The organism is Larkinella knui, from assembly GCF_003858645.1.
GTDB lineage: Bacteria > Bacteroidota > Bacteroidia > Cytophagales > Spirosomataceae > Larkinella > Larkinella knui.
On sequence record NZ_RQJP01000003.1, the window covers coordinates 749,730 to 865,072 of the forward strand.

A 115,343-nucleotide genomic window follows, 5' to 3' on the forward strand; every position below is an offset into this window, starting at 1 on the left:
ATGCGAATCCACTCGTGATCTTGCGTATACTTTAATTCTGCGGGAAAATCCATACGTACCATTTCGTTTAGCGCTGCAATTTACACAGGTAAAACGGTTTTACAAACCTTCCTCACGGCCTTGTTCGCAGTCATTTGAGCGCGAAGGCTACGCAGCGGTCCCGAGCGGGTTTTCCGTTTTCCGCCCCGCAGGCAATCCCTACGTACTGTTTTCCACACCGGATAGGTCACGGGTGTCGCGTAGCCGGAAGCTGCATTTCGCAAAGTAACTGTAACTTCCCGTCCGGCAATCGACTACCCGGAGTTTCGCGTCGGGTGTGGCGGCAATGAAAACAGTCCCCCGGTATTCGGATCGGCATGAACTACCGGTTTATAATAAACAAAAAAACCGCCCATCGACAAGTCGATGGGCGGGCGGTCAGCTTACTTCTTTATCAGCGGCTTACGCTTTCTTAAATTCAATCGTCATGGTGTACGTGTCGATCTTGCCGTCGCCATCCAGATCGTCTTTCTGCGTCGCACTCCACTTCATCGTATTACCCGACGTTTCCAGATCGTAAACCTGGGCACCATCGCTATCGGTAATGGTCAGTTTATTACCGTTGACCGACCACTTGGATTTGTCTTCAGCCGGATTAAAATCATCCAGGTCATCCGATTTGCAACTCGGTGAAGGCGTTCCGGTGATGGTTCCGTTGCTGTTAAAGGTAACTTTGGTGTCCGTTAAACAGGCAACGGCGTCTTCGGCTCCATTTTCATTGAAGAAAGCGAGTAAATCGGTAACTTTTTTCCCATCACCAAAATCAATTCCCGGATTCACTTTCATTCCCGAAATTTTCCAGCTTCCACTCACGGCGGATGGTTTTACATCCGGTTCGCCATTGCTATCCTTGTCTTTGCTACAGCTGGCAAACCAGAGGGGTAGCGCCAATAACATCATGAGAGTCCAGCCATAACGGAAATTCACACGGTTCAGAAGTACTGTTGTCTTTTTCATTTGTTGTTTGATTTGATTGTTAAAAATTGATTTGTGATTCAAAATTGGGTAAAATCGGGGCGGTCAGCCAGTGCATTACTCGTGAAATGCGTATATTTAGGCTTGAACAGTTACATCCGTCCCATGAACTGGTTTGGCGGTTTTGTTGAGCATCGTCGGAGCTTGGTTTGGCGGTAAAAACCCGTTTTTTCTCTAATCACGGATGCGATTGAATACCGCCTGTAAGGGAAAACAAATAGCCCATACTTAAAAAATAATCTTCTGTGTAACTCTGTCATCTGGTGACTTCCCGATATATAATTTTGACCCCGTCGGATCACCACTAAACCAGGAACCGCCAGTCGGTTACACTCAGATCAAGTCTATGCTGATAACAACTACTCCGAATATCGAAGGCAAACGGATCGTGCAATACCTTGGCCTGGCCAACGGTGAAGCCATCATTGGTTCGAACCTGATTAAAGACATCTTTGCGACTGTGCGCGATGTAGTCGGCGGGCGTTCAGCCGCTTACGAGCAGGCCTTACGGGAAGCCAAGAGTATCGCGATGAAAGAAATGATTGAACAGGCCCAGCGGCTGGGAGCCAATGCCATTATTGGCGTCGATCTGGATTATCAAACCATTGGCAACAACGGCGGTTTGCTCATGGTCAGTGCCAACGGCACGGCAGTAGTGATCGAATGAGCAGGTGGCCGGAATGAAGCGTCGAGCCGTAACACCGAAGCAACGCTTCATTCCTGTTATTCGTCAGCCCCTTACCGTTTTCCCAGCGGAAATGTATACCCAACCGAGAACGTAGACACCTGCTGGCTTACGTATTCCGCCGGTTGCGGATCGGCGTTGGTTCCCAGGCTGTAGGTATACCGTCCTTCGATCAGCAACCGACCCGGTCCGACCGGAATGGATACCCCAAGGCCGCCGGTAGCGCCGTATTCCAGCCGGTCGTCGTCTTTGGTCAATTTCTGTTTTTCGTCCAGCAGGGTTTCACCAGCCACGACAATTTTGGCTGCGCTACTCAGACCGTAGGCGACATAGGGCCCGGCATTCACGAAAAACCGGGTTTTTCGGCCAAAGGAAAGCTTCAGTAAAAGCGGTATTTCTATGGCACTGGCCGATGCCTGGATTGAAAAATTGCCCTCACTGGATTCACCGGCAAATTTCACCGACCGGCGTGTATACAGTATCTCCGGCTGAATCGAGAAGACGTTCCCAAGTCCGTAGTTAATCACCAGACCGCCCGTAAAGCCTGGCGCCGTTTGTGACTCCCCACCTTCGGTTCCTTCCAAACCGGGGTTGAACTCATTCAACAAGGCATTGACACCGCCCCGAATACCAATTGAAAGTCCCTTGCCCGAATAGGCCGATTCCGTTTTGATGCGGGCCGGTTTCTCCGGTTTGGCCACTTTTTCGGCCTTTGGAGCCTTCTCCGGTTTTTCAGCCTTTCCTTTTTTCGAGCGTTTGGCCGTTTCTTTCGTTGCCATTTCCGGCTGCGGTTTCGTCTCGGCACCGGTTTGTTGCGCCAGCAGCGGTTCGGTTTCGGCGGTTGTCGTTACGGAGGCAACCGCCGTCGTTGTGGCCTGCGGAGCTGTAGCAATGGCTGGCTTCGGTGCGGGTTTCTTCGCTGCGGTGGTTCTCGGCTTGGTGGTAGTGGTTTTCTTCTGGGCCGTAGTTACCGGTTTTTTCTGTACGGTCGCTATGGGCTTAGCGGCTGTTGTCGTCGTTTTGGGTTTGGCGGTTTGAGCCTCAGCCAACAGGCCGACTGCCAGCAGGCACATGGTAAAAAATGATGCTTTCATTCGATGTTCACTAAGTGATGTGTATCTGTTGTTACTGATGCTGCAAAATTATAGCGCTGAACATCGCATTGAAAGAGAAGAACTACGTGATTTTTGAGCGTAGTTTCACTGTAGCATTTCACGACACAAAAAAGGCAGCCCGCACAACGGGCTGCCTTTTTTGTGAATGATGAGTTATGAATGATGAACGATGAATGGCTAACGCGCGGATTCAAATGCGTTAGCCATTCATCGTTCATCATTCATAACTCATCCTTATTTTAAAACCGGTCTTCGTCGTCATCATCGTCGTCACCGAAGTTGGTGCCGGGGCTGAACATGCTGCCTAACAGGTCTTTAAACTGCTGACCGGTATCCATCGCCTTCTTGCCCACGAGCGAATATTCCGCCAGACCGTGCAACGCGAATTCCATCATAAACAGTTTCTCCTGCCGACTCAGCCGGGAGTGCAGCGAATCGACCACATCGTCCAGACCGTCGATGGCTTTCAGGCGGTTTTCGTAATCGCGCGTGGGCAGGTCGTTCAGGAAATCCATGATATTTCCATCGCCGAACCAGTCGGTTATCTTTTTGTAGGGATTACCGCCTTTCTGTTTTTTCGCCTTTTCGGGATTCGGGAAATAATTCAGAAACTGCGTTCGAATGGCTTTTCCGATCAGGTTTTGGGCCACGATCACCGGGCCTTCCACTTCACCTTCGTACACCAGCTCAACTTTTCCGCAAATCGCCGGAATAACGCCATACAGATCCGTAATCCGAACATACGTTTCCTTCTCGCCATTGAGCAACGCCCGGCGTTCGGCTGCCGACAGCAGGTTTTCAAAAGCCGCGATGGTCAACCGCGCCGAAACCCCACTTTTTGAGTCAACGTATTCACTGTCACGGGCTTCGAGAGCAATCTGTTCAATCAGATCGGCAACCAGGTCGTTGGTTTTTACCATGCCTTTTTGCTCGGTCTTGACAATGGCTTCCTGCTGCGTAATTTTCTTTCCAATTTCCAGCGACTTCGGATAGTGCGTCACAATCTGACTATCGATCCGGTCTTTCAAGGGCGTTACAATACTGCCCCGGTTGGTATAATCCTCCGGATTGGCCGTAAAAACAAACTGAATGTCAAGCGGTAAGCGTAATTTAAAACCGCGGATCTGAATATCACCTTCCTGCAAAATATTGAACAGCGACACCTGAATCCGGGCCTGCAAATCCGGTAATTCATTGATGACAAAAATGCCCCGGTGCGAACGGGGAATCAGCCCAAAGTGAATCGTCCGTTCATCCGAATACGGTAACTTCAAGGTAGCGGCTTTGATCGGATCGACATCGCCGATCAGGTCGGCAACGGACACATCGGGTGTGGCCAGTTTTTCGGTATAGCGATCATCGCGATGCAACCAGGCAACGGGAGTCGCATCGCCTTTTTCGGCAATAACGTCGTGCGCAAACCGGGAAAGTGGCATCAGCGGATCGTCATTCAGTTCGGAGCCTTCCACAACCGGAATGTATTCATCCAGCAAATTGACCATCAGCCGGGCAATCCGGGTTTTGGCCTGCCCGCGCAACCCCAGCAAATTGATGTGGTGCATCGACAGAATAGCCCGTTCAACATCCGGAATGACGGTGTCTTCGTAGCCCCAGATACCAGGAAAAACGGCCTCTTTCGCCTTAATTTTCTCAATTAAGTTGTCGCGAAGTTCTTGTTTAATGGATTTGGACTTGTAACCGGCAGCTTTCAGTTCGCCGAGGGTTTTTATTTTTACTAACTCTTTACTCTTCAGGGATGAATAGCTCATGAAATCGTTGTGTAGCGTCGGAAATGGTGGTTTTATTGAAGTAACGGGGATCGGCCGGAATTAGTTTTGCCGATCCCCGTTCCCGGTTATTTCATATTCTTCCGGCGGTTTCGCTGGAAATCTTCAAACATCATGTTTCCCAGTCCCTGCAAACCGCTGTAGTAAGCGCGGCCGTTGTTCACCTTCGTAAATTCATGAACAAACTGCTTCAGGTAGGGATCAGAGGCAATCATAAAGGTGGTAATCGGGATATCGAGCCGACGGCATTGGGCCGCCAGTGTCAGCGTTTTCGACACGATCTTGCGATCCAGACCAAAACTGTTTTTGTAATATTTGATACCTTCTTTCAAACAGGTCGGTTTTCCGTCGGTAATCATGAAAATCTGCTTGTTCTTGTTTTTCCGCCGACGCAGTAAATCCATCGCCAGTTCGAGCCCGGCCACGGTATTGGTGTGGTAGGGCCCCACTTCCAGATACGGCAAATCCTTCACCTGAATCTGCCAGGCGTCGTTGCCAAAAACAATGATGTCGAGGGTATCTTTGGGGTATTTCTGCTTGACCAGTTCGACCAGCGCCATACCGACTTTTTTGGCGGGCGTAATGCGGTCTTCGCCGTAAAGAATCATCGAGTGGCTGACGTCGATCATCAAAACCGTCGAAGTCTGGGTTTTCTGTTCTTTCTGAACCACCTCCAGATCACGCTCCATCAGCGTAAATTCATTGACGCCACTGTTAATCTGGGCGTTTCGGATGGATTCGGTCATGGAAATCTGTTCGAGTGAATCCCCAAACTGAAAGTCGCGCAGGTCACTGCTCAGTTCGTCGCCCACGCCCGTAAACGGCGTGTGGTGGTTGCCCCCGCTTTTCGAGCGTTTCAGTTTTCCAAAAATCTCCTCCAAAGCCGACTTGCGGATGGATTGTTCACTTTTGGCGGTCATGGCGAGCGTACCCTCTTCGTTCTGCTCGGTCAGGTAGCCTTTTTCTTTCATTTCATCGACGAAATTGCCAATGCCGTATTTGTCGTCGGTGAGCCCATAGCGCCGATCGAGGTCGTTCAGGTAGGCCAGCGCCTGTTCGACATTCCCCGAGGTCATCAGCAAGAGTTGCTGAAAAATATTGAGCAACTGGTCGAATTTGCTGCCTTCTTTTTTTTCGGGCGGAATATAATTAGAGAATTGGAAGCCTTTCATGGAATACGGTCGTTAGGTCAGCGGTTATCGTTGAAGAAAGAACAGCGCGTTCAGCGGATTTGTTCGCTTAGTGAAAATACGAATTTTCCGGTAATTCTCATACCCTCATTCATCCCCCGTTCCGGCGTACGTATCCAGTCGGATTGGCAGTTCTCTGTTTTTCGTTTCGATTTCTTTGCTGTACACAACCTGCTTTTTCCCTATATTTGCGCTCCTTTTCCCTTCATCATCAATACAGAATCCGAATTGTGGCGTTTCAGCCAGCGATTCACTTATTCAATAATTTCCCACTGTATGAACGTATTGAAATTTGGCGGAACGTCGGTAAAATCCGTTGAGAATATCAAAAAAGTCATTGCCATCATTCTGAACCACCGCCAGAACGGGGATACCCTCGGGGCCGTCGTGCTGTCGGCCATGAGCGGGGTGACCAACCAGTTGATTGAAATTGGCCGGATGGCAGCGGTCAACAATCCGGATTATCTGGAACTGATTCGGGGCATTGAAGACCGCCATTTCAACGTCATTAAGGGGTTAATTCCAATTAAGGAACAAAGCAAGGTGTTCGGCAAAGTCCGTGGTACGGTCAACGAACTCGAAGATTTACTGCGGGGTGTATCGCTGATTCGCGAGTTATCGGATCGGACGCTGGATCTGGTGATGAGCTTCGGTGAACGGCTTTCGTGCCTCGTCATCAGCGAGTGTCTGAAAAGCAAAGGCGTTCCGGCCCGGTTTTGCGACGCCCGTGAACTCATCAAAACCGACGCCCAGTTTAGTATGGCAACGGTCGACGAATCGATGACGAACCAGTTGATCCGGGATTATTTTGCCACCATTGGAACGGATTTGCCCATTGTGACGGGATTCATTGGTTCGACGGCCAACAACGAAACGACGACGCTGGGCCGGGGTGGTTCCGACTACACGGCGTCGATTCTGGGGGCGGCTTTGAACACCGACTTCATCGATATCTGGACCGACGTCGACGGGATGATGACCGCCGACCCGCGCAAAGTGCCCAACGCCTTCAATATTCCGACGATCACCTACGCGGAAGCGATGGAGTTGAGCCATTTTGGGGCCAAGGTCATTTATCCGCCCACACTGCAACCGGCTTTTGCCAAAAATATTCCGATTCGCATTCTGAATACGTTCAATGCGAGTCACGAAGGCACCGTAATTAGCCGGACCGCCGACCGGCGCGATTTTACCATTACCGGTATTTCGTCGATCGACGATATTGTGCTGGTCAACATTCAGGGCAGCGGGATGATTGGTGTGGCCGGGGTTTCGGCCAAGCTGTTCAGCACGCTGGCGCATTACAAAATCAGCGTCATTCTGATTTCCCAGGCTTCGTCGGAACATTCGATCTGTTTTGCCATCGAACCCCGCAACGCCGAACGCGTCCGCGACATTCTGGAAGCGGAATTTGCGACCGAAATTGCCCACGGACATGTCGACAACATCAGCATCGAAAAAGACCTTTCGATCATTGCCACCGTGGGCGAAGGCATGAAAAAGAGTTCGGGCATCGCCGGGAAGCTCTTTTCGGTGCTGGGTAAAAACGGGGTCAACATTATCGCCATCGCGCAGGGTTCGTCGGAGATCAACATTTCGGTGGTAATCAACAAAAACAACCTTTCGAAAGCGCTCAATGCGATGCACAACGTATTTTTCCAGTCCGAAGCCCGGATTCTCAACCTGTATCTGGTTGGGGCGGGCCTGATTGGCCGAACGCTACTGCAACAAATCGAATCGCAATACGAGTTTCTGCGCACCGAAAAGCTCCTGCGCATTTGCCTGGTCGGAGTGTCGAACACCAAGAAAATGCTGCTCGACCCCAAAGGAATCGATCTCACCAACTGGAAAGAACGGCTGACGACTGAAGGCGTAACGACGTCATTACCCGCTTTCGTTGAAAAATTAAAAGATTACAACCTGCCCAACAGTGTGTTTATCGACTGTACGGCCGACAAAGACATCCCGTTGTTTTATGAACCGCTACTCAACGCCAACGTGTCGATTGTCACCCCGAACAAGGTGGCAAATTCCGGCTCGTATGCCGAATACAAACGGTTACAGCGGGCGACGGTCCGGCGAGGGGTCAAGTTTTTGTACGAAACCAACGTCGGCGCGGGTCTGCCCATCATCAACACCTTGCAGGGTCTGATGACGTCCGGGGACCGGTTTCTGAAAATTGAAGCCATTTTATCGGGCACATTATCCTATATTTTCAACAACTTCAAACCCGGCGTTTCCTTTGCCACTATTGTGAAGGAAGCCAAGGAAAAAGGGTTCACCGAGCCCGACCCGCGCGAAGACCTGAGTGGCATGGATGTCGCCCGAAAAATCCTGATTCTGGCCCGTGAAGCCGGTTTCGAGCTGGAGCCGTCCGACGTCACCATCCACAATCTCCTGCCCGAAAGCTGCATCAAAGCCCCCGGTATTCCGGCCTTTTTCGAGGAATTGGACCGTAACCATGCGTATTTTGAAAACCTGCTTCAGGGGGCCGAAGAGCGCAACGAAAAATTACGGTATATCGCCACGTTTGAAAACGGGAAAGTGACCATTGAACTGCGGTCGGTCGGTTTCGACCATCCTTTTTATTCGCTTTCGGGTGCCGACAACATCATTTCGTTTACAACGGAGCGGTATAAAGAGCGGCCGCTGGTGATTAAAGGTCCCGGCGCGGGTGCCGAAGTGACGGCAACGGGCGTATTTGCCGATGTGGTCAGTATTGGGAGTTATCTGGCGTGAACTAAATAACCCACCCATTTTGTATAGTTAGACAAAAGAATGGTATTGCCACTGCAATAACTTACATCCTGTGGATTCAATAAAAGTATTTGCCCCTGCCACCGTCGCGAATGTTGCCTGCGGTTTTGACATATTCGGTTTTGCCGTCGATAGTCCCGGCGACGAGATCATTGTCCGTAAAAGTGACCTGCCGGGCGTCCGGATCAAAGCCATCGTTGGTGATGAAGGCCGGCTGCCCAAACAGGCCGAACGCAATACCGCCGGTATTGCCATTCAGACGTACCTGAAACACATCGAATCCGACCAGGGACTTGAGTTGATTCTGCACAAAAAAATGCCGCTCGGCAGCGGTTTGGGTTCCAGCGCGGCCAGTGCCGTTGCGGGCGTATTTGCCATCAACGAACTGCTGGGCCGCCCGCTCAAACAGATCGACCTGCTTCCTTTTGCGATGGAAGGCGAACGGCTCGCCTGTGGCTCGGCCCACGCCGACAATGTGGCACCTTCGCTGATGGGCGGTTTTGTGGTCATCCGGAGCTATAACCCGCTGGATATCATCACCATCAGTACACCCGCCCAGCTTTTTGCGACCATCGTTCACCCGGAAATCGAAGTCAACACGAAAGACGCCCGGCACATTCTGAAAAATGAAGTGTCGATGAAAAACACCATCATCCAGATGGGCAACGTTGCCGGACTGATTGCGGGATTGATGAAACCCGATTATGACCTCATCGGACGTTCCATGGTCGATGTGATTATTGAACCGATCCGCGCCATTCTCATCCCCGAATTCAGCGAGGTGAAACAGGCCGCCCTCGAAGCGGGAGCCCTCGGCTGCAGCATTTCCGGCTCCGGCCCTTCTATGTTTGCCCTGAGTCGTGATCAACCGACCGCTCTCCGGGTTGGCAACAGCATGCAGGCGGCTTTCCAGGCCGTCGGCATTGGCAGTGAACTTTACGTCTCCGGTATCAATCAGGAAGGTCCGCGGGTACTTGGCTAACTCAAAATGTGGAATAATTTTTGCATATACAACTAAACAAGCATGATAAGCTGTGCAAGCAAGTATTGCAGGCTAAATTGAAGCGAATCGTGCCTCGTTACGGTGCTCAACTCATATGAAACGTCGAAATCTTTTTTCAATGCGATATGATAAGAGCACTACTCCTGTGCGTTTTCTTTCCAATTTGGGTATTCAGTCAGCCCGTTATTGAAACCAGGCCCAGTCGATTCTTTGCCGAAATTGGCGGTTTTTATGCCCCGTCGAAGCAAACTCCATTCTGGCTGCGCACCAATCAATACGGCATCGTGCCCAACACCCTGCCCACCGCGACTCTGCGGGCGGGTGTTCGCCAGGATTACCGCTTTTATCCGCTCACGGACTTCACATCGCCCCGACGACGGGATCGGTTTGGCTTTGGGTACGGTTTTGAAGGCGTTTCGAACTGGGGTGCCAAGGCAAAACAAACCATACTAATCCCGGAAGCTTACGTTAAAATTCGCACCGGCGTGTTTGAAATCATGGCGGGACGACGACGCGAAATCGTCGGTTTAGTCGATTCGACGCTTAGTTCCGGCTCCTACAGCTGGTCGGGAAATGCGTTGCCCTTACCCAAAATACAGATTAGTCTGCCTGACTATACGCCCATCGGCTTTACGAAGGGCCTGCTTTCTTTTCGGGGTTCTTTAGCCCACGGCTGGTTTGGAAGCCAACGACGCGTCCAGCATTATTTTCTACACCAGAAATCGTTGTATGCACGCCTGGGAAAACCCCGCTGGCCCGTAAAGTTCTACGCCGGTTTTAATCATCAGGCACAATGGGGCGGTGTAACCGATCAACTGTCGGAATCCATTATCAAAAACGGCCACTTCCCCGCCAGTTTTCAGGACTACCTTTTCGTCACGCTGGGGAATAGCCTGGGCCGCCTGACCGGTCTCGACACCACCCGATATAGTCAGTTTGACCGGGAAAACCGGGTCGGTAATCACCTGGGAACCATAGACATAGGCATGGAATTTAGCTCCCGGCAATTCTCCGTTTTACTATACCACCAAAGCATCTACGAAGATGGGTCACTGTATTACCTCACCAACATCGAAGATGGGCTAACGGGGCTACGGTTTCGGAATTTGCAACCCGCCACGTCCGGTTTCCGGATCACCGGCGCGGTGGTGGAGCTTTTATACACGAAAAGTCAGGGGGGCGGTGTATTTTCGGATGGTAATAAATTTCGCGGCAAGGATAATTACTTCAACCATACCCAGTATCAGGACGGCTGGTCCTACTTTGGTCGAACCATCGGAACGCCTTTCATCACGCCCGTTACCGACACCCGCCCCGGTCTGTCCCAATACGGTTTTTTCAGTAACAACCGGGTTCGGGTGTATCATGCCGGTATTCAGGGTAATTTTGCCAGAAATTGTCTGTTCCAGTTTAAATTCTCCTACAGCGAAAATTATGGCACTTACGATGCTCCGTTCCCGGAAAAAATCCGGCAAATTTCAGCGGGGATGACCCTCGAATTACCCCTGAACCAGCACGGGCTGCTGTTCAATTTCTCGGCGGCTGCCGACCAGGGCGATTTATTCCAAAACAGCAGTGGCGTATACGCCGGTATTCGAAAAACCTGGGATTATTACAAATACCGGATTCGGAAGTAGGCTACGGTTTTCGATATACGGTTTACAGGTGTTGAGGTGCTACCTGAACGCGCAAAGGGCCTCAGTTACAACCCGAAACCGGGCCTAGTCTTCGGGAAAAGGAATGAATATAAATCCCGCAAAGTCACCTTCGATTACGAACAGGCAACAATATTCATCGGGGTTCTTGTAACTTTCCCTGAACAAGTCAACCGACTCTTCCGCAACGAGCTTGCGCTGAACGAATTCGTCCAGCAGGGAGGCCCGGTAGGTCCACGCATTCCCGGCCAGTTCGTTGGGGCCGAGCAGCAATTGGCCAATATCGACCGCCCGTCGGGAAGCCACAAATATCGGATTTTCGGTAAAACCGCGCTTCCGGATCACGTACGATGCTTCACGCAGGGTGTCCGACACTTTCACAAAATCAGTCGAAACCGCACTCATCAGTTTGCGGTTTACATCTGGCGAATTGGCGTCGTCAAGCAGAATATTTTCGTTACTGTTGTTGATCATTTTTTTTTCGGTATACGGTTTTCAGTATACGGTATTCGGTTGGCTGACGCATGCATGAAAGAATGCGTCAGCCAACCGAATACCGTATACTGAAAACCGAAAACGTTAAATTTAAATTCTGGCGGCTAACAAAAGGCTCAGGTCTTTAAACCGCATATTGAATTTTTTGGCAATGTAGGCGTTGGTTAACAGGCCGTTATGACTGTAAACACCTTTCATAAACCACCGGTTCGCAAACATCATTTCTTCGATTCCGCCGATGGTTCCTGTCTGTAACAAGAAGGGCAGAAAAATGTTGCTCAACGCCAGACTCGCCGTGTGGGCGACCCGCGAAGCAATGTTTGGAACGCAGTAATGGATCACATTCTGAAATTTATACGTCGGTGCCTTGTGGGTCGTCATCCGGGACGTTTCAAAATTACCGCCCTGATCGATAGACACGTCAATAATAACCGCATCCAGTTTCATGTGCGAAACCATTTCCTGCGTAACCACAATCGGGCTTAAACCGTCTTCGGCGCGCATGGCTCCAATCACCACGTCAGCCCGCTGAATGGCTTCCGACAGGGTGTCGGTTTCAATAATCGACGTATAGATATGTTGCCCAATGGCGTATTTCAGCCGTTGCAGCTTGTAAATGTGTTTATCAAAAATCTTGATTTCGGCACCCAGTCCCAAAGCCGTCCGGGCGGCATATTCTGCCACCGTTCCGGCCCCCAGAATCACCACTTTGGTGGGGGGAACGCCCGTAATACCGCCCAGAATGACACCCCGGCCGCTGTTGGCACTGCTGAGGTATTCACCGGCAATCAGCATCACCGTGCTGCCCGCGATTTCGCTCATCGCCCGGATCACCGGCATTCCGCCGACTTTGTCCTCGATGTATTCATAGCCGAGTGCGGTGATTTTTTTACTATTCAGCCGTTCAAAGTATTTTTTTTCGTGATTGGGCAGATTGACGGCCGAAATGAGGGTGCTTCCGGTTTTGATGTAGTCGAACTCCTGGTCAACAAGCGGCTCCACTTTCAGAATCAGGTTCGCATCGTACACTTCTTTGGGCGAAGGCGCAATGCGGGCTCCGGCTTCGCTGTAGTCGTTATCCGAAAACTTGGCGCCCTCACCGGCACCTTTTTCCACCAGTACTTCGTGGCCGTGCCGCACCAGAATGTTGACCGCTTCGGGCGTCAGGGCAATCCGGTTTTCCTGCAATGAAACCTCTTTGGGCATCCCAATCATGAGACTGCCATTGTGCTTTTTAACAGCGGCAGGAGCTTCCTGCGGATAAAGTGCCGTTTGCTTTGCTAGTTCTTCAAACCCAGTCACTATAAACGGGATTTATGAATTACGAATGGCGAATTTTAAAACCTTCGCCGGGTCGGTTTTCTGCCCAGCCCCCGCGACGATTGTGTACTCCATCATTCTTAATCCGTCATTTTATCAATTGGTTTCCAGTATTCGTTCGCCGTCTTCAACCCGCAGGTGAATAGTCCAGGCATCGGGCGGCAATAATCCGGCAATTCGTTCGGGCCATTCAATCAAACAGCGTTCTCCCGAATCAATGTACTCCTCCAAACCGCTATCCAGCGCTTCTTCTTCGTTGCGAAGCCGGTAACAATCAAAATGGTAGACCGGTTCACCCGAATTTGTAACATACTCATTTACAATGGAAAATGTCGGGCTTTGAACCGTATTTACAACGCCCAGCCGCTGGCAGACGGCTTTGATGAGGGTGGTTTTCCCCGCTCCCATCTCCCCGTCGAACAACCAGACGGAATACCTGCTTCCGGCATCAATCAAATGTCCGGCAACGGTATCCAATTCAGCAAGGCTTCGAAAGCGTAAGGTCATTCTGTCCATTCATTCCAATTCCAAAGATAACACTTTTCTTTGTCTCCGACAGGCTGTTACCGACAGTTGACCTTCTGGCTAAAATTAGTCATCTTCGGCCCTCAACTCTTGATTCTAACTTTCTATGTCTCGTACCCTTCAGGTTGGATTAATCGGTTTCGGACTTTCGGGCCGGTATTTCCACGCACCTTTCCTAACCGTTAATCCGCATTTTAAAATAGCGAAAGTGGTTGAACGTCACCGCAATGAAGCCGAAGCGTTCGACCCAACCATTAAAACCGTTCGCAGTCACGAGGATTTGCTGACCGACCCGGCCATTGACCTCATCATTGTCGGCTCGCCCAACGATACCCATTTTCCGTACGCCAAAGCCGCTCTCGAAGCCGGGAAACACGTCCTGATCGAAAAGCCGTTTGCTACTACTCTCGAGCAGGCCCGTGACTTGCTGGAACTGGCGCAACAGAAAGGGCTAGTGGCCATACCGTATCAGAACCGGCGCTATGACGCTGATTTCCTGACCATTCAGCAGCTTTTGCAGGAAGGCCCGCTGGGCGATGTCGTTGAATACGAATGCCGGTACGACCGCTACCGGCCCGCGATTCTGGATAGCTGGAAAGAAAAAGATCCCGCCGGCGGAGGCAACCTCTTTAACCTGGGTCCGCACCTGATCGACCAGGCCATTGCGCTTTTTGGCCTCCCGGAAGCCGTTTCGGCGGATGTTCGCATCGTTCGGGAAGGCGGAATTCTGGATGATTATTTCGACGTGAAGTTATTTTATGCCGATAAACGCGTCATTCTGAAATCGTCGATGCTCGCCGTCGACAACAGCTTGCGGTATATCATTCACGGCACCAAAGGTTCGTTTATCAAACACGGACTGGACATTCAGGAAGAAACCCAGCGCAAAAATATTCTGCCCAATACGCCGGATTGGGGTGCCGAACCCGAAACGCAATATGGAACGCTGACCACCACCGAAGGACGCGCTACCTTCCCGAGCCTGCCGGGGAATTACCACCGTTTTTACGATAATTTATACCGGGCCATTGTCGGTGAAATCCCGCAGGAGGTAACACCCGAACAGACTCTGGCCGTTATTAAGATTATCGAACTGGCCGGAGAAAGCAGCAAAACGAAAAAAGTACTGGAGTTTTAATAGAGAGTAAAGAGAAGCGACAAGAGAATAGAGACTGAGCTACCCCTTCAAGGAACTCGTCTTTATTCTCTTGTCGCTTCTCTTTACTCTAAAAAATCAATACCCCGGATTCTGCTTCAGCGTTGGCTGACCGTTTTTCTGGCTATTGAGAATTTCCTGCAACGGAATCGGGAAGTATTCGTGCTTGCCTTTGATGAACGTCACCCCATTCAGGTACGACCGTTTTTTGGCTTCCGCCGGGTAATAGGCATTCAACACCTGATCGGCGATGCCCCAGCGAACCAGATCGAACCGGCGGTGGCCTTCCATGCCAAACTCCAGACGCTCCTCAAACTGGACGGCTTTGCGGGCGACGGCTTTATCGGTCCAGGCCGAGGTGTATTCCTTGATCACGTAATTGGCCGCCGGTTTTCCGTCGGCACCCTTCACAAACCCATCCGGATTGGCCGCCCGACGGCGGATCTGGTTGACGTAATCCCGGGCTTTTTCCAGACTACCCACCTCAACTTCCGCTTCTGCCAGCCACAACAGAACGTGTGAATACCGAATCATGCGGTAGTTATTGGCGTTCAGACGGGGGTTGCTCGCGAAGGTGTTCGTTCCCACATCGGAACGGTACATCACGTGCTTTTTAGGCGAGTAGGGACCGCCATACGCCTGATCGCGAACGTATAATTTGCCGGGATGGACGCCCCAATCCAGAAATGGAATGCCCCGGCGACCCACCGTATGATCCAGGCGCGGATCAACGGTACCTTCATAAGGCGTAAATGGCGCCGTCGATTCGATGCCCTGGTCGCTTTTGATGTCTTCCTTATTGAAGTCATCCGGCAGCGGCAAACCGTTGGCGTCCGTTTTGAAAGCATTCACTAAATTCTGGGAAGGCTGAAAGAAACCGCAACAGGTCGTCACCCCACCGCCACCGTACGGATAATTCAACGTCGCTCCGATGTTGCCATTTTCACCGCCCGATGCCCCATCGTTCACCGAGTGTTCGATTTCGAAAATAGATTCGGCATTGTTGTTGGTCACGGCGCGGAAGTTGTCGTGGTACAACGGCATCAATTTGTACTGACCGCTGGCGACAATCGCATCGAGCAAGGTTTTGGCTTCGGCGTATTTTTTCTGGAACAGGTACGCTTTCGCTAATGTAGCGGCAGCGGCCCATTTGGTAACCCGGCCTTTTTGCGTCTGCGTGGGGGGCAGTACGTCGTAAGCGGCTTGTAAATCCGCATTGATTTTGGGCCAGATGTCCTCGCTATTCGGCACTTTGGTACTTTCCAGATCGCTCGGGCTATACGTTTTATCGTCGATGTAGGGCACCATATTGAACATCTTCTTGAGTTCGAAATGGTAATGACCCCGCAAAAACCGCGATTCGGCAATGATTTGCTTGCTTTCGGCCTCCGTCAGGTCTTTGGCCATCGGCAAATTCTGCAATACATCGTTGGCCCGGGCAATTCCGTCGTACATGCCCCGCCACTTGCCGCGGAAATAAATGTTATCCGACTGAATATTGCCCTGTTCGATCAACGAAATGGGGGGCTGGTCACCGGCAATCGTTCCTTTGTAGGCGTCGTCGGAAGCAACACTGCCATACACCCAGTTGTCGCCCGAGGATTGGTACGAGCGGTAGGCTCCTTCGGCCGTTGCCCAGCCGTCGAGGAGTGAATACGCACCAATCAGCAAGGCATTGATACCGGCTTTATTTTGCAGAACCGTATTGGAAAGGGCGGCTTTGGGCTGCACTTCCAGAAATTTGTCGGAGCAGGATGTTGCCATCATGCAGCAGACGATGAACAGAAATATGGTTATTTTTTTCATGATTTTTTGTCTCTTTCTTGCTTAAAAGCTCAGGTTCAAGCCCAACAACAGGGTTTTGGCAACGGGATAGGACCCTCCATCGACACCAATCTGGCGGTCGTTACCAGCCGTATAGTTCCGAAGATTGATTTCCGGATCCATGCCCGAATACTTCGTGATCGTTGCCAGGTTCTGACCCTGTACATACACCGACGCCTGACCCAGCCCTAATTTCGACAGCAGTTTGGTGGGCAGTGTATACGTCAGCTGGATGTTTTTGAAGCGGAAATACGACCCTGATTCCAGGTAATAAGTCGACGGCAGGATACTGACCTGGTCGCTCGACCGCAACTGGGGCAGAATGGCGTCGGTTTTGCCCGGCCGCCAGGATTCATACAACATCCGGGTGCTGCGGTTTCCGGCAAACGTTGGGAAGTCGGTCCAGTATTTGACGTAATTGAAGATGTCGTTCCCCTGAACGCCCTGGCCGAAAACCGTCAGACCGAAATTTTTGTAATTCAGGTTCAGGTTCACCCCATAGTTGAATTTCGGGTGCGGATTACCAATGATGCTCAGATCGCCGGAATCCACCTTGCCATCGCCGTTGACATCCTTGAAACTAAACCGCCCCGCCCGGTTTTCAGTGGCCGCATTGCCAAACTGGACGGGATGCTTGGCAGCCTCTTCGTCGCTTTGGAAAATACCTTCGATCGTGTAGCCGAAGAAGGAAGAAATCGGGTAGCCCTGCTGGGTAACGACAAAGTTCTGAATCCGCTCATCGTTGATCCCAAAATACTGCGTTTTGGGATCGCCGGTGGTTTTGATCACTTCGTTGCGATACGTTCCGACGTTTAAGCCCACATTATACGTCAGGCCCGTGGCAATTTTGCCGTTATAGTTCAGCATCAGGTCAACACCCCGGTTCCGCATTTCACCGATGTTCTGAAATGGTGCCGTCGCCACGCCCTGCGTCAGCGGAATCTGAACCGGGAAAAGCATGTCAGAAGTTGTGCGCGTATACCAGTCAAAACCGACACTCAACCGGTTTTTCAGCAGCGTGGCATCCAGACCGATGTTGGTGCTGGTGGTGGTTTCCCACTTCGCATTGGCGTTCCCGAACTGGGTCAGTTCATACCCCGGAACGGCGGACGTACGCGTGCCGTTGATGTCGTAAAACGACGTGATCGGGTTGGTGCTGAACTGGGTGTAGGGGTTGTAGTTCCCAATTTCCTGGTTCCCGGTTTGTCCCCAGCCAATCCGCAGTTTCAAGTCGTCAATCCAGGTCATCGATTTCATGAACGACTCCTGCGAGATCCGCCAGCCCGCGCTCACCGCCGGGAAGTAGGCCACCCGGAAATCTTTGGCAAACCGGGAAGACCGGTCGCGACGGAGGGTAACATCGAGCAGGTATTTATCGCCCAGCGCATAGTTGGCTTTCGCAAATTCGGAAGCCAGCCGCCAGTTCGACGCCCCGCCGTTGTTGGTTTGAACCCCCGTACCGGCACTGAGGTAGCGGTTTTCGATGTCATCGACCGCAAAATTGGTCCGGCTGGCGTCAAAAAATTCGTAGTAATTCTTGATCGACTCCGTCCCTACAATGAAGTTCAGCCGGTGTTTGTCACCAAGCATAACATTGTATGTCAGCGTATTATACCACGTCCAGGTCCATTCGTAGCTGTTGTTGGTTTGCAGGCTGTTCGATCCACGGGATTCGGGCGATTCAATGTCGCGCAGCGTATAGTTTTTGAAGTTATACAGGTTGTAGTCGATCCCGAAACTGGTGCGCGCCGTCAGATTTTTCAGCAGATCGACTTCGGCGTAGGCGTTTCCAAACAACCGGACTTCTTTCTGAATATTATCCTTGTTGCGCCACAAATCGGCCACCGGATTCCGGGCATTGTCGAGGTCGCCCCCGCGCGCTCCGGCATAATAACCGGCCACGTCGAATACCGGAATGATCGGCTGAATCCGGAAGGCAAACGAGATCGGGTTGCTTTCGTTGCTGTTTCCGTTGGGCTGCCCCAGCCGTTCGCCATACGCCACCTGAAAGTTCTGTCCAACCCGGACCTTTTTCGTTACGTTAAACTCCGTATTGGCCCGCAGCGAATACCGCTTGTAACCGGTATACTTCATAATCCCTTCCTGGTTGAAGTAATTCAGCGACATGGCATACCGGCCCGATTCCGTTCCGCCCGAAACCCCCAGCTGGTGGTTTTGAATCGGTGCCGGATTAAAAATCTCGTCGAGCCAGTTGGTTCCGGTCTTATTTGCCTTGGTAATCAACCACTTGGTTTTGTTAAAGTCCGGGCTGTCGATGTTGTTGGAGTAGTTGATGTAGTTTCCGTTGGCGTCCTGAGCCACCCGCGGGTCACTGGCAGAAGCCGCGCTCGGGAAAACATAGTCCGGAATCACGGGCGTCGGGCCGTTGCCAAACTGCGAGTGCGTCGGGTTGCCATTGGCTCCTACCGCACCGGAGTTTTTCCGGGACTCCCAAACCAGTTGAGCGTATTGATCCGTATTGAGCAAATCCAGAAACTTACCGGGACGTTGCGTACCATAGTATACGTCGTACGTAAATTTCGGTTTTCCGATCTTTCCTTTCTTGGTCGTGATGATCACCACCCCGTTCCCGGCGCGTGACCCATAAATGGAAGCCGCCGACGCATCTTTCAAGACCTGGATGGTTTCGATGTCGTTCAGGTTCAGCGTATTCAGGTTGCCTTTGGTGGGCGTTCCGTCGATGACGTAAAGCGGGGAGTTGTCGTTGATGGTACCAAAACCCCGAATCCGAACCATAACGCCACCACCCGGCGAGTTTTCATTGCCGACCTGCACCCCGGCCACGCGGCCCTGCAGTGCCTGTCCAACGTTAGTGGCCGGTACGGAAAGCAGTTGCTTGGCATCCACCGTCGCCACCGCCCCCGTGATATCCTTCTTCGACTGGGTACCGTACCCCGTCACAATCACTTCCGAGAGGGTTTTGATGTCGGCCTGAAGGGTAACGGTAATGTCGGACCGGTTCCCGATCGAAACCTCCTGCCCGGCGAAGCCGATGGCCGAAACGGTCAATACATCACGTCCTGTGGGTACATTGAGCGTAAACCGCCCGTTGGCGTCGGTAGCTGCTCCGATGGTTGTTCCTTTAATAACGACGTTGGCACCCGGAAGGGGATTGCTGTCGTTGCCATCCGTGATGAGGCCGGTTATTTTGCGATCCTGCGCCCAGGCAGCAATCGTCAGCAACCACGCCAAAGCCACCGTTGCGCATGAGCGCAACGGCCTTAGGTAATTGTATCTCATAGAAATGGTAGTTGGTTTGTAAAAAAGGATGATTGAATTGTACGTATTCCCGCGCGAGGTTACGAAAATAAGCTTTTTTCTTTCTAAAAGTCAACCACTTGACAGCCACCCCAGGCGTTTTTTGATAAACTCTTCAGGAGTAAATATAAAAAAACCGAGACAATGTCTCGGTTTTATACCTTAAACGGCTGTTATATAGCACTTTAACGAGTTATTTCAAATTCAAATCGGTCATTACCGTCTGCACTTTTTGTTTCAACTGCTCATAAACAGCATCAAAATCTTCCTTCCGGGCCAGTGGTTCGTTCACGCCAACGTAAAATTTAATCTTCGGTTCGGTACCTGACGGACGGGCCGAAACCTTCGTTCCATCGGCCGTAAAGAACTGCAACACGTTCGACGACTCGATGCCCATTTTCCCGGCTTCAATAGCGGTTTTTTCACCGGTAGTCAAATCGGTACGCTCCAGACTGGCGTAATCGTCGACGCGCAAAACCGGTGATCCGGCGATTTGTTTGGGCGGGTTAGCCCGGAAATCGGCCATCATCTGCTGGATTTCCTCAGCCCCGGATTTGCCTTTTTTGGTCAGTGAAATCAGTCCTTCATAATAGAAGCCGAACTTCTGGTACATTTCCATCAGCAGGTCGAACAGACTCAGCCCTTTGTCTTTGGCGTAGGCCGTCAACTCGGCGATCATGGCGCAGGACGCAATGGCATCCTTGTCGCGAACAAAATCGCCGATCAGATAGCCGTAACTTTCTTCACCCCCACCGATAAACTGCTGCTGGCCTTCGAGTTCGCGGATAATCTGGGCGATGTACTTAAAACCGGTCAGCGTATTGTAACAGAAAACGCCGTATTCCGCGCACATCTTGTCGATGAGGTCGGTCGTTACGATGGTTTTGGCCACAAACTCTTTGCCGGTCAGTTTGCCGTTGTCTTTCCAGGCCTGCAATAGATAATAAATGATCAGGCTGGCCATCTGGTTGCCGTTCAGCAACTCGAACTCGCCGTGGTGATTGCGGGCCCCCGAACCAACGCGGTCGGCATCGGGGTCGGTGGCCATAATCAAATCCGCATTGATGGCTTCGGCCTTTTCCAGCGCCAGCCGCATGGCATCGCGCTCTTCCGGGTTCGGCGATTTCACCGTCGGAAAATCGCCATCCGGTTTGGCCTGCTCCTCCACAATGTTCACATTGGTGAAGCCCAGGGCCTCCAAAACGCGCGGAACAAGCGTAATACCGGTGCCGTGGATGGGCGTGTAAACAATATTGAGGTCCTTTTGCCGCGCGATGACCTCCGGATTGATGGAATTCGACTTGATCCGTTCGACGTACACGCTGTCGATTTCTTCGTCGATCAGGTGAATTCGTTCGGGCACACCCTCGAATTTCACGTCGTCGATCGACGTAATTTTATTGACTTCGGTAATGATGTTTTTATCGTGGGGGGCCACCACCTGCCCGCCGTCGTTCCAGTACGCTTTATAGCCGTTGTATTCCGGCGGGTTGTGCGAAGCCGTCACGACAATACCGCTCTGACAGCCCAGTTGACGAATGGCGAACGACAATTCGGGCGTCGGGCGCAGGGAGCTGAACAGGTAGACTTCCATGCCGTTGGCCGAGAAAATATCGGCGACAATCCGGGCGAACTCCGGGCTCATCCGGCGACTATCGTGCGCAATGGCGACCTTGATGGCCTGGTCCGGAAAAGCCGCATTCAGGTAATTGGCCAGGCCCTGCGTGGCCGCGCCAACGGTATAGCGGTTCATCCGGTTGGAGCCGACGCCAATTACACCCCGCAAACCGCCGGTACCAAATTCCAGGTTTTTATAAAATGAGTCGATGAGTTCGGTCGATTCGCCGTTGTCCAGCAAGGTGCGGATGGCGGCTTTCGTATCAGAGTCATAATTGCCGTTGAGCCAATGGTCGATGGTTGCCTGGGTGGCAGAATCAATTGCAGTTGTCATAAGGGATGAGTGTTAGAATCGGCCGCCAATTTACAGTTCTAAATGAAGGCGTCAAATCGTTTTGGTAAAAGGTTTTTAAACGATAAAAAAGTGGATAATACGATCACAAAATCAATACCGGCAGCCAAAACACGCCGTCGCCGATCCACCGGTAGCGTTCGTTGATTAAAAACCGGTTCGGGTACCGCTGAATGATATACAGAACCGCGCTCATCATGCCTTCGATGATGGCCGCCCGCTGGGCAAACCGGTCGTCGGCCATGAAGAAAATCACCAGCGCCAACACCGTAATGACCACCGTCAATGTCCGCAGGATGACGTCGCTCCGGTCGAATCCCCAGATGGTCGCCAGCGAATACGAGTTGTCTGGAAATTCGTAGGTTTCCATGACTGAAAACAGCAGCAGATTCTGAAAAACGATCAGCAGAAACAAAACCGCCAGCCCGATTTCGGACCAGCCCAGGGTCGGCTTCTGCACCCACGAACTCCCCCAGACGCCCACGGTATACAGCAACGTCACCACAGGTTCTTTCCACGCCAGTTTGGCATTTGAAGCGGGCAGACGCGAAACGCCCCAAACGTAAGCCGCCGAAATCAGCGCCAGACCCGCGCCAAACCACAAAACGCTCCGGGGTAACCAGAATAAAAGAATAACTGCCATGACGACCAGGCCGGCCAAAACACGCATCAGCAGGTGCTGGTTTTCGGCGTGAAAACGGTGACGGAGCGTCAATACCGCATTGGAATTCAGATTTTTGCGAACATCGTATAAGCGGTCAGCCGCATAAATAACAAACACGCAAATCGCTAGCAAAACCGTTGTTGCCCAGCCAACCGGCCGGTGGCCATCCGGCAAACGGGCCACCATGATGTGGGAAATAACCGCTCCGGCGACCACATCGAGACTGAGGTAGTGCGCTTTTTGCAGCAGGTTTTTAATCGAGTAATAAAACTTCATAGGAAGGCTTCTGTTCCATCCGTAAACGAACAGAAAAATGAATGGTTAAGAAAATGGGAGTCGGGCGGGGCGTCGTTCGAGGATGGTTACCGGTTCGCCAACCCGCAGTAGTCCCGGCGTTTCGGCCAGAACGTTCTGGCCAAACAGGATCTTGTTGTCCAGCCTGCGGTAGGTTGCCAGGGCTTTAAGCGGCTCTTTTCCTTTCCGGCTCGTTTCCGGGTCGATGGTCGTCAGAACGCAGCGGGCACACGGTTTTACGCCATAAAACGATAGGTCACCAATTTTGAAACGATACCAGGTGTCTTCATCGTGCGGCAAAACGCCTTCTACCACCAGATTCGGGCGAAAACGGCTCATTTCCAGCGGTTTTTCCGCCCGCCGGTTCAGTTCGTCCAGCGAATCCGTACTGATCACCAGATACGGGTAGCCATCGGCAAAGCTGACCACATCGCCGGGCTGGGCATACGCAGGATCGACCGGGCGAAGTGAGGTTTCGGGCATATACACCAACCGGCACGGAAAGCCCAGCAGCCGGCTAAACCAGTCGTCGGCTTGCTGACTAACGACCCGTGAATCAACCGCCTGATTTTCCCACACATACGCCGTCAGTTGTTCTTCCGTCGTTTCTTCAAGCGGTATTTCCAGTACATCATCCGGACGATGGCGGTGATAAACCCGCAACTGCCGGTCGGTCAGTGCCACCTCGACCAGCGCCATGACGGTATTCTCCCGCTGGGTTAGAAACGTTCCGTCGGGTTTCACGAGCATCCACCGCCGGTCGTAGCGAAAGCCTTTCCGCTCAACCACCGCTTCGGAAAGGGAAATACCGCCCAGCGATTTGATGGGATAAATCCGGATTTCTTTTAAAACAGGTGTGTTCATGCGTCAAAGGTAAGGCGGTGTTCGATGGGTACCAAAACCGTTTTACCAGCGCGGCAGCGGGCTCACCTCCTGCGAGGTAAATTCGCCTTTCAAATACTTGAAATGGGCCGCCATCGCAATCATAGCCGCATTGTCGGTGCAGTATTCGAACTTCGGAATATACACCTTCCAGCCCTCCTGGCGTCCCATTTCAGCCAGGGCCGACCGCAACCCGGAATTGGCCGAAACCCCGCCCGCCAGCGCAATTTCCCGAATCCCGGTTTGCCGGGCGGCTTTCCGGAGTTTGGTCAGCAGAATCCTGATGAGCGTATGCTGGATGCTGGCGCAGATGTCCGGCAGATTTTGCGCGATAAAATCCGGATTGGCTTTGGTGCGGTCGCGGAGAAAATACAGAAAAGCGGTTTTGATGCCACTGAACGAAAAATCCAGCCCCGGCATTTCGACCTCCGGAAACGGGAACGCCAGCGGATTGCCCTGCTGCGCATACCGGTCGATGAGTGGCCCGCCCGGATACGGCAAATTGAGCAGTTTGGCGGTTTTGTCAAAGGCTTCGCCCACCGCGTCGTCCTGCGTTTGCCCGATGATCTCCATCTCCAGATGATCCCGGATCAACACAATCTGCGTATGGCCGCCACTGACGGTCAGGCACAGAAACGGAAACCGGGGCGTGGCTTGTTCATCGATGAAATGCGCCAGAACATGCGCCTGCATGTGGTGTACCTCGATGAGCGGAATGGCCAGCGCCAGCGCCAGCGCTTTGGCAAACGAGGTTCCGACCAGAAGTGAACCCAATAAACCCGGTCCGCGCGTAAAAGCGACGGCATTTAGCGCGTTTTTTTGTATGTTTGCTTCATGCAGCGCGCGTTCGACCACGGGTACGATCCGTTGCTGATGCACGCGCGAGGCCAGTTCGGGGACGACACCGCCGTATTGTTCGTGGATTAACTGCGTTGCTACAACATTGGATTGTATTTTTCCGTTAACAGATACAGCAGCCGACGTCTCGTCGCAGGAAGATTCAATTGCCAGAATTGTCATTTTTCAAAAGTAATGAATAATGAACAATGAACCGCATCGGCGGACCGAAATGAAAAGCCCTTCACAGCCTCCTTGATTTATCAAATCAAGACGCATGAATTGCCTCTGATTGTTCATTTTTTACTGTTCATTGTTTATTCAAGCTAAATGCGTTCATTTTTCACCATACTTCTCAAAACCCTGCTTTACACCGTCCTGGTTGTATTGCTGGTGGCCGGAATCGTGGTTGTCAGTCTGCAAATACCGGCAGTACAGACAAAAGTGGTACGTTATGCCGCCCAACGGGTTTCTGAAAAACTCCTCTTTCCGGTCGACATCAAGCGGATCGACATCAATTTTTCCTTTCCTACGGTCTGGGTCAATTCCGTCACGCTCGAAGAAGTGACGATTCGGAACCGCGACCTGAAACCGATGATCAACGTGGGCCGGCTGGAAGTTACACTGGCCCTCGAAACGCTGATCAACAATTCGGCGACTGATATTCACCTCGATGAAGTGTTGCTGTATCAGCCCCAGGTCGATCTGGTGAAAGACGCCAAAACCGGTAATCTGAACATCGACGATTTTCTGGAACGCATCAACGAGATGACCCGCGATACGACCAAACCGTCCATCGCCAACCAGAATATTCCGTTTACCATCGGCAAAGCTACGCTGATCGACGGTCGGTTTACCTACAACGACAATCGAAAACCGACCATGGGCGGACGGCTTTTCGATTACAATCACTTTCTGGTCAGCGGGTTAAGTGCAAACTTGAACAACTTTCTGCTGCTGGGCGACACCATTGCGGTGAACATCGGACGCATGAAGGGCTTTGAGAAACAGGCCAATCTGAAGATTCACCGGCTCGACACGAAATTTCTCTACTGCGCCAAGGAAATGCGGCTCGACAGTCTGTTCGCCCGCATCAACGGCTCGACGGTGCGGAACCGGCTGGTTTTTTCGTACGATAGTTTTTCGGCTTTCAACGAGTTCAATGACGAGGTGATCATGCGGGCCAACCTGCGGAATGCCGTCGTCCGGGCGCAGGACCTGGCCCCGTTTACGTCGTATTTTAACGATAACTTCGACGTGGCCCGCGCTTCGGGCGACTACGTCGGGCGGATTCGAAATTTCAAAGTCACCAACGCCGACATCCGCTTTGGGCACCAGCAACGGAGTCGGCTGGTGGGCGATCTGGCCTTCAAGGGATTACCGGACAGTGACGAGAATACGCTGGTCGATTTCCGGTTCAAGCCGTCGCAGGTCATCATGGCCGATATCCGGCCGTATTATTCCGATCCGGATTTCGACCGGATTGTCAACAAAATTGGCAGGCTCGATTTTGCCGCTACCTACGCCGGGCGGTTTATTGATTTCAAAACCGTCGGGACCTTCAAAACGGCGATTGGCACGGTGTCGGGCGATCTGGCGCTGCACCTCAATGGCGATCAGGGAACCACCTACAGCGGTAATCTGAAGCTGGCGGATGTCAATGTCGGTTCGCTCATCGACCAGCCCGACTTAGTTCAACGGGTTGACGGACAAGGCAAGTTTGTGGGCCGCGGATTGACCATCAAAGACGGCTCGCTCGATTTGAATGCGCAGTTTACCCGCGTCGGTTTTCAAAAATACAATTACCGCAATCTGGTCGTACAGGGCAATTTGAAACAGTCTTTTTTTCGGGGCCAGGTCAGCGTCAAAGACACCAATCTGACGTTCAGCCTGAACGGCGCGTTTGATCTGCGCGGCCCGAAAAATCTGTTCGATGTTCGCGGAACGGTCCAACAGGCGAACTTCCTGGCCACCAACTTACTGAATGACAGCTTGATTGTTCGCAGTGACCTGGACGTGCAACTGGTGGGAAACACGCTAAACGAGCTGGTCGGCAATGCCCGGCTCCTGAATACTTTTGTGACCTACGGAAAGCGAAATCTGGTTTTAGATACCCTGTTCATGGCGTCTTCGATTACCGGAAACGAACGGTCAATTTCGGTAAATTCCGATTACCTCGACGCTAACCTGAAAGGGAATTTCCAGTTGACCCAGGTGGCCGATGATCTAAACCGGATTGCGAAGGAATACCGCCTGAATTTTGCCGGAAATGCCGCCGGACTTACCGCCTATTACCAGGAAAAACTGCGCAAACCCGTTCCCGTTTTTCCTTACAACATCGACTATTCCTTTCTGCTGAAAAATTCGCAGCCGTTGCTGACGTTGGTGTATCCGTCGCTGTATGTTTCGCCCAATACGAAGCTGGAAGGCCGCTTTGGCGTCGATCAGTCTTCCCTGCTGACGCTGACCGGTGCGATCGATACGCTGAAAGTGGATGAATACAATTTTTACAAAAGCACGATCGACCTCAACACCTCCAAATTTGTCAATTCACCGGACGTTCTGGCTTCGCTGATTATCAACTCGACGCAGCAGCAATTCGGTTCGCTGGCGGCCACCGAAAACCTCCAGGCCGAAGCGTCGTGGGATGTCAACCACATCGATTTTACGACTAGTCTGCTTCAGCAGAAAAGCACCAACCGGGCAGACCTGAACGGTTCGCTGACGTTCAAAGGCGATGCCATCGATATTGAACTCGAACAATCCCGGTTTCGGCTGCTGGACAGCGTCTGGACCATTTCGCCCGAAAATCTGATCCGGATTGTCGGTCCGGAAATTACCGTACGGAATTTGTCGGTTTCCAACCGCAATCAATATATCTCCGTCAGTGGAAAAGCCTCACAGGATTCACTGCAAACGCTCGATGTGGAGGCTAAAAACTTTTTACTGGAGACGCTGAATCCGGTTTTTAAAACCAAAGTCTCCGGCGTTGCCAACGGAAAAGTAGCCGTGCGGGGTCTGTATGGTTTGCCTTTGCTCGATGGAGCCATCACCATCGACTCCCTGAAATACAATGATTTCCTGATCGGAAACGTCGTAAACCGCAGTACGCTCGACCAGTCGAACCGGATCAATTTAGACACGCGAATCCGGCGATTCGACCGGCAAGTGCTGGCCATAACCGGTATTTACACCCCGGGTGAATCGGCCGCCAATCCGCTCGACTTGAAGGCGGTTCTGGAAGGCACCGACCTGCGGCTGGCAGAGCCGTTTGTGAAAGGCCTTGCTTCCAATATTGGCGGAACGGCCACCGGCGTTGTTACGATAAAAGGAAAAGCCGGCAACCCGGTTCTGGGTGGCACGGTCGATATTAATAATGGCCGGTTGACCATTGACTATCTGAAAGCCGATGTCGGTTTTTCGGATAAAATCTATTTTGGCCCCAGTGAGATTGTCGCCAAAAATATGGTTCTCACGGACCTGAACGGCGGTCGTGCCACGTTGCGGGGTGGCGTTTTCCACGACGGATTCAAGTATTTTACGGTAGATCTGAACGTCGTGGATATGAAGAATTTCAAGATTCTGAACACTACGCTCAAAGACAACGACCAGTTTTATGGAACCGCCGTGGTGAGCGGGCGGGCGGGCATCGAAGGGCCGTTCGAGAACCTGGCGATCCGCGCCAATGTGACCAGCAACCGCGGAACCAAGATTTACATTCCGCTCGATCAGGCCGCTACGGTTACGAAAGAAGAAGTGATCCGGTTTGTCAATGTGAACCCGGCCCACCGCGACAGCGTCAATAAACCGACTGAACCCGAGGTTGATTTGTCCGGAATCCGCATGGATTTCAACTTGTCGATTACGCCCGATGCTTATTGTGAAATCCAGTTGGACCGCCAAACCGGCGATATCATCAAGGCGTACGGCAGTGGTCAGCTGGCGATGCGGATCGATACGAAAGGGGACTTTACGATGACGGGTGCCTACGAAATCCAGCAAGGCGAATATACGTTCACGTTTGAGAATGTGATCAACAAACGGTTTCAGATGTTGCCCAACAGCCGCATCACCTGGACCGGCGACCCCTACGAAGCGATGGTAGACGTCAAAACCGCCTACACACAATATGCTTCGCTGGCCCCGATTCTCCAGTATTATTCGTCCAGTTCGTCCAACAATCCCGACCGCACGCGCCGGTATCCGGTCGATCTGCTGATTAATCTGAACGGGCGGTTGTTAGCGCCGGATATTTCCTACGATCTGAAAGTAAAAGAATATCCGCAACAACCGGATTTCCGGCAGGCCGTGGCCGCTTTCGAGTCGCGCCTGAAGAGTAACGATCAGGAATTAGGCCGTCAGGTTAGCAGCATTCTGTTATTCAGCCAGTTGGCACCCGGCGAAGGGCTGGGCCTGATCGATCCGGCGTCATCGACGAGCAGCAACGTGGTTGGTTCGGGCTTGACCAACAGCCTGAGTGAGTTACTTTCCAACCAGATCAGCCGCCTGGCTTCTACCCTGGACAAGAATCTGGATGTGGGCGTTTCGCTCAATGGCCTGGATCAAAATCTGGTCAACAACCTGCAGGTCCGGCTTTCGTACCGCTTTAATGATCGTTTCCGGATCAGCCGGGACGGCGGTTTTACGTATGGCCAGAACCAGACCAGCGTGGCGAGTCTGCTGGGCGAATGGACGCTGGAATACTGGCTCTCGCCCGACGGTCAGCTCCGTTTGAAAATGTATAACCGCAATCAGAATCAGCTTGGCTCTTTAAACGCCACCACGTACGGAACGCTGACGACCGGGGGCGGCATGAGTATTCAGTATACCCGTTCGTTCAACCGCCTGTTTGGCCCCGCTCCCGAACCTCCACAACCCGGTATTCGGACGCGCCCAACCCCAATCGAACGGCCCGCACCCGCTACCACCGTCCCCGCAACGGAAACCTCGGCACTTCGCGACCTGGACGATAGCCAGTTGTAATGTACCCACGGACCGCCGGGCGGCTCGTTTAGTCCGTATGATAATTCTGGCTCCCACACTGGGAAGTAAACCACGGCTCTAGTCCGTGGATACGATAGATTATTTGGCAATACGAAGAATTTACATAAACCTATAGAGTTACCGAAACCTTTTCAAAGTCAATAACTGTTGTCACAACAATCGGTTTCACGCCATCTCTCCTTCGATCCGTCCAATTTCTATTCAAAGTAGCCATGCTACTTTTCCCGATCACCTGCCATGTGGATTGTCCGTTTAGCGCTTGAGAAGAAGTACACCATCGCTGTGATGGGCCTGCTGATTCTGATCATGGGCGTCGTTTCCATCGTTCAAATGCCCACCGACATTTTCCCGCGGATCAACATTCCGGTGGTATCGGTCATTTGGGGCTATACGGGTCTGTCGACCAATGAAATGGAGAAAATGATCACCAATTTCAGCGAAACGTCGATCATCAATAACGTAAGCGACGTGCAGCGGCTGGAGTCACAAACGTATAACGGAACGGCGGTTTTAAAGGTCTATTTCCAACCCACAGTCAAAATCGAGGAAGCCATGTCGCAGGTGACGGCCATTGCCCAGACGATTCGGCTGCGGATGCCGCCCGGCACCCAGCCTCCGCTCATTGTCCGGTATAATGCAACCGACGTTCCGGTTTTGCAATTGGGGCTGTCGAGCGACAGTCTGACCGAATCCCAGATCACCGATTACGGCACCACACGGATTCGGCCCCAGATTTCTACCGTGCAGGGGAGCCGGTTATCGCAGCCCTTTGGGGGAAAAACACGCCAGATCATGGTCGATCTTGACCCGAGTCTGATGATCTCCCGGGGTGTCACGCCCGAAGAGGTGGTCAACGCGGTGTCGGCCCAAAACCTGACCTTGCCCAGCGGCCAGTTGCGTCTGGCCGAACGGGAATATGTGGTTCGGTTGAATACAAAACCCGACGTCATCGAGTCGCTGAACGACATTCCGGTAAAAGCGGTTAATGGCGTTACGATTCACATGCGCGACGTCGCCAATGTCCACGATGGCTCGTCTGTCCAAACCAATGTGGTGAAGCAGAACGGCGGGCGGGGCGTTTTGATGAGCATTGTCAAAATCGGGAATGCCTCGACGACGGCGATTGTCGACAAAATTCAGAATGAAATTATTCCCACCCTGCGGGCTGCGGCACCGAGCAACCTCAAGATTGTCGGCCTGTTCGATCAGTCGGTTTTCGTTCGGGCATCCATTCATGGTGTTGTCGTTGAAGGATTAATTGCGGCTTTGCTGACGGCGGCCATGATCCTGCTGTTTCTGGGTAGCTGGCGCAGTACGCTGATCGTGGCGGTTTCGATTCCACTTTCGATCCTGACCTCCCTGACGGTTTTGTATTTGATGGGTGAAACACTGAATATCATGACGCTCGGCGGTCTGGCCCTGGCCATCGGTATTCTGGTTGATGACGCCACGGTAACCATCGAGAACATTCACCGCAACGAAGAACTGGGATTACCGCTTCGCCGGGCCATTCTGGAAGGGGCGCAGCAGATTGCCACGCCGACGCTGGTGGCAACCCTGACGATCTGTATCGTATTTGTGTCGGTTCTGTTTCTGGAAGGACCGGCACGTTTCCTCTTCGGACCGCTGGCGCTGGCCGTGGTGTTTGCCATGCTGGCGTCGTATATCCTGTCCCGAACGCTGGTGCCGATGATGGCCGATTTGATGCTGCGCGGAGAATCGCACACACCGACTGCCGGGGCTGCCGACCGGGGTCTGCACGCCCGTTTCAACCGCGGTTTTGACCGGTTGCAAAACCGCTACCTCCACGCACTGGAGTGGGCGCTGGGCCACCGAAGGGCCGTTCTGGCGGTATTCGTCCTGGTTGTTCTGCTTACTTCGGCGATGGTTCCGTTTATTGGCCGGGACTTTTTCCCCGGTGTCGACGCCGGGCAGTTCCGGTTGCACCTTCGCGCTCCCGCCGGGAGTCGTCTGGAAGAAACCGAGCGGATCGCCAGTCGAACCGAGGCCCTCGTGCGCGAGGTCATTCCGGGCAAGGAGGTGGGTTCGATCATCAGCAACATTGGATTGACCAGCGAACGCTATAATTTCATTTTCTCGGATAACTCGTCCATTAGTGCCGCCGATGCGGAACTGCTGGTTTCGCTGACTGATGAAAAAAGCCGCCCAACGCAGGAGTATATTCGAAAACTCCGTCAGCTATTTCGGGAAGAATTACCGGATGTGACCTTCTTTTTTCAACCGGCCGACATCGTCAGCCAGATTCTGAACTTTGGCTTAACCGCCCCGATCGACGTGCAGGTAATGGGTTTTGACCGGGGAAACAACCTGAAAATTGCCCGGGAACTTCAGCAGAAAATCGCGCAGGTTCCCGGTGCGGTGGATGTCCACCTGCACCAGGTGCTGGACGCGCCCGAACTGTATGTCAATGTAGATCGGGAACGGGCGGGGCAACTCGGATTGAATGAACAGAAAATTGCGACCAACCTGATGATTTCGATGAGCGGAACGGCGCAGGTTACCCCCAATTTCTGGCCCGATCCGCAAACCGGTTTCCCCTACCTGATTGCCGTTCAAACCCCACCCTACCGCCTGAACACGCTCGATAAGCTGATGCAAACGCCGATGGCGGGCAGTCAGGGCCGCTCGATGCCCCAATTGCTCAGCAACGTCACGACGGTGGAGCGGAAACTGACGCCGGTGATCATCAACCGCGTCAATACCCAGCCCACGTACGACGTTTACGCATCGGTAGAACGGTCTGATCTGGGATCGGTTTCGGATCACATCGAAAAGATTCTGGCCGAATACCGGACGCAGCTCAAACCGGGCAATCAGATTCTGATCAGGGGTCAGGTGGAAAGCATGAACAGCGCCTTTTCCCGCCTGGGCATCGGTATTGTCTTTGCTGCCGTGCTGGTTTATCTGCTGATGGTGGTCAATTTCCAGTCGTTCCGGTATCCGTTCATCATCATTACCGCCCTGCCGGGTGCCCTCTGCGGTATGGTCTGGCTGCTGTTCCTGACGCACACCACGTTCAGCATTCCATCGTTGATGGGTGCCATCATGAGCGTCGGGGTGGCCACGGCGAATAGTATTTTATTGGTTAGTTTTGCAAAAGACCACCTGCCCGACGTGAGTTTCAACGCCATGGAAGCCGCCATGGAAGCGGGCCGAACCCGGTTGCGCCCCATTCTGATGACCGCCATTGCGATGGTGATCGGGATGTTGCCCATGTCGCTGGGCCTCGGCGAAGGTGGGGAACAAAACGCTCCGCTGGGCCGGGCCGTGATCGGCGGACTTCTGCTGGCTACCTTCACAACCCTGCTGTTTGTGCCGGTGGTTTTCAGTTATTTAGCCGGAAAGAAACAAACTGGTTTATAGTTTAGGGTTTATAGTTTATTGATCCTGAACCACCTATAAACGATAAACCCTAAACGATAAACCAATAAAGCATACACTTAAAACTCTTTACAATTCCCAACCATGCGACGCATCTGGATCTGGTTAGTACCTTTAAGTTTGATTCTGCTGTTTGTGTTTGTCGGTATTTTACCCCGGATCAAAAACACGCAGGAGCTCCGGGCGGAAGCCGACGATCAGAAAAACCGGCAGGAACTGGTGACGGTCACCTCCGTGACGCACTCGGCCGACACGACCGGGTTGCTGTTGCCGGGACAGATTATGCCGTTCCGCGAAACACCGGTTTACGCCCGCACGCAGGGTTTTCTGAAACGCCGGTTTGTCGACATCGGTTCGAACGTTCGCAACGGTCAGATGCTGGCGACGGTGGAAGCGCCCGAACTCGATCAGGAATTGATCCGCGCGCGCGCCGACGTCCGGCTGGCCCAATCGAACCTGGATCGCCTGAAAAGTGTGAACCTTCCCGGTGCGATTTCCCAGCAGGATCTGGACAACCGGCAGGCGACGTACGAAATGAACCAGGCCACGCTCCGGCGGTTGGAAGCCCTCAAAGCCCTGCAGGAAATCCGGGCACCGTTCAATGGAATTATCACCGCCCGGAACGCCGAAGTGGGCAATCTGGTGTCAACCGGCAATGGCGGAGCGATACCGATGTTTACGGTATCGCAACTGGATACCCTTCGGGTATACGTCGATGTGCCCCAGACGTATTACCAGTTGATTAAAGTCGGGATGTCGGCCGTGGTCAATGTACCGGAACTGAACAAATCGTTTACCGGAAAGGTCGTTCGTACATCCGGTACCCTGCGCACGGAGTCGCGCACGTTGCTGGCCGAAGTGGCCATTCCAAACCGGAATCAGGAGCTGGTATCCGGTTTATACGGGCAGGTGAAATTCAGGCTCAATGCCCTGCATCCGCCCGTCATTATTCCGGCCAACACCCTGCTGGTGACGTCGGAAGGACCGCGTATCGTGGTGGTCCAACCCAACCGGGTTTTGCGTTTTCAACCCATTACGCTGGGCCGGGATTTTGGCACGACCCTCGAAGTGCTGGATGGTTTGCAGGGTCAGGAACAGGTCGTAACCAATCCCAACGACCGGCTCAAGGATGGGCAGCAGGTTCGGATTAAATTGCAGGGACAAAGCCCGGCGACAAAACAAAAAGTATGAGAAAAACGGCACTTTTCAGTTTCACTTTTTTATGGCTTGCTGGTACGGTTTCACGGGCCCAACCGGCGGCTTCTTCAGGCAGTACATCGGGTGGTTCGTTTTCGCCCGGATCATCACAATCGGATCCGGCACGCAGCGGCTGGGCGGTTTTCCGCGACGCAACGCTGGATTCCCTGATCGATTTGGGATTAACCAGTAATCCCGACATCCGGGTGGCCGTCAGCCGGGTTGAAGAAGCCCGGATTCGGGTTCGGGTGGCCGAGTCGTTTCTGGCTCCCTCCATCCGGAGTAGTATGAATTTCAATACCCAGAGCTTGTCGGAATACCGCCCCGTGGCTGTTCCGGTCACCAGCGAACGATTGCCGCGTCTGCAACTCAACACGCTTCAGATCCTGCCGATCGACGCCAGTTACGAAGTGGATTTATTCAGGCGCATTCGGAATACCGTTCGGGTTACCGATTTACAACGGCAGGTTACCGAATCGGATGTTCACATTACACAACTGATTGTGGCTTCGGAAGTGGCGCGACTCTATTACCTCATCCGCGCCAACGACAGCGAACAGGCGGTTATTCGCCGAAACATTGGCCTCCGCGACTCCACCATTTCAATCATCCGCGCCCGCTTTCAGGCAGGTTTAACGAACGAAATCGACGCCAAACGCGCCGAAACCGACATTGCCAATGTCCGCGTTCAGTTGCTGGGACTGGAACGGAGCCGCGCGGAACTGGTCAACGGGTTGGCGGGGCTTTGCGGACAGAATCCGGCCACCTTTACGGTATCGACCGGTCGGTTGGGAACCGGTTTTCCGGAATTGCCTTTCACGGCTATTTCGGCCGATCAACTCCGCCGTCGGCCCGATCTGCTCCAGGCCGAACAGCAATCTCAGGCGGCCAATGTCCAGATTCAGGTGAATCGGGCGGCTTTGTATCCCCGCATCAACCTCGTGGGCGCGGGCGGAACGCTGACCGGCCGGATCGGCGGCCTGTTTTTCCCCGCCAGTATGACCTACCTGCTGGGGATCAACGCCAGTGTGCCGCTTTTTGAAGGGAAACGCAATCAACAGAACATCGTTCTGGCGCAGCAGCAATTCAAAACCGCCGATTATGCCTATCAGCAGCGGATGCTGGTGGCCCAGCGCGAAGCCGAAACCGCCCTGGATAATCTGCAGAGCATGCGCCAGCAGATCGACGCCCAAAATCTGGCCCTCGAATCGGCACGGTATACCGAACGACTCAATCGCGAACTGTACGTCAAAGGGCTGACCACATTTCTGGAAGTACTGGATTCACAACGCACGGTTCTCGATTCCGAACGCCAGCTGGTGTTGCTGCAAAGTCAGCGGGCATCGTATACCGTCGCTTTGCTGAAAGCTTTGGGCGGAAGTTTTTAACAGGAAACACAACAAAAACCACACGCCGGAAAAACAGGCAAAAACCCCGTTTTTCCGGCGTGTGGTTTTGTACTTTTACCCCCAGCCAGGCGCAAGCAATGATGTCGCCTAAAAGTTCACCACACTCTGAAATGCCTTCTTGGGCTGGCCGTTCTGGTCGAACAACAACGGATAATCCTTGCGGCCCGGAACCGGGAAATTATCCAGCCAGGAATACTTGTCGGTCAGATTCCAGAACGTAACGCCGGTAATCTTGTCGCGGTGCTTGCGAAATACCCCGAACAGCATTTTGTAGTGGGCCGCCTGTTTGTCATTCATCTCCGGCGTAAACTCGCTTTTGTCGGTATCCTTCCTGGCCCGGCGCTCGTGTTCTTTCGGGTACACCGACACGTCAACTTCCGTAAATTGAATCTTCAGGCCCAGGCTGGCAAATTTGGTAATGGACTCCTCCAGTTCCTGCGCGGTTGGCTCGTAAATGGACCAGTGGGCCTGCAAACCCACTCCATCGATGGGGACGCCTTTGTCCTTTAACTTCTTCAAAAGCTGATAAATCCGGTCCCGTTTCGATGCGTTTTCGGTATTATAATCATTGTAAAACAATTGTGCCGCGGGGTCGGCTTCGTGGGCGTACTGAAACGCCTTTTCGATGTAGTCTTCGCCGATAATTTCGTAAAACTTCGATTTGCGGTAGAGGGTTTTGCCCGTATCAGGAACAGCTTCGTTCACCACATCCCAGGCATAGATTTTCCCTTTATACCGGCCCACTACGTCAGTAATATGGCGTTTCAGACGAGCCAGCAACACTTCCCGGCTCACGGTTTTGCCCGTTGAATCGGTAAAAAACCAGCGGGGCGTCTGATTATGCCAGCAGAGCGTATGCCCCCGTAGTTTGATGCTATTTTGCTGGGCAAAGTCGGCAATGGCGTCGGCATCCTTCCAGTTGTAGCGATTTTCTTCGGGATGAATAGGGCCCATTTTCATCGCATTTTCGGGCGTCATGCTGTTGAACTGGGCTTTAATCAATTCGGCGTCCGGCCCGGGCTGCACCATCCGCGGGTTGACGGCCACGCCAATCGGGAAATAGTTTTTGTAATAATCCTTCAGCCCTTTCTCGGGCGCCACGAAGCCGACTGACAGGGCAATCAACACATAGGAGCTTAGTTTACGCATGAGTAACTAGTTTTTAGAGTCGATTACTTGTAAGCGTCGATGGTTTTAATGGTTCCGTCCGGATTGTAGGTCAGCTCGGTTACTTTCACATTTCGGAGGTGAGTCTTGCCGGAGAGCTGGACATCGTGATAAAAAAGGTACCATTTGTTTCCCACTTGCACGATGGAATGGTGGTTGGTCCAGCCCAGTACGGGTTTCAGCACCAGGCCTTTGTAGGTGAACGGTCCGTACGGATTGTCGCCGATGGCGTAGCAGAGATTGTGCGAATCGCCGGTCGAATACGAGAAATAGTATTTGCCGTTGTATTTGTGGAGCCAGGCAGCTTCGAAAAACCGCTTGTCGTTGTCTTTCTCCAGAAACGGTTTTCCGTTCTCATCCAGAATCTGCACTTCCCGAACCGGCTCGGCGAAGCTTTTCATATCGGCACTCAGCCGGGCAACGCGGGGGAGGTAAGCCACTTCATTTTTCTGTTTCAACGCCCCTTTCGGGTTATACTGGTTGTTATCCCAGCGTTGCAACTGCCCGCCCCAGATGCCCCCAAAATACAGGTACGCTTTGCCATCGGTATCCTGAAAAACCGTAGGATCGATGCTGTAGCTTCCTTTTATTGGCTCCGGTTCGGCCTTGAACGGCCCCGTTGGGCTTTTGCTGGTGGCGACGCCGATGCGAAAAACATCCTGCTTGTCTTTGACCGGAAAATAAAGGTAGTACGTGCCATTTTTATACGTTGCGTCGGGTGCCCACAACTGACGGCCCGCCCAGGGAATGTCTTTGATGTCGAGCGCTACGCCATTGTCTTTGACGGGGCCACCAATCTTATCCATCGACAGGACGTGGTAGTCGCGCATGGCGAAATGACCCCCTTCGTCGTCTTCCTTGACGTCTTTGGCATCGATGTCGTGCGAGGGATAGATGTAAATTTTGCCGTTGAACACATGGGCTGACGGATCAGCCGTGTAGATGTGCGATACCAACGGTTGCGAAATGGGATTTTTGCCACCGTTCGTCTGCGCGAGGGTGGTTAGCGAGCAACCGGCCAGGGAAGCTACCAGTAGAGTTGTGTAGGCTCGTTTCATCATATTCGTATAAGATTAAAAAATAAACTGCGGCATCCGGTTCTGAAACGCCCTTTTATTTGAACAGCACCTGCGAAAAACCAAACAGATCGTGCCGCCAGACCGGCCAGGTGTGTCCGCCGGCGTATTCGCTGTACTGGTATTTGATGCCCAAATCATCAAACTTTTTCATCATAACCTGACAGTTCTGGTGCGCAATATCTTCTTTCCCGCCCATCGAAATCCAGAGGGTTTTCAGGTTGCCGTTGATCGTTGCGGCATTGGTTTTCATAAACTCATACTGAGGCTCCGACAACTTGGGATTGTTGGCAAACCAGCCCGAACTGAACACGCCCAGAGACGAAAATAGATCGGTGTTCTTGATGCCCGCATACAACGTCTGCAAACCGCCCATCGAGAGTCCGGCCAGCGCCCGGTTTTTCGCGTCGGTAGCGACCCGGAAGTTGCTTTCGACAAACGGAATGGCTCCCTGTTTCAGCTCGTTTTCAAAAGCGCGCAGGACGTTTTCGTTGAAACCGGCCAGACCACCCGCGTTGGGCATGTTGCCATCCAGCATTACAATTACCATCGGTTTGGCCTTCTTTTCGGCAATCAGATTGTCCAGAATCATGCCCGTTTTCCCTTGCGTGGCCCAGCCGCGCTGGTCTTCACCCCCGCCGTGCAGCAGATACAAAACCGGGTATTTCTCCGCCGACTGATCGTAGCCCGGCGGGGTGTAAACGTACATTTCACGCCAGGCATTCGACGCTTTCGACAGGTAGCGTTTAATCCGGATCTCGCCGTGCGGCACGTCTTTCAGGGCGTAATACCCGCCGTCCTGATCCGGAATTTCGATCCCACTCGCCATGCGGCCCATGCCGTAGAAGGTTTCGCTGGCCGGGTCGACCACCGCAACGCCATCGATCAGCAACGAATAATAATGAAAACCCCGGCTGATGGAATCGGTCGTGACGGTCCAGAAACCGCTCGTGTCTTTCACCATTGCGTACTTTTTACCCAGGTCGATCTGCACCTTCTGGGCCTCCGGTGCTTTTACCCGAAAGACGACCCGGTTATCCGGCAAAATCTGCGGGTATTTGGCGGAACGAATGTTGGTCGAAGCCGGTGTACCCAGAATCGAATATTTTGGCAAGGAAGCCACATCGACAGGTTTAAAGAGAAACTGGGAGAACATGAAAAGCCCGTTTTTCCAGACTTTGAAGTCGTGGACGCCCGGCTCGATGTAATACACGTGCGGAACCTTGTTTTCGTAGAGGTAATCGTGGGTGCGTTTGCTGAACGTGATCAGGCCATCGTTATCCCCGCACGAAATCCAGAGCAGTTTCAACTGCTTTTTGGCTTCCTCCGGGTTGGGCACCAGCTCTTCCGGTTTTTTCGTGTTGGGGGCCGATGAGAAACCGCCCACCCAGGCAAATTTGTCCAGATTGCCCAGACCAAAGTTCAACGATTGCCCGCCCCCCATCGACAGCCCGGCAATGGCGCGGTGTTCGCGGTCTTTCAAAACGGAATACGTCTTCTCCACATACGGAATCAGGTCGGTCAGCAGGTCTTTCTCGAACGTCGCGAACGCTTCCACTTTGTCTTTGTCGAACACGTTTCCTACCGCCCGATCGTCTTTCATGGCGCGGCCGTTGGGCATCACCACGATCATTGGCTCCAGCTTCTTATCCGCGTACAGGTTATCCAGAATCACCTGCGGTTTGCCTCCCCGGAGCCATTCTTTTTCATCACCCCCGATGCCGTGCAACAGATACAAAACCGGATATTTTTTCTTTTTGGAATACCCCGGTGGCGTATAAATCAACGCTTTACGGTTCGTACCCACGGTTTTTGACGCATACTGAACCGAATCCAGTTTGCCGGTGGCGATGCCCGGGCGCACCTGATCGAAGCCCGCGGGCATTTCTTTTTCAATGGATTGCGAAAAAGCCGTTGCGCTTACGAATAGCGCAATGGTAACGGCGAGATAGGCTCTGATTAGGAATGAAAATTTTTTCATGGTATTGATACGTTTTACTGGCTTTTCATTATTTAAACAGCAACGGAGCCAGTTCATGCAGACTGCGACGCCAGGTCAGAAACTCGTGGGCGGTTTTCTCGGAAACGAACGAAACCGCATTGTAACCGGCCGCTTTCAAATCGGCGGCCGCTTTCTTCACGCGATCCGGGTTTTCTTTGCTGCCGCAGCTCAGGAAAATGAGTTTGGCTTTTGATTTATCCTTGAGTTCCTCCGGGTTGTAGACCCCACCACTTAGCAGGGCGTAAGCACCAAAAACGTCCGGTTTATTGAGCGTAATCGTGTGGGTTTCCATACCGCCCATCGACAGACCCGCCATCGCCCGGTTGTCCTTGTTGGCCACGGTGCGGAAGTTGGCATCCACGTACGGAATCAGTTCGTCGACCAGAACCGTCTGAAATGGCACGATGCTAAAATCCTTCATCCGGCCCCATTTCACTTCGTTGGTCATCCCGTAAGTCATCACGATGATAAACGGCTTGATTTTGCCGTCCGCCAGCAGGTTGTCCATGATCAGATTGGCGTGTCCCTGGTTGCTCCAGGCGGTTTCGTCTTCGCCCCAGCCGTGTTGTAAATACAGCACCGGATATTTTTTCGATTTTTCTTTCTCGTAACCCGGTGGCGTATACACAAACGCCCGGCGCGAGGTACTGGTGCTTTTGGACGGAAAAAGAATTTGCTGCACGTTGCCGTGGGGAACGTCCTTCAGGGCGTAAAAGTCCTGATCGTGCGCCGGAATTTCAATACCGCTCTCCCAGCGAACCGATCCGTAATAATTCAAAGCGCCAGGATCGTTGAAGGTGCCTCCGTCGACGGTTAGGTGGTAGTAGTGGAAGCCTTCGTCCAACGGTCCTTCCGTGGTGCCGGTCCAGAAACCGTCGTCTCCTTTTGTCAGTCGGGTTCCTCCGCGTCCGCCCAGCCCCAGGCTCACCCGAACACTATCGGCCTTGGGTGCCTTGATCCGAAAGCGGGCGTAGCCCTGGGAGTTCACCTGCGGGTATTCCTGCCCCGGCTGGTTCAGAGTGGAGGGTTTAAAATCCTCGGCCACCGCCGGTTGGGTAGCCTGCGAAAAACAGTTGGTGCCCGCTAAAGTGGCTGCGAGCAATAGCGTTAGAATCCTGATCATCATATAGTTACTGGTTTAAAGGAATAAAAATTAGTTAAAAAGCTGCGGCAAGGTCGTAGCCAGATAGAGCTTGCAATTCATCCAGGTATGGCCGCCCGGCACGATCAGCGGTTCTACGTTCAGACCCTTTTCCTTGAACATAGCAATGTTTTGTTTCACTGGTTCATACAGAAAATCCTCGGTTCCGACGCTGATCGTAAACAGCTTTACCTGTTTGTTCAGCTGCCCGGCGTTGGGCGACCAGTCGGTGAAGTTCTTTTTAAATTCTTCCGTCGCGGTGTACGGCGCATAGGAACACACGTAGGCAAACTTGTCGGGATTGGTCAGGCCGATGTTCAGCGTCTGCCCTCCGCCCACCGAAAAACCGGCTACCGCCCGGCTTTTGCTGTCTTTGCTGACGGGATAGTTCGCTTCGATAAACGGCACGATGTCATTGACCAGATCTTTGGTAAAATCCGGCATTGGTGCCGGGCGGACGTTTCCGTACGGCATGACGATCAGCATCGGTTTGGCTTTTCCCTGCGCAATCAGGTTATCGGCAATCAGGTTGGCGCGGCCCACTTTGGTCCAGGTTTCTTCCGTATCCGAACCGCCGTGAATCAGGTACAAAACCGGGTATCGGGTTTTGCCGTTCGGATTGAAACCGGGCGGGGTATAGACCAGTACCTGCCGGGTAACGCCCAACGTGCCGGATTTGTAGTAGCGGTAACTAACTTTCCCGTGCGGTACGTTCTGCAACGAATGAACCAGCGGCTGATCGCCCGGCACATCGACGATGCTCCGCTTGAATCGTTCATTGGCGAAGATGTAGGTGTTATTCGGGTCGGCGGTCTGAACGCTATCCACCGAAAAACTATACGGATAGATGTCCGGTTTCACGGGCGGTACCGTTACGCTCCAGATCCCCGACGTATCTTTCGTCAGGGCGACCGGTGCTTTCAGAAATTCGCCGTTCAGCGTCACTTTCTGGGCTTTCCGGGAAAAATACCGGAACGTAATGCTGTGGTCGGGGTGCACATCGGGCGAGCTGATGGACGGCGGCCGCTGCTGGGCCATTACCGCACTAGCCGACAAAAGGAAAGACAGGAAAAGATAGATATGACGTTTCATGAGGTCGGGCTGGTCTTATTGAAAAAGCAAAGGCGTGGTTTCGGCAACGTACTTCTTGACGTTCATCCAGGTATGACCGCCGTCGGTAATCAGGCTTTTGAAAACCACGTTTTTCGCCTTCAGGTAGTCCATAAATTCGACGGTTCCTTTGTATAGAAAATCGTCGCTACCCACGCTCACCCAGAACAGTTTCAATTGCTTGTTGGTATTTTGCGGATTGCCGCCGATTTGCGGGAAGTTCTGGTCCATTTCGGCGGGCGACAGGTACGAACTGTAGCTGCACACCCACGCAAATTTGTCCAGGTTGCCAAAAGCCGTACGGAGCGTTTGCCCACCTCCGCGCGAAAAACCGCCAATGGCCCGGCTTTCCCGATTGGCCACTGCCCGGTAGTTTTTCTCGATGTACGGAATGACCTTACTCACTAGATCCGTCGCAAAATCGTTGGCCCGTTTGATCGCATCGGCTCCATCCCGAACCGTCGGATCGGCGGGTTTGGCGCCCCCTTTCTGCTCGGCGATCCGGGCCGCGATGTTGCCGTACGGCATGACGACAATCATCGGTTTGGCCTTTCCTTCCGCGATCAGATTATCCAGAATCAGGTTGGTTTTTCCGACTTTAAAGAAAGTCTCTTCCGTATCGGTGGTGCCGCTGATGAGGTAAAAAACCGGGTATTTTTTTGCGGGATTCTGGTCGTAACCCGGTGGCGTATACACCACCAGCGAGCCGGTTGTCCCGTCCAGCGACGGATAGTATTCGTAGTTGATCGAGCCGTGCGGCACATCCCGCATGGCATGAATCAACGGCGTATCGCCGGGCACATCGACCAGACTGGCTTTAAACCGCTCATTCGGAAAAAACGCGACGTTGGCCGGGTCCATCACCGTAACGCCATCCACCTGAAAACTATACGGGTAAATATCCGGTTTGACGGGCTCCGTGGTTACGCTCCAAATGCCCTGCGCATCTTTGCTCATTTCGATGGGCGCTTTTAAAAACTGCGCGCTTAACTTGACCGCTTTGGCCGTTGGAGCCAAATAGCGAAACGTAACGGTTTTGTCGGTGTTCACCTGGGGCGATACCACCAGCGGTCCCCGTGGCGGCTGGGCGATTGCGGTGTTGCACAGGCAGAGTATCGCCCACAGAAGCCAAAAGCGGCCGGTTGTTTGTTGATTCATAACTCGTTAAGGTTTAGAGGGAATCTCATTGATTTTATGGGGTGATAATGTCAATTTCGGCGTAACCCGATGCCGAACCTTCCTGCGTATTTTTCAAAGCCCGCAATTTGATGTAGCGGGCCTTAGTGGGCCCAAACGATTTGGTTTGCCAGACCGGACTGTTTTTAATGTTCGGAAACTCCCCTTCGCTGACGGTTTTCCAGTTGGTCTTATCGGCTGACACCTCAAACTGATAGTGCGTAATGATGCTGGACTCTTCCCACCAGTTCTGGGCGGGAAGATACCGGAAACCGGTCAGCGTTTCTTCCTTGCCCAGATCAATAACCAGGTCCGCCGGCATGGGCTGACTTTTGTTCTGACGCCAGGAGGTGTTGGGATTGCCATCCAAAACCTGATACGCCGGTTTGGCATCCGCACTCAGGATTTTCCAGGCGGTGCGGGCGACGTCGAATTTTTCTTCGCTGACGATGCTGCTTTGTTTCGTAGACGGATTGTACGCAATCGCCTTGAGATCTACTTTGCCGGTGCCGGTTTTCACGGGAGCCGTGTAGCGATTCGTCTTTGCGGTGGGTGTGCTTCCATCAAGGGTGTAATACAGTTCGGATTCGGTATCGCCCGGTTGGATGTGAATTTCACCCGCCTGGTCACGCATGACGACGGGGGGCGTTAAAATCAGCGGGGCTTTGTAAACCGCCAGGTTGGAAATCAACGGGGGCCCTTTAGTATCCAGAATCGTCAGCCGCAGTTGCGTGGCTTCCACCGTCGGAAACCGGAGAATCCGTTTATACCCGATGGTCGTTTGTCTGGCAATTTCTTTCCAGTTCCCGTCGACAAACGCTTCGACGGTAAACGACTTGACCCGCTGCCCCAACCGGATGGGTTCCTGCACCAGAAACCGGTTGAACGCCGTGGGTTTCACAAACCGGAGCGTCAGCGATGCGTTCCGAACGGCATCGTCCGTGGCCCAATAGCTTTCCGGATCGGCATCGATGGCTTTACGGGCATCGTAAGCCGCATTTTTGCCTCGTTCGTGAGAAGCCGTGGCCCGCGCATTTTTAGCCAGATTGACGGCAAAAGCTTCTTTGGTGGCTTTGGCAAATTCCTGGACGGCTTTTTCGTCTTTCTCATGAATCAGGCCATTGGGCATAATCGGAAAATTGAGCAGCAGCGTCCCGTTTCGACCGATGGAGTTGTAATAAAGATCCATCAGTTGGGGCAACGTCTTTACCTTGCGGTCTTCCCGCTCGTGGTAAAACCATTCGGGCCGGATGGACGTGTTTACTTCGCCCGGCACCCACGTATCCCCATTCTCGACGCCGTGGCGCAGCATTTGTTCCGGTACGTCGCCGGTGGCATTCAGTAAACTCCAGTTGGTTTCGCCCACATACCCGGCTTCGGTGCCCACCCAGCGCAGGTCGGCCCGGTCGCCCCCGTCGTTCCAGATGACGATGTTGGGCTGGAGTTTGCGCACCAGTTTGTAGGTATTCGGCCAGTCGTAATACGTTTTGGAATCGATTTTACGGGTTTCATTCGCGCCACCGTAATAACCGGAACCGCCGTTGGCGCCATCGAACCAGACTTCAAAAATGTCCCCGTAGTTAGTCAGCAGTTCCTGCAACTGGTTGCGGAAGTAGGTGATGTATTCGGGCTTGCCATAGTCGGCATGGTTGCGGTCCCAGGGCGACAGATACACCCCGAATTTCAACCCGTATTCCTTGCAGGCATCGGACAGTTCCCGCACAATATCGGCTTTCCCGTTCCGCCAGGGCACATTTTTCACGGAATAGTCGGTGTATTTGGAAGGCCAGAGGCAAAAACCGCTGTGGTGTTTGGCCGTAAAAATGATGCCTTTCATACCGGCTTCTTTACAGATCCTGGCCCACTGCCGGCAATCCAGTTTGGTCGGGTTAAACAACTTGGGGTCTTCGTTGCCCAGGCCCCAGGCCATATCGGTATACGTGTTGATCGAAAAATGGATGAACGCATAGTATTCCATTTTTTGCCAACGCAACTGGTTTTCGCTGGGAACCGGGCCAACGGGTTGGGGCGGGTTCGTTTGTGACCATCCCGCAGACTGAATCATCAGGTTCAGGATCAATCCTAAGACAAAATACGTTGGCATCATTTGTTTAAAATGGGTAATGGCCGTTTTGACCAGTAGTAGCGCAACAACGAAGCAAAATAGCTCCGGTTATTACTCCACGGCGGGTGTTCTGACGCCCAATATCGACAGCATCTGAGCGGCATACCGTTTTCCTAACTCCCGGTAACCGGCCGCATCAAAGTGCAGATTATCAGCCGAATCGCTACATCCGGCCGATGAAATGACGTGGGCATTCTTGATGGTTTGGGGCAACGTCGCAATGATTTTGTTCATACTCGCGCAAATACCGCCCTGATCCGCATTCACGGTTTCGCCAGCCAGCAACGGCACTTTTTTGGGTTTCAGATTCAGGTCGTGCATCAGGTTATCGTAGACCACCTTCACCTTTTTTGTCCACAGCGTATCGTTGGTGTTCGATTCGCCCTGATGCAGCAGAATGCCCTTGATGACGCCGTCTTTCTGCGCCAGTTTCGCCATCTCGACCAGCCGGGCGTAGGGATTTCCGTCATATTCTTTGATGAAATTTTTCATCCAGCCCGGCACTGTCGTGACGTATGACTCGTACTGGTCTTTGTCGAACAGCTCGATTTTGCACCCACCGACGGCCACATTGATGACGCCCACCCGGACTTTTTCGGGAAGATTGGCGATGAGTTCCCGACCGAAATAATCGGCGGGTGTCAAACCGGTCCGGCACCGGCACAAGGGCGGAACGGCGGTATACCAGTTTCCTTTGGTTCGGTTGCGCGCGGGACAGTCGACGGCTTCCATGACCTGAAAACGGCGGTTCACATTGACCGTATCCTGCGGTTCGATTTTGGCGTTCCCCTCCATATTGGATTGCCCCAAACAGAGAAAAATGTAAAAATTTTTGTCCTGCGCCGAAGCGTTCAGGCCCCACAGCAGGAAGCCAAGCAGAAGCGTGACGGCAGAAAAGCGTTTTTTCTTGCGGAAGCAAACGTTTGTCGAAACCATGGATCTGGTGTTAAGGTTGGGCTGATTCTGCACGACTGGCGGTGATCCGGAAATAATCGAAATCCGCAAAACCGCCCGGCTGCTGCGTTGCGTAATTGAACAGTCCGAACCGGTATCCCATGAAATGCGGGATGGTATACGGCATTTTCAGGGGTTCGCCAATGGGCTTCCAGGATTTCCCGTCCAGACAGTAAAAGAAACGAGCGGTGTCGGCCCGGTCTTTAAAATTGCACTCGGCTTTTAAATAAACGGTTTTTTGCGCCAGCGGAATACGCTGAATTTCAAGCGGTTTTCCCGATGCCGCACTCACCATAACGATAAAATTCTGCCCGTTTTCCCGTTTTACACCCACCAGACCGTAGTTTTTCTGCAAGAGGCTCAGGCCCGCCAAATCGCCTTCCTTCAAATTGGCAACATCGAGGGCCGTAGACCCCGACGATTCCGGGCCGATGGTTCGCTGGGTCAGCGTATTGCGGGCCATAACGAATGAGGTGTCGATCCGTCCGGTTTTCAGCCGCAGATACCCTTTGCGCTCCTGAACGGACCAGAGCTGGTTGTCCGGATTGTGGTTCCACTGCCAGACCAGCGGCAGCGCCGACTCTCCTTTCTTGCGTGTGAATTCGTCCGAAGCCACAATGCCGGGGATCAGACCTTTACTGGCTGGCAAATCGAGGGTTTCAGGTGCTTTTCCGTTAACGCCCAGAACCGGCCAGCCGTCTTCCCACGTCACCGGAATCAGGTACGGAATGCGCCCGACTCCGCCAAAATCCCGGAACAGATAGGCGTACCAGTTCCCATCCGGCGTATCGATCAGGCCACCCTGCGCCACGCCCAGATCCTGAAAACCGATCCGGCCTTCCCACGGACCCGTAATCTTGTCGGCGCGGTGAATCACGACCGTCCGCATACCGCCCTTCGGCCAGGTAATGTTAAACAGGTAGTATTTATCCTTCACCTTGAACAGTTGCGATCCTTCGGCGGGCAAACCACCGCCCGTGCCGGAGGGCGTACTGGCGTTTTCGATAAGGACCTGTTCGGTCGTTCCGGGTTTTATGCCGGAGGCATCGGCGGTCAGTTCGACCAACCGGAGTTTGCCCGCGCCGTAGATCATATATACCCGCCCGTCATCGTCGAAAAACAGGCTGTGGTCGTGGTAGGAAGGTTTAAACGAGGCTTCTTTCCAGGGGCCTTTTTCAATGTCTTTGGTGGTAAAAACATACGTTTTGCCCGTGGTCTGGGCAAAGGTGGTCACGTAGTAGGTGCCGTTGTGATACCGCAGACTACTGGCCCACGAACCCCGACCGTAGGTGCTTTTGCCGTTGGTAAGATTTAGGGCATCCACATTCGCCAGCGTGTCATACGCGTAACCCACCAACGCCCAGTTGACCAGATCGTTCGATTTCATAATCGGTAAACCCGGACTCAGGTGCATGGTGGTGCTGCTCATGTAATAGGTTTTGCCCACGCGAATCATGGCCATATCCGGCACATCGGCAAAGAGGATCGGGTTCCGGGCGGTTTGCGCGTTCAGCGCCAAAACCGGAACCAGCAGAACCGCCATCACCAACCCCGACCGAACAAGAAGCTTTTTCATGCAAAAAGTTTTAATGCCATATCCGACCGTCGGACAAGAAAGAAAAGGAATAAGATCGCATTCTCTTGTCTCCTGTCTTTCTTCAAGTGTCTGCGTATATTATTCCAATGGCCCAATCAGTTCCACAAAAGTCCCGTCGGGGTCCTGCACGAATACAAAGTGTGATTTTGCATTCAAGGGCGTCGGCGTACTGCCCAGGAAAGGAACTTTCATTTGCGTCAGCCGGTCGATGATGGGCTTCAGGGCTTTTACCTGAAGGGTGATGTACTGCATACCGGTGTCGTCCTGGATGTTCTTCTGTTGTGGATGTGTCGCTTTTTTGCCGAAGCTCATCAACTTCCAATCGGTGGCGTCGGGGCTGTTTTCGAGCTTCAAAATAGTGACGGAAACCGGTACGCCATTGGTCAGGCCGGACCGTTTACCGAAGTCTTCATTGATGGTAAAACTTCCGGTTTTGACCATACCGACTCCGTTGACGTAAAAGTCCAGCGAGCGTTCGAGGTCGGCAACCACGACCCCTACGCCAATGACCTTGCTGCTGAAATTGGACTGCGCCATAGAACTCAGTACGCCCCCAAACACCAATAGCGTTAGTTTAACACATTTACAGATCGTCATTATTCTTTTATCCATATCGAAAAAAAAGGTTATTAGCGTACTACGAGTCTGACTTCATTAAAGCGCGGTGTACTTTTCCCATTTTGCGCAACGATTTTTAAGGTGATCACCTCGGTACCGTCCGCTTTCAACCGGAGTAACTTCCCATCGGCAGAAAGAATTTCGGCGGGTTTATCATTAATCAGAAAGCTTACCTGTTCCGGCTTGATAGTGTCTAAAGCGCGGACATCGATGTACTTACCCGCCCGGTTTTGGTTTTGAAACTGGTAAGCGATAAAGGAACGGGTACGTCGCCAGAACCGCTCATCATCATAGCCGGAATCGCTCTTTTCGCCTTTGTATCCATGATCGACTTCGGGTTGCTGTTCTCCACAATTTACCTTGTCGACCGTGCTGGCGTCGAGGGCCAGAGCCTCGGCTTCCTGCTGCTTCAACCGGGCTTTCTGCTCGTCGAAAGCCGCTTTGGAAAAGGTCTGAAAGTACATCTGATAGCGGGCATCGTGCACTTCGTAAAACGGTTGCAGCGTCAACGAGTCCAGGCTAAACCGCAGGTTTTCAGCCGGTTTAAGCCGGGTCAGATACGTTGCCGGGTCACCCACCAGCGCGTAGGCGCTGGTGATTGGGTACAGTCGGCCTTTCGTTTCGTGCCCCATCCGGCTATCGTCGGCAAAAAGCCCTTTCAGGTCTTCGGTCGAGGTTTTAGCGGCCAGCACAATCGGGCCATTGACAAAAGCCGCCCAGTTCGAGCCGTCGGGTAAATACTCCAGGCGCGTGGCGGTTTTGAAACGAACGGTTACGATATCGCCCGATTTCCACGTCCGACGAATGGCGACATAGCCCGACGGTTTTCCATCGACCGGCTGAACCTTCCCATTCACCCGAACGTCGAGGTTTTCGGCCCATTTCGGATAGCGGATCTGTAACGAAAAATCCTGCGGTTTTGCGGTTTCCACAACCAGTTCCGACCCATTTTGGTACGGAAACTCCGTGCGCTGGGTAAGCCTGATCTTTTTAGCGGTCCAGTCGACCGTCGACGGAATGAACAGGTTGACAAACAGGTCGCTGGCCGAATGGCTGTAAATCAGCTCGCCGTATTTGGTGTGATTTTCCAGGCCCGACCCCACGCAGCACCACATGCTGGTTTCGGGCTGCGAATACACCCGGTAGTGGTTGGGCCGAATGGGCGTAAAATAAACGAAACCGCCTTTTTCCGGATGCTGGCTCGACAGGATATGGTTGTAGAGCGTTCGTTCGTAAAAGTCCAGGTAGCTCACGTCGTTCTTATCCAGAAACAGGGCTTTGCTCAGGCGCAGCATGTTGAACGAATTACAGGTTTCCGGTCCCTGATTGGATTGCAGCACCTGACTAAAATCGGTGGTCGGATTGAAATGCTCGCGCACGCTGTTGCCGCCAAAAGCCACACTCCGCGTCTGCGATACGTTCTGCCAGAAATACAGGGCGGCTTCCGACCAGTCGGTTTTTCCCGTTAACGTAGCAATTTTCTCGAACCCGATCACTTTCGGAATCTGCGTGTTGGCGTGTAATCCCGTCAGTTTATCCTGTTTCGCCAGTAACGGATTCAGGAGTGCCCGGTGCGAAATCCGCTGGGCCGTTTCGAGATACTTTTTGTCACGGGTCAGGATGTACAGATCGGCGAAGATTTCGTTGATGCCGCCGTGCTCGGTGCGCAGAACCTGCTGAATCTGCTCGTCGGACAAGGGTTTGATCAAGTCGATAAACCAGTCTCCCAAACCGATCAAGACCCGATTGGCCTGCTGATTGCCGGCATACTCGTAGGCATCGCGCAAGCCGGCAAACAGCTTGTGAATGTTGTAGAGCGGCACCCAAGTGTTGTTCAGTCCAAAATTGCTGCCGTCGATATCGCCTTTGTGAATCCGCTCCCAGAACACCTTGCCCTGCGGAATACCGCCCACGTACCCATTGCCGTTTTTGGCCTGACAACGAGCCAGTTGGTCGACCATGTAGGTGAGCCGGTTTTTGAGTTCGGCATTCCCGGTCGAGGCATACATCATCGCCAGCGCCGACAGGTAATGCCCGCCGATGTGTCCATCCAGGCCCGCGCTTTCCCAGTTGCCGTAGCGGGGGGCTTTTACCGGCAAACCGGCATCGATCCAGTACGGAGCCAGGAGTTTATCCGGGTTCAGCGCCAGGATGTACCTGAGGTCAACCTCCTGCGCATTCTTGAACGGCCCACCGGTTAGCTTCACCTCCTGCAAGGAAAAGGTCTGCATCTGCGCCCGGGCCGGGAAGCTGAGCAGAACGAAGCAAATGATCTGAAATACGTTCGTTTTCAAGGCTAACGCTGTATTTTTTGAGCCACGGATAACCAACGTTGTCCGTTTATTTTTTGAACACCGGGTCATCTCCCGCGTATTTCAGGTACCGGAACGAAGCCGAATTGGTGCTGGCTTCCCCCGACGACGTCGCGTACAGACCGTACAGGCAGCCGATAAAACTGCCCGCGGCTTTGGTACTCAGGAATTTGCCGTCTACCTGGTCTTTCAGCAGCTTCCAGTTTTTCGAATCGGTGGAATACTGAAACGCATAACTATCGCCATTCGAAGCAATCCGCAGGCTGACTTTGCCGGTTCTGGCATCCAGCGGTACTTCAGTCAGCAGTTCCATCTCTTTGGAGCGCGGTTTGCTTTTATAAAGTTGCAGCACGTCTTTGTCCTGCGACTTCGATTTACACAGGAAATAGAAATGGCCTTCATCCTGTAGAATCACCAAACCGGCTTTTTCTTTCTCTGATGCTGGCGTAAAGGTCAACTCCGTTTCGGCGGTGCTGAACAGGTGCTGCTGGCGTTTGCCGATGAACGCCGGGTTGCCCAGATCCATGACGGTTTCGGGCTTGAGTTTCAGCGTCAACCCGTCTTTTTTCGACAGCGCGTACGAATTTTTATCGTGGGTACGCATGAACAGCAGCGCGGGGTCCAGTTCCTTGTCAAACGTCAGCGTGTAGGCGAAGTTTCCCGACTGCGGCAACGCGCCTTTCTGTTTCACTTCCTTAAAATTAACCGGATAGGTGTACGAGATAGCCTTCTCGCCGTGCTCGATCATGGGCCAGTCGTTGGTCCAGGTCACGGGCGCAATGAATACTTCACGACCGGTATTGTAATAATCGCCTTCATAGGGTCTGACCGCCAGAAAAATGCAATACATCTTGCCATCGGGTCCATCCACAAACTGCCCATGACCCGCCGACGTAATGGCGTCTTTGCGGTCGGCCGGCAATTCGCGCTGCGTCAGGATCGGGTTGCCCTCGAAAGGCACATACGGTCCCCAGACATCCTTACTCCGCAGGATCACTTCGGAGTGATTGACCGATGTGCCGCCCTCGGCTGCATAGAGGTAATACCAGCCGTTCCGTTTCATGATGTGGGGAGCTTCAATCCAGACCGGTTTTTTGGAAAGATCCACCCCCCCATTGACCAGTTGTTTTTCTTCACCGACCACCTTTAGACCAACCGGGTCAAACTCATACATCCGGATGGTTCGGTGTCCCGAATACAAGGGTTTATGGTCGGGCGCGTCACTATTGTAAAGAATATACGCTTTACCAGCCTCTTCGTCAAAGTAGATCGATGGATCGATACCCCTCACCGATGGAATTTTAACCGGATCGCTCCAGGGTCCGGCGGGATTTTTGGCCGTCACCACGAAGTTCCCGTCGTGGTCGATGTCGGTGCAGGTGAGATAGTACGTTCCTTTAGAATAACTGATGGCAGGCGCAAACAAACCCCGCGTCAGCCGTTCACCCATAAAATCCATTTGGGAAGGGCGGTCGATGACATTCCCGATCTGCTTCCAGTTTTTCAAATCCTGGCTGTGAAAAACCGGTATTCCGGGAAAATACGAAAACGTCGACGTAACCAGATAGTAGTCCGTGCCAACCTGTACGATACTCGGATCGGGGTAGAAACCGGTCAGAATGGGATTGACCAGTGTGGTCGTCTGGGCGAAGGCGGTATGACTCAGCAGGAAAACAATCGGGGTCAGAATAGCTGCGCAAAAACTTTTTACGTTTTTCATAACAAGCTTAAAATCAATCCGTAATAAACTGTAAAATTGGAATTGGGCAGCTCTTTGTAAAGTCAAGAGACGTAAGAAGCCGGATGCCTCTTACGTCTGCACATTTCACCTAACAATCCTAATCACTGCCATTAATAGCCGGGATTCTGAGGAAACTTGGGACCCTCAACCACCCGGTCAATTTGGGTCTGGGGAATGGGCCGCAGCATGTGAAAATCCTGGATGTTGGGAGCCGCTTCCGGATTCCAGGCCTTCACGCGTCGTACCAGTGAACGGGTCCGGACCAGATCATGCCAGCGTTGCCATTCGCCAAAGAGTTCGCGGGTTCGTTCGTCCAGAATAAAGTCAACCGTTACCTCAGCCGGTGTAATGGTCATGGCGGTTGCGGCAGCCGCGTTTTGAGCCGCCGTGTTGGTTTTCCGGTAAGCCGCCCGTTGCCGAACCGTATTCAGCAGGGCAGCCGCCTTCGTGGCATCACCGGCTTTCAGGTAGGCTTCGGCCCCCGTCAGGTATACATCCGCAAAGCGGTAGAGCACACAGGGGCGGGTCGACGGATCGTTGAAGTTGGCTCCCCGGCTGGGGTCCATGAATTTCTTCAAAGCCGGAAAAATTCCGTTATCCCACAAGCTCGGCGGCACAACAAGCCCTTTAAAAGGCCGCGTTCCCACAAACTGCGGGGCACCTTCTACCTCAAAGTCGGGCAGCCAGACGGCGGTATCGGCCCCCACGACGGTGGTATAACTGATGCCCCGCTTGTTGTTGGCGGCCGTAGCCGTGTTGGTAACGGCGGTATTGGAAATATAAACCGTGTAAAATGAATTGCTAAAGCGCGAATCGACATTCCGGTTTGTAAACGCCTGATCCAGAAAGTAATTCTTCCCGGCATTGGGGCCTGATGGCCATTTATAACTATTCGGGCGCATCCGGGTATACGGACGTCCGTATTGCGAATCCCGGATCATCAACGACGTTCCGCTGTTCACGTAGGCTCCCGCAGCACTTTTGTAAGAGTTGATGCCGCTGTTGTTGGGGTAATTCCAGTTGGTAAACCAGGGCGTCAGATTTTGTGCGGCACCCCCACCGGCGGCCGCTCCAACCTGGTAATAGCCATATTTCGGGTCGAGCATGTGATCGCTGACAAACATGGTTTCTTTGCCGTAGTCGTTGGCGGGCACAAATGCATCGCCATAATCCTGCCAGAGATCGAGCCCATACGCGGCTTTGTTGGCAATGATGTCTGCACAAATGGTAGCGGACTGCGTAAAATCAGCGGCCGTGTTGTTGAGCCAGCCCCGGGTCAGATAGGCCTTGGCCAATAGCAACTGCGCCACCGGTTTTGTAGCGGCTTTCCCCAAAAACGGAGAGGTAGGCTGGTTGGGCAAATCGGCGGCTGCTTCGGTTAAGTCCTTGATAATTAACTCATACACCTGCGCAACCGGTTGGCGGGAAGCGGCCTGCGAAGGCACCGTAATAAATTCGGTACTGAGGGGCACATCGCCCCAGGTCTGCACCAGATAAAAGTACCAGAAGGCCCGCAGGAACTTGGCCTGTGCCAGATACTGTTTGCGGGTAGCCTCCGGCAGATCGGTCGTCTGGCCGTATTTCAGTACCCCATTCAACGTGTTGATGTCCTGAAAGGCCACGCCCCAGGCCGAGCCGAAGTTGCTGCCGTTCAAGCCATTATACGTGTAGGGCGGCACGCCACCGCTGCTGGCTCCCTGTAAGAACTCATCGGTTCCGGCCTGCATTTCTACCGTAAATCCTTCGGTGCCCCACTGGCCCCGGATGTCGTTGTAGACCCCGGCAATACCGCCTAATACGCCAGCCGGACTGTTGAAATAGGCAGGAACAATTTGTGATTGAGGTTTCTCCTCCAGTATTTTTTCGCAGCCCGTGTTGAGCAAGGCGGTTAGTCCAATGATGGACCAGACTTTTATAGTTTTCATGGTTCGATCCAGGATTAGAATTTAAAATTTACCCCAAGCGTAAATTGCCGTACGGGCGGGTTGTTGAGGTTGACAGAAATCTGACGCTCCGGCGTACCGCGCTCGCTGGCTCCCTGCGGGTTCAGGGTCGACTGGCCGCTGGCATAGCTGTTTCCTTCCGGATCGACGGCCAGGTTCTCTTTAACCAGTGGCGAATACAGGATCAGCGGATTGGTGGCATTGAAATATACCCGGGCCGAAGTCATTCCGACTTTCCGGATCAACTGACTGGAAAAGGTATAGCCCAGGTTGATACTTCTGACTTTAATGAACGAACCGTCGTAATAGCCTAAGGTAGAGCCAAAATAGGCGACCGCACTACCGGCATCCGGTGCGGGGAACGCGTTGGTTGGGTTCGATTCGGTCCAGTAGTCGGTTTTTACCTGATTAACCCGGCCCTGGTTGTAGAACGCAAAACCGCCCGAACCTGTGGAATTACCGGTCAGATACGGCACGATCACTTTCATTCCCATGCGGGCAAAGGTGACGATCGACAGGTCAAAGTCTTTGAAGCTGAAGCGGTTGGTGATACCGCCTTCCCATTTCGGCTGAAAATTACCCAGAATCTGCCGGTCAGCCGGATCGATCTTCCCATCGCCATTTACATCTTCCACCCGGATCTGGCCGGGAAACTGCGTGGGCGAGGTTTGTTTGGCCAGCGTCCCGTTTTCTTTATCCGCGGTCTGCCAGATGCCGATTTTTTTGTAATCGAAAATGACCGAAAGCGGTTGTCCCACAAACCAGCCTGCTCCTAAATTGGAGAGCTCCGTCGGCGTGGTCAGCTGCGTAATTTTCTCGCGGTTAAAGAAATACGTCACATCGGCGCTCCAGTTGAAGCCTTTCGGCTTTCTGAAAATTTCAAACGTCAGCGCGGTTTCCAGTCCCTTTCCTTCCGTTCGTCCCAGGTTTTTCAGGGTTGAACCGGCGCCGTTGCTGGGGGGCAGCGGAACGGACAGCAGAATGTCCTTCGTTTTTTGGTGGTACCAATCGACCGAACCCGTGATGCGGTTATTGAGGAAGCCAAAGTCAATCCCGAGATCCACCTGCGAGGTCGACTGCCAACCCAGACCGGTAGCTGGCAGACTGGTCACCGTATAGGCCAGTTGCTGCCCGGCCGTACTCGTACCGAAGTTATAATAACCGGCCGACAACGCCCCCAGTGTGGCGTAAGCACCCACGTTTCGATTGCCGGACAACCCCCAGCTACCCCGCAGTTTCAGGTTCGAAATGAAAGGGGCGGCTTTCATAAAGTTTTCCTCGATAATATTCCAGCCTGCCCCAACCGCCGGATAGTTAAAGTACTGATTGCCGGGCGATAAGGTTGAAGAACCGTCCCGTCGCAGCGTCAGGGTCAACAGGTAGCGATCGTTGTAACTATAGTTGACCCGACCCATGTAAGACAGCAGACCGGTTTCGGAAAAGGAGTTCCCAAAGTCCGAACTGGCAACGGGTGTTCCGGAAGCCAGCGAGAAATTAGACGTCTTGATGTAATCGGCCGGCACCCCGGTTATTGTAAACCGGCTGCCCAAGGAGTGGTTTTTCGTGATTTCATACAGCCCGGTAACGCCGATTTTATGCTTCCCAAACGTCTTGTCATAATACAGCAGGTGCTGGAGGTTGATGTCCCAGTACTCGGTATTACTAATTTCGGCGTTGGACGACGACTGCACCGTGGCGGAGTTAAAATAGGTGAGCGGGCCGTTATAGCCATTGTAATTCGACTGGCTGAAATTCAACCCGGCATTCATCCGATACCGCAGGCCAGGCAGAATATTTACCTCGGCGTAAATGCTATTGAAGGTCCGTAAGGCCCGCGTACGGCCCAAATACGAATCTTTTTTGGTCAGAATCGTCAACGGGCTGACCCCGGCGGCATCGATGGAGCCTTCGGCGGGGAACAGGTTGACCGAACCGTCGGCATTGTAGGGCGCGGCCAGTGGCGTTTGCCGCACCAAACCGCCCGGAATACCGCCCCCACCCGGTGTATTCGTATAGGTAAGGGTATTGAGTGTGTTCAAACCAATCTTGACATGCTTGCCAATCCGCTGGTCGATCGTGGCCCGGATGGTGTAGCGCTCAAACTTTTGGCTGGGAATAATACCGGTTTCATTGAAATACCCCATACCCAGCGAATACTGCGTATTTTCAACACCACCAACCATGCTCAACTGGTGGTTGGTGTTGAAACCGGGTCGGTAAATTAAATCCTGCCAATCGGTCGACACACCGGCGGCCAGTGCATCTTTTTCTTTCTGGGTAAGCGGGTAGGCGGTTGTGCCGGGGCTGGTGCGGTTGTATTTGGTCGCATCGTCTTTAAACTGAGCATATTCCTGGCCATTCATGACGTTGAATTTGCCCATGATATTGGTCACCCCGTGGTAGCCATCGTAACTGAATACGGGCTTTCCGATTTTACCCCGTTTGGTCGTGATCAGAATAACCCCACCCGACCCTCTCGACCCGTAAATGGCCGTTGCCGAAGCGTCTTTCAAAATTTCGAGGTTGGCAATATCATCGGGGTTGATGTCATTGAGTCCACCGAAGGGGATCCCATCGACCACGACCAGCGGCCCATCCAGTCCGTCACTCGATCCGGAGCTGGTCGTCAGCGTGCGGTTTCCGCGAATCCGGATTTGCCCCTGCGAACCCGGTGTCGAGCCGTTACTGATGATGGAAACCCCGGCAGCCCGCCCTTTCAGCTGATTGACCAGGTTCGGTGCCGGAACTTCTTTCAGGGTCGTTTCATTGACCGAAACCACCGAGCCCGTTACATCGCGCTTCCGTTGAACACCATAGCCTACTACGACGACCTCGTCGAGCGTTTTATTGTCCGTAGCTAAAGCGACGTTAAGGACCGTTTGGTTTCCGACGGCTACTTCTTTGGTAACATAACCAATGAAGGAAAAAACGAGAACCGTGCCAGCGCCCGAGGGCACCGAAAGCCGGTAATCACCATTTCCGTCGGTGGTGGTGCCCCGCGTAGCCGACTTGATCTGAATCGTTACGCCCGGTAAAGCTTCTCCATTGTCGCCCGTAACCCGGCCCGTGATCTGTACGTCCTGAGCCGGCTCATCGACAACGGCGCTGGAGGTTCTGTTCGGAGAAAGCACCGGGGGAGCCGCGGCCCTTCTAATGACAATCTGCTGGTTGACCACCTCGTAGCTCAAATTGAGTGGCGTCAGAATGTGCTCCAGAAGCTGATGAAGCTGTTCATTTTTAGCCTGATACGAAATTTTTCGCTTGGATTGAACGATCTCGCGGCTAAATAAAAACTGAACGTTTGCCTGTTCTTCAATCCGTTTTATAATCACCTCAACATCTTGATTCTGGGCGGAAAGCGTGACGCGCCGGTTGAGGATATCCTGGGCTTTGCCGTTGATGGCAAAGGCTATGTTCGCCAGGGAAAGCGCCAGCAAGATTTGAAGGCTCGAAATTTTCATAATCCTGACCCACCCCTTACAGTTAATTGAATAGGAATGCATAAGTTTGCGTACTTTGTTGTTCTTCTATGAGAGAAATGACAAAAATTCCCCAGCTCCTCAGTATAAGGAGAATGCGTTCTGAAGGCACATAAAAAAGGGGGCTTACGGGCGATGGTGTTGGTAGCACTATCGCCTTTTTTCCGGTAGGTAGAGCGTCGTTCTAGTTCATCGTACACAGGGCTTGTTAAGAGTTTATAAAGAATCAATGGCAACCGCGACTTCGAATGATGACCTGGTTGTCAACTAGTTCAAACGTCGACTCGATGGTTAAGCAAATCAGCCGGACTTTTTCAAGAAACGGCGCATCACTGAGCTGACCGGTGAAGGTGCACCCTTTCAGTACTTCCCGGTCATAGCGTATCGGCATATGATAACTCTCGGCAAGCTGGTCAAACACCTCAGGAACCGGCGTATAATTGAAAACAAATTGTTGGCGAATCAGCGCGGAAGGTTCCGATTCGGTAGCGACGATGTCGCGCCTGACATAGTGGCTGGTTCGGGCTTTTAGCCGAAACTCCTGATTTACAGTAAGCAAAACCGACTTGTCCGGAGCACGAACCGGAGTAACCGTTACTTTGCCCGTCTTCACTTTCACGAAAGCCGTGTTCTCCTGATCAAAAGAACGTACCTGAAAGCTGGTTCCCAGCACCCTGGTCGTGAGATTGGACGTGTAAATGATAAAAGGACTGGCCGGATTTTTAGTTACCTCAAAAAAGCCTTCGCCCCGCAGATAAACTTCCCGAACCGCCTGGTTCATTCGTTTACGAAACCGCAGCTGACTATCGTCCGATAGCAGAACCGACGAATTATCCGGCAACAAAACCACTAAAGGCTGCCCCGTCCTGTTTTTCACAACTTTCCAGGCTACAGTCCGTGCCGTCTGTTCGTTCGACCCGTCAGCAACACCGGGCCGCTTCGACACGAGCGTATTGAAATACCCGCAGACCAGCAGGCCAACGACCGCAGCCGCGGCCACCCACCGCCCCCAGTGCCATCGGGACAGTGGTCTGATGACGGGAAAAGCATCGGGCAGTTCGTCCAGAATGCCTTCCGATATGGCTTTTACCTGACGATCGGAGAGGTTCACGGTTTTACCCTGAAGAACCAGTAAGGTTACGACAGCCTGCTCGTAAATTTCCCTTTTCTCCGGATACCGGATCAACCATTCCTGCCAGTATACCCGATCTTCCGGTCGCCTTTCCGTGATCCAGATCCGAAAAGCATCGTTTTCTAAAAAGCCTTCAACAGTCGAAAGATTTTCAGGAGGAAGGCTCATTGGTACTTTTCGTTTATTTTTATTGATAGTATGAAGAATCAACCCGGTTATACCCTACCCAAGTCGATTTTTTTTGATAATTCCTTACCCGATGGGAGTCAGCCAGCGGCTACGCAGTTTGTGGAGTGCTTTCTGTAAGAAATTAGACACCGATTGCCGGTTTACGTGCATGACTTCGGCAATTTCAGGAATGGAGAGGTTCTCGTAATACCGCAGGTAGAGGGCTTCCCGCTCACGGGTTGGTAAGGAATCCAGCTGGGTCCGGATCTGTTGCATCATGCTCGATAATGATTCCTGGCGAATCATCAGCATTTCCGAGTCCGTATCCTCGGCCACGGAGGTATCCCAGTCGAGTTCTTCAAATACCAGCCGTTTTTGCGACCGCAGGTATTGCAGCACGTGGTGACGGAGGGCCTTCAGCAGATAGTGCTTGACCGAATCCGTCTCATTGATCTGCAGGCGGTTTTGCCACAGTTGCAAAAACAGTTCCTGGATACAGTCCTCAACCACCGCTTCGTCCACCATAAACTTTAGCCCATAGTGCTTCAGGACGCGATAATAGCGCTCGACCAATCGACCTAAGGCCTGTTTTTCTCCCTCACGAAATAAGTGCCATAATACCTGGTCCTGGGCTTGGGGAGTCATAAAGCTTGTTGGAATGTAACCTGACAAAGCGAAAAGCGGATGAGTGTGGTCGGAATTAGTTCGTGGCATCTTGTACCCCAATAGCCGGGCAATTGCGCTATTCGGGTTCGTCGTGTTTTCTAAAGTTGAGTTTAAACAGGCGAATTCTACGTGTACTTTTAACCGGTTTTCTCCCGGACCCCGTGTTCGATCCGGGAGAAAACCGGCGGGGGTTAGATATATTGATTGATCAAACTTTCCAGCCACTCCTGTTTGCCGCTGCGCACGGCCGGCTCCCCGTTTTCGATGGTGAAGCTGCGCAAGTCTTCCAGCGTCAGCTGACCATCCCGGAACGCCTTCCCGGATCCCGCATCAAACGAGGCATACCGCTCCGTCCGGAATTTAAGGTAATCCGAATCCCGCAGCAGGGCATCGGCCACGATGAAGGCCCGGGCAAAAGCGTCCATTCCGCTGATGTGGGCAATGAACACATCCTCCCAATCGGTTGAGGTCCGCCGAACTTTCGCATCGAAATTAATTCCTCCCGGCCTGATTCCCCCGGCCTGGTGAATGACTAATGCGGCTTCGACCAGCTCGTAAAGATTGATGGGGAATTGATCGGTATCCCAGCCGTTCTGGTTGTCACCCCGGTTGGCGTCGATACTCCCCAGCATACCGGCATCAGCCGCCACCTGCAATTCGTGATCGAACGTATGACCCGCCAGCGTGGCATGGTTGACTTCGATGTTCAGTTTGAAATCTTTATCCAGGCCATACTGACGCAGAAAACCGATTACCGTTGCGGCATCGTAATCATACTGGTGCTTCGTGGGCTCCATGGGTTTCGGCTCAATGAAGAAGGTTCCTTTGAAACCCTGCTTGCGGGCATAATCACGGGCACTGGTCAGAAATTGAGCCATGTTCTCAATTTCCCGTTTCATGTTGGTGTTCAACAGCGACATATAGCCTTCCCGACCGCCCCAGAAAACGTAATTTTCTCCATTCAGCGCAATGGTGGCATCGATGGCGTTTTTGACCTGCGTACCCGCGTACGCCAGTACGGCAAAATCCGGATTGGTTGCGGCTCCATTCATGTAACGGGGGTTGGAGAAGACATTCGCCGTACCCCACAGCAGCTTGACACCGGTTTCTTTCTGTTTCAGTTGGGCATAGTCGACAATGGTCTGCAACCGTTTTTCGTATTCCAGCACCGTCGGGGCCTCGTCGACCAGGTCAATATCGTGGAAGCAGTAATAAGGCACTCCCAGCTTGGTGATGAACTCAAAAGCCGCATCCATTTTCATTTGGGCCCGCACATTGGCATCCTCGTGCCTGTCCCAGTCAAACACGCGCGTTCCGGGGCCAAACGGATCACCGCCCGTTCCGGTGAAGGTGTGCCAGTAACTGACGGCAAAGCGCAACTGCTCCCGTAACGTTTTTCCGCCAATCACCAGGTCGGGGTTATACCACTTGAAGGCCAGCGGATTTTTGGATGTTGGGCCTTCGTAGGCGATGGCATCAATACCGGTAAAGTATTTCTTTTCGCCCAATGCAAGTGTTGTCATAAGTTGTAAGCGAGTTATGCGTTTAAATATTCAGTTACTTTCAGCGTGTCGAAAGGCCTTTTTCGATTGAAAAAATCCGGCGCATTACGAGTGTCAGAATGACGCTTATTATTAACTGTAAAGTTGACGCTTATTTTTTAATTGTCAATATGACAACTAAATTTTTTTGCAAAAAATTTTCTTTTCCCAAAGCAAAATAGGATTATACCGGGTATACGTACAGAAGAAGTTGCAATTAATTGGGGATAAAATTCAAAAAAGAATAGGTAATCTGGTGGTACTTATCGGCATCGACTTTGTAATAAAAGGCTCCCCGTTTGGAAAAGCCCTTCTGTTTTTCCGTCAATTTGATTAACAGGTTGGTCGACAGGATTTTACGGCTGAAGTTTCGCTTATCAAATTCGGTATTGTAGATTGCGTCGTAGAGCTTTTTGAGTTGGGGGAGGGTAAATTTTTCATTCAGAAGTTCAAAACCGATCGCGTGCTGGGCGGCTTTGTATCGGAGTCTTTTAATGGCCAGATCCACCATATCGCCGTGGTCGAAAAGCAAAGGGGGCAAATCATAAATCGAGAACCAGCGTGCCTGAAAGGCTTCCGAGATTTTGGACTCATAATCCGCTATTTTGACAAGCGAAAAGTAAGCAACGGAAATCGTCCGGACGATCGGGTCGCGATCCGGATTACCAAACGCGTGCAATTGCTCCAGATACACGTTGGTCAATCCCGTTAGATCAAACAGAATGCGGTTTGCCGCCTGCTCCAGACTTTCATCGGGTTGTAGCCATCCTCCCATGAGCGACCAGGTTTTTTCCTCTACGCCCCGTTTCACCAGTAACACCTTCAGGCTATCTCCATCGAAACCGAAAATTATGGAATCCAGCGCTACCAGGTAAGGATGTTGCTGCTTGTATTGATCTAACATAAATTGTACTAAGTATCACATTTCCATCGAATGGGCGAATGTACTAATAAAGCCGAAAGGTTGCTTTTATACCCTGTGAAAACATCCGGAGTGGAATCGCTACCGAAAACGATGCCCCTGAAACCAGTTACCGGCTAACGCACGGGTTGGATACGACCAGGCCACCCATAAGGCGTTTTATTCCTGACGGTAGCCGCCCCGGGCTGCTGCCGTCTCGTAGAGCAGAAGGAGCCAGCAGGCAAAACCAACCACATCAGAGCGTACATTGTTGACTGTAAGAACGTTATGAAGTAAGTCCAGAATCCGTTCCATCAATGCTCTAAAATCTTTCAAACCTTCTTTGACTCATCCGGTTCTAGTGGTATTTCATTCTCAATTCACTAAAATCCAACCATACGGCTATGGAACGCCAAACCAACATGATGCAAAGTAATGCCGGTATGAACCCCAACGGCAGCGCGGCAACAGACCTCGATTTCTCAACCACCGCCACCGCCCGTGATCTGGACACCCCTGCTTCGACCGGAGCAAGTTATCCAGGTTCCATGAGTAGCAGTGGCTATGGCGGATCAGCTTCCATGCCGACCGGCCCCGCCGATGATGATGAAGAGTTTGATGAAGAAGAACTCACGATCACCGACGATGACGATGATGACGATCTTCCCATCGATGAAGATGAAGACGACGATATCTAGTTGTCGGTTGTGGCTTAACGAACAAAAACGGTCCCCTATCACTTAAAACCAGAAGACGGATGGAACCTGAGGAAACAGAACAAACTGAGCAGGAATACCGCGATACGTATACCGACCAGGATTCGGAATCGCCGGGCGAAAGTGCGCAGGCAAACCGCACAACGGATGAACACCGCGCTCCGAATGCCCCGGCGGAAGGAGAATAAGAGTTAAAAATGAAGAGTTAAGAGTTAAGAATTAAAAGTAGGCTGACACGTGCTTACCAGCAGAATTCTTAACTTTTAACTCTTAACTATGGCCAACATCGTATCGCATTTCAACTCGGTTTCGCGCCATTCTTTGGCTGGCGAAGAATCTTCCGTCAATCCGGCTCCGGCGTAGAGCGTTCCCTCCTGCCCTTCCAGTTTCATGCAACGTAAATTCACGAACAGGTGCGTTTCGGGGCCTTCAGTCCGGTAAATGTTAACCGGCCCCAGAAAACCGCTGTACAACTCCCGCTGGTGGGTTTCATTCGTGAGAATAAACTCCTGAGCTGCTTCGCGGGGCATGCCGCAAACCGCCGAAGTGGGGTGTAATAACCGCAACATGACCGTACCGAGTTGCGGAAAATTTACCGCCTGCGTATCGACCGAGTAGTCGGACCGCAGGTGCATTAAATTACCGGCAATAACGGTTTTGGGACCCTCTTCGATGTATTCCCGAACCCGGATCTTCTTGAAACAGCCAATAATATACCGGCTTACCAACGCCTGCTCTTCAATTTCTTTTTGCGTCCAGGGCGCATCCGCCGTGCGCTTGGGCCGGCCTTCGCCGTCAAAGGCCGATTGGGTTCCGGCCAGGGCAACGGTGCGGAAAATACCGCCCGCATCGACGCTCACCAGTCGTTCGGGAGTAGCACCGATCCAGATCTGGTTGCGATCCGGCAGATAAACCGCCGATACAAACGCATTGGGGTAGGCCGCACACAACCGGTTGAAGAGCGTCGGAATTGCGGGTTGCTCCTCAAACCGAATGGTTTTCGTGCGCGACAGAACGACTTTTCGGAACTTGCCGCGCTCCATCTGCCGAATGGCCCGGCCAACGGTCTCTTCAAACTGCTGCTGTTGATTATCAGTCGCTTGCACTATATTTACCGTCGGAGCCAGGTTGTTTTTGACGGTTTTTGGGTTATTTTTGAACAAGGAATCAAAGGCCGGGTGATCCGTCGCCAGTTGATTCTGGGAAGCCAGGATGTTGCCATTCTCATCGAAGCGCCAGTAGAAATCGGCTTTCAGAAATAAAGTATTCTCCGTCTCCGGATTGATAAATGGACTGACGGCAAAACCCATCGGCAGTTCTTCCAGATCCATGACAACGGTTGAAACGCTCCCCGAACTGTCAATAATCAACTCCCTGTCGGTTCGATTCGGAAGGCGCCAAAGGGCTGCGGGATAACCCGCCTGGACGGCAGCCTGCCAGACCGAATGGCTGGTTTGCTGCGTTTGTACGGTTGATGACAAGTGTGTTAAAAATTGCATTATCGAAATCGTGTCGATGCCAATTTAGCTGTATTCGAATAACAGTTTGTTCTCTTTTTTTGTGCGTAAAAGTTGAATAAGTCTGTAAAATTTCTGGCTAAATGGCGGTAATCTTCCCCAATTCAGCCAACAAAAACAACAGTTCGTGGAGAAATCTTTCCGCTTTATCCAATAGGAAGTTTTTATTGGATAATATTGGTGAGTTCTTCAACTCCTGATAATTTGGCAGGACTATGGATATTCTCATCGTTGAAGACGAACCGCTGGCCGTTCAGAAACTCGTTAAGCTCCTGAACGCGGCTGACTCCACAGCCCGGATTGCGGGTGTAACGGACGGTATTGAGTCCACCGTTGGCTGGCTGAAGACCCATCCCGTGCCCGATCTGATCCTGATGGACATCGAACTTTCCGACGGGCAAAGCTTTGAGATTTTCAATCTGATTCCGATCGAATGCCCGGTTGTCTTCACGACTTCGTATGATGAATATGCGGTAAAATCGTTTCAGGTAAACCGGTTCGATTATCTGTTGAAACCCATCAAGAGAGAAGAACTGGCGAAAGTTCTGGCAAAACACAAACAGACTGACTACCAGACCGTCACATCGGTAAACATTGGTTATTTGATCGATGATCTGCGAAAACAAACCCGGCAACCCGAATTCCGAAGTCAGTTTCTGGCCAAATACCAGCAGCAGCTTCTCTCGATCGATGCCGCCGAGGTGAGCTTTTTTTACGCCAAAGAAGGCACAACGTATTTGTATAGCCGGGATAAAAACCGGTACACCGTCGAGTATAGCCTCGACGCCCTGGAGGAATTCCTGGAACCCAACCTGTTTTTCAGGATCAATGACCACTTTATTGTGGAAGTAAGAGCAGTTTCGCAAATTCATTCCTACCTTAATGGGCAACTTAAAGTAGACCTGGATTCCGGCGGTATTGCCCACGATATCGTTGTCAGTCGTGACCGCATTCGGGATTTCAAAGCATGGATCGGAAGGTAAGATGCAGAAACTGAATGATAAGTGGATGCGCATTCTGGGCGTCCCTTTGCTGGCGTTTACGGGCCAGTGGGCCATGTACGGCTACACGAACGTGCCCTACCCGGACGACTGGCGAATTCCGTTTTTCTTCATTCTGGGCAGTGTCGTAGTTTGGGAGACCAACCGCTGGGGCATTATTCTATCCCGCCGAAAGTATACCGAACTGACTCAAACCCGGCTGCGGGTGCTGTATCAACTGGTCTGGTTTGCCTTTTTTGCCAGTCTCATCCGCATCACTCAAACGTTTTTTTACGACCTCATTGGACTCTGGAAATCAGGCGATTACCTTCAGTTCAGGCCGTATTTTTTCAACACCCTGGTCTCTTTCGCCGGCACGGTGCAAATAGCGGCCTATTACGAAGGTGTTTATCTATATCAGCGGTGGAAAGTGGCCTACACCGAAGCGCAGGAGCTAAAAAAAGTGAATTTGCAAAGTCAGCTCGATTCGCTGAAAACCCAGATCAATCCGCATTTTCTGTTCAATAACCTCAACTCCCTGTCGTCGCTGATCACGAGCGACGCCCAGCAGGCCGAGCTTTTCGTGGATGAACTGTCGTCGGTCTACCGGTATTTACTCCAGCAAAATAACCGGGACCTGTGTCCGCTCAATGACGAAATTCAGTTTATCAAAGCCTACTTCCACCTGCTCAAAACCCGGTATGGTGACGGTATTTTCATGGACACCGACATCGAGCCACACTACCTGTCGTACCTGATTCCGCCCCTGACGCTCCAGATTCTGCTCGAAAATGCCATCAAGCACAACGTCATCGCGGTGAGCCGTCCGCTGACGATCAAGCTCTATACGCTGGACGGTAATTTATACGTTGAAAATAATCTGCAAAAGAAGAAAATGGCCGTTCCTTCCAATCAGATCGGTTTGCAGAACATCATGATCAAGTATAAACTCCTGGCCCACTCGCCGGTAACGATTTATAACGACGAGGTAAAATTCCTGGTGGGTGTGCCGCTGCTGACGCCGACGACGGAGGGGTAAGATCAGACTCAAACCGTCTGTTTTTATCACAAACTGCACCAATTGCCATAACCTTGTCCCTAAAAACTGGACAGCGCATTACTAGATAAATTCGGGCGATTTTGATAATTTAACTAATCACAAAATCGCTTATGAAAAAGACCCGCGGTGGCAGACCGCAAGTTCACAGAAGTGCAAATTGCCTTCGCACTTCGACAGGCTGATACCGGCGTATCTGTTGCGGAGGTCTGCCACACCTCCATTGTCAATATCTTACCGTAATTTTGAACAGACATGTTGACACCACTCAAGCCCCTTTTGGTGATGGGAAAGAATAGGGTCAAAAAGCTATAATTTTAGGTTCGTGGGGGTATCAATTCTGTCTCACGAACTCACCCTATGCGCCGAAAATGGAACATTGGTAAGTGATGGGACCGCCCAGGCGGACAACAACTTGAGAAAGGTTTATAAGTAATTTCAGCTTGATTAAGGGAAAGGGAAAGCGTTTCAGAAAATCGGGCGTTTAAAGCGATACCAGAAAATTTAAACGTCACTATCTCCACTTTAAAGCCTACTTTTAAGTCAGCCTATAATCCTTATTGAGTGATTAATTTACTACTAAACTTCCCACTTTTAAGGTGAATAGATTGTCCGTCTGGACCAGTTAAAGTCACATCGAACTGGCCTTTTACTTTCCCCGCTGCCCTATTCAGTTTTGTTACCTTCACCCAGCCTTTATCGCCTTGCTTGAATTGGTAGTACTTTTGAGGACTTCCCATTTGCGTATCCATTACGTGTAAGGTAGCTATTGCTACCGTAAAGGACGTTTCGGATTTGGCAGTCTTTGTTGGAAGACAGGTATCAGGTAAGGCTAAATTGTAATAGCCTTTTTTCAAGGGTAGCTGATAAAAGCCTAACATTTGCGTCGGGGTGCACTGACCTACACAACCCGTTACTTTTGGAGTGACCTTTAAACTTTGTGGACTAAAAGGCAGGTCTGTTCGAACAATAATACTAAACCGATCTGTTAAGCATGTTTTATTCTCTTCTGTATGGATTTCGGTGGCTTCTCCAGAGGCAAACCAGTAGGAATTATTTAGATTAGCAGTCAATGTATATCGCTTAGAGCAAGCCATACACATTAGCAGTAAGAAAAGAGACCATTTCATCAAATCCTGGCGTTTTGGAGTTAAAACTTGTTGTATTAAGCTTGATAGCTATCCAATCTACTAAAATGGCGGAGAGCCTAGAATAAAAAGCAGGATTTTCACAAAACCCTTCTATTTGAGACGAAGATTTTCCTGTTCGTATCAGATGGAGCGTCTGGCAAAACGGTAAATTAAATTGATAAGGGATCATTTGGAACGAGTGCTCGCTCAGATCGTATCCATCAACTTGATAAAGAACTGGTCTCTTTCAGAGCCAATCTCCCAGTAAGAGAAAGGCATAACCCGCGCTTCAGTTATTTCATTTTTGCTTCCAACCCTTGCTGAGCCAAGGAGGACTCAACCGGTTTCGCTTCATGAGTTGAAAAGAATATCGAAAAGAAGGGAGAGGGAGTCAAAACAACGTGTTGGATTTTTATCTTACAATCCCTGAAGCTACCATTTAAATTTGAAGTTCGTTGCTATGGCGCTCCCGCAGGGTTTGCAATGGGTGTAGAACGTTGCTTGTCTCTGGTTAAGAAGATCGCATCGCATCCACTGATTTTATAGTACCCCTATCAATTAATAACAGCACCTGTTTGCAAGCCGTACTACAAATTTTTTCGCAAGGAGCAACTTGGAAAGCGAGCTTTAGTAATAACCTGAGCGCACTGTAATCCAACCCTTCCGTTGTATGGTTTTAAAACTAGTTGTGGTTCGTCACACCGGTATTGATCCGAACTGGCAGTCACGTTTTGCTGTTAGTGTGTAAATTTGATTTTCACAAAAGAACATTATGGGCGCAACCTCCTTCGAAGAACTTTGCAGCCGCTTGTCCAGCGGCTCCTCCACAGAACTGAGCGCATTGCTGCCAGATGGCATCCAACACGAAGTGGGACATTTTAACGTGTTCAACCTGACCGAACTTACGCAGACTAGCCGTGAAAAACCGGCCATACCCTACGCCTGCCGTGCCTTTTATAAGATCAATTTTCTGACCGGAAAATCACGGGCCGAGTATCCCGACCGCACCGTAGAAATCACCCAGCCGTCCCTGATCTTCACGACGCCCAAAAGTCCGTTTACCTGGTGGCCCATGGGTCGGCAAAGCGGACAGTTTTGCGTGTTCACCGCCGACTTCCTCCACCCGACCAAAAGCGGTGTGATCCTCGACGAGCTTCCCATTTTTAAATCCCCGGAACACCCGGTTTACGAATTGTCAGAAACCCAAGCGGCACGTGTACAGGGCATTTTTGAGAATATGGAGACCGAAATTACGTCCAATTATGCCTATAAGTATGACCTGCTTCGCGCCTATACGCTCGAACTGGTGCATATCGGGCAAAAACTGCAATCGACTACGATGCTGCATCCCAATCACAGCGCATTTGCCCGTACGACATCGCTATTTATCGAGCTGCTCGAAAGACAATTTCCGCTCGAAAATCCGCAGCAGAAAATCGCACTGCGCACGGCAAAACAGTTCGCCGACCAACTCGCGGTACACGTCAACCATTTGAACAAAGTACTCCGGGATTCCACCGGTCTGACAACCACCGAGCTCATCTCGGGCCGCATTGTGCAGGAAGCCCGGGCCTTGCTCCTGCATACCGACTGGACCATTGCCGAGATCGCCGACAGCCTGGGTTTTTCCGACTTTGCGCATTTCGCCAAATTTTTCAAAAGTGAAACTTCTTTTTCTCCCGGCGCATTTCGTCGTCAGACAAAAAGTTTGAATTATACATAAAATTGATTGACGGCCACAAACCATGACGTGCTCATTTGCCGGACTTTTGTATTCGTTTTAATTTTATACAAAAGTCAGATGACAACTCAGAAAATAGCACTCATTACCGGCGGAAGCCGTGGAATAGGCAAGGACATTGCGATGAACCTGGCGCAAAAAGGCGTCGACATCCTATTGACCTACCGCAGCAACAAATCGGAAGCCGAAGCTACTGTTGCTACCATCCAATCGTTTGGCCGTAAAGCCGTTGCACTGCCGCTCGACACCTCGGACACCAGGGGCTTTCCTGCTTTTTTCGAACAGGCACAAGTGATCTTACACGATAAATTTGCAACAGACCGCTTCGATTTCCTCATCAATAATGCCGGCACCAGCGTGAGTGCTCCGGTCACCGAAACGACCGAAGCGCAATTCGACGAAATGATGAACATCCATCTGAAAGGGGTTTACTTTTTTACCCAGAAAGCCCTGGACCATCTGCGGGACGGTGGCCGAATCGTCAATATCTCATCCGCCGTTTCCCGCCAGACCTTTTCGGGTGTATCCGCCTATGCGATCATGAAAGGTGCGATCGATGTCTACACCAGGTACCTTGCCTTGGAATTGGGGCCGCGGAGAATCAGTGCGAATGTAGTCGCACCGGGTGCTATTTTTGGCGGCAGTACCATGCAGGATTCGCCGGAAATACGAAATTTTGTAACTGGCATTACCGCTCTGGGAAGGGTTGGTTTGCCGGATGATATCGGGGGTGTAGTAGCCTTTCTATGCAGTGAAGATGCGAAATGGGTCAACGGCCAGCGCATCGAAGTGACTGGCGGTGTGGGCCTTTAAAGTAACTATCTCCTATTTTCCAGGACTTTTCTTCGGTATACGTCGGCTGGTTCTTAGCCATCGCCCGCTCGAACTTCTCCGTCTTGTATTTTCTGGGAAGAAAGGTTTTCGCCGTAAAAGCCACAGTATCGCCAGTCTGGCACGGGATCAGCCATTTTTTGAGGCTCTCCTCTTTCTGGCGGTATTGTGGTTTTCCCTAAAGGTTATCCCGTTTAAGCAGGTCCTTTCTGCGGGTAAAAAGCTGGGGCTAATCGCAGTCAAGTTGATACCTACAGTGGTTGAAACCCTGATGACCTACGAGCGGCAGTTGTGAACGAGCTGATGGCCCCGCATTTCTGTGTTGAGAATGGTTGTCTCAAAAAGGTATCAATTCCTGATCAAGACGTTGCCCGAGCAGAAGTATTCATAAAAGCGGACATTTTACTCACTAATACTGTCCGAAACTGGACAGACGCTCTTGGCATATGGCCTTTGCCAGGCTATCAAAGCCCATTTGTGCAACTGGTATAATAGTTGCGCCGGTTTAAGGGATGGTTTGCTAACTCATTAATTCGTTTATCGATGATCAGTCGCACCTATCTTACCGTCGCCTGGCGGAACTGGCGAAAACAGCTTGGTTTTACGCTCATTAATGGCTTTGGGTTGACGACGGGCTTAACTTGCTTTGCCCTGATTGCGCTTTGGGTGCAGGATGAACTAAGCTATGATCGATTCGTTCCCCAGTATGATCGAATTGTCCGATTGACCCAATTCCAACCAACCCAGATGGGTATCGCCGAATCGGCTCGTACCGGTGCCGCCTTAGCCCCGACGCTCAACCGTCATTACCCTGAAGTGGAAAATACGGTTCGACTCCGCAAACACAACGAGATTATCCTTCATCAAAATGGGCAGGCCCTTCAATCCGATATTTTACTCACGGAGCCTTCTTTTTTCGACGTATTTGGTTACCGGCTGATCCGAGGCAATCGTTCCACTGCCCTACAAGCCCCTTATTCGGTGGTGCTCACCGAGTCAACCGCCAGGAAGTATTTTGGTCAAGCTGATCCAATCGGTCAACTCATGACCATTTATATGTATGACAGCACGGGGCGCGGAGCCCACTACATCGTGACGGGTATAACTCCCGATCCACCGAGAAATGCACATTTCACCTTTACCATGTTGGCTTCGTTCAAAACGGTTGACGTGGCTAGACCTGAACTCGTGCGAGCCAAAGGCTGGACGGATAACCGATTCTATACGTATCTCTTACTGCGAAAAGGTGTTGATTTACCGTCATTCGCTGATAAAATCGGACAACTTTATGCCACCTACGGAAGCGACCCAGTGGCGGCTGACCGTGCTGACGTACAGTACCGGCTACAGCCATTAACGAGCATTCACCTGGGCTCTCATTTAGATCATGAATTAGCGCCCAATGGCGACCGACACCAAGTTTCTATTTTTGCCACCATTGGTCTATTCATCCTGCTGCTGGCGGGCATAAATTATACCAATCTGGCCACCGCCCGTTCGGCCAGTCGAGCCAAAGAAGTGGGAATTAAAAAAGTCATGGGTGCCCTGAAAGTGGAATTGATCACACAGTACTTAGTCGAGTCCGTGTTCATGACGTTGCTGGCCCTGGGCCTCTCGGGGCTGTTGACAGAACTGGTTCAGCCCTACCTGGCATTCCTGACGGGCAAGCCACTGTCCCTGCTTTCCTCGCCTATCCTAATCGTGTTTCTGATTGGGGTGAGCTTAGTGCTCGGGGTGATGTCGGGCCTCTACCCCGCCCTGGTGCTCTCATCGTTTAAACCGGTCAGTGTGCTGAAAGGCTCCTTTAAAACCGGCACGAAGGGGGTCTTCCTGCGCCAGTCGCTAGTCGTAGCACAATTTATCATTACCCTGCTGCTCGTGACCAGCGTGATTATTGTTTATCAACAAATGAGCTACGTCCGGCATAAAAACTTAGGCTATACGAAAGAAGCTCTTCTGTTTGTGGGGGTGAACGGTAATGCCGATGTGGTGAAGGGTTATCCCTCCTTTAAGCAAGAGTTGATGGCTAGCCCGCTGGTGGGGGGTGTTGCCACCTCTAATTCGATTTTGCTAAACGGGCTGGAAACCAGCAGTGCCCAAACCACCGACGGGCAAGGCCGTGCCATTCCCGTCACGGCGGCCCGACTTCAAGTGGATGCCGATTACCTACCGGTATATGGTATTCAACTTGTAGCCGGTACTAATTTTAGGAGTCGCCAGCCTGCTAACCCGACTCCGACAGCCCCTGACATTCAGCCCGTTATTCTCAATGAATGTGCCGTCAACCGGTTTGGCTGGCCGAGTGCCCAGGCGGCCCTTGGCAAGCCCTTTAGCACCGATGGCCTGCCCGGAATCGTAGTGGGTGTCGTCAAGGATTTTCATTTTAATTCGTTGCAGCACACCATTGAACCGTTGGTCATTTCCCTGAAGCCTGATTATTTCTCTCGCATAACGGTCAAGATTGATCCTCGTCAGGCTCGCCAGAGCTTAGCGTGGCTTAAAACCGTGTGGAATCGTCACTTTCCCGGTACGCTCTTTGAGTACGCCTTTCTAGACAGCGAATTGGCAAAACAGTATCAGGCCGATGAGCGGTTTTCCAGTCTTGTTACCTATTTCTCGGGGTTGTCTTTGCTGCTGGCATGCCTAGGCCTCTATAGTCTGGTAGCCTATGCCATGGCGCAGCGAACCAAAGAAATTGGCATTCGCAAAACGCTGGGCGCAAGCGTAAAGAGCCTGGTTCTGCAGTTATCGAGGGATTTTTTAAAACTGATTCTAATCGCCATTTTTATGGCCATACCGCTTGCCTGGTATGCCATGCATCGATGGTTGCAGGGTTTTGCTTACCGCATTACGCTTGAGTGGTGGATGTTTGTGGGATCGATTTTTCTGGTTTTATGCATTGCCCTTTTGACAGTCAGTAGCCAAACCCTTAAAGCCGCCTTAGGGAATCCGATCAAATCCCTCCGTATGGAGTAAGGCGGCCTGTATACCCCACAAAGACGGAAGCCCCAGCCGCCAAATCGGAATTGGAGCAACTTGTGGCCGAACGGTTTCCCAAGATACATACCCAGGTGTCACAGAAAACGCTCGCGGCTGTTGCGCCACTCAACTTCTTATGTTCTCCTTCAAAATTTGAAAATAGTTACCGGTCTAGAATACGTAAAAAGACGGGTTGTTTAACCGGAGTAAGAGCGGGTTCAAAACGGTATAGCATTTAAATCTTGTCTCGTCCTCAATTCCGTTGACCGTTCTGGTGATTTTTTACCGCTCCTGCAAGAAGCTTGTCAGAAAAGTACTGATAGGCACCCGGGCTTCGACGGCGGAAAAGCCAGGTTATGTTCTCGTGCCTAAACTAATCAAGTCTGAACCTGTTGTGGCAAATCCAAGGAGGCTACGGCGAAAAAAGGGATACGCGGATGACGGCCGTCATCGGGGCTTACCAGGATTAGGTGTTTTTCAGAATAAGCGTCCGTAAACGCTGGTCATGCTCATCACCCCACTGCCCGATTGCACCAATGAGCGGGATAAGTGATTGACCAAAATCGGTCAGATAATATTCAACTTTGGGAGGGACAACCGGATAAATCACCTTTCCCACCAGCTCGTGGCTTTCCAGTTCCTTCAACTGCACATTGAGCACGCGCCGGGACGCCCCCGGAATTTTTCGCTGCAGATCGCTGGGACGTTTAAACCCTTCGTTGATAAACCACAAAAGTCGCATCTTCCATTTTCCGTAAAGGACTTCGCCGATCAGGTCGAGCCCGCAGTTCAGGTCGGGCATTGTCTTTCTTTCGTACATACGGCAAAGATAACCCGTTGCATTCGGCCATTCAATAGGGATAACTTTATCCCTATCTGAATCGTAAGTCCGTACTTGTCAGCACGTGTTGTACTAGCGAAATTTGTCCTAAACAAATCAGCAGGTCAATGGACTTTACTTTTGAAAATGAACTGGCGGGCAAAATTGCGCTGGTAACCGGCGGCAGCAAAGGCACTGGGAAAGCGATTGCCGAGCGCCTGATGAAAGCGGGTGCAACCGTGATCAGTACGGCCAGAAACAAGCCGGAAGACGAAACGACTGGCACCCATTTCATCGCTGCCGATTTAAGTAAACCGGACGGAACCCAGAAAGTAATCAACCAAGTCCTCGATACATTCGGCCACCTGGACATCCTGATTAATAACATGGGCGGTTCTGAAACGCCGGGGGGCGGTTTTGCGGTGCTTTCCGATCAGGATTGGGAGTCATCCATTCAGACCAATTTCCTGGCACCCGTACGACTGGACCGCGGATTTTTGCCCGGCATGATCAAGCGCGGTGAGGGGGTGATCATCCACATTGCGTCCATCCAGGCCAAGTTGCCCCTCTATGATTCCACCCTGCCCTATGCTGCGGCAAAAGCCGCCCTGGTCAACTACAGCAAAAGTCTATCGAATGAAGTTTCACCCAGAGGAGTGCGCGTGCTCACCGTATCGCCCGGCTGGATTATGACCACCGCATCCAGCCGGATGATGGAGCGGATCGCCGGGAGTTCGGGCAGCACCGCGGAACAGGCTGCTAACGGGGTAATGGAGGCATTGGGCGGCATCCCCTTCGGCCGGCCCGCCTGGCCACAGGAAGTCGCCGAGCTGGTTGGCTTCCTGGTTTCGCCCCGGGCGGCTTACCTCACCGGCACCGACTATGTGATCGACGGCGGCACCATTCCCACGGTATAGGCAGGCATTGACCTGTTGTTCTAAAACAAAATCATTTTTAATCGACACAAACTTCAAAATTTATGAAACTTCCTGGTACTATTGAAGGCCTTATTAAGGCACAGAACGATGTGGACAGCACCGCATTTGCTGCGTACTTCACCGAAAAAGCCACTGTTTCCGATGAAGGATCGTCTTATGCGGGCCGAACCGAAATTAAGCAGTGGATCCAGCAGGCAACTGAAAAGTACAGGATGCGGATAAAACCGCTCGATTTCCATCAAACCGGTTCCATGGCCGAGCTTACGGTGGAAGTTACCGGCACTTTCGCTGGAAGCCCGGCGGTTATGCAGTATCATCTTGAACTGGAGGGCCCATCCATCTACTCGTTGAAGATTACGGGATGAAAACACAGTACAAAATTTCGCCGGAACGGCTTCAGGAAAACGCCTGCTTTTTTGACGAAGCTTCCTGCCAAACCGTATAAGATATTAAAGGTAGCCTATAAATGATAATCGGGAAATCGGGGTTTAAATTGGCCATTTCAGTAGTAGTGCTCGTGTTCTTCTCGGCCTTTACTTCGGCGCAAAAGGTGGACGCCACGTACAAAAATGAACCGTCGCAGCGCATACGGATTGCACCTGAGCGTGTTTTCAATATGTTTCGTGAAGCCGGAATGAAGCCCGTTAACCGCAACCTGACGAGGGCTCAAAAAGACAAGGTGAGCCGTGCGTTTGCCCTGTTGCCCCCTTTACATCAGCGAATTTTAAAACAGCATCTGCACAGCATCAGCTTCATGGATAACATGCCGAACACGGCATTGACGTCCCCGGTTGATTCCACTGGCGTCCCGAAGCTGTTCAACATTACCTTTCGGGCGGGTTTGCTGGATGAGACCATTTCAGCATGGGCATCGTGGAAAGAAAATACCTGCTTCAAACCGGCAGATGATGCAAAATACAACCTGCGCGTCGAAGGTGGCAATCTGGATGCAATCATTTATGTGCTGCTGCACGAGGCTACCCACATTGTTGATGCAGTCATCGGGATAACCCCGCACCCGGCCGAAAAACAGTCCGTTGTTGAACCGACCCCGTTCACAAAAAAGGTTTGGAGCACGATGAACGTACCCGATACTCCATACATCGATTCGCTGCTGGAACAAACCCGCTTCCGAAGCGGCAAACCGGTGGCGATCAGCCTCGCACCGGAGGTGTATCGAAAGCTCGCGCAGACCCCGTTTCCATCTTTATATGCCATGGCGGCCTGGTCTGAGGATATCGCCGAACTGGCAACCATCCATCATCTCACCAGCCGGTTGAATCAGCCGTTTTATGTGGTGGTCACTAAAGATAATGTCGAGCTGACCAGATTCGAGCCCATGAAGAGCGCACTTGTTCAACAGCGATTGGGCCAACTAGCGATTTTCTACGCGAAATGATCGCGCAATACGGCTCTCTACAGTAGCCCCTAACCGATCTATTCTCTCTGAATGCTGCTTCCAACGGGCAGCCCGGGAAAAATGGACAAGACACCTTGCCTTTTATCCATTCTTTCAGGCGGTTTTCCATGCCAACTTTGCACTGTCAAATTCAACGGCAATGAGCTACCTACCAGTTGATTATCTTTTAAACTCAAATTATTACCATTGCACTGATCATCGGTTTTATGATCACCTTTGTCCAAAGTCAATTTCTAATTGCCCAGACGCGCAAGCCAGCGTCCGCCGGAAGGGAAGAGTACATTGAAGTAGAAAAAAACGTTAAACTGCACGTCGTCGATCTTGGCGAAGGCCAGCCGGTGGTGCTCATTCACGGCTGGCCCCTGAACAATGCGATGTATGAATATTAATATCAGTACCTGGTTGAAAAAGGGTTCAGGGTCATCGGTATTTCCCTTCGCGGTTTTGGTAAATCCGACCGGCCCTACGGAAAATACGATTTCGACACGTTCTCCAATGATATCAAAGTGGTACTGGAAAAACTGAAGATTGAGAAGGCCGTACTCGGGGGTTTTTCGATGGGAAGCGCCGTAACACTACACTTTGTGACCAAATACAAAGGAGCGCACATCAGCAAACTAGCCGTATTTGGCGCAACCGGCCCATCCTGGAAACAACGCGAAGGCTATCCGTATGGCATCATCGACCAGGGTGCTGCTGATTTGATCCAGCAGACCAAAACCAGTCGGCAGCAATTGGTAGCCGGTTTCGGGAAAGGCTTTGCCGGACAGGAAGGCGGACTTTCACACGAATCGCTCAACTGGCTTGAAAGCATTAATTTAGATGCATCACCACCTGTTCGTATAGAGAGTACAGGATTTGATTGATCCAGCCTTACCGCCCGGCACCGGCATAAACTGTTTTTGAAACATTTTCTGAATACTCCCGTAAAGGCGTTCGGTTAGCCATCCCGAATACAAACTAGCAGGTTCTTACAGCTTTAATGCATGAAAAAAATAACGATTACGACCATCGTACTAATCCTCCTGCTGGGTGTGTATTTCTATTTTACGTCAGGCGCTTTACCTCCGGGCCATCTTGTTTCCTTGCTCCCGACGAAATACGGAAAGGCTACTGGGGAAAAGCCCACATCTTATCTGATCCAGAATGTTTCGGTTATTCCGATGACTCAGGATACGATTTTACCCCATCAGTTTGTGCTGATCGAAAATAGGCGCATCAGACAAATCACCAACCGTTTAGCGGATGTGGATACTTCCACCAATCCTTTTCTCATTGATGGCACAGGGAAATACCTCATTCCGGGCCTCAATGATATGCACGTTCATCTCAACGATGACAATAATCTGCTGCTTTTTGTGGCCAATGGCGTTACTACGATCCGAAATATGGCTGGCTACCCGTTCCATCTGAAACTACGGGAAAGAATCAAAAAGCAGCAAATCCTGGGGCCAACCCTATACACCGCTAGCCCCATTCTGGAAGGAACTAACAACGTTTGGAAATTCAGTATCATCGTCAAAACGAAAAAAGAGGCCCGGGATGCCGTCCTAAAATACAAGAAGGACGGCTATGACTTCATCAAGATTTACCACACGCTGCCGGAAGAGTTGTACAAAGAGATAGTACGGGCGGGTGATTCACTCCAAATCCCGGTGGTGGGACACATCCCTTTTCAGGTGGACCTCCACCAAGTTCTGGCCTTAAATCAATACTCGCTAGAGCACGTCGATGTCAGTCCCATTTCTCCCACTATTCCCCTAGTTCAAAAGTTGGAAATGATTGGCAAATCCAGAAAATGGATGTGTCCTACCTTGCTGGTTTACAAAAACATGCAAAAGCATCCGAATGATCAGACAATACCCACCCATTACGAAGGATACGTCGACCCGCAGACGAGAATGTTTTGGAAACAGCGCCTGCAGTATTATAGCCGGGATCGCTATGGCTTACGAAAAAACATGGCGAAATTGATCTTTAGAAGCGGGGGGCGGTTTGTGGCGGGAACGGATTGTTTAAATTCGTATGTACTGGCGGGCTTCAGCCTCCATGAGGAACTTCAGGAGTTAGTTAGCGCGGGCTTACCCGAATTTGAAGCCCTCAAAGCCAGCACGGTGAATGCCGCGGAGTTCTTAAACAGAAAGACCGAAATTGGAACCATTGAACCTAATAAACTCGCTGATCTAGTGTTGCTGGATGGCAATCCCCTGCAAAATATTGCCAATACTAAAAAGATAAATGGGGTTATGCTCCAGGGAAAGTGGTTTGATTCCCACGAATTAAATCGGATGCTTGATGACATCAAGAAGAGTTATCCTGATTAAGAAGGCAGAAAGAAACGTGGTTTACTTCCAGATTAGACCGTGCTGTCAAAGTGGCTGAATAGTTTTCGGTCGAGTTATTGTCGGTTCCTTCAACACGGCTGCTTGATACGGATACGTTAAAAATACCCGTATGGCTTGTCGTTTGAGCAACTATTAGTAAGTAATTTGTTTCCGCACGATACTCCCATAGCGGTTGGCAACGGCGTCAATCCGGGACGGATTACCGCTTAATGTATGATCAAAAAACGCATCTAATAGGTTGACGGTTGCTGTATGGGTTTTTGTCGACTGCTGACCAAGGCTCAAGAGGTAGCCTGCCAGAAGGCGGGCAGGAGGTGCCAGCAGGAGTGGAACATCGGTAAAACTGTAATGATCGGCGTCTTCCAGTTCGTATCGATACCCACCGCCAAAATGCTTGAATAAGGACTGATTACCGGCTTCGTATCTTGCGAAATGACCTATTTCACCTTTATTACTTTCTACTAATAGAAAAGGACGATGTACCGTCGACTTGGGCAATCCGCCGTACAAGGTTCCATCTATATTGACCGCTGCTTTAATTCTTGAATCATGAGCCATCGCAGCGGCACCTGTTGCACCACCCAGGGAATGACCAGCAATACCAATCCGATTCAGGTCTAGCGAAGTGAAGAAAGTAGTAGTGAAAGAATTTTTATTTTCTAATTGATTGAGTACGAACTGCACATCGGCAACACGAATGTCTAGCCGGTTTTTCATAAACCCAAGTCGGTCTGGAGCACCCTGCTCAAAGTTTTCAATCGTGGTGGCTAGTTTACCGTTAGCCAGTTGAGTAATAGCGGACTCATAGGGATGATCAAGACAGAAAACCACGTAGCCATGACTGGCCAGGCCAACGGCAAGGCTAGTGTAAAAGGCACGTGCGGCTCCGTAGCCCGGTAGAAAAAGCACCACAGGCCATTTTTTCCGAGCTTTAGCTGGCGTTGCATTCGCTACCGCATAGGTATCAATTTGATCGTAGTGGTCCATTAAAAAACTCGGTAAAACACTCACCTTTGGCGGTAAGTTAGTCAACCCATCCAGATAAAGCGAGTGAGTGCCTTTTACATCTCTCCGTGCTGGATACCAGGCTTGAACAATTACATTTCGTTTGTCAAACGGGTCCTGGGTTATTTGTTCTGTTCTGGTTGAATCTACCCAGCGAAAAACCTGGGTTCCAACAGCATACTTGCCTACAGGCTTTGTTAAAACAGGAACAGGTAGAAAAATAGCCCAGGGCACCATGGCAACGACCAGTAAGACCCCTAAACTAATGTGTTGAAGTTTTCGATGCGACGGCATCTTGACATAGACTATGATTATCAACAAACCGATTTGCAAATAGGCTGGAATGTAGTGCCAATAGAAACCTTTCCAAAAAAGCTGAATCACCACTAACACGGACAATAAGCTAATTGAGATGGTGAATGCGCCATTGCCCCGATTAGAATGAACTATTGCATAGACCGTAGTTATCACCAGCAATCCCAAAATCAAGATATCCAAGCTATTCATTGGTTATTAGCAACGGTTTTAGAAAAATTTCACTCTGGATTGTTCGCAGTAAAGGCCCGAACAGAATCACGAAAGTAGACTACCTGCTCCGCCTAACTCACGGATCAACTGAGGCAAGGAAAGGGGAAACGAGTCATCGGGCAGTTGATAAATTTATGCTAAAACTAGCCATCCTTTCAGCAAGGAGTTGTTGAAAAGGACAAAAGGTATGAACCGCGGATAATCGGTGGCCGCTTCAAGCACCCCAGGCTGCTATGCTCTGATGGATACTGGACGTCGCCAAATGAAAGTAAACAGATGCGGGTTCTATCGAGCTTGCAGGGTCAGTGCTTAGTCTCACAAAACGCTCGTGGCTGTTGCACAACGGCTTTTGAGAAGGGTGCTGGTTTGGAAGTTAATCAACTGAAACGCCTGAAAGAATTAGCGATTGCTTCCATCGCCGAAGTTTCGCTGAGAGACCATGTATTTCTGGCCCACGTAGCTCTTCCCGCCGGATTGAAAACGACTTGCGGCAAAAATTTAGTCTACCGAACCGGTATGGCTGCTTCCGCCGAAATCATTACCGAAGACCGCCGGTTAATCGAAAAGTTGTTTTACCAAATCCGGAAAGTAACCACTGGACGATCATGGAATGGCCGCACCTAAACCGACAGACGATGGTGCTTCAGCCAATGCTCACAAACCGCTTCAAGCTGTGCTTTAATTCCGTGGACCGAAATATCTTTATTGATAAAACCGTCTGCTCCAGCCTGATAACATTCTTCGACTTCTTTCGGAGAGGTCGAATGCGTAAAAATAACAACCGGCACACGCTGCCATTCCGGATGTTCTTTCAGTCGTTTCAGGAGCTGAAGTCCACTGATGTGGGGCATCTTTAAATCCAGCAAAATCAGATCCGGCTTAGGACCCGAAGCGTTCAGGCGCTGTTGCAGGAAAAGTCCGTCGGTGTATAGCTGGAAGATGTACTCCGGCAAGTGGCGGGTATTTATCCATTCATACAAGATCAGATTATCATCGTTATCCTCAATAATGCAAATAGTAGGATTTACATTCATCGGCACCTGGTGAGAGGTGTTGTTAATCGACAAGGCTGCCGATTCAGAATTTTTCATAACGTTTCCCTAAAATCAGTTAATCGACAGAACTTAATTCCCTGATGGCAAACAATTATTATGCAAAACTTTCCGGAATAAATACTTAGTTATTTTCCGGTCCGGCTACTCGTTTTTAGCGGCTTTCAATCACCGCCACCGTCAGACGGCTGATGCAAACCAGTTTTTCCGCTTCATCGGTAATCCGAATGTCCCAGATGTGCGTCGTCCGGCCCACGTGGATCGGCGTCACCTTGCCATACACCCACCCTTCTTTGACGGATCGAATGTGATTGGCGTTAATCTCCAGCCCCACCGCCCGCTGCCGGTTTGGATCATCGAGTTGCATGACCGACGCGATGCTGCCCAGCGTCTCGGCCAAGACCACCGATGCGCCCCCGTGCAGAATGCCGAACGGCTGGTGAGTCCGGTGATCGACCGGCATGCGGGCGGTCAGAAAACCGTCGCCCAGTTCGGTCAGCTCAATGCCTAAATGGGCAATAATCGAGTTGGCATGAAACTGCTGTAGTGATTCTAAAGTCCAATCCGGCTTCATTGTGTGAATTTTTTTTCGTAATTTTGCAGGCGTTTTCTAAAATCCCACCAACAAAAATAGTGTATACGGAATAACGAACATTAAAATATTTATAAATCACTGGCTTTTCGATTCGTTATTCACCCTTCGTTATTTAGTATTCAATATTATAGTAAGCGAGATTGAAACAAAAATCAATATATCTGATTCGCCACGGCGAAACCGATTACAACCGGCAGGGCATTGTTCAGGGCAGTGGTGTTGATTCTGATCTGAATGCGATGGGTCAGGCCCAGGCCCAGGCTTTCTATCAAGCCTACCAGCACATTCCGTTCGCCAAAGTGTATACCTCGAAACTCCGGCGAACCATGCAGTCGGTGCAATTTTTCATTGATGCCGGTATTGCCCACGAAAGTTACGAGGGGCTCAATGAGATTAGCTGGGGCGTTCGGGAGGGCAAAATGCCCAACAGTTTCGACAATGAATACTATCGCACGCTCATTGAAAACTGGGCCGCCGGTCATACCGATTATCCAACCGACCAGGGCGAAAGCCCCGAACAGGTCGCCAATCGCCAAAAACCGGTAATCGATCTCATCCTGTCGCGGCCCGACGAAAATCCCATCCTGGTTTGTATGCACGGCCGGGCGATCCGCATTCTGCTATCGTGGCTCATGAATGAAAAACTGGCCACGATGGACTTGTACGAACACAGCAACCTGTGCCTCTATAAGCTCATTTATTCGTACGAAACCAAGGAATTTACAATCGAAGTTTCGAACGACAGCACCCATTTGCTGGCTTTGGTAATGCACCAGTAATTTCGAGCAGGTGATTATCTTCTGATTGCCGACAATCGGTTACATAACTGAAAACCGACAACTGAAAAATCTATATTGCCACTCCTGTAATAAAAACCGCACTTCATCCGCAAAACCTTATATTCGCTATACATACTATGTCTTTGAAGTTGATTCCTGAAGTGAAAGCATGTCTAAGAATAGAATATATTGGTTTTGTCAGATAGTTGGGTGGACGATGCTCATCATGGCGGAGTTCGCCATTTTTACGTTTGAAGAGGGGTATCGATCCGACTTTTTTTACGAAGCAATTGCTACCATTATTCTGTGCATCCTGCTCACCCACCTTTACCGATTAATGATCAAGCGCTGGCGGTGGGTGCAACTGCCTTTCTTTCAACTGGTTCCCCGCGTCATCTTATCGGTTTTTGTCTTAGCCGTGATCATGACCATCATCAATCTTCCCATCGATAAGCAGGTCCTGCCGGAATACCTTTCCGACGAACCGTCCATCGTTTTGGGCTATTTACTGAACTGGGGAAAAAGCATGCTGGCGTGGGTGTTGAGTTACACTGCCTACCATTACGTGGAGCGGTCGCGCGATGCTGAAATTGAAAAAATCCTGCTAAAAACCTCCATCCGCGAATCCGAAGCCAAAGTTTTGCGGTCGCAACTCAATCCGCATTTTGTTTTTAACGCCCTCAACAGCATCCGGGCGCTGGTGCTCGAAAATCCGACAAAAGCCCAGCAAAGCATCACCCAGCTTTCCAATATACTCCGCAATTCGCTGCTGGCCGACCGACGCAAAACCGTCGAACTTCGGGAGGAAATAAAAACCGTCGAGGATTATCTGGCCCTGGAAAAAGTCCGCTACGAAGACCGTTTAAATTGTCGGCTGGAAATCGACCCCAAAACCCAATATTTGCAGGTCCCCCCCATGATGCTCCAAACGCTGGTTGAAAATGCCATCAAACACGGCGTCCAAAAGGCTATTTCCGGGGGATTTGTCGAACTCACCACCTGGCTTGAGGATCGTCTGCTCTACATTCGCATTCGCAATACCGGCGTGCTGGGCAACACGGAAGCCTCATCCGGTTTTGGTCTGAAAAATACGTCTCAACGCCTTGAACTGCTCTACGGCCCGGAAGCGACGTTTCAGATTCACCAGGAATCGGGCGATGTGGTGTGCGCCGACATTGTGATTCCGCTGCAATCGGCCGGCGTATTCAAGCGAACGGAAGAATTAAAACGGGTTTAAGGTTTATCGTCTATCGTTTAGTGGTGGCTGATGCAGGCAAGTTAGTGCGTTGGCCATCCGTAAACTGTAAACCATAAACCGTAAACGATACACTATAAACTTGATAGAATGAAAACCCTGATCGTTGACGATGAGCGGCTGGCCCGGAATGAGCTCCGCCGGTTGTTGGATAATTTCCCTAAAATTGACGTGATCGGCGAGGCTGCCAACGCCGACGAAGCCCTTAAACTCATTGATGATCTACAACCGGAATTGCTGTTTCTGGATATTCAGATGCCGGGTAAAAACGGATTTGAATTATTGTCGGCCATCGACGGCAAATCGCCGGAAGTAATTTTTACGACGGCCTACGACGAATACGCCATTACGGCTTTTGAATATAATGCGCTGGATTATCTGCTCAAACCGATTGAACTAAACCGGCTTTCGGAAGCAATCAATCGCATCGAGGAGAATAATCACCACCCCGAAACGGAAGCGCCCCGTCGGGATACGAATAAAGTTTTGGGGGAAAACGACCAGGTTTTTGTAAAAGACGGCGAGAAATGCTGGTTTGTCAAACTGGGCAAAGTCCGGTTGTTCGAATCGATGGGGAATTACGTGCGCCTGCATTTCGACGACCAGAAACCGCTGGTACTGAAGTCGTTGAACAGTCTGGAAGACCGCCTGGACCCCAACACCTTTTTCCGGGCCAACCGCAAGCACATCATCAATCTGCCCTGGATCGACAAAATTGAGCCGTGGTTCAGTGGTGGGCTGCTGGTGACCTTAAAAGGGGGTGATAAAATCGAAATCAGCCGCCGTCAGGCCATCCGGTTCAAGGAGTTGATGAGTTTGTAGAAAGTTCGTTCAGCGCAGCGCGGGCTTTGTTATCGATGCTGTTTTTGTATTCGTGTTTCTTGTAACTCAGCGCCTTCTGAAAATAGAGCCGGGCCCGGGTCAGGTTGCGCTTTTGCTGGTAAATATACCCAAGCTGTAAAGCCGACGTGGCTCCGTACGAAAGCTGGTCGGCTTCACTCAAACTAATCGCTTTTTCGAAGTACGGCATAGCCTCGTCCATTTCGCCCTGGCGCTGGTAAATCCGAGCTTTCCGGTAGTTAAATTCGGCTTTTTCCGGTGCCAACAAAAATGAAGATTCGGTGTAGGGTCGCAGGGTGGCCAGGGCGGTATCGTAAAACCCGCCGTCGGTGGCCAGTCGGGCTTTCATCAAAATCTTTTGCTTGGGCGAAACGCCTTTTTTAAAATACAGGTCGGCAAATTTCTGAGCCGCTTTATCCGATTCCACCACCGCGCTGCCCACCTGCGTCACCTGCCGAAGGTACGGCAGCGCTTTGGCATCGTCTTCGTTGAGCCAGTAGCATAGAAATAGTTTGTAGTAGGTGTCTTTCAGAAAGTTAACGCCTTTGTATTGGCTCAAAAAAGCCCGGTAAGACCCGGCGGCCTGCTGATAGTTCGCTTTCTCAAGGCCTATATCGGCTTTCAAATACTCCAGTAGCGGAAACGCCAGGTAGTCTGAACCGGTTGGCCGGGTGTTCAGAAACCGAAGGGCGTCCTCGCTCCGGGCGTCTTTCATCAGCACCGATGTTGCGAAGAAATGCAGCAGGAGATTATCCGGATTTTCCTGCACCATCTTTTCGATGCTGGCCGCATCCGCAGCGGTAAATTTCAGCACATACGCCCGAATGAGCAAGTCGATTAACCGCGCTTCGGTCTGAAAAACGGCATCTTTTTGCGTAACCGTCCGGATTTCCTGCAAACCTTGCCTGATGTTGCCGCGCAAACCCAGCATCCGGGTCGCCCACGTATAATTTTCCGGGACGGCCCCAATCATGACGTGCAGAAGTCCGAGGGATTTATACGTGGGCAGGAAGCCCGGGAATTTTTTCCGATTTTCTTCCAGCAATTTATAGGCGCGGATGATGTCCCAGCACGCGCTAACTTCTTGCCCGAATTTCAGCTTGACAAACGCCCAGTGCAACCGCACTTCGGCCTGGGCAAACCGCTGCCAGGGCGAATGTTCGTCGAGTTCCCGAAGCTGATCGAGCCGCTGGTCTTCCCGATCGGACCACTGACTGTAGAGTTTGCGATCGTCCGACACCAGCAGGGTGACCATATCGGCCAGATTATCCACGTAGAGTACGATTCCATTCGTACCGACGGCTTCACTGGCAAGCGCCCGCCGTCCATCCTGCACTTTTAATTTCAAAATGTCAGTATAAGCGCGCTGCAGGGTGGGCGTAAAATCGAAATCAGCGGCCTGGAGTCGGGTGACCGACCAAAAAATGAACCCGATAAGGAGAAAAACCGCCCGGCAAATCATGACTACGGTTGATGATCCGCAGCGAGGCACAAAATACGTCCGCATTACTAATTTTTAATTCGCCGAAGTTCGTGAAATAATCGTTCCAGCAAATTAACATCCTGCGTAATAATTTCGCCGGTGGCGGTCATTCCTAACTGAACATGTAATGAGCATACCGCACGCTGGCTCTGCATAAGATAATCCATGCTAACCCTTGAATCACTCGTCCAGTCCACTGAGGCATAGTGCCGGGCACTTACCACAATGCGGGCGTCAAAATCTTACGATAGTACGTGCTCCCCTTTAGAACACAATTGTACTTTCCGATTTCCTGTTGATTATACCTTGATTACCTGAGTAGTAAAATTGATGCAAAGAATAGTTTCCTTTGGGCATCTTTTCTTGATCTAAAGCGACTTCCACCCGATAGCCTTCTCGGCACGATTGCCCTGTTTTAAAGAAATTTCGTATGCCCGTTGGTGAAACAACCGACCAGAGAAGGAATGTATCTCTCTCCGATGCCATCACCATCGTGTATCCTTCATCAACATTCCGTATGGCCTGTGCCTGTTCGTTTCGGAGATTCAAATGCACGTAGTTATTTATTTTTTGAATTTGCACCTGTTTCAATTCAGAAAAATAGTGGTCAGTCCATTTCTTGTTCTTAAAAGCTTGCGACAAAGGGGTATTCGGTATCTGGATGGGAAAATGACGCGCTTTCATCTCATCAAAGAAAGCATTGAAGTAGTTTTCATAATAGCTCGTTTGCTGATAGACCACCCAACTTCCGTTGTGTTGCCAATTAAAAAGACCGGCTTGCAACAAATTGGCATGATTATAAATTTTATGATAGGCAACTACCTGCCATATAGACCAGAATGTGGCTCCACAAATTACACTTCCAGTAAATAGCCATTTGTACCAAAAAGTGGCTTTCGTTAGAAAAGCCATTAAAAAAATAGCATTGCAAATGGCCACGATTGAATACGGGTAATAACGGCTTTTAAAAGCTACAATTTCACCATCGATCGGAGTTCTCCCCCAAATAATAAATGCAAAAGAAATAAATATAAAAACGGTGCATCCTAATACGGGACTTATTCTTGAATCATAATTCAGGATAGTTTTTCTGAAAGCCCATCCAAAGAGAAGCACGATTAGTAAACCCAGATAGATGGAAGGGTATTTCAACGAAAAAACATAATTAGCATCATCCAGAAAAGATTCATAGCTCTTTGTGTGTATTGCCGATCCTAAACCCGCAAAAAAGCCAATTATTTTTCTAAGTGCGTTCGTTAACAATAGCTTAGCGGCCTGGTCTGAAGGCAAGCCTGTTCGCGGTAAATCCCACAAGTAGAGCGTAACTGATAAAACAGAACAGAAAAACCAAATCAGACTATATTTCACGTCTCTCCTTAGCCCTAAAACAAGTAGCCCTGCCGGCCATACGGCCATACCGTTGCCAGCCGAAAAGGTGGTAATAAAAGCGAAACTAATGGCCCATAAAATGAGCCGTGGCGATGTTTTTTCTTCCGCACTTAAAAAATACAGCGTAATAAAACATAAAAAAACAACAACAAGATGCTGCAAAGCCGCCATAGGCCAATAGATAACCTGATACGGAGCAGCTGCTAGAAAAACAAAGAGAATAGGTATGAGCCAAATCGTAGACAAAGCTGATTTCTTCAACCATTTGAAGTAAAGCAAGGTACTGCTAACCCAGCATAACCCCGCAATAACCGTTAAAACGGGTAGCTGTACAGTTCCGGAAATCAGGTAAGTTAATAAAGTGATACAACTTGCACTTAATAAACGATGTTCGGCAAATCGATTATTGACTAAAATAGCTATTTTTTCACTCCAGGTTGGAGCTTCATCAAAACGGAATAAAAATTGGAAAATTACCGGTAAATCATCACCAAACGGAAGGGATGGAGTATAATAATATTGCTGAATCAAATAGCAGCTTAGCAAAGCGCCACAGCCTATTCCTGTGATTATGTTTACTCTTCTTTTATATCGATTGAGTTTTATAGTTCTGTAGCCTTTGCCTACAAGAGTAGTAGAGTTTATTTGCATGCGTACACAAGTTACGGGTTCTTAATCTAGGTTGTATCGGCATCAAGACAGCAAACGTTTCGCACTATAGTACTTTCAATCAGTATATTAACCGAGAGAGACAAGAAAAGACCAGTACATAAAAGTCAATTTGAGGGTTCAATTCAGAAATGGTATTCCAACTCCAAAAGATTGCTAACTTTATTTGCAACTTTTCGCAATGGGTATCAAAATTTCAATTAGGATGGGGATAAATCCCAATTTAAATCCGATTGAAATTACTTCTACATTTAACTGAGAACAAAAAATAATATAGGATCTATTAGTATCAATTTGGGCTATACGATTGCAACGATTCTAGAGAGCTATCTTTTAACCATTTAGCGGAACAAATGTAGAATAACAAGTTGAAAAACCTACTACAAATACGGCCTATTTTGCAATCATACCAAATAATGATAGCTCAAAAAGCTTCTGATACAAAAAAAGGTCACCATGCGGTGACCTTTTTATAAAAAATTTCGATTCCAATCCATTACCGGCGCGACGAAACCGGTTCGGGAACGCCTTCGACATCGGCGAAAATCCGTCCGCAATGTTCACAAACGATGATTTTCTTTTTATCCCGGATATCGGCCTGACGCTGGGGAGGCACCACGTTGAAACAACCGCCACACGCACCGCGTTTGACGACCACAACTGCCAATCCATTCAGCGCATTCTCCCGGATTTTATTGTATGATTTCAGCAAGCGGTCTTCAATGTGCGTCGCCTGTTCGTCACGTTCGCTCAACAAGGCTTTTTCCTCATCCCGGCTTTCGGACGTAATCTGGTTCAGCTCCTGCATTTTCGCTTTCAGATCTTCCTTGCGTTCGTCTAAAGCCGACTGCGTTGCTTTAATTTCTTCCTGCTTGTTGCGAATTTTGAACGAGGCTTCGTTGATTTTTTTGTCAGCCAATTCAATTTCCAGCGTTTGCAATTCCACTTCTTTCGAGATGGCGTCAAACTCGCGGTTGTTGCGGACGTTCATCTGCTGATCCTTGTAGCGGGTAATCAGCTTCTCGGAATCTTTTTTAATCGCTTTATTCCGGTCGATTTCCTCCTCTAACACCTGAATATCAGCATTGAATTTGCCGATACGGGTTTCAAATCCGGCAATATCATCTTCCAGATCACGCACCTCTTCCGGTAGGTCACCGCGGATCTTTTTTAGTTCATCAAGCTGAGAATCAATTGATTGAAGTTTAAGAAGTGCTTCGAGTTTTTGAGCAATCGTCAGTTCCATTCGTGCGGTTTTATCTGCCTATAAGTAGTATAGCACCGGGTTGGTGTCTATTTCGGACAAAATTACCGCAAAGGTATCACTTTTTTTCAACAAATACTGTTGAATCAAGTCTTTAGTAAATACTTCGCTTTCGTAATGTCCAATGTCCATAATGATAATACGCGAGTCGGCGTCAAAAAATTCGTGGTATTTATAATCCGCCGTAATAAATACATCGGCCCCGGCGCGAATGGCGTCATTCAGTAGAAAACCGCCCGCTCCTCCGCACACCGCCACCCGGCGCACGGGCTGCTCGCGTAAAGCCGTATGCCGAATCAGGGAAAGATTCATCCGGGTCTTCAGATACGCTAAAAAATCGGCCTCACGGAGTTCTTCCGGCAATTCGCCCACTGCTCCGGCGCCAACGTCCTGGTTTTCATTGCTCAAGGGGTATACATCATAGGCCGGCATTTCGTACGAGTGCGCTTTTTTCAAAGCCGCTACCATTACTTTCTCCAGATACGATGGAAAAACGACTTCAATTCGCAGCTCCTCTACCTCCGTGTCCTGACCAACTTTCCCGATCGCCGGGTTAGCGCCCGCCAGTGGCTTGAACGTGCCGGTACCACCCACGCGAAAAGAGCAGTGTTCATACGCACCAATGTGCCCGGCCCCCGCCTGATACAACTCATTCAGAACGGTTTGAACGTCATCTATGGGCGTAAAAACCGCCAGTTTGGTGAGAAGGTGCGCTTTTGGTGAAAGAATGCGTACGTTTTGCAACTCCAGCCTTTCCGCAATCTTGAAATTCACGCCCCCGGCCATGTTGTCGAGGTTGGTATGAGCGGCATATAGCGCCACGTCATTTTTAATGGCCTTGATAACGACCCGCTCGACATAATTCCGACCGTTGAGTTTTTTTAAACCGCGGAAAACAATCGGGTGGTGCGCTACGATGAGGTTGCAGTTTTTCCGAATGGCTTCATCGACAACGGCCTCGGTAATGTCCAGGGCCACCAAAATACCGCTTACTTCGGCGGCCGCGTCCCCGACCATCAACCCCGCATTATCGTAACTTTCCTGATACGCTAACGGAGCCCAGGCTTCGAGATACGTGGTAATGTCGTGTATTTTCATCGTAGCCCGTAGCGTTCTGCCAGAATGGTCAGGTGGTGGCGCTCGTGCCCCGCCAGGACCGAGAAAATGGCGCGGGCCGATATGGGAAGACCGTTGGCGGTTCCGATTCGTTGCTGTGCTTCTTCCGTCAGGCTTTCGGCAAGGGCCAGCGTAGACTGCCGGACAAAAGTATAGTGCGTGATTAATTGCTGTTGCGACTGCGCATCGAAGTTGGCCTTTTCTACGTAGTCATTCTCATCAAAACCCGGCAGCGATTGCTGTTCTCCGCGCGAAATACACAACGCGCGGTACATAAAAATCCGCTCGGTATCGATCATATGCCCCAGCATTTCTTTCGGCGACCACTTTCCTGCGGCATACCGGTAGTTCTGCTGGACAACCGTCAAATTTTTATACAAACTTTCTACGGTAGCCAACTGCTGGCGTAACGTACCAATAACATTCTCGGTATCAACCAGATCGATGTATCTGGCGAAATTACTGGCATTCGGATACTCGGCCGGGAATGGTTTTTTCATACATTTTTATCGGTTTTTTTCTGTAAAGGTATTGCGTTATGTCGAAAAGCATCTACCTTTGCACCACGTTTTCAGGAAATGAAGGCGGAATAAAATGGATCGGTAGTTCAGTTGGTTAGAATGCCGCCCTGTCACGGCGGAGGTCGCGGGTTCGAGTCCCGTCCGATCCGCTTCAAGAAGCGAAAAGACCATTAGGTGACGCACTTATCAGCCTTAAAGCCCGTTTTAAACGGGCTTTTTTATTGCCCTCACTTTTTTGCCTGCCTGGAATACGCCCTATAGCATATCGCATTTTTGGGTCACCTCCCAAATTTTCAGGGTACACCTATTGATATTTTTTCACAAATCGTCCACTTAATCCAATTAGGGTATGCTCTCGCGCAAAAAATGCACGTTTGATATCCATTTATACTTGAAAAGAGGAGCCTATTTGTTTGAATTGTTAATTCGCTTTTGGATGGCCTGCCAGACTCGATTTTCCACTTCCTTACTGCCAACCCTATTGGTGCTAATTAAATCCAGGCTGTGTTGATCAAACCATGAATCTATAATTTCTTTCTCTTGAATACTTGCAGAGCCATCCAGATACTTGTCTAGAAGAGCTAACACAACCCCTGGTTTAAGCTTCTCTTTACCCATAAAGGTTTTGCGGGTCGACTGATGGGAAATTATTGTCGATTTGCAGTTGATGAGTAAAAGTAGGCTATGACGTCAGGAGAGAGTCAAGAAAAAAAGTAAGTTTTTTAATTATTTAAAATTTAACAATCCTCCTATCCCACGTTATATAGCCTTGCATTTACTTGCAATCTTAAATCAATAAAATAAACTTTCTGAGTCCTACTCACTTGTCAAATTAGACCACCGGGCTGCATGGCGCGAATGGCTCGTTGGCCGATACTGAAAATTGATAATCTTGGGCAAACCGAGCTAACAACTTTGCAAACTCCTGGCGCTTTATCTCAGAAACCTGGTAATTCGGATCTTCTTTATTAGGCAAAAAATGATAAACAAAGTAATCGATTTTACCATCAGCACTTATATAAATTCGATTAAAGCAACGGGTTGGTCGTTCCCATTGAAAATTGTTTTGGTTCAGAAAACGACCTGGATCCTGAAGTAATACCGTATAAGCACCATAGCATTTTTGCTGATCAGCACCGGTTTTGAAAACAGCTAAAGCAGTATTGGAGTGAACGGCGCTTTTATAAAGCTTGTCCAGATGCTGATAAGATTTGCCCATCTTTTCTGCTTCCTGGAAAGTACGTGCCTTTGATTGGCCAAAAGAATTGAAGTTCAGGACGAAAAAGCATAGGACTGAAGTAAGGGTGGTTTTAAGCATAGCCAGAACTAGTTTAACCATCATTTTATCCGCAATTAACTACTTTTTTAGTTCATATGCGAATTTCACGCTTTATGGATTTTACTCCTTTACAATTTGAGTGGGTGCAAGTAGAGGAATAGGCAAAGCCAAGGTCTTTGATCCGGGAGGAATACAACTCGCTTTTAGTTGTCCACTAATTGTATAGTTGAATTTTGCAGTATCAGGCTGCCAGCCTGGATCTAACTGGGCGTCTTCACAAAGTCGGAATGAATTAAGAGCTTGCTCATTTTGAGGGATCTTATAGGCAAAAGATCTGCCCCCAACATAAGATGCTTTCACATTGGTAAGTACTTGATAGGCTTTCCCATCGCATCCGCAATCGGGCGTGACGTCTTTTTTAGTACAGGAGAGCAAAGAAGCTACTATCCATAAAGTGAAAGTTGAAGATTTCATCGTGTTCAGGATTTAATCTTCAAGATTCAGAAAGGATTGAATACGTTGTGATTCGAATGAAATTTTAATAGGGTCAGTCTAATAAACGTCCCTTCATTCGTAACGTCATTCTATCCTCTTGAAGCGGAACGTACTCGGATCGGAGCCTTCTGTATTCAGAAACAGTCTATTGCTCGAAACCAGTAGACCCGGATTGCGTACATACCAATTATCTTCTCTGGGTTGAGCATCGGTTTTGAGCTGGAAAGTAGAAGTTGTTTTGATGATCTCAAAGTGGACTCGATCCGTCTGCTTGCCTTCTTGAATAACCGTAATCTGATTGTTACTGACAATAAGTTGGACGTTTGGTACCGGTGGATTTGGAACCATCGCTGTAACGGCTGTCAACTTCCATTTCCCTTCGAACCACTGCTGGGCTTGACTCAGATCGTCCGTATAGGTAAGATCTCCCGGATCATTTTGCTCAGGAGGTACGGTATGATGACAACCAGCAGCTATAAGTAAGAAGAGTAGTAAGAGCTTTGTCAGAACAGGTTTCATACGAAGAAAGCTTAACGTTCACCTAACGACCCCAAAGACTCGCAGATGGTTGGAGTTTGTAATAGCCTAATTGCCTAAAGTATTCAGTAGGTAGACAGATTTTAGATGAAGAATAAGATTCATTAAAGAAAAAATCAACAGTCTAACAACCCTCTGATTTTTAACTCCACGTTTTCATAGTCTCAAAAACACCCGCAATTACATGCCATTTGAGCATGCCCCGGTTTTAATCGGTAAATTTTGGATTGAGTACCAGTGGAGTAATTCAATGTAAGTGTTGTGTCAGGTGAGGAAAAAACACCAACCACCTCGGTGGGGATTGATTCATATCCAACTCCGGTAAAAAAATGATAACTTCCTTTCACCTTAAAGGTGCCGTTTTGACCCTGCTTGATCATTGGAAACAAAAGATAGGCACAACAAATGCCACTTAAGCGATACCCTTTTTGATAAGCTGCAAGCTCAACGCAACCTTCCGACCATGCCTCCGATGGGAGAATCTCTGTTCGTGAATGGCAACTGGATAAGATAAGCACGCCAAGCACCCAAAATGTTAGCTTTTTTTTCATAAGAATGAGGATGAATTGCCCTTAAAAGACCCCATTTCTACACGACGGGTTGGATTGGGGTTGCAGAACGGTCGAAATAAAAAGCCCAGTAAATTAAACCTCCACTTTTCAAACACAGGTTTTATGGACAAAATAAGATGTTACTCAACGTCTAATTGACAACCACAAAAAAGCCAACACCTAACTAGACATTGGCTTTCTGATTCATTAACCTATTGTATAGGTCAAAGATCGGCTTCGGCTCAAAATTGCGCTGTCCGGTTTGGGTAAGATCCTGTCAATTTGGGGATTCAAGATTGAATACAGTGCGCACCCTTGTTTTTTATTCGTCATTTAAAAATGGCGCGGTCAATGCATTAACAGGCTGGGAGACCCGATCCAGCAAAAAGAACACTCCGTTTCCCGGGCCTCAAAGCAGTCGTGATCAGTACGACCGGTTTATTTCCTTGCTTCATCGAGCCAGGTTGTTTTCCGATACGACACCATTTAAGTCCGTTTATCCATTTCATAATACAGTCCGGCTACAACGTGGCCGGACTGTATACTTTGAAACGGAAGTCTAGGCTGGTATCCCTAGCACCAGCTGATTAATTAAACTTTTAGAATCCCAAACCGTCGGTAAGACTGTCATGAAACAGCCAATAAACAGCACAAACGAGCCATAGGGCCCTCCCAAAAAAACAGACCGGCCGCAAAGCAGCCGGTCTGGAAATTGTTTGTTTATTAACTAATACCTCTAACCGTACTAGCCAATCGTGAGACGGATTATATTTCGAAAAGTCACACTACCTCCCAAAAACAAACCCCGGCAAATCTGCCGGGGTTGTAATACGGAAACGTGTATGATGTTGATTCTATTCCAATTTCACCAACATTTAATTAGACGTATGACCATTCCGGAAGTCACCATTTCAAAACGTCTTGTTTACGAATCCCCTTTTTTCTAACCATAACGACATCTCTTTCAGACCTTTGTCGTCTTCCAAACAGCGGTTGTTTTACCTCTTTCAGCAGTTGGTCAATCTTTCCGTTTGCCATAAACCAAATTGGCGCCTTCACCGGCCATCACGGTTTTAAAATCGTACCGTCATTTTTGCGAACCGTCCACCGCGATTTGGTCCCGATTGGGTATTTGGCGGCTTCTTTTTCATTAATATCGATGCCTAAACCGGGTGATTCGCTGACGTAATAATAGCCGTTCTTGATGGTGGGGCAACCCGGAAAAACTTCTTTCACCCGGTCATTGAACATCTGGGATTCCTGAATACCGAAGTTCCAGACCGCAATGTCGATGCTGTTGTTGGCGGCATGACCCACCGGCGAAGTGTCTCCCGGACCGTGCCAGGCGGTTTTGACGTTGAACCACTCGCCCAGCCGCGCCACCTTCATCGCCGGCGTAATCCCGCCGATCTGCGAAATGTGAATCCGAATGAAGTCGAATAGTTGATTGGCCATCGGCTCCTTGAACTCGTTGATGTTGTTGAACAACTCGCCCATCGCAATCGGCACGGAGGTCGTTTGCCGCAGCAGTTTGAACCAGCTCATGTTTTCCGGCGAAAACGGATCCTCGATAAAATACGGGCGGTATTCTTCCAGCCCTTTGATCATGTTGATGGCGTCGATCGGCTCCGTTAATTCGTGCATGTCGTGAAGCAGCTGAATATCTTCCCCACAGCGTTTGCGCACCAGTTCGAACATTTTGGGTACGCGTTTCAGGTACGTCCGCTGGTCCGAAAAATCGTCGGTTTCCCGGCCAAACCCGGCGGCTTTAAAATCCGGTTTTAGTTCGGCCATTGCCCCTACACCACCATAACCGCCCTGCTGAATCCGGATGTGGCGGAAACCCATCTCCATAAATTGCTGCACTTTATCGGCAATCGCTTCAGGCGTCGGGCCGCTGGCGTGGGTATACGTATCGACCGCAATCCGGGCCTTTCCGCCCAGCAGTTGATATACCGGCATGTTGGCGCGTTTGCCTTTGATGTCCCACAACGCCTGATCGAGCCCCGAAAGGGCGTTGTTCAAAACCGGTCCGTTGCGCCAGTACGAACTGACGTACGCCGACTGCCACATGTCTTCGATGTTATCGACATCCTTGCCCACGCAGAAGTCGTTCAGGTACGTATTGATCGCCGGAATGACGACCAAAGCCCGCTGCGTAAACGTCGCGCAGCCCAACCCGTATAAACCGGGTTCGGAGGTTTCAACCTTGACAATCACCAGATTAGAACCGCCCGGTGCCGTGGTAATGGCCCGAACGCTCTTGATGGTGACGGGAGCCAGCCCCCTGGCATACGCCGGCGTAACGTAGTTTTCGGCGCGGGCTTTGGGACTGTCAAAAAGGCCGAAAACCCCGGCAGCAGAACCTAATCCCAGCATCTTGAGGGCTTTCCGGCGGCTGTTTTCTGATTGCATTTCAGGATTTTTCATAAAGGGTTTAGACGATTGTTTACGATTGGAATTGGGTTTGCGAGTACCCACGGCCTAAAGTCCTTGGGTACTTGGGTACACCTATTTGAGTGCAAAAGCAATGTAATTTCCGCCAATTTTCTGACCTCTGCCCCCACCGGCGGCAATCACGACGTACTGTTTTCCGTCAATTTCGTAGCTGATCGGCGTTGCAAAACCGCCCGCCGGAAGCTGGTATTCCCAGACCACCTTGCCGGTTTTCTTGTCGAAGGCCCGGATCTTTTCGTCCTTGGTTCCGGCAATAAACACCAGCCCTCCGGCCGTGGAAAGTGGCCCGCCGTAACTGTCCGTCCCGGTGATGGGAACCCCTTTTTTTGTCAGTTCCGGGTATTCACCCAACGGAACCCGCCAGAGGTAATCACCGGTGTTCAGGTCGATGGCATTCAGCGTTCCCCAGGGCGGTTTGATGCCCGGATAGCCGTTCTGATCGGTAAACCGCTGCCAGACTTTGCTCACGTAAGCCGGAACATACGGAAAACCGCTCTTCGGGGCCGGAGCCGGGGCGCTGGCGACCGTTGCCGGGCCCGTTTCCTTGTTCAGCAAAAAATTGACGATGGCATCGCGTTCTTTTTCCGACAGATGCTGGAAGGAAGGCATCCGGCCACTGCCGGTTTTGAGCAGCGTTTTGATCTCGTCTGCCGACCGCTTTTTACCAATATCGACCAGACTCGGCAGTTCCGGCCCGCTGCCTTTCCGGTCCTGGCCGTGACAGGCCGAGCAATTGGCACTATAGAGGGCGTTGCCTGCCGTCACCGGATTTTTCTGCGTGTTCAAACCGGACCGCTCCGCCATAATCAATTCCCACGGTTCTTCGTTGACGTTCTGATACAGAATACCCTGCGGATCGATCGAGTTTCCACCCCATTCGGCGCCCCCGCTGTAGCCAAAAAGCAGAGTTCCGGTTGTGTTGGGCGGAGTAAATTTGTGATCCGTCCTGATTTTCAAAAACCGCTCTTTCACGTAGGCATGAGCCTCCGGCGACAGGTCGGTAATATCGGCTTCGGTATAGACCTGACGATTGAGTGGCAGCGGTTTAAGCGGGTATTTTTGGGTGGGGTACGGGCTCTCGCCGGGCAAACCGTTCGTGGGCACTTTACGCTCTTCAACCGGAAACAGCGAGGTTCCCTTATCCCGATCCAAAACGTACACCAACCCGTCTTTCGTTGCCTGCACCACCGCATCGACGGTTTTCCCGTTGCGTTTCAGCGTGATCAGGTTCGGCGGACTCGGGTGATCGCGGTCCCACAAATCGTGATGAATAGTCTGGTAATACCACTTCATTTTACCTGTTTCGGCCTCCAGCGCCAGAATACAATTGGCAAACAGATTGGCCCCTTTGCGGTCGCCCCCGTAAAAATCGGAAGCCGGCGAGCCGGTACCGAAATAAACGACGCCCCGTTTTTCATCCAGCGACAACCCGCTCCAGTTGTTGGTGGCGCCAATTTTTTTGTAGGCATCTTTGGGCCAGGTGTCGTAACCGAACTCGCCCGGCTGCGGAATGGTATGAAAAACCCACTTCAGTTTTCCGGTAATGACGTCAAACGCCCGCACGTGGCCGGGAGCCGCATCGCCGGATTCGGATACGCTCGACCCCATCACCACCGTGTTCCGATAAATGATGCCGGGCGAGGTGGCCGTCACCGACAATTTGCTGACATCATGATCCATATTGGTCTGAAGCCCCTCGTGCAGATCCACTCTCCCATCGGTTCCAAAACGGGTAACAATTTGCCCGGTTTCGGCATTGACGGCATACAGGCTCGACCCTACTGTGTACAAAATGCGTTTATCGCTGCCATTTTCCCAGTACATCACGCCCCGGTTCGAGTTCAGCCGGTCATTTTTTGACGGCTCGAATTTCCAAAGTTGCTCGCCGGTTCCGGCTTTGAGGGCAAACAGCTTCAGGTCGGGCGTGGTCCCGTACAAAACCCCATGCACAACGATGGGCTGGCACTGAATGGCGCGGCCACCCCGGCGACCGGGAGTATTCCCGTCCGGTTTTTCGGACGCGTCATACATCCAGGCGACCTGCAAATTTTTGACGGTTTCGAGATTGATCTGGTTCAGGGGCGAATACCGGTTTCCGGCTTTGTTGCCGCCGTAATTGGGCCAGTCTTTGCCCGTATCCGGGGCCGTATCCCGCTGATTCAGACCATACATCAGGCAGCTTCCCAGCAGCAACCCGGACACAACCCGTCTGGGCGTAATGCTGTTGAATCCTTGTTTAAAAAGATTCATTTTTCGATTTTTCATTTAAGACGGTTTAGGAGTGCCAATGCTTCCCTGTTGTCGGCATCGGTTTTTAAAACTTTTTGAACGTATTTGGCTGCGCCATCTTTATTGTCCATCCGAAAATACGCAGTGGCAATTTCATTTAAAACGGAAATATTCGCCGAATCGCGGCTGTAGGCGTTTTGAAGTTGAATAACCTGCTCGGTATACTGCCTGACGGGACCCAGATTCATTCCTGCCGTGTTGTTCGCCATCGCGTAATCCAGATACGGAAGGGCTTGCTTCGGCTGATCTATTTTTAAGTAAAGAACGAAGAGAAACCGGGCTTTATCGAAAGAAGGCGCGAGATTAAACGCTTTTTTAAAATAGAAAATGGCCTTTTTATAATCTTTTACTTCCCCACTCAGCATAGCAACTTTTTCGGAATACTGCGCGTCGGTCGGGTATTCGAGAACCAGGGCTTCAACGGTTTTTCTCGCCTTTATAAAGTCGCGGTTGGTGGTGTAATGGCTAAATAACTTATGAATGGCCGGAAGCCATTCGGTGCGTCTGGTGGCCAACGCATACGCGATTTTTTCTTCTTCCGATTCAACCCGGAACGAAGTAATCGTAAGCGCTTCGTTAAATGGCCACGATCTTTTAAGACCGGCCACTTTATAAAGTCCAGCCAACGAATCCACTTTTGTAATCGGCATTTCTCGCAAAAGCTGGTCGAAACTCAGTTCTTTCTCTGAATTTACGTCAACTAGTTTGGTATCTTTCAGTGCTTTATAAAAAGCGTCGGATAGAATTGCGTATCCTCGTAAGTCCGGATGAACGTGCTCCAGAATCAGTTCATCACCAATTATTTTATTCGCCGAATGGGCTTCAAACTGTGCTTTCGCATCCACCAGATGAGCATTTTTATGCGTTCGGCACAACTGATTGATCACATCATTAAATTCTTCCGGTGCTCTGAACCGCAAACCATCCAAATCTTTCGCCTTAGAAAAATACGCCTTCGCCTGTTTGAAATCGCCCCGGTTATAAGCCAGTTTCCCCAAATAATACTGGCAAAGTGCATGGCGTGAAAACCGCTGATCGGCGATTTTTAAATAGGCATAAGCCGATGATGAGTCGTTCTCTTGAAGCGATTTTAAGCCAAGATCGTAGTTCTTTTTAAACGCGGGAAACTGCAGGTTATCGACCGGAAAACTCACGAACGGTTTCAGATCTTTTTCATTACTGACCAGATTACTGATGAAAACCGGGATGTTCCGCTTAGCCAGAAACGCCAGTGTCTCGTTCATATTAAACCGAAACTGTTCGACGCCCCTCTTGTAAAGTTCTGATTGATACGGTATTTGCTGATCGGCCACCATCAGCTTCATTCGGGTTCCGCCCGAACTGGCGGTATTCGATACAAAAGCCGTCCGGAGCTTTTCGTATACGCTGGTAATCAGTTGCGTAATCCGGAAATCCCGCAGCGAGAGAAGCGCATTCACCAGTTGCGGATTACCACCCAGCGTTTCGGTGGAGCCAACACCCAGTGCCCCGTAGTATTCGTTGTGGCCGGTGTAAATCAAGACCGCATCCGGCTCATAATCGGCCACTTCCCGGGCAAATCCCAAAACCGTATACGAATTTACCGCCGTCAATGCTATGTTAATGATTTCAAAATCCCGATCAGGAAATGTATGCATCAAACGGTATTGCAGCCAGCGGTGAAACGATCCGTTGTGAAAATACGGATAACCGATGGTAGTGGATTCACCCAGCACAAAAATCCGCAGGGTAGTAGCGTCCTTTTTCTTTTTAAATAATTCAGAATTTCCGGTTGTGGCAAGGGCCTGATTGGCGAAATACTTTTTGGATGCGTGCGGATTAAAAACCAGGTAGTTTTTATCGTCAGGATAGTCAATAAATAACCTTAAATCATACCCGTAGTGAAAAACCCGCAGCGAAACTTCAACCAAACCAAGGATTAGGAGCGGGAATAAAATACTAAACACTTTAAATAAAACAACTTTTTTAGCAGCCGGTTTGGGTAAAGGAGCCTTTTGTTTTAGCGTATTCATTGTAGATAAAGTAGACAGCAATACGACTTAAAAGGGTGGTTGCAACATGAAAATCCGGTTTTTTATCCCGGGAATTGAAAGTAGGATTTGTTGCATTCTTCCTATTAACAGACCACCCCTCCGGGGTTCCACCATTCATACCGTCAGGGCCAAAAATCCCGTTCTTCCCGTTCTCGCTCGCGTGTCGCGAGTGAGGAATATCAGTAGGGCCTCCGGCCCGAGTCGTGATCAGCTAAACCATTGGCTCGAAGCCATCTTCGGGCCGGAGGCCCTATTGATATTCCTCACTCGCGACACGCGAGCGAGAACGGTGACCACCCCTCCGGGGTTCCACCGTTCATACCATCAGGGCAAAAAAAATGTATAAAAACCTGGCTTAACTACGCCGAAACGCAATTAAACCAGGATACTCGGGTGAGGAATAGTCAAACTCATCAAAAATCAATACCCTTCATTCTGCACCCAGGCCGGATTCCGCGTCATTTCATTGAACGGAATGGGCGCCAGATACTTCTGATTGATGTTGGTGTTGGCCGGAATCGGATTTTCTTCCGGACTGCGTTCTGCTATAATTTTCGGAAGCAGTTGCAACCGGACAATATCGAACCAGCGCACGCCAAACTCGCCGGCAAATTCGTAGGCCCGTTCATACACGACCGCATCCCGAAAAGCCGTTGCCGTTAGTCCCGGCGTTAAATCAGGTAGCCCGGCCCGGCGTCTGACCAGATTGATCGCATTGTAACTGGCCGCAGTTGGGCCGTTGGCCGCCATGGCAGATGCTTCGGCATAAGCCAGCAAAACCAGCGGATAGCGAATAATATCGTAGACCTTGTTGGTGCTCGGATTGATGGAAGCAATCGAGGTGGCGGTTTCCGAAACGCCGTCGCCGTTCAATCCGGCCCGGAATTTCTTATAATACGGATGGCGGGCGTGGGTTTCTGGCGAATCCCAGGGAACGAGCTTAAACGTTTTGCCGTCCGGTTGCCGCAGCTTGATCGTCGTGTAGAACGTGTCGTCCGTCCGGCTGCATTTTGGCGCGTTTTTGTAGAAATTGATTTCGGGATAGTAGTCGTCCCAGCCGCTCGATCCGTTCACGGCAACCTCATCCAGCGGCACCGACGACGACCCGGCGCTGCGCAACGGCAGCCCACCGCCCACATTATACTGCAACCCGAAAATGGATTCCGAGCTGTTGTTGGTCGTAAAAACCGTCGCATAGGGCGTGTTCAAATTATACTGATTCGACTGAATCACCGAGTTGGCCTCTTCGGCTGCCAGCGCATAATTAGCGGTTTGATTCAGTGGCCAGCCGGTCATGTTTAAATACACATCGGCCAGAAGCGAGCGGGCAGCCATCTGGTTGGCTTTGCCGGGTTGGTTCGGAAACGAAGGTGGCAGCAACTCCCTGGCCTTTTTCAAGTCACTGATAATGGCCGCATACACTTTGTCAACCGGATCGCGGGGCGGACGGTCGTTCACATCGATCGGCGTCAGGATGATCGGAACCGGCCCGAACGTCCGTACCAGATAGAAATAGCCCAGAGCCCGCAGGAAATACGCCTGACCCGCAGCCTGGTTTTTCAGCACTTCGGTTGAACTCACTTTGGCATAATTGGCAATCACATTATTGGCCTGATAAATGCCCTGCCAGGGCCCCTGCCACTGGGCAACCAGGCTCAGGTTACCGCTGCCACCACTCAGGCGGTCGAATAACCGGAAATCTTCTTTGTTCAGGCCCGGATCGGTGGTAAAATCGTCGGAACCAAAATACGAGGTGCTCCGGTTGGTGAAGCCCCAGGCACCGTCGCGGGCAAACTGGATGTAAATCGCCGAGACGGATGCATCCAGATCGGCCTGCGTTTTAAAATACGTCCCCGGCGTCAGACTCCCTTTGGGGTCTTCCTCCAAACTTTGACAGCCTGCCATCAAAATCGCCCCAAGCAAGGTGACTAGTAGTGAATATCTGGTGTTCATGATTTCGTTTTTAGCAGATAAGTAAAACAGACAAAGCGACTGGTTACAAACCGAGTCTCAATCCCACGGTGAAGGTTTTCGGATTCGGAATCACCCCCATTTCCAGGCCCTGCGTGATGGCGTTGGTGCCGTTGGATACTTCCGGATCATACCCCGGATAGTTGGTGATCATGAACACGTTCTGACCACTCACGTAGACTTCCAGGTTGCGGATTTTGGCCTTGTTCAAAACGGCCTCCGGCAGGCGATACGCCAGGGAGATGTTTTTCAGTTTGATGTAACTGCCGTCGTAGACATACCGGCTGCTGTTGTTAAAATTCTTGCTGGTGTTGCTAAAAGCCGGGTTATCCGTCTGATTCTGAGCCGTCCAGATGTTCAACGCGTCGGAGGTGGTCGCGTTGCGCTGATCGCCCAGACCGCCCCACAGATACGCCAGCGTCTGGGAGTAAATCTGGTTGCCGTGCGTTCCCTGGAACATGAGGCTGAAGGTAAAATGGCCGTAGGTCACGTCGTTGATGAACCCGAAAGCGTATTTGGGCGTCCCGTTGCCGATGGGTGCCCGGTCGGCGGTCGTATAGGCATGGTCGCCGTTGACATCCACGTATTTGGCATCGCCCGGTTTCATCCCAAACAAAGCCGCCTGATCGGCCTCACTCGTTTTCCAGGTTCCCAGGAACTGGTAGCCGTAGAATTCACCCAACGGACGACCCACCCGCAGGATCGACGCACTGTTCAGAGCCGACCCGACGCCGTTGACGATAACGTTGTCCAGACCACCCAGATCCAGCACCTTGTTGCGGTTGAACGTAATGTTGAAATTGGTGGTCCAGCGTACTTTCCGGCCCGCCAGCGGAGTGCCGCCCAGCGCAAATTCGAGTCCTTTGTTTTCGACGCTGCCGATGTTGCGCAGGTAATTTCCACCGCCTAAGTAAAAGGGAGCCTGGTAGTCATAGAGCAGATTCGAGATTTTTTTCTGGTAGGCATCCGCCGTGAATGTCAACCGTCCACGTAAAAATGCCGCATCGATCCCAACATCGTACTGCGTCGTGGTTTCCCATTTCAGGCTGCTCGAAACCGGCGATCCCAGTGGCGTGGCCACGCTGGGCGTCGTGCCGTCGTAGTAGTAAGCAGGCTGGCCACCACCGGTCGTAATCTGGGCAATAGTCGCATACGCGCCCACGGCCTGGTTACCGGTTTGCCCGTAGCTGGCGCGGAGTTTCAAGTCAGAAAACACCTTGGAATTCTGCATAAACTCCTCCTTCGCCAGATTCCAGCCGATCGCAAGCGATGGAAAGGTGCTGTATTTCTGCGTTAAGTGCGACGAACCGTCCGTCCGGACGCTGGCCGTCAGCAAATATTTGTCTTTATACGAATAGTTGATCCGTCCGAGGTACGATTGCAAGGCATCCGCCGAATAGCCGGAAGACGTTTGCTGGGTCGCGCCTAAACTCAGGTTGTAGTACCCCAGTGCGTAGGTCGACAGGCTGTTGGCCCGGGCATTGATCGACATGCCCTGCCCCTGCTGCTGTTCATACAGGGCCGTCAGGGTGATGGCATGTTCCCCGAAATTGTGTTTGTAGGTAAGGAAATTACTATTCTGAAAACCCCAGTTCCGGGATGCATTGCCCTGCGCGTACAGGACGCCGTTACCGGTGCCCGGTCCATACAACGTCTGGTTGAAGGGAGAACCGATCTGGTACGTCGTATTCGCAGTAAACGTCAGGCCGTCCAGAATCCGGTAGGTCAAAATACCGGTTCCGGTCACGTTCGTGTTGCGGCTGTCTTCAAACTGATTGGTGGCGCGGGCCACCGGATTAAACTGTATCGAGCCGTAGGGAGCGGTCAGGATAAACTGGCCGGTGGCCGGGTCGCGGACGGGCGAGGTGGGGTCCCATTCGGTGGCCTGCGTAAACGGATCGGTCAAATCGCCCGCGTAGTTGTTGTTGCGGCTGTTGGGCAAAACCGCAGCCAGGTTAAATTTCAGGTTCAGCCGCTCGCTCAGCTTGGCGTCGATATTCGCCCGCAGCGTGGTTCGCTTGTAATATTGATTGAGAATCAAACCGGGCTGGTCGAGGTAATTGGCCGAAATCAGGTACCGGACGTTGGACGACCCACCGGAAACATCGAGCTGGTAATTCTGAATCAACGGTTCCTGATGGAGTTCATCCTGCCAGTCCGTCCCCCCGCTGGCCTTCAATTCCTGAAGCCGGGCATCCGAAAACGCGGGCGCATTGCCCGTCGAGGCAAACTGGGCATTAACCGTTCGGGCAAAATCGTAGGCATTCATCAGATCCAGTTTCCGGGGCATCCGCCCTTTGCTGAACCAGGTGCTGAAATTCACTTTCGCCTTGCCTTCCACCCCCGATTTGGTCGTAATCAGCACCACACCGTTGGAACCCCGGGAGCCATAAATGGCGGTGGCCGACGCATCTTTCAGAATTTCCAGCGACTCGATATCGTTCACATTGATGGACTCGATGTTGGCCCCAATAAACCCGTCGATGACATACAGCGGCTCGTTGGAACCCGTGATGGAATTGACACCCCGGATGCGAACGCTCAGACCCCGCCCCGGCTGGCCGCTGTTGCTGGAAACCATCACGCCCGAGGCCGTTCCCTGCAACGCCTGTTCGACCCGCATCAGCGGCCGTTTGGCAATTTCCCTGGACGTTACCGTGCTGCTCGATCCCGTGACATCGCTTTTGCGCTGTTCGCCGTATCCGACCACAACCACCTCCTGTAACCCTTTCTCGCTCACCTTCAGCGTCACATTGAGCGTGTTGCGGCTTCCGACCGCAACCTCCTGACTTTCAAAGCCGACAAAGCTATAAACCAGTGTTACGTTCTGATCGGCCACGTCGATGCGGTAAAAGCCCTGCGCGTCGGAAGTCGTTCCTTTCTGCGTTCCTTTCACCACAATATTGACGCCGGGAAGCCCTTCGCCTTTTTCGTCTGAGACTTTACCACTGACGGTAATCAGTGCGTTTTGGGAACGCTGAATCCGGTCGGCCAGGTAATAAGCCATCTTTCGCTCCAGTTCCGGACTCGGCTCCACGGTCGGGTCGGGCCGGGACTCGGCACCGGTCAGCGGTGAAATCGTTGTTGTTTTGTCAATAACCGGCTCCGTTTTCTTTTTGATTACAATGGTTTTATTAATAATCGAATAGCTTAACGGCTGATTTTTAAACACTTCGTCCAACACCGTCTCCAGAGCGGCATTCCTTACATGGAGCGAAACTTTATTGCTCTTTAACAACAGATCGGTCTGCAGCCAGAATGAATAGCCACTTTGCTGTTCGATCTTATCCAGTACCTTTTCGAGCGGAGCGTTTCGCTCGTGGAGCGAAATGCGTTGCTGACCGTATCCGGCGGCAAAAATATGCACACAGGCAGCCAGCAACAGGATCGTGGTAAAGTTGATTCGCATAATCAATTTTCGTTTTGCATCCGGACTCAGGCCCGTAAACAACGCCCTGATTAGCCTGCTAATCCGGCGCCACGGCTCTGTCGGGCAGAGCCGTAGGTAAACAGTAGAATATTCCATACTTTTGTAAGGATTTGGGAGTTTGTAACGATTTCTACGCCAATTGAAATTTTACGTTCCTGTCTGTTTCAGGCAGGTAATCCCAGGTATCAGGCCGGACGTGCTCGCAACACGGTCCGGCTTTTTAATGGGAATCCTGTTGGCAGTTCCGGCCTGGCCGAAAACAACCCATACAGATCATGATTTGACCGTTATTTTTCGTCCATCTATTTTAAAGTTTACACCACTCGATTGCAGAATCTGAAAAATCTGGGAGAGGGGTACATCCCTGGAAATTTTGCCCCGGTATTTTGCCTCCGGTATTTTGCCCTGGAAGTCAACTTCCACGTCATACCAGCGGGAAATCTGGCGCATAATGGTCTGTAAATCAGTATCCCTGAATTGAAACTGGCCATTTTTCCAGGCTACCGCTTCTTCCAGATCCGCCTGGGCAATTACATTCAGTTTCGGCCGACTACCGGGAGCCAGTTGCGACTGCTGCCCGGGTTTCAGCACCAGCGCCAGTGATCCGCTTTCCGGATTAGTATCGGGTTCTGTTCCGGCCTGGGTATTGACCACCTTCACACTGCCTTCCAGTAGGGTTGTTTTTACGATGGCTTCATCCGAATAACTGTTGATGTTGAAGTGCGTACCCAGAACCTCCACGATTTGACCTGCCGACTGAACTCGAAAAGGCACGGCTTTTTTCCCGTCCACACACCGGGCAATTTCAAAATAGGCTTCGCCCGACAACTCGACGTTCCGTCCCGACCGGTGGAACTTTGTCGGATATTTCAGCGACGAAGCGGCATTGAGCCATACCTTGCTGCCATCGGGCAGAATGACGCGAAACTTGCCGCCCCGGGGCGTGGTAATGGTATTGTAAATCGGTTTGGCCGTCAAATCCTGCGCCGATGAAACCGGTGATTTCGACGCATTGTACACCAGTTGGCCATCTGCGGTTTTCGTAATTACCATGTCCGCCTGTTTGGCAATTTCACCATTAACCGCATCATCCAGGTTGATTTGGGACGCATCTGCCAGGGTCAATACGGCTTTGTTGGTACCCGGCACAAAGTCCGAATGCCGCTGAACCACCGGAGATACAACCGCCGGTTTATGGGTAAACCGATAAACGAGTAAGCCCGACACAACAAGAACCAAGGCAGCGGCCGCATAACGCATCCAACGTATACCTATATACGTAGTCTTTTCAGTCGATTTCCGGCCTGTTTCAGCGACGATTCGTTCCCAGGCTTCTTCTTTACCAGACGGCGTAAACCGTTCGAGCTGAAGCGTCAGATTGTCTTCTTCCGTTAATTTTTCAAATAAAGTCTGGTTGTGAGCGCTCTGGGCAATCCACTGATCCAGTTCCTCTTTCTCCCGATCGTTCAGTTCTCCCTTGAGATATTTGACAATCAGCTCGCCCTGTTTGAAATAACCGCCGAAATCCTCCATAGTGGTGCTTTACTCGATAGAGACACCTGAAGGCGGAAATAGGATAAAGCCAGTAGAAAATTTAATTGAAAAGTTTTTGCAAACGGGGAAAGGGGCGCAAAAAATAAGTTGATAAAACACTGTATTTCAGAGGTATTAGAAAATCTAGCTGGCTGTCCAGAGTAAAAACAGTCCGAACAATTCGGGCGACAGCCGGAGTCGGAGGAGTTCGAGGGCCCGGTGTTTCTGCTTTTTAACGGTATTGATCGACAGGCCTAGCTCATCGGCGATTTCCTGGTTCTTTTTCCCTTCCAGGTAGCTCATGACCGAAATCTGGCGGTAGTTTTCGGGCAGGGCGGCAATGGCAATGTGAATCTCGGCAATGACTTCGGAGGAAATAATGGCATCCATGATGGATAATTCTTCCGGCTCGGCCGTGCCCTGCTGCTCCACGTACGCATTCACTACTTTTCCATGACGGATCACATTCAGACTGGCGTTACGAACCGTCGTATACAGATAGTTTTTTATGGCAATCCGGTTCTGCAACACCGATTCCCGCTCCTGCCAATAGGTAATAAAAGCATCCTGCACAAGATCCTGCGCCTGTGCCTGATCTCTGACGAGTTGAAGGGAAAAGTAGACGAGACGGTCATAAAACTCTTTAAACAGACCTTCCAAATCCAAGTGGTCCGGTTTCCCCACTGGATTGCTGTCCGCTGAATACAACCTCCTTAAAGCGCCCATTCGAATGGTGAATAATTTAAAAAGCAGTAGTCTGTTGGTATACTGAGCGATTACAAATATTGTATAAATAATCTATAAATAGTCTAATAAGTTTATAAAACCGTGAAAAATTCTTTTGAGCAAATTAAATAAGGCAATTCACGTTTAGGGCTTTAAGGTATGCGGCTTTGCTTCCATCCGAAGCAATAAGTTAACGCTTCATCCACGCTTTTTTGCGGCTTGAACCCGCATTTTAACCACTGGAACATAATTAATTAGAAACTCAGTGGTTCAACGCCTACCTTCGGTTCATAAACGATAACCACCTGCACCATGAGTGTTGTCATTAAACCAACCGTCAGTAACATCATCAATCTCTGGTTCGGCGCCGATACGCCCATCCGCCAGTACAAAATCAAGCTCAACCCGGATTTGTGGGATGCCTGCCAACAGATCAATCAGGAATTTTGCCCGCCTTCCAGAACCCAGCCCATCGAGCAATACCGCAAGTCGGATAAGGTAGCTTTCGCCAAAGCCGTACTGATGGAACTGGAGCGAAACAAGCAAACGCTGGCCACCAATCCCCGCTGCCTGAACTGATTTTGCGGTTTTAGCTCGTGCGCCGGATCAATGTTGTCGCCTTGCTGGTGGTCGGCAGAACGGTTCTGGGTTGGCATTCCACGGTACTCGTGTCGGTTTGATAAAGTCGCCGACAACCGATGCCCTGCACCCAGGTGGGTCAATAGCCGGTGGCTTTCAGAATAAAATCGACAATCGGCTGCGGATCAGGCAGGCTGTGCGGATGGTGGCCGATCAGCGGTTTATGAATCACCTGAATCGTTCCGCCGGCGGATTTGATTTTCTGCTCGAACGGATTCGTATTTTCGTCCACCGGCACGGCTTCATCGGCGTCACCCACGACGTGCAGCAGCGGAAAACCGGCTTTCACGATCTCGTCCGTCAAATCGATCGGATTTCCTTTAAAGGCCAGCGCTTCTTCGTCGGTTTTTAGCTTGAAATCCTGTTTGAACTGCTCCCATTCCTTCGCTGCTTTTGGCCTTTTCCCGTTGCCCCCCGGCCAGCTTTTCAGGTCGAGAACGGGTGCATCCGCGTAAATGGCCGCCACACGGTCCGGGTAGGTGACGGCCCAGCGGTAACTATAAACTCCGCCCCGGCTCATGCCTTCCATGACCGCTTTTGGCGCTAAACCGGCTTTCGTCAGCCGCTGGTAATATGCATCCCAGGTAGCCAGGGCTTCGTCGTTTCCAAACAATTCGGCCACGTCGCAGTACACGACATGAAAACCGCGTTCCAACAGGGCAATGTCGGTTTGGGGTTCGTGGCCCCAAAACCGGGCGCGCCAGACCCACGGATGGCCGGGAGCCGCGCGTTTGGGCACCACAATCTTGGCGTTATGCCCCTGAAACGGAAAGTCGTGCCCCTGAAAACCGTAGAAATTAAACCCCTGTGTGGTCAGATCCGCCTTTTTGATCAGATCAAAACCGGTTTCCTCTTTCCGGTGAATAACTTCGCTGATGCGTTTGGCCATGCGCGCCGTTCCTTCGACATTGGGGTGAACCAGGTCAGGCACCAACGCTTTTGAATCCAGAAACAGATTGTACAGATTGATGACGTCACAGCCGGTTTCGTATGCCACCTGGCGCACACCGGGAACAATCTGTTTATCCAGCACACTGGCGGTAATTCCGGTCGTATCGGTCGAAAAAACCGGAACCGGTACCAGCAACACCACCCTCGGCTTGCTCGGCAATTGCTGAAATGACGCGATCAGGTCCCGGTAATCCTGCTGGTATTCAGTCAGATAAACCCGGTTCATCGGCTTCGTATCGTTGGTTCCCAGTTTGATGAACACCCAGTCGGGCCGAAAATCGAGGGCCTGCCGGTATTCGGTGCTGGTCCAGTACGGCAGATTCCCCTTCCGTAGTAAGGTCGCTCCGCTTTTGCCGAAGTTCCGGACGTCGTATTGATCTCCCAGCAAAACCGCCAGCTGCGCGGGGTAGCTGTTTTTCTCCCGATCGGGCAATACCGTTCCGTGGGTGATGCTGTTGCCAACGCAGGCAATCCGGATTTTTTTCTGCGAAAAACCGGGGAGAGTTAGGAAGGTGAGAAAAAACAGGGTGACGAAACGCATGGTGACAAACAGCTACTTTTGGATCGATCCTTTTATTGACGTTTTAGAAATAAATACAGGCTGGAGGCCGTGGGTACGCTAGCGGGTCATGAACTCCCAGGAAACGGTGGTATAGTGAAAAGCCAGATCTTTGGGCGCAATCCAACTGCCGGTCAGTTCGCCTTTTTTATTCTTTTTAACGTCCAGTTTCGTCCACGTAAACCTGCCCCGGTCGTAGTCAAACGTTTGGCCGTCGTCGTCGTACAGCGTCCAGCTGGCTTCTGTTTTTCCGTAATGGCGCACCGTCAACGGCAGTTTTTCCGTTTCGGCGGGCGTATGCAAAACCGGTGGAATCATCGGAATAATACCGCCTTCTTTCACAAACAACGGAATTTTGGCGAGTCCCGGCGAAATCGCAATCACTTCACCCGCACCAGCCAGCTTTCCGGTATAAAAGTCGTACCAATTACCGGGTGGCAGAATCACGTTCCGGCTGGTTTCTCCGGCAAACAACGGCGCTACCAGAAGATAATCGCCAACCATAAACTGGTCTTTGATGTCTTTTTTCACCGCCATCGCGTAGGGATTTTCGGTAGAATTCAAGGAGCCGGCAGTTGCGCGCTCATCAAACGAAAAACCGTCCACCAGATTCATGGCCCGAATCGGCGGTTTTCCCTCAAAATGATACTGCGCAAACGTCGTGTAGAGATACGGCAGCAACTGCATCCGCAACAGCATGACGGCTTTTACGTCTTCGGCCACGTCGGGAAACGTCCACGGTTTGGTGCCGTCGGCCCAGGCGTTGAGCATGGCCATCGGCGAAAAACAAACCGTTTGCATCCGGCGCAACCATTCTTCCGACGTTTTGGAAGACCGCGCTTCCGGTGTCCATAAAACACCCGCAAAGCTACTGGTACACAGGGCCGTAATGAAATCGCGGTGGTCGTAATAATCGTTGTAAATCACGTACGGCAGAGCCGGCGAACCCGCATTGGAAGCCCGCACCAGCCCGTAAGTCCGCTGGTTCCGTTCCCGAAACCAGTCGTCGGTCATTTTCTGAAACTGCAGGCCGTAAATCTGCCGCATCTGCTCGGCGCCAATGCCGGACGGAAACCGGGCCACATCCGGCCACAGCCAGTTATCGTAGCCGTCTACCTCATCCACTTTATAGCCCGAAACCCCGACGGACAGGTGCTGTTTCGAGAACAATTCCTTGTAGAACCGGCGGGCGGGTGCGGTATTGAAATCGGGAACCCGGCCCACCCAGACCGTGTGCGAACCGGTATACGGCAAAACGTCCTTGAAAATGGGCGAATGCGTGGAAACGTACGGATTGATCCACAGGTTGGAGCGAATGTTTTTCCGGGCTAGCTGCGCCAGAAACCGGTCGGGTTTCGGAAACCGGACGCTATCCCAGACGAAGCTGTTCGGATACGAATGCGACTGCCAGCCGGGTTCCAGCCCCACAAAACTGAGCGGATAGCCTTTGGCCTCAAACTCAGCTACTTCCTTCAGAATCTGTTCATCCGTAAACAGCGTTGGCGTGCGGTGTGTGAACCCCAGCCCCCACTTGGGCGGCAACGTCCCTCCTCCGCAATAGAGATTGTACCGCTGCATGACCTCCATCGCGTTGCGCCCCGCAAAGACGTAAACCTCCGTTCCGGCTGCCGGAACCACCATCTCCACGGCATCCGAATAGGGCTGCGGATTCCAGTTTTTCTGGCTGTTGCGGTTCATTTCCGGTGGAGCATTTTTGCCCTCCGCCAGCACGCCCGTTCCCGCGTACACTGTAATATACCGGGCCGAATTGATCAACACACCGTACCCCAGACTGGAGACGTAAAACGGAACGGGCGCGTGGGTCCGGCCGTTGTCTTTGCCGTTGTAGTGATCGACATGCAGGGTTTTGATCGTGCCGCGTTGCTGAACTGTTTTAAAATTGAGCCCCAGCCCGAAAAGTTGTTCGCCCGGTTTCAGGGGAAACCGCAACAAGGTCTTGCCATCCGCTTTTTCGTGAACACTTTCGCCCAGTAGCGCCGGAAACGCAATATCGCCCAATTTCTGAAGCCCGTCGAGCCGGGGTTTTACCTCCGCAATGCCCAGCGGTGTAACACCGTCCGACGTTCCAACGACGGATTTCCAGACGCCCGGCGCAACGGGTTGCCATTCAAACGTCGCTGGCTGGGCAAACCCGGAACTGGTTTTCAACAGAATACATACTGAAAATCCAAAAATGAAGGACGAAACGAGTCTCATAGCTTATTGAAATACGTACCAGGTTTGACTTTTTGCGGGAATAGTCACGTTCAGCGTTAGTTTGGTTCCGTCCAGCGGCTGACTCACAAATGCGGCATCCTGCTTACTGACCGAGGTCCGGTTTTTCAGGCCGGTATAATACAGGTCGACCGTCAGCGTTCGGGTAATGGGCTCATCCAGTGGATTATACACCATCAGCAGGCCTTTTTCTTTTCCAGCCGGGTCGACGTGCAGAATGGCATCGTAGTCCCGCCCGTCGGGTCGGCGCAGGTGGATGAGATCGGCGTCGAGGATGGGGCGGTGTTTCTTATAAAAACCAACCCATTTTTTAACCACGGCTTTTGTTTCCGGAGCGTCATACAACTGCGGTCCCCGGTAACAGGCCTGAACCCCGGCCCCGAACAGATTCGCCATCCGCTGCTCATAATGGGGTAAATGATCCTTCAGCGGCTCGATGGTGGCCGCCGGTCCCCCGCCGTGGTATTCCACCAGCGGCACGAACATCCAGCCCATCGACGGTGTTTTTTCCCAGGTACCATCGTAAATATTCTGTCGTTCAATGATTTCCTGAAACTCACGGGGCAGCGACCAGTTCGTTTCCCGGTAGCCCATCGCAATCTTGCTGCTTCCGGCCAGAAAATACCAGTCGGGCACATTCAGGTAAATCCCTTTTCCGCGACACCAGTGGTAAAAATCACGAATCCGGACAAACTGTTTCCACTGCGAATCTTCCAGCCCCGCGTGGCCGGGGTGGTGGGTGGAAGCGCAAATATCGCCCGGATACGAACCGTCGTGTTCCAGCAAATCCATGCCGGTTTCCTGGTAAAAGCGGTATAAATTCTCAAAATACCGTTGTCCCCATTCGCTTTCCAGACAGGGCGAATGACCGAACGTCGGATTTAGGTCCGGTTTGGGCATCACCACGTCATTTTTCGCATCGATGGAACGGCTGGCGAGCAAGGAATACCCGCCGATGGCCACGCCTTTCGCGGCCGCGTAGTCTTTCAGCGCCTTCATCCTCAGGCGGTTCTGACGGGTAGAGTCTTCGATGTCAAAACCGCTCCCAAACGTCAGAATCGCCATTTCAAAACCGGCCTCCGCACACTGATCGACGGCTTTTTTTACGTCAGCATCGGCGGCACTGCGGATGTGCATGATGATCGGGTTTTCGGTTACCCAGGGCGCAATCGTGCGGTACATTTTCCGCTGGGCCAGACCCCGGCGCTCCCGATCCCAGGAGTCGTAGAGCAATTCCCAAAGCCGCATGCTTTCGAACGGCTGACCGCGAACGATCTTCTGCCCAACGCCCTGCCTGGGCTGGCAAACCAGAACCGACGGGGTTTTCAGATTGTAATTGACCTGCGTGCGGTACGTTGCATCCTCCTGCCATTCGACGCAGGCGTTTTCGGACGCATTGGGCGACATCGACTGAAACGCAAAATCACTCTGGGCAAAAATCGGGGGCAGTTCCCAGCGCCGTTTGGCTTCCACCGCACTTTCCGCTTCAGTCACCGCCAGGTGTTCGGTTTTGAGGGTGTTCAGGATAAATCCCGCACTGGATGGGGTTTCGACCGTCACCCATTTACTGAGCAAGGGCAAGCCGTCATACAATTCGTAATGCACTTTTACGACCAGTCCGTTCAGAAAATCCAGGTCGGCCCCCGGATTCTGCGGGCCACCGAGCAACGTGAGTTGTTCAATCCGACAGCGGCCAGTCGCTTTACCCGTAGTTTGTTCCGACGTGCCGCCCTTCGGGTCGGTTTTCCCGATCCGGATGCCTTTCGGAACCGATGCCAGATCGAGCGTACTGAGCAGTTTATAGCCAATTCCGTCTTCTGATACGGATACAATCAGCTTGCCAACGCCCATTTCCGCACGTAAATACCACGATTTGGCGGGATCGAAACCCTCGAAAAACTCGCCTTTGTCGCCGTTTTGCAATCCGAATTGCCGGTTTCCGGGTGAGAGGTAAAATTTAACGGGCGCACGATCATCGAACGTCAGGGCAATTCCCGGCCCGTAATACCGGCTTTGATCGGTCCCGGAATTGAGCTTGCAAATGACCACCGCCGTCTTTTCCGGTAGCGGCCGTTCGGCAAACAACGTGCTGTTGTCCGGGATCTGGATTTCGCCCGGTTTACCTTCATTCCGGAACGATGCGGATTGGTTGCCGGGCGACGCTACGATTTTCCAGTCGGGCGACAGACTCCGAAAATCGTCATCCAGCAGCTTCGTACGCTGGTCGTCGGCGGTCAGGCGGTTTTGGTTATTCCGGATAATTTCGTCGGTGGTTCCGTAGGTAAATGTCAGTTCCAGGCCTTTGGGCGGCCAGTCGGCTTTTTGCGTCGACCAGGCCGTCCTGCGGTTCCATTCCATCCGTTTTTTGATCGGCGA

85 protein-coding genes and 1 tRNA gene (2 of these 86 cut by a window edge) are annotated in these 115,343 nt (G+C 51.1%); 28 read left to right on the forward strand and 58 right to left on the reverse strand.

Annotated features, from left to right (window positions below):
• Both gcvH and EHT87_RS17170 read right to left on the reverse strand, forming a co-directional pair.
• Positions 1-53 carry the 5' portion of a glycine cleavage system protein GcvH gene (gcvH, locus tag EHT87_RS17165; protein WP_124907878.1) on the reverse strand. The gene continues 328 nt to the left of window position 1, outside the view, so only the first 53 of its 381 coding nucleotides appear in the window; it begins with the start codon at positions 51-53; its stop codon lies beyond the left edge, outside the window.
• Positions 54-441: 388 nt separating this feature from the next.
• Entirely contained in the window at positions 442-996 is a 555-nt protein-coding gene (locus EHT87_RS17170; protein WP_124907879.1) for a lipocalin-like domain-containing protein, read from the reverse strand.
• 364 nt (positions 997-1,360) lie between these two features.
• On the opposite strand from EHT87_RS17170, the gene EHT87_RS17175 reads away from it, so the two are divergent.
• Positions 1,361-1,681, forward strand: a complete 321-nt coding sequence (locus EHT87_RS17175) for a heavy metal-binding domain-containing protein (RefSeq protein WP_124907880.1) — start codon at positions 1,361-1,363, stop codon at positions 1,679-1,681.
• Between the two features lie 71 nt (positions 1,682-1,752).
• Here the strand turns inward: EHT87_RS17175 and EHT87_RS17180 are convergent, their stop codons facing one another.
• The 3 genes from EHT87_RS17180 to EHT87_RS17190 form a co-directional block, all read right to left on the reverse strand.
• A complete protein-coding gene (locus tag EHT87_RS17180; RefSeq protein WP_124907881.1) occupies positions 1,753-2,793 on the reverse strand; it encodes a porin family protein in 1,041 nt (346 codons plus the stop codon).
• Between the two features lie 260 nt (positions 2,794-3,053).
• Positions 3,054-4,583 carry a sigma 54-interacting transcriptional regulator gene (locus tag EHT87_RS17185; RefSeq protein WP_124907882.1) on the reverse strand — a complete coding sequence of 510 codons (1,530 nt, stop codon included), beginning with the start codon at positions 4,581-4,583 and terminating at the stop codon, positions 3,054-3,056.
• Positions 4,584-4,669: 86 nt separating this feature from the next.
• Positions 4,670-5,773, reverse strand: coding sequence for a vWA domain-containing protein (locus EHT87_RS17190; protein WP_124907883.1), 1,104 nt, complete (start codon positions 5,771-5,773; stop codon positions 4,670-4,672).
• Between the two features lie 294 nt (positions 5,774-6,067).
• On the opposite strand from EHT87_RS17190, the gene thrA reads away from it, so the two are divergent.
• The 3 genes from thrA to EHT87_RS17205 all read left to right on the forward strand — a co-directional run bounded on the left by thrA (position 6,068) and on the right by EHT87_RS17205 (position 11,188).
• Positions 6,068-8,530, forward strand: coding sequence for a bifunctional aspartate kinase/homoserine dehydrogenase I (gene thrA, locus EHT87_RS17195; RefSeq protein WP_124907884.1), 2,463 nt, complete (start codon positions 6,068-6,070; stop codon positions 8,528-8,530).
• A gap of 70 nt (positions 8,531-8,600) precedes the next feature.
• Positions 8,601-9,530, forward strand: coding sequence for a homoserine kinase (locus tag EHT87_RS17200; RefSeq protein ID WP_124907885.1), 930 nt, complete (start codon positions 8,601-8,603; stop codon positions 9,528-9,530).
• A 146-nt stretch (positions 9,531-9,676) separates the two neighbouring features.
• Complete coding sequence (locus tag EHT87_RS17205) at positions 9,677-11,188, forward strand: capsule assembly Wzi family protein (protein ID WP_124907886.1); 1,512 nt, start codon at positions 9,677-9,679, stop codon at positions 11,186-11,188.
• 84 nt (positions 11,189-11,272) lie between these two features.
• Here EHT87_RS17205 and EHT87_RS17210 read toward each other — a convergent pair whose 3' ends face one another.
• The 3 genes from EHT87_RS17210 to tsaE form a co-directional block, all read right to left on the reverse strand.
• A complete protein-coding gene (locus tag EHT87_RS17210) occupies positions 11,273-11,680 on the reverse strand; it encodes a hypothetical protein (RefSeq protein ID WP_124907887.1) in 408 nt (135 codons plus the stop codon).
• Between the two features lie 111 nt (positions 11,681-11,791).
• Positions 11,792-13,003, reverse strand: coding sequence for an alanine dehydrogenase (locus EHT87_RS17215; RefSeq protein WP_124907888.1), 1,212 nt, complete (start codon positions 13,001-13,003; stop codon positions 11,792-11,794).
• 114 nt (positions 13,004-13,117) lie between these two features.
• Positions 13,118-13,528 (reverse strand): tRNA (adenosine(37)-N6)-threonylcarbamoyltransferase complex ATPase subunit type 1 TsaE, encoded by a 411-nt coding sequence (gene tsaE / locus EHT87_RS17220; RefSeq protein WP_124907889.1) that lies wholly within the window; start codon positions 13,526-13,528, stop codon positions 13,118-13,120.
• Between the two features lie 124 nt (positions 13,529-13,652).
• Between tsaE and EHT87_RS17225 the strand changes: the two genes are divergently transcribed.
• Positions 13,653-14,684 carry an oxidoreductase gene (locus EHT87_RS17225; protein WP_124907890.1) on the forward strand — a complete coding sequence of 344 codons (1,032 nt, stop codon included), beginning with the start codon at positions 13,653-13,655 and terminating at the stop codon, positions 14,682-14,684.
• A gap of 96 nt (positions 14,685-14,780) precedes the next feature.
• Here the strand turns inward: EHT87_RS17225 and EHT87_RS17230 are convergent, their stop codons facing one another.
• The 6 genes from EHT87_RS17230 to tsaD form a co-directional block, all read right to left on the reverse strand.
• Complete coding sequence (locus EHT87_RS17230) at positions 14,781-16,508, reverse strand: RagB/SusD family nutrient uptake outer membrane protein (RefSeq protein ID WP_124907891.1); 1,728 nt, start codon at positions 16,506-16,508, stop codon at positions 14,781-14,783.
• 21 nt (positions 16,509-16,529) lie between these two features.
• On the reverse strand, positions 16,530-19,787 hold the full coding sequence (locus tag EHT87_RS17235; RefSeq protein WP_124907892.1) for a SusC/RagA family TonB-linked outer membrane protein: 3,258 nt from the start codon (positions 19,785-19,787) through the stop codon (positions 16,530-16,532).
• 211 nt (positions 19,788-19,998) lie between these two features.
• On the reverse strand, positions 19,999-21,756 hold the full coding sequence (locus EHT87_RS17240; RefSeq protein ID WP_124907893.1) for a phospho-sugar mutase: 1,758 nt from the start codon (positions 21,754-21,756) through the stop codon (positions 19,999-20,001).
• Positions 21,757-21,859: 103 nt separating this feature from the next.
• Complete coding sequence (locus EHT87_RS17245) at positions 21,860-22,714, reverse strand: hypothetical protein (protein ID WP_229321140.1); 855 nt, start codon at positions 22,712-22,714, stop codon at positions 21,860-21,862.
• Positions 22,715-22,759: 45 nt separating this feature from the next.
• Entirely contained in the window at positions 22,760-23,596 is an 837-nt protein-coding gene (locus tag EHT87_RS17250) for an MOSC domain-containing protein (protein ID WP_124907894.1), read from the reverse strand.
• Positions 23,597-23,638: 42 nt separating this feature from the next.
• Positions 23,639-24,634, reverse strand: a complete 996-nt coding sequence (tsaD, locus tag EHT87_RS17255) for a tRNA (adenosine(37)-N6)-threonylcarbamoyltransferase complex transferase subunit TsaD (RefSeq protein ID WP_124907895.1) — start codon at positions 24,632-24,634, stop codon at positions 23,639-23,641.
• Between the two features lie 147 nt (positions 24,635-24,781).
• On the opposite strand from tsaD, the gene EHT87_RS17260 reads away from it, so the two are divergent.
• From EHT87_RS17260 to EHT87_RS17275, 4 genes are all read left to right on the forward strand, one after another.
• Positions 24,782-29,434, forward strand: coding sequence for a translocation/assembly module TamB domain-containing protein (locus EHT87_RS17260; RefSeq protein ID WP_124907896.1), 4,653 nt, complete (start codon positions 24,782-24,784; stop codon positions 29,432-29,434).
• Between the two features lie 258 nt (positions 29,435-29,692).
• On the forward strand, positions 29,693-32,839 hold the full coding sequence (locus EHT87_RS17265) for an efflux RND transporter permease subunit (RefSeq protein WP_124907897.1): 3,147 nt from the start codon (positions 29,693-29,695) through the stop codon (positions 32,837-32,839).
• 102 nt (positions 32,840-32,941) lie between these two features.
• On the forward strand, positions 32,942-34,048 hold the full coding sequence (locus tag EHT87_RS17270) for an efflux RND transporter periplasmic adaptor subunit (RefSeq protein ID WP_124907898.1): 1,107 nt from the start codon (positions 32,942-32,944) through the stop codon (positions 34,046-34,048).
• Positions 34,045-35,442, forward strand: coding sequence for an efflux transporter outer membrane subunit (locus tag EHT87_RS17275; RefSeq protein ID WP_124907899.1), 1,398 nt, complete (start codon positions 34,045-34,047; stop codon positions 35,440-35,442). The genes EHT87_RS17270 and EHT87_RS17275 overlap by 4 nt, the downstream gene beginning before the upstream one ends.
• Before the next feature lie 108 nt (positions 35,443-35,550).
• Here the strand turns inward: EHT87_RS17275 and EHT87_RS17280 are convergent, their stop codons facing one another.
• The 18 genes from EHT87_RS17280 to EHT87_RS17365 form a co-directional block, all read right to left on the reverse strand.
• On the reverse strand, positions 35,551-36,612 hold the full coding sequence (locus EHT87_RS17280; RefSeq protein ID WP_124907900.1) for an endo-1,4-beta-xylanase: 1,062 nt from the start codon (positions 36,610-36,612) through the stop codon (positions 35,551-35,553).
• Positions 36,613-36,635: 23 nt separating this feature from the next.
• Positions 36,636-37,688, reverse strand: coding sequence for a glycoside hydrolase family 43 protein (locus tag EHT87_RS17285; RefSeq protein WP_124908148.1), 1,053 nt, complete (start codon positions 37,686-37,688; stop codon positions 36,636-36,638).
• A gap of 55 nt (positions 37,689-37,743) precedes the next feature.
• Entirely contained in the window at positions 37,744-39,591 is a 1,848-nt protein-coding gene (locus tag EHT87_RS17290) for an alpha/beta hydrolase-fold protein (RefSeq protein WP_374756033.1), read from the reverse strand.
• A 124-nt stretch (positions 39,592-39,715) separates the two neighbouring features.
• The gene (locus EHT87_RS17295) at positions 39,716-40,834 is read right to left on the reverse strand and encodes an alpha/beta hydrolase-fold protein (RefSeq protein WP_124907902.1); all 1,119 of its coding nucleotides are present in this window, start codon (positions 40,832-40,834) and stop codon (positions 39,716-39,718) included.
• Between the two features lie 27 nt (positions 40,835-40,861).
• A complete protein-coding gene (locus EHT87_RS17300; protein ID WP_124907903.1) occupies positions 40,862-41,941 on the reverse strand; it encodes an alpha/beta hydrolase in 1,080 nt (359 codons plus the stop codon).
• A 15-nt stretch (positions 41,942-41,956) separates the two neighbouring features.
• Positions 41,957-43,117 carry an esterase gene (locus EHT87_RS17305; protein WP_124907904.1) on the reverse strand — a complete coding sequence of 387 codons (1,161 nt, stop codon included), beginning with the start codon at positions 43,115-43,117 and terminating at the stop codon, positions 41,957-41,959.
• A gap of 34 nt (positions 43,118-43,151) precedes the next feature.
• Positions 43,152-45,242 (reverse strand): alpha-L-fucosidase, encoded by a 2,091-nt coding sequence (locus EHT87_RS17310; RefSeq protein WP_124907905.1) that lies wholly within the window; start codon positions 45,240-45,242, stop codon positions 43,152-43,154.
• 69 nt (positions 45,243-45,311) lie between these two features.
• The gene (locus tag EHT87_RS17315) at positions 45,312-46,196 is read right to left on the reverse strand and encodes a sialate O-acetylesterase (RefSeq protein WP_229321142.1); all 885 of its coding nucleotides are present in this window, start codon (positions 46,194-46,196) and stop codon (positions 45,312-45,314) included.
• A gap of 10 nt (positions 46,197-46,206) precedes the next feature.
• Positions 46,207-47,790, reverse strand: a complete 1,584-nt coding sequence (locus EHT87_RS17320) for a glycoside hydrolase family 43 protein (RefSeq protein ID WP_124907906.1) — start codon at positions 47,788-47,790, stop codon at positions 46,207-46,209.
• A 99-nt stretch (positions 47,791-47,889) separates the two neighbouring features.
• Positions 47,890-48,423 carry a VOC family protein gene (locus EHT87_RS17325; protein ID WP_124907907.1) on the reverse strand — a complete coding sequence of 178 codons (534 nt, stop codon included), beginning with the start codon at positions 48,421-48,423 and terminating at the stop codon, positions 47,890-47,892.
• 17 nt (positions 48,424-48,440) lie between these two features.
• On the reverse strand, positions 48,441-50,660 hold the full coding sequence (locus tag EHT87_RS17330) for a glycoside hydrolase family 127 protein (RefSeq protein ID WP_124908150.1): 2,220 nt from the start codon (positions 50,658-50,660) through the stop codon (positions 48,441-48,443).
• A 109-nt stretch (positions 50,661-50,769) separates the two neighbouring features.
• Entirely contained in the window at positions 50,770-52,461 is a 1,692-nt protein-coding gene (locus EHT87_RS17335; RefSeq protein ID WP_124907908.1) for a glycoside hydrolase family 43 protein, read from the reverse strand.
• 131 nt (positions 52,462-52,592) lie between these two features.
• A complete protein-coding gene (locus EHT87_RS17340) occupies positions 52,593-54,407 on the reverse strand; it encodes a RagB/SusD family nutrient uptake outer membrane protein (protein WP_124907909.1) in 1,815 nt (604 codons plus the stop codon).
• Between the two features lie 14 nt (positions 54,408-54,421).
• The gene (locus EHT87_RS17345) at positions 54,422-57,886 is read right to left on the reverse strand and encodes a TonB-dependent receptor (RefSeq protein WP_124907910.1); all 3,465 of its coding nucleotides are present in this window, start codon (positions 57,884-57,886) and stop codon (positions 54,422-54,424) included.
• A gap of 244 nt (positions 57,887-58,130) precedes the next feature.
• Positions 58,131-59,204 carry a FecR family protein gene (locus EHT87_RS17350; protein ID WP_124907911.1) on the reverse strand — a complete coding sequence of 358 codons (1,074 nt, stop codon included), beginning with the start codon at positions 59,202-59,204 and terminating at the stop codon, positions 58,131-58,133.
• Positions 59,205-59,288: 84 nt separating this feature from the next.
• Positions 59,289-59,849: an RNA polymerase sigma factor gene (locus EHT87_RS17355; protein ID WP_124907912.1), complete on the reverse strand. Its 561-nt coding sequence runs from the start codon at positions 59,847-59,849 to the stop codon at positions 59,289-59,291.
• 212 nt (positions 59,850-60,061) lie between these two features.
• Complete coding sequence (gene xylA / locus EHT87_RS17360; protein WP_124907913.1) at positions 60,062-61,393, reverse strand: xylose isomerase; 1,332 nt, start codon at positions 61,391-61,393, stop codon at positions 60,062-60,064.
• Between the two features lie 235 nt (positions 61,394-61,628).
• Positions 61,629-62,315: an NUDIX hydrolase gene (locus EHT87_RS17365; protein WP_124907914.1), complete on the reverse strand. Its 687-nt coding sequence runs from the start codon at positions 62,313-62,315 to the stop codon at positions 61,629-61,631.
• A 401-nt stretch (positions 62,316-62,716) separates the two neighbouring features.
• On the opposite strand from EHT87_RS17365, the gene EHT87_RS31345 reads away from it, so the two are divergent.
• A complete protein-coding gene (locus EHT87_RS31345; RefSeq protein WP_185716261.1) occupies positions 62,717-63,010 on the forward strand; it encodes a hypothetical protein in 294 nt (97 codons plus the stop codon).
• Positions 63,011-63,069: 59 nt separating this feature from the next.
• A complete protein-coding gene (locus tag EHT87_RS31350; RefSeq protein ID WP_185716262.1) occupies positions 63,070-63,216 on the forward strand; it encodes a hypothetical protein in 147 nt (48 codons plus the stop codon).
• Positions 63,217-63,291: 75 nt separating this feature from the next.
• Here the strand turns inward: EHT87_RS31350 and EHT87_RS17375 are convergent, their stop codons facing one another.
• A complete protein-coding gene (locus EHT87_RS17375) occupies positions 63,292-64,509 on the reverse strand; it encodes a chorismate-binding protein (RefSeq protein WP_229321144.1) in 1,218 nt (405 codons plus the stop codon).
• 251 nt (positions 64,510-64,760) lie between these two features.
• Here EHT87_RS17375 and EHT87_RS17380 point away from each other — a divergent pair, with 251 nt between their 5' ends.
• Both EHT87_RS17380 and EHT87_RS17385 read left to right on the forward strand, forming a co-directional pair.
• Entirely contained in the window at positions 64,761-65,528 is a 768-nt protein-coding gene (locus EHT87_RS17380; protein WP_124907916.1) for a LytR/AlgR family response regulator transcription factor, read from the forward strand.
• 1 nt (position 65,529) lies between these two features.
• A complete protein-coding gene (locus EHT87_RS17385) occupies positions 65,530-66,564 on the forward strand; it encodes a sensor histidine kinase (RefSeq protein WP_124907917.1) in 1,035 nt (344 codons plus the stop codon).
• 575 nt (positions 66,565-67,139) lie between these two features.
• On the opposite strand, the gene EHT87_RS17390 is transcribed toward EHT87_RS17385, so the two are convergent.
• Positions 67,140-67,712, reverse strand: coding sequence for a hypothetical protein (locus tag EHT87_RS17390; protein WP_124907918.1), 573 nt, complete (start codon positions 67,710-67,712; stop codon positions 67,140-67,142).
• A 772-nt stretch (positions 67,713-68,484) separates the two neighbouring features.
• Here EHT87_RS17390 and EHT87_RS17395 point away from each other — a divergent pair.
• From EHT87_RS17395 to EHT87_RS17405, 3 genes are all read left to right on the forward strand, one after another.
• Positions 68,485-69,435, forward strand: coding sequence for a helix-turn-helix domain-containing protein (locus EHT87_RS17395; RefSeq protein ID WP_124907919.1), 951 nt, complete (start codon positions 68,485-68,487; stop codon positions 69,433-69,435).
• Between the two features lie 78 nt (positions 69,436-69,513).
• On the forward strand, positions 69,514-70,266 hold the full coding sequence (locus tag EHT87_RS17400) for an SDR family NAD(P)-dependent oxidoreductase (protein ID WP_124907920.1): 753 nt from the start codon (positions 69,514-69,516) through the stop codon (positions 70,264-70,266).
• A gap of 561 nt (positions 70,267-70,827) precedes the next feature.
• Positions 70,828-73,260 (forward strand): ABC transporter permease, encoded by a 2,433-nt coding sequence (locus EHT87_RS17405; RefSeq protein ID WP_124907921.1) that lies wholly within the window; start codon positions 70,828-70,830, stop codon positions 73,258-73,260.
• A 469-nt stretch (positions 73,261-73,729) separates the two neighbouring features.
• Here the strand turns inward: EHT87_RS17405 and EHT87_RS17410 are convergent, their stop codons facing one another.
• Positions 73,730-74,083 carry a winged helix-turn-helix transcriptional regulator gene (locus EHT87_RS17410; RefSeq protein ID WP_124907922.1) on the reverse strand — a complete coding sequence of 118 codons (354 nt, stop codon included), beginning with the start codon at positions 74,081-74,083 and terminating at the stop codon, positions 73,730-73,732.
• A gap of 128 nt (positions 74,084-74,211) precedes the next feature.
• Here EHT87_RS17410 and EHT87_RS17415 point away from each other — a divergent pair, with 128 nt between their 5' ends.
• From EHT87_RS17415 to EHT87_RS17435, 6 genes are all read left to right on the forward strand, one after another.
• The gene (locus EHT87_RS17415) at positions 74,212-75,000 is read left to right on the forward strand and encodes an SDR family oxidoreductase (RefSeq protein WP_124907923.1); all 789 of its coding nucleotides are present in this window, start codon (positions 74,212-74,214) and stop codon (positions 74,998-75,000) included.
• 62 nt (positions 75,001-75,062) lie between these two features.
• Positions 75,063-75,386 carry a nuclear transport factor 2 family protein gene (locus tag EHT87_RS17420; RefSeq protein ID WP_124907924.1) on the forward strand — a complete coding sequence of 108 codons (324 nt, stop codon included), beginning with the start codon at positions 75,063-75,065 and terminating at the stop codon, positions 75,384-75,386.
• 128 nt (positions 75,387-75,514) lie between these two features.
• Entirely contained in the window at positions 75,515-76,420 is a 906-nt protein-coding gene (locus tag EHT87_RS17425; RefSeq protein ID WP_229321146.1) for a hypothetical protein, read from the forward strand.
• Positions 76,421-76,647: 227 nt separating this feature from the next.
• Entirely contained in the window at positions 76,648-76,830 is a 183-nt protein-coding gene (locus EHT87_RS31610) for an alpha/beta fold hydrolase (RefSeq protein ID WP_229321148.1), read from the forward strand.
• 9 nt (positions 76,831-76,839) lie between these two features.
• Complete coding sequence (locus EHT87_RS31615; RefSeq protein WP_262707756.1) at positions 76,840-77,307, forward strand: alpha/beta fold hydrolase; 468 nt, start codon at positions 76,840-76,842, stop codon at positions 77,305-77,307.
• Between the two features lie 120 nt (positions 77,308-77,427).
• Positions 77,428-78,765: an amidohydrolase family protein gene (locus tag EHT87_RS17435; protein ID WP_124907926.1), complete on the forward strand. Its 1,338-nt coding sequence runs from the start codon at positions 77,428-77,430 to the stop codon at positions 78,763-78,765.
• A gap of 153 nt (positions 78,766-78,918) precedes the next feature.
• On the opposite strand, the gene EHT87_RS17440 is transcribed toward EHT87_RS17435, so the two are convergent.
• On the reverse strand, positions 78,919-80,298 hold the full coding sequence (locus tag EHT87_RS17440; protein ID WP_124907927.1) for an alpha/beta hydrolase family protein: 1,380 nt from the start codon (positions 80,296-80,298) through the stop codon (positions 78,919-78,921).
• Between the two features lie 387 nt (positions 80,299-80,685).
• Here EHT87_RS17440 and EHT87_RS17445 point away from each other — a divergent pair, with 387 nt between their 5' ends.
• Positions 80,686-80,943, forward strand: a complete 258-nt coding sequence (locus EHT87_RS17445; protein WP_185716263.1) for a hypothetical protein — start codon at positions 80,686-80,688, stop codon at positions 80,941-80,943.
• On the opposite strand, the gene EHT87_RS17450 is transcribed toward EHT87_RS17445, so the two are convergent.
• Positions 80,940-81,410: a response regulator gene (locus EHT87_RS17450; protein WP_124907928.1), complete on the reverse strand. Its 471-nt coding sequence runs from the start codon at positions 81,408-81,410 to the stop codon at positions 80,940-80,942. The two genes, EHT87_RS17445 and EHT87_RS17450, sit on opposite strands and share 4 nt — an antisense overlap.
• A gap of 115 nt (positions 81,411-81,525) precedes the next feature.
• Complete coding sequence (locus EHT87_RS17455; protein ID WP_124907929.1) at positions 81,526-81,945, reverse strand: hotdog fold thioesterase; 420 nt, start codon at positions 81,943-81,945, stop codon at positions 81,526-81,528.
• A gap of 161 nt (positions 81,946-82,106) precedes the next feature.
• Between EHT87_RS17455 and EHT87_RS17460 the strand changes: the two genes are divergently transcribed.
• The 3 genes from EHT87_RS17460 (at position 82,107) to EHT87_RS17470 (ending at position 84,822) form a co-directional block, all read left to right on the forward strand.
• A complete protein-coding gene (locus EHT87_RS17460) occupies positions 82,107-82,745 on the forward strand; it encodes a histidine phosphatase family protein (RefSeq protein WP_124907930.1) in 639 nt (212 codons plus the stop codon).
• A 169-nt stretch (positions 82,746-82,914) separates the two neighbouring features.
• Positions 82,915-83,982, forward strand: coding sequence for a sensor histidine kinase (locus tag EHT87_RS17465; protein WP_124907931.1), 1,068 nt, complete (start codon positions 82,915-82,917; stop codon positions 83,980-83,982).
• Between the two features lie 108 nt (positions 83,983-84,090).
• A complete protein-coding gene (locus tag EHT87_RS17470) occupies positions 84,091-84,822 on the forward strand; it encodes a LytR/AlgR family response regulator transcription factor (RefSeq protein WP_124907932.1) in 732 nt (243 codons plus the stop codon).
• Here the strand turns inward: EHT87_RS17470 and EHT87_RS17475 are convergent.
• The 5 genes from EHT87_RS17475 to EHT87_RS17495 all read right to left on the reverse strand — a co-directional run bounded on the left by EHT87_RS17475 (position 84,800) and on the right by EHT87_RS17495 (position 91,261).
• Positions 84,800-86,347 carry a tetratricopeptide repeat protein gene (locus EHT87_RS17475; protein WP_229321150.1) on the reverse strand — a complete coding sequence of 516 codons (1,548 nt, stop codon included), beginning with the start codon at positions 86,345-86,347 and terminating at the stop codon, positions 84,800-84,802. The two genes, EHT87_RS17470 and EHT87_RS17475, sit on opposite strands and share 23 nt — an antisense overlap.
• 240 nt (positions 86,348-86,587) lie before the next feature.
• Positions 86,588-88,363: a hypothetical protein gene (locus EHT87_RS17480; RefSeq protein ID WP_124907933.1), complete on the reverse strand. Its 1,776-nt coding sequence runs from the start codon at positions 88,361-88,363 to the stop codon at positions 86,588-86,590.
• 514 nt (positions 88,364-88,877) lie between these two features.
• Positions 88,878-89,627: a zinc ribbon domain-containing protein gene (locus tag EHT87_RS17485; RefSeq protein ID WP_124907934.1), complete on the reverse strand. Its 750-nt coding sequence runs from the start codon at positions 89,625-89,627 to the stop codon at positions 88,878-88,880.
• Positions 89,628-89,645: 18 nt separating this feature from the next.
• Positions 89,646-90,743 (reverse strand): Nif3-like dinuclear metal center hexameric protein, encoded by a 1,098-nt coding sequence (locus tag EHT87_RS17490; RefSeq protein WP_124907935.1) that lies wholly within the window; start codon positions 90,741-90,743, stop codon positions 89,646-89,648.
• On the reverse strand, positions 90,740-91,261 hold the full coding sequence (locus EHT87_RS17495) for a DinB family protein (protein ID WP_124907936.1): 522 nt from the start codon (positions 91,259-91,261) through the stop codon (positions 90,740-90,742). Before EHT87_RS17495 ends, EHT87_RS17490 begins: the two co-directional genes overlap by 4 nt.
• Before the next feature lie 96 nt (positions 91,262-91,357).
• Between EHT87_RS17495 and EHT87_RS17500 the strand changes: the two genes are divergently transcribed.
• Positions 91,358-91,431 (forward strand) — tRNA-Asp (locus EHT87_RS17500).
• 256 nt (positions 91,432-91,687) lie between these two features.
• Here the strand turns inward: EHT87_RS17500 and EHT87_RS17505 are convergent.
• From EHT87_RS17505 to EHT87_RS17560, 12 genes are all read right to left on the reverse strand, one after another.
• Entirely contained in the window at positions 91,688-91,900 is a 213-nt protein-coding gene (locus tag EHT87_RS17505) for a hypothetical protein (RefSeq protein WP_124907937.1), read from the reverse strand.
• A gap of 214 nt (positions 91,901-92,114) precedes the next feature.
• Complete coding sequence (locus tag EHT87_RS17510; protein ID WP_124907938.1) at positions 92,115-92,600, reverse strand: hypothetical protein; 486 nt, start codon at positions 92,598-92,600, stop codon at positions 92,115-92,117.
• An 81-nt stretch (positions 92,601-92,681) separates the two neighbouring features.
• Positions 92,682-93,035 carry a hypothetical protein gene (locus tag EHT87_RS17515; protein WP_124907939.1) on the reverse strand — a complete coding sequence of 118 codons (354 nt, stop codon included), beginning with the start codon at positions 93,033-93,035 and terminating at the stop codon, positions 92,682-92,684.
• A 105-nt stretch (positions 93,036-93,140) separates the two neighbouring features.
• On the reverse strand, positions 93,141-93,575 hold the full coding sequence (locus EHT87_RS17520; RefSeq protein ID WP_124907940.1) for a hypothetical protein: 435 nt from the start codon (positions 93,573-93,575) through the stop codon (positions 93,141-93,143).
• A 182-nt stretch (positions 93,576-93,757) separates the two neighbouring features.
• Positions 93,758-94,144 (reverse strand): hypothetical protein, encoded by a 387-nt coding sequence (locus EHT87_RS17525; RefSeq protein ID WP_124907941.1) that lies wholly within the window; start codon positions 94,142-94,144, stop codon positions 93,758-93,760.
• A gap of 1,065 nt (positions 94,145-95,209) precedes the next feature.
• Entirely contained in the window at positions 95,210-96,574 is a 1,365-nt protein-coding gene (locus tag EHT87_RS17530; protein WP_124907942.1) for an enolase C-terminal domain-like protein, read from the reverse strand.
• Between the two features lie 81 nt (positions 96,575-96,655).
• Positions 96,656-98,866 carry an outer membrane protein assembly factor BamB family protein gene (locus tag EHT87_RS17535; protein WP_229321152.1) on the reverse strand — a complete coding sequence of 737 codons (2,211 nt, stop codon included), beginning with the start codon at positions 98,864-98,866 and terminating at the stop codon, positions 96,656-96,658.
• A complete protein-coding gene (locus EHT87_RS17540) occupies positions 98,863-100,800 on the reverse strand; it encodes an SGNH/GDSL hydrolase family protein (RefSeq protein ID WP_221622033.1) in 1,938 nt (645 codons plus the stop codon). Before EHT87_RS17540 ends, EHT87_RS17535 begins: the two co-directional genes overlap by 4 nt.
• A 543-nt stretch (positions 100,801-101,343) precedes the next feature.
• Positions 101,344-102,876 (reverse strand): RagB/SusD family nutrient uptake outer membrane protein, encoded by a 1,533-nt coding sequence (locus EHT87_RS17545; RefSeq protein ID WP_124907944.1) that lies wholly within the window; start codon positions 102,874-102,876, stop codon positions 101,344-101,346.
• Positions 102,877-102,919: 43 nt separating this feature from the next.
• Positions 102,920-106,303: a TonB-dependent receptor gene (locus EHT87_RS17550; RefSeq protein ID WP_185716264.1), complete on the reverse strand. Its 3,384-nt coding sequence runs from the start codon at positions 106,301-106,303 to the stop codon at positions 102,920-102,922.
• Between the two features lie 294 nt (positions 106,304-106,597).
• Positions 106,598-107,857: a FecR family protein gene (locus EHT87_RS17555; protein ID WP_124907946.1), complete on the reverse strand. Its 1,260-nt coding sequence runs from the start codon at positions 107,855-107,857 to the stop codon at positions 106,598-106,600.
• A 144-nt stretch (positions 107,858-108,001) separates the two neighbouring features.
• Entirely contained in the window at positions 108,002-108,517 is a 516-nt protein-coding gene (locus EHT87_RS17560) for an RNA polymerase sigma-70 factor (protein ID WP_185716265.1), read from the reverse strand.
• 378 nt (positions 108,518-108,895) lie between these two features.
• Between EHT87_RS17560 and EHT87_RS17565 the strand changes: the two genes are divergently transcribed.
• Complete coding sequence (locus EHT87_RS17565; protein WP_124907948.1) at positions 108,896-109,162, forward strand: hypothetical protein; 267 nt, start codon at positions 108,896-108,898, stop codon at positions 109,160-109,162.
• Positions 109,163-109,301: 139 nt separating this feature from the next.
• Here the strand turns inward: EHT87_RS17565 and EHT87_RS17570 are convergent, their stop codons facing one another.
• The 3 genes from EHT87_RS17570 to EHT87_RS17580 form a co-directional block, all read right to left on the reverse strand.
• Positions 109,302-110,714: a GDSL-type esterase/lipase family protein gene (locus tag EHT87_RS17570; protein WP_124907949.1), complete on the reverse strand. Its 1,413-nt coding sequence runs from the start codon at positions 110,712-110,714 to the stop codon at positions 109,302-109,304.
• A 78-nt stretch (positions 110,715-110,792) separates the two neighbouring features.
• A complete protein-coding gene (locus EHT87_RS17575) occupies positions 110,793-112,949 on the reverse strand; it encodes a glycoside hydrolase family 31 protein (RefSeq protein WP_124907950.1) in 2,157 nt (718 codons plus the stop codon).
• A 3-nt stretch (positions 112,950-112,952) separates the two neighbouring features.
• Positions 112,953-115,343, reverse strand: the 3' portion of a protein-coding gene (locus EHT87_RS17580; RefSeq protein WP_124907951.1) for a hypothetical protein. It continues 441 nt past the right edge of the window; the window shows 2,391 of its 2,832 coding nt (coding positions 442-2,832); its start codon lies beyond the right edge, outside the window — the gene reads right to left on this strand; its stop codon occupies positions 112,953-112,955.

Coding starts and splice junctions, on each gene's coding strand:
- EHT87_RS17170 (WP_124907879.1), bottom strand. CDS start 996: ATGAAAAAGACAACAGTACTTCTGAACCGTGTGAATTTCCGTTATGGC.
- EHT87_RS17175 (WP_124907880.1), top strand. CDS start 1,361: ATGCTGATAACAACTACTCCGAATATCGAAGGCAAACGGATCGTGCAA.
- EHT87_RS17180 (WP_124907881.1), bottom strand. CDS start 2,793: ATGAAAGCATCATTTTTTACCATGTGCCTGCTGGCAGTCGGCCTGTTG.
- EHT87_RS17185 (WP_124907882.1), bottom strand. CDS start 4,583: ATGAGCTATTCATCCCTGAAGAGTAAAGAGTTAGTAAAAATAAAAACC.
- EHT87_RS17190 (WP_124907883.1), bottom strand. CDS start 5,773: ATGAAAGGCTTCCAATTCTCTAATTATATTCCGCCCGAAAAAAAAGAA.
- thrA (WP_124907884.1), top strand. CDS start 6,068: ATGAACGTATTGAAATTTGGCGGAACGTCGGTAAAATCCGTTGAGAAT.
- EHT87_RS17205 (WP_124907886.1), top strand. CDS start 9,677: ATGATAAGAGCACTACTCCTGTGCGTTTTCTTTCCAATTTGGGTATTC.
- EHT87_RS17210 (WP_124907887.1), bottom strand. CDS start 11,680: ATGATCAACAACAGTAACGAAAATATTCTGCTTGACGACGCCAATTCG.
- tsaE (WP_124907889.1), bottom strand. CDS start 13,528: ATGACCTTACGCTTTCGAAGCCTTGCTGAATTGGATACCGTTGCCGGA.
- EHT87_RS17225 (WP_124907890.1), top strand. CDS start 13,653: ATGTCTCGTACCCTTCAGGTTGGATTAATCGGTTTCGGACTTTCGGGC.
- EHT87_RS17230 (WP_124907891.1), bottom strand. CDS start 16,508: ATGAAAAAAATAACCATATTTCTGTTCATCGTCTGCTGCATGATGGCA.
- EHT87_RS17235 (WP_124907892.1), bottom strand. CDS start 19,787: ATGAGATACAATTACCTAAGGCCGTTGCGCTCATGCGCAACGGTGGCT.
- EHT87_RS17240 (WP_124907893.1), bottom strand. CDS start 21,756: ATGACAACTGCAATTGATTCTGCCACCCAGGCAACCATCGACCATTGG.
- EHT87_RS17245 (WP_229321140.1), bottom strand. CDS start 22,714: ATGAAGTTTTATTACTCGATTAAAAACCTGCTGCAAAAAGCGCACTAC.
- EHT87_RS17250 (WP_124907894.1), bottom strand. CDS start 23,596: ATGAACACACCTGTTTTAAAAGAAATCCGGATTTATCCCATCAAATCG.
- tsaD (WP_124907895.1), bottom strand. CDS start 24,634: ATGACAATTCTGGCAATTGAATCTTCCTGCGACGAGACGTCGGCTGCT.
- EHT87_RS17260 (WP_124907896.1), top strand. CDS start 24,782: ATGCGTTCATTTTTCACCATACTTCTCAAAACCCTGCTTTACACCGTC.
- EHT87_RS17265 (WP_124907897.1), top strand. CDS start 29,693: ATGTGGATTGTCCGTTTAGCGCTTGAGAAGAAGTACACCATCGCTGTG.
- EHT87_RS17270 (WP_124907898.1), top strand. CDS start 32,942: ATGCGACGCATCTGGATCTGGTTAGTACCTTTAAGTTTGATTCTGCTG.
- EHT87_RS17275 (WP_124907899.1), top strand. CDS start 34,045: ATGAGAAAAACGGCACTTTTCAGTTTCACTTTTTTATGGCTTGCTGGT.
- EHT87_RS17280 (WP_124907900.1), bottom strand. CDS start 36,612: ATGCGTAAACTAAGCTCCTATGTGTTGATTGCCCTGTCAGTCGGCTTC.
- EHT87_RS17285 (WP_124908148.1), bottom strand. CDS start 37,688: ATGAAACGAGCCTACACAACTCTACTGGTAGCTTCCCTGGCCGGTTGC.
- EHT87_RS17290 (WP_374756033.1), bottom strand. CDS start 39,591: ATGCCCGCGGGCTTCGATCAGGTGCGCCCGGGCATCGCCACCGGCAAA.
- EHT87_RS17295 (WP_124907902.1), bottom strand. CDS start 40,834: ATGATGATCAGGATTCTAACGCTATTGCTCGCAGCCACTTTAGCGGGC.
- EHT87_RS17300 (WP_124907903.1), bottom strand. CDS start 41,941: ATGAAACGTCATATCTATCTTTTCCTGTCTTTCCTTTTGTCGGCTAGT.
- EHT87_RS17305 (WP_124907904.1), bottom strand. CDS start 43,117: ATGAATCAACAAACAACCGGCCGCTTTTGGCTTCTGTGGGCGATACTC.
- EHT87_RS17310 (WP_124907905.1), bottom strand. CDS start 45,242: ATGATGCCAACGTATTTTGTCTTAGGATTGATCCTGAACCTGATGATT.
- EHT87_RS17315 (WP_229321142.1), bottom strand. CDS start 46,196: ATGGTTTCGACAAACGTTTGCTTCCGCAAGAAAAAACGCTTTTCTGCC.
- EHT87_RS17320 (WP_124907906.1), bottom strand. CDS start 47,790: ATGAAAAAGCTTCTTGTTCGGTCGGGGTTGGTGATGGCGGTTCTGCTG.
- EHT87_RS17325 (WP_124907907.1), bottom strand. CDS start 48,423: ATGGATAAAAGAATAATGACGATCTGTAAATGTGTTAAACTAACGCTA.
- EHT87_RS17330 (WP_124908150.1), bottom strand. CDS start 50,660: ATGCAGACCTTTTCCTTGCAGGAGGTGAAGCTAACCGGTGGGCCGTTC.
- EHT87_RS17335 (WP_124907908.1), bottom strand. CDS start 52,461: ATGAAAAACGTAAAAAGTTTTTGCGCAGCTATTCTGACCCCGATTGTT.
- EHT87_RS17340 (WP_124907909.1), bottom strand. CDS start 54,407: ATGAAAACTATAAAAGTCTGGTCCATCATTGGACTAACCGCCTTGCTC.
- EHT87_RS17345 (WP_124907910.1), bottom strand. CDS start 57,886: ATGAAAATTTCGAGCCTTCAAATCTTGCTGGCGCTTTCCCTGGCGAAC.
- EHT87_RS17350 (WP_124907911.1), bottom strand. CDS start 59,204: ATGAGCCTTCCTCCTGAAAATCTTTCGACTGTTGAAGGCTTTTTAGAA.
- EHT87_RS17355 (WP_124907912.1), bottom strand. CDS start 59,849: ATGACTCCCCAAGCCCAGGACCAGGTATTATGGCACTTATTTCGTGAG.
- xylA (WP_124907913.1), bottom strand. CDS start 61,393: ATGACAACACTTGCATTGGGCGAAAAGAAATACTTTACCGGTATTGAT.
- EHT87_RS17365 (WP_124907914.1), bottom strand. CDS start 62,315: ATGTTAGATCAATACAAGCAGCAACATCCTTACCTGGTAGCGCTGGAT.
- EHT87_RS31345 (WP_185716261.1), top strand. CDS start 62,717: ATGGAACGCCAAACCAACATGATGCAAAGTAATGCCGGTATGAACCCC.
- EHT87_RS31350 (WP_185716262.1), top strand. CDS start 63,070: ATGGAACCTGAGGAAACAGAACAAACTGAGCAGGAATACCGCGATACG.
- EHT87_RS17380 (WP_124907916.1), top strand. CDS start 64,761: ATGGATATTCTCATCGTTGAAGACGAACCGCTGGCCGTTCAGAAACTC.
- EHT87_RS17385 (WP_124907917.1), top strand. CDS start 65,530: ATGCAGAAACTGAATGATAAGTGGATGCGCATTCTGGGCGTCCCTTTG.
- EHT87_RS17390 (WP_124907918.1), bottom strand. CDS start 67,712: ATGAAATGGTCTCTTTTCTTACTGCTAATGTGTATGGCTTGCTCTAAG.
- EHT87_RS17395 (WP_124907919.1), top strand. CDS start 68,485: ATGGGCGCAACCTCCTTCGAAGAACTTTGCAGCCGCTTGTCCAGCGGC.
- EHT87_RS17400 (WP_124907920.1), top strand. CDS start 69,514: ATGACAACTCAGAAAATAGCACTCATTACCGGCGGAAGCCGTGGAATA.
- EHT87_RS17405 (WP_124907921.1), top strand. CDS start 70,828: ATGATCAGTCGCACCTATCTTACCGTCGCCTGGCGGAACTGGCGAAAA.
- EHT87_RS17410 (WP_124907922.1), bottom strand. CDS start 74,083: ATGTACGAAAGAAAGACAATGCCCGACCTGAACTGCGGGCTCGACCTG.
- EHT87_RS17415 (WP_124907923.1), top strand. CDS start 74,212: ATGGACTTTACTTTTGAAAATGAACTGGCGGGCAAAATTGCGCTGGTA.
- EHT87_RS17420 (WP_124907924.1), top strand. CDS start 75,063: ATGAAACTTCCTGGTACTATTGAAGGCCTTATTAAGGCACAGAACGAT.
- EHT87_RS31610 (WP_229321148.1), top strand. CDS start 76,648: ATGATCACCTTTGTCCAAAGTCAATTTCTAATTGCCCAGACGCGCAAG.
- EHT87_RS17435 (WP_124907926.1), top strand. CDS start 77,428: ATGAAAAAAATAACGATTACGACCATCGTACTAATCCTCCTGCTGGGT.
- EHT87_RS17440 (WP_124907927.1), bottom strand. CDS start 80,298: ATGAATAGCTTGGATATCTTGATTTTGGGATTGCTGGTGATAACTACG.
- EHT87_RS17450 (WP_124907928.1), bottom strand. CDS start 81,410: ATGAAAAATTCTGAATCGGCAGCCTTGTCGATTAACAACACCTCTCAC.
- EHT87_RS17455 (WP_124907929.1), bottom strand. CDS start 81,945: ATGAAGCCGGATTGGACTTTAGAATCACTACAGCAGTTTCATGCCAAC.
- EHT87_RS17465 (WP_124907931.1), top strand. CDS start 82,915: ATGTCTAAGAATAGAATATATTGGTTTTGTCAGATAGTTGGGTGGACG.
- EHT87_RS17470 (WP_124907932.1), top strand. CDS start 84,091: ATGAAAACCCTGATCGTTGACGATGAGCGGCTGGCCCGGAATGAGCTC.
- EHT87_RS17475 (WP_229321150.1), bottom strand. CDS start 86,347: ATGCGGACGTATTTTGTGCCTCGCTGCGGATCATCAACCGTAGTCATG.
- EHT87_RS17480 (WP_124907933.1), bottom strand. CDS start 88,363: ATGCAAATAAACTCTACTACTCTTGTAGGCAAAGGCTACAGAACTATA.
- EHT87_RS17485 (WP_124907934.1), bottom strand. CDS start 89,627: ATGGAACTGACGATTGCTCAAAAACTCGAAGCACTTCTTAAACTTCAA.
- EHT87_RS17490 (WP_124907935.1), bottom strand. CDS start 90,743: ATGAAAATACACGACATTACCACGTATCTCGAAGCCTGGGCTCCGTTA.
- EHT87_RS17495 (WP_124907936.1), bottom strand. CDS start 91,261: ATGAAAAAACCATTCCCGGCCGAGTATCCGAATGCCAGTAATTTCGCC.
- EHT87_RS17505 (WP_124907937.1), bottom strand. CDS start 91,900: ATGGGTAAAGAGAAGCTTAAACCAGGGGTTGTGTTAGCTCTTCTAGAC.
- EHT87_RS17510 (WP_124907938.1), bottom strand. CDS start 92,600: ATGCTTAAAACCACCCTTACTTCAGTCCTATGCTTTTTCGTCCTGAAC.
- EHT87_RS17515 (WP_124907939.1), bottom strand. CDS start 93,035: ATGAAATCTTCAACTTTCACTTTATGGATAGTAGCTTCTTTGCTCTCC.
- EHT87_RS17520 (WP_124907940.1), bottom strand. CDS start 93,575: ATGAAACCTGTTCTGACAAAGCTCTTACTACTCTTCTTACTTATAGCT.
- EHT87_RS17525 (WP_124907941.1), bottom strand. CDS start 94,144: ATGAAAAAAAAGCTAACATTTTGGGTGCTTGGCGTGCTTATCTTATCC.
- EHT87_RS17530 (WP_124907942.1), bottom strand. CDS start 96,574: ATGAAAAATCCTGAAATGCAATCAGAAAACAGCCGCCGGAAAGCCCTC.
- EHT87_RS17535 (WP_229321152.1), bottom strand. CDS start 98,866: ATGAAAAATCGAAAAATGAATCTTTTTAAACAAGGATTCAACAGCATT.
- EHT87_RS17545 (WP_124907944.1), bottom strand. CDS start 102,876: ATGAACACCAGATATTCACTACTAGTCACCTTGCTTGGGGCGATTTTG.
- EHT87_RS17550 (WP_185716264.1), bottom strand. CDS start 106,303: ATGCGAATCAACTTTACCACGATCCTGTTGCTGGCTGCCTGTGTGCAT.
- EHT87_RS17555 (WP_124907946.1), bottom strand. CDS start 107,857: ATGGAGGATTTCGGCGGTTATTTCAAACAGGGCGAGCTGATTGTCAAA.
- EHT87_RS17565 (WP_124907948.1), top strand. CDS start 108,896: ATGAGTGTTGTCATTAAACCAACCGTCAGTAACATCATCAATCTCTGG.
- EHT87_RS17570 (WP_124907949.1), bottom strand. CDS start 110,714: ATGCGTTTCGTCACCCTGTTTTTTCTCACCTTCCTAACTCTCCCCGGT.
- EHT87_RS17575 (WP_124907950.1), bottom strand. CDS start 112,949: ATGAGACTCGTTTCGTCCTTCATTTTTGGATTTTCAGTATGTATTCTG.